The 113,346-nt window shown below is 59.6% G+C and carries 108 protein-coding genes, 1 other RNA gene, 1 pseudogene and 1 riboswitch; of the genes and pseudogenes, 40 read left to right on the forward strand and 70 right to left on the reverse strand.

Going from position 1 to position 113,346, the window contains the following annotated elements:
• The 4 genes from ACR0L1_RS17365 to rpsL all read right to left on the reverse strand — a co-directional run.
• The coding region (locus ACR0L1_RS17365) for a GTP-binding protein (RefSeq protein WP_480860237.1) at positions 1–166 on the reverse strand (166 nt) is incomplete at its 3' end.
• A 60-nt stretch (positions 167–226) separates the two neighbouring features.
• Positions 227–2,344 (reverse strand): elongation factor G, encoded by a 2,118-nt coding sequence (gene fusA / locus ACR0L1_RS17370; RefSeq protein WP_170774631.1) that lies wholly within the window; start codon positions 2,342–2,344, stop codon positions 227–229.
• Positions 2,345–2,362: 18 nt separating this feature from the next.
• Positions 2,363–2,833 (reverse strand): 30S ribosomal protein S7, encoded by a 471-nt coding sequence (gene rpsG / locus ACR0L1_RS17375; protein WP_039529242.1) that lies wholly within the window; start codon positions 2,831–2,833, stop codon positions 2,363–2,365.
• A 15-nt stretch (positions 2,834–2,848) separates the two neighbouring features.
• The gene (gene rpsL, locus ACR0L1_RS17380; protein WP_480860069.1) at positions 2,849–3,220 is read right to left on the reverse strand and encodes a 30S ribosomal protein S12; all 372 of its coding nucleotides are present in this window, start codon (positions 3,218–3,220) and stop codon (positions 2,849–2,851) included.
• 398 nt (positions 3,221–3,618) lie between these two features.
• On the opposite strand from rpsL, the gene ACR0L1_RS17385 reads away from it, so the two are divergent.
• Positions 3,619–4,425, forward strand: coding sequence for a putative rhamnosyl transferase (locus tag ACR0L1_RS17385; RefSeq protein WP_480860070.1), 807 nt, complete (start codon positions 3,619–3,621; stop codon positions 4,423–4,425).
• On the opposite strand, the gene ACR0L1_RS17390 is transcribed toward ACR0L1_RS17385, so the two are convergent.
• Positions 4,410–5,279 (reverse strand): DMT family transporter, encoded by an 870-nt coding sequence (locus tag ACR0L1_RS17390; RefSeq protein ID WP_480860071.1) that lies wholly within the window; start codon positions 5,277–5,279, stop codon positions 4,410–4,412. The genes ACR0L1_RS17385 and ACR0L1_RS17390 overlap by 16 nt on opposite strands.
• 158 nt (positions 5,280–5,437) lie before the next feature.
• Between ACR0L1_RS17390 and ACR0L1_RS17395 the strand changes: the two genes are divergently transcribed.
• On the forward strand, positions 5,438–6,361 hold the full coding sequence (locus ACR0L1_RS17395) for an adenylate/guanylate cyclase domain-containing protein (protein WP_480860072.1): 924 nt from the start codon (positions 5,438–5,440) through the stop codon (positions 6,359–6,361).
• A 106-nt stretch (positions 6,362–6,467) separates the two neighbouring features.
• Here the strand turns inward: ACR0L1_RS17395 and rpoC are convergent, their stop codons facing one another.
• From rpoC to rplJ, 4 genes are all read right to left on the reverse strand, one after another.
• The gene (gene rpoC / locus ACR0L1_RS17400; protein ID WP_170791100.1) at positions 6,468–10,709 is read right to left on the reverse strand and encodes a DNA-directed RNA polymerase subunit beta'; all 4,242 of its coding nucleotides are present in this window, start codon (positions 10,707–10,709) and stop codon (positions 6,468–6,470) included.
• Between the two features lie 50 nt (positions 10,710–10,759).
• Positions 10,760–14,896 (reverse strand): DNA-directed RNA polymerase subunit beta, encoded by a 4,137-nt coding sequence (gene rpoB, locus ACR0L1_RS17405; RefSeq protein WP_480860074.1) that lies wholly within the window; start codon positions 14,894–14,896, stop codon positions 10,760–10,762.
• A 250-nt stretch (positions 14,897–15,146) separates the two neighbouring features.
• Positions 15,147–15,521, reverse strand: coding sequence for a 50S ribosomal protein L7/L12 (rplL, locus tag ACR0L1_RS17410; RefSeq protein ID WP_010441182.1), 375 nt, complete (start codon positions 15,519–15,521; stop codon positions 15,147–15,149).
• Positions 15,522–15,600: 79 nt separating this feature from the next.
• Entirely contained in the window at positions 15,601–16,119 is a 519-nt protein-coding gene (rplJ, locus tag ACR0L1_RS17415) for a 50S ribosomal protein L10 (RefSeq protein WP_170774641.1), read from the reverse strand.
• 376 nt (positions 16,120–16,495) lie between these two features.
• On the opposite strand from rplJ, the gene ACR0L1_RS17420 reads away from it, so the two are divergent.
• Both ACR0L1_RS17420 and ACR0L1_RS17425 read left to right on the forward strand, forming a co-directional pair.
• A complete protein-coding gene (locus tag ACR0L1_RS17420; protein ID WP_480860076.1) occupies positions 16,496–17,461 on the forward strand; it encodes a phosphotransferase in 966 nt (321 codons plus the stop codon).
• A gap of 139 nt (positions 17,462–17,600) precedes the next feature.
• Complete coding sequence (locus ACR0L1_RS17425; RefSeq protein WP_480860078.1) at positions 17,601–18,626, forward strand: Hint domain-containing protein; 1,026 nt, start codon at positions 17,601–17,603, stop codon at positions 18,624–18,626.
• A gap of 62 nt (positions 18,627–18,688) precedes the next feature.
• On the opposite strand, the gene rplA is transcribed toward ACR0L1_RS17425, so the two are convergent.
• Together rplA and rplK are read right to left on the reverse strand one after the other, a co-directional pair.
• The gene (gene rplA, locus ACR0L1_RS17430) at positions 18,689–19,387 is read right to left on the reverse strand and encodes a 50S ribosomal protein L1 (RefSeq protein ID WP_170774647.1); all 699 of its coding nucleotides are present in this window, start codon (positions 19,385–19,387) and stop codon (positions 18,689–18,691) included.
• 1 nt (position 19,388) lies between these two features.
• Entirely contained in the window at positions 19,389–19,838 is a 450-nt protein-coding gene (gene rplK, locus ACR0L1_RS17435) for a 50S ribosomal protein L11 (protein ID WP_170774649.1), read from the reverse strand.
• A gap of 361 nt (positions 19,839–20,199) precedes the next feature.
• Between rplK and ACR0L1_RS17440 the strand changes: the two genes are divergently transcribed.
• On the forward strand, positions 20,200–21,009 hold the full coding sequence (locus tag ACR0L1_RS17440) for a hypothetical protein (RefSeq protein ID WP_480860081.1): 810 nt from the start codon (positions 20,200–20,202) through the stop codon (positions 21,007–21,009).
• Positions 21,006–21,770, forward strand: a complete 765-nt coding sequence (locus tag ACR0L1_RS17445; RefSeq protein ID WP_480860082.1) for a hypothetical protein — start codon at positions 21,006–21,008, stop codon at positions 21,768–21,770. Before ACR0L1_RS17440 ends, ACR0L1_RS17445 begins: the two co-directional genes overlap by 4 nt.
• An 86-nt stretch (positions 21,771–21,856) precedes the next feature.
• On the opposite strand, the pseudogene ACR0L1_RS17450 reads toward ACR0L1_RS17445, so the two are convergent.
• Positions 21,857–22,105: pseudogene (locus tag ACR0L1_RS17450) on the reverse strand (transcription termination/antitermination protein NusG); the annotation flags it as partial.
• A 132-nt stretch (positions 22,106–22,237) separates the two neighbouring features.
• Between ACR0L1_RS17450 and ACR0L1_RS17455 the strand changes: the two are divergent.
• Positions 22,238–23,473: a peptidoglycan-binding domain-containing protein gene (locus ACR0L1_RS17455; RefSeq protein WP_170774655.1), complete on the forward strand. Its 1,236-nt coding sequence runs from the start codon at positions 22,238–22,240 to the stop codon at positions 23,471–23,473.
• A 95-nt stretch (positions 23,474–23,568) separates the two neighbouring features.
• Here the strand turns inward: ACR0L1_RS17455 and nusG are convergent, their stop codons facing one another.
• The 7 genes from nusG to ACR0L1_RS17490 all read right to left on the reverse strand — a co-directional run bounded on the left by nusG (position 23,569) and on the right by ACR0L1_RS17490 (position 29,768).
• Entirely contained in the window at positions 23,569–24,102 is a 534-nt protein-coding gene (nusG, locus tag ACR0L1_RS17460) for a transcription termination/antitermination protein NusG (RefSeq protein ID WP_170774657.1), read from the reverse strand.
• Positions 24,103–24,294: 192 nt separating this feature from the next.
• Positions 24,295–24,492, reverse strand: coding sequence for a preprotein translocase subunit SecE (gene secE, locus ACR0L1_RS17465; RefSeq protein ID WP_058272489.1), 198 nt, complete (start codon positions 24,490–24,492; stop codon positions 24,295–24,297).
• Between the two features lie 68 nt (positions 24,493–24,560).
• On the reverse strand, positions 24,561–24,719 hold the full coding sequence (ccoS, locus tag ACR0L1_RS17470) for a cbb3-type cytochrome oxidase assembly protein CcoS (RefSeq protein ID WP_170355309.1): 159 nt from the start codon (positions 24,717–24,719) through the stop codon (positions 24,561–24,563).
• 4 nt (positions 24,720–24,723) lie between these two features.
• Entirely contained in the window at positions 24,724–26,901 is a 2,178-nt protein-coding gene (locus ACR0L1_RS17475) for a heavy metal translocating P-type ATPase (protein ID WP_480505947.1), read from the reverse strand.
• 3 nt (positions 26,902–26,904) lie between these two features.
• Positions 26,905–27,363, reverse strand: coding sequence for a FixH family protein (locus ACR0L1_RS17480; protein WP_170774659.1), 459 nt, complete (start codon positions 27,361–27,363; stop codon positions 26,905–26,907).
• A 2-nt stretch (positions 27,364–27,365) separates the two neighbouring features.
• Positions 27,366–28,793 carry a cytochrome c oxidase accessory protein CcoG gene (ccoG, locus tag ACR0L1_RS17485; RefSeq protein WP_170774660.1) on the reverse strand — a complete coding sequence of 476 codons (1,428 nt, stop codon included), beginning with the start codon at positions 28,791–28,793 and terminating at the stop codon, positions 27,366–27,368.
• A 99-nt stretch (positions 28,794–28,892) separates the two neighbouring features.
• A complete protein-coding gene (locus ACR0L1_RS17490; protein WP_170774662.1) occupies positions 28,893–29,768 on the reverse strand; it encodes a LysR family transcriptional regulator in 876 nt (291 codons plus the stop codon).
• Positions 29,769–29,867: 99 nt separating this feature from the next.
• Here ACR0L1_RS17490 and ACR0L1_RS17495 point away from each other — a divergent pair, with 99 nt between their 5' ends.
• Complete coding sequence (locus tag ACR0L1_RS17495) at positions 29,868–30,026, forward strand: hypothetical protein (protein WP_170791117.1); 159 nt, start codon at positions 29,868–29,870, stop codon at positions 30,024–30,026.
• 145 nt (positions 30,027–30,171) lie between these two features.
• Here the strand turns inward: ACR0L1_RS17495 and ccoP are convergent, their stop codons facing one another.
• Genes ccoP through ccoN form a run of 4 tightly spaced genes read right to left on the reverse strand, consistent with a single transcriptional unit; the run spans position 30,172 to position 33,578 of the window.
• Positions 30,172–31,035, reverse strand: a complete 864-nt coding sequence (ccoP, locus tag ACR0L1_RS17500) for a cytochrome-c oxidase, cbb3-type subunit III (RefSeq protein ID WP_170774665.1) — start codon at positions 31,033–31,035, stop codon at positions 30,172–30,174.
• Complete coding sequence (locus ACR0L1_RS17505) at positions 31,032–31,217, reverse strand: cbb3-type cytochrome c oxidase subunit 3 (RefSeq protein WP_170774667.1); 186 nt, start codon at positions 31,215–31,217, stop codon at positions 31,032–31,034. Before ACR0L1_RS17505 ends, ccoP begins: the two co-directional genes overlap by 4 nt.
• Before the next feature lie 10 nt (positions 31,218–31,227).
• Positions 31,228–31,956: a cytochrome-c oxidase, cbb3-type subunit II gene (gene ccoO / locus ACR0L1_RS17510; RefSeq protein WP_170774668.1), complete on the reverse strand. Its 729-nt coding sequence runs from the start codon at positions 31,954–31,956 to the stop codon at positions 31,228–31,230.
• A gap of 14 nt (positions 31,957–31,970) precedes the next feature.
• Positions 31,971–33,578 carry a cytochrome-c oxidase, cbb3-type subunit I gene (ccoN, locus tag ACR0L1_RS17515; RefSeq protein WP_170774670.1) on the reverse strand — a complete coding sequence of 536 codons (1,608 nt, stop codon included), beginning with the start codon at positions 33,576–33,578 and terminating at the stop codon, positions 31,971–31,973.
• A 196-nt stretch (positions 33,579–33,774) separates the two neighbouring features.
• Here ccoN and ACR0L1_RS17520 point away from each other — a divergent pair, with 196 nt between their 5' ends.
• Positions 33,775–34,614: a universal stress protein gene (locus ACR0L1_RS17520; protein WP_480860087.1), complete on the forward strand. Its 840-nt coding sequence runs from the start codon at positions 33,775–33,777 to the stop codon at positions 34,612–34,614.
• Positions 34,615–34,620: 6 nt separating this feature from the next.
• Here ACR0L1_RS17520 and fnrL read toward each other — a convergent pair whose 3' ends face one another.
• Complete coding sequence (fnrL, locus tag ACR0L1_RS17525) at positions 34,621–35,364, reverse strand: transcriptional regulator FnrL (protein ID WP_480860089.1); 744 nt, start codon at positions 35,362–35,364, stop codon at positions 34,621–34,623.
• 61 nt (positions 35,365–35,425) lie between these two features.
• On the opposite strand from fnrL, the gene hemN reads away from it, so the two are divergent.
• Together hemN and ACR0L1_RS17535 are read left to right on the forward strand one after the other, a co-directional pair.
• A complete protein-coding gene (gene hemN, locus ACR0L1_RS17530; RefSeq protein WP_480505928.1) occupies positions 35,426–36,781 on the forward strand; it encodes an oxygen-independent coproporphyrinogen III oxidase in 1,356 nt (451 codons plus the stop codon).
• Positions 36,782–36,986: 205 nt separating this feature from the next.
• The gene (locus ACR0L1_RS17535) at positions 36,987–38,915 is read left to right on the forward strand and encodes an elongation factor G (protein WP_480860091.1); all 1,929 of its coding nucleotides are present in this window, start codon (positions 36,987–36,989) and stop codon (positions 38,913–38,915) included.
• A 19-nt stretch (positions 38,916–38,934) separates the two neighbouring features.
• On the opposite strand, the gene ACR0L1_RS17540 is transcribed toward ACR0L1_RS17535, so the two are convergent.
• The 5 genes from ACR0L1_RS17540 to ACR0L1_RS17560 all read right to left on the reverse strand — a co-directional run bounded on the left by ACR0L1_RS17540 (position 38,935) and on the right by ACR0L1_RS17560 (position 45,293).
• A complete protein-coding gene (locus tag ACR0L1_RS17540; protein ID WP_480860093.1) occupies positions 38,935–40,512 on the reverse strand; it encodes an ABC transporter ATP-binding protein in 1,578 nt (525 codons plus the stop codon).
• Positions 40,509–41,615, reverse strand: coding sequence for an ABC transporter permease (locus tag ACR0L1_RS17545; RefSeq protein WP_170783025.1), 1,107 nt, complete (start codon positions 41,613–41,615; stop codon positions 40,509–40,511). The genes ACR0L1_RS17540 and ACR0L1_RS17545 overlap by 4 nt, the downstream gene beginning before the upstream one ends.
• Positions 41,616–42,701 (reverse strand): microcin C ABC transporter permease YejB, encoded by a 1,086-nt coding sequence (locus ACR0L1_RS17550; RefSeq protein WP_170774684.1) that lies wholly within the window; start codon positions 42,699–42,701, stop codon positions 41,616–41,618.
• Positions 42,702–42,710: 9 nt separating this feature from the next.
• Complete coding sequence (locus tag ACR0L1_RS17555) at positions 42,711–44,615, reverse strand: extracellular solute-binding protein (protein ID WP_480505933.1); 1,905 nt, start codon at positions 44,613–44,615, stop codon at positions 42,711–42,713.
• 168 nt (positions 44,616–44,783) lie between these two features.
• The gene (locus tag ACR0L1_RS17560; RefSeq protein ID WP_170775003.1) at positions 44,784–45,293 is read right to left on the reverse strand and encodes a c-type cytochrome; all 510 of its coding nucleotides are present in this window, start codon (positions 45,291–45,293) and stop codon (positions 44,784–44,786) included.
• A gap of 119 nt (positions 45,294–45,412) precedes the next feature.
• Between ACR0L1_RS17560 and ACR0L1_RS17565 the strand changes: the two genes are divergently transcribed.
• On the forward strand, positions 45,413–46,243 hold the full coding sequence (locus tag ACR0L1_RS17565) for a prephenate dehydratase (RefSeq protein WP_170774687.1): 831 nt from the start codon (positions 45,413–45,415) through the stop codon (positions 46,241–46,243).
• Here ACR0L1_RS17565 and ACR0L1_RS17570 read toward each other — a convergent pair.
• From ACR0L1_RS17570 to nudC, 3 genes are read right to left on the reverse strand one after another with little or no spacing between them, the layout of a single operon-like run.
• A complete protein-coding gene (locus ACR0L1_RS17570) occupies positions 46,233–46,697 on the reverse strand; it encodes an N-acetyltransferase family protein (RefSeq protein ID WP_480860096.1) in 465 nt (154 codons plus the stop codon). The genes ACR0L1_RS17565 and ACR0L1_RS17570 overlap by 11 nt on opposite strands.
• Positions 46,698–46,704: 7 nt before the next feature.
• The gene (locus ACR0L1_RS17575) at positions 46,705–47,172 is read right to left on the reverse strand and encodes an SRPBCC family protein (protein WP_170791135.1); all 468 of its coding nucleotides are present in this window, start codon (positions 47,170–47,172) and stop codon (positions 46,705–46,707) included.
• Positions 47,173–47,212: 40 nt separating this feature from the next.
• A complete protein-coding gene (gene nudC / locus ACR0L1_RS17580) occupies positions 47,213–48,193 on the reverse strand; it encodes an NAD(+) diphosphatase (RefSeq protein WP_480505937.1) in 981 nt (326 codons plus the stop codon).
• A gap of 180 nt (positions 48,194–48,373) precedes the next feature.
• Here nudC and ACR0L1_RS17585 point away from each other — a divergent pair, with 180 nt between their 5' ends.
• The gene (locus tag ACR0L1_RS17585; protein ID WP_480860098.1) at positions 48,374–50,215 is read left to right on the forward strand and encodes a bifunctional 2',3'-cyclic-nucleotide 2'-phosphodiesterase/3'-nucleotidase; all 1,842 of its coding nucleotides are present in this window, start codon (positions 48,374–48,376) and stop codon (positions 50,213–50,215) included.
• Between the two features lie 39 nt (positions 50,216–50,254).
• Positions 50,255–50,353, forward strand: an RNA gene (gene ffs / locus ACR0L1_RS17590) — signal recognition particle sRNA small type.
• Here ffs and ACR0L1_RS17595 read toward each other — a convergent pair.
• Positions 50,348–51,226, reverse strand: coding sequence for an alpha/beta hydrolase family protein (locus ACR0L1_RS17595; RefSeq protein ID WP_480505941.1), 879 nt, complete (start codon positions 51,224–51,226; stop codon positions 50,348–50,350). The genes ffs and ACR0L1_RS17595 overlap by 6 nt on opposite strands.
• 136 nt (positions 51,227–51,362) lie before the next feature.
• A riboswitch (cobalamin riboswitch) is annotated at positions 51,363–51,583 on the forward strand.
• A gap of 84 nt (positions 51,584–51,667) precedes the next feature.
• On the opposite strand from ACR0L1_RS17595, the gene ACR0L1_RS17600 reads away from it, so the two are divergent.
• Entirely contained in the window at positions 51,668–52,075 is a 408-nt protein-coding gene (locus ACR0L1_RS17600) for a hypothetical protein (RefSeq protein WP_170774699.1), read from the forward strand.
• Between the two features lie 2 nt (positions 52,076–52,077).
• On the opposite strand, the gene ACR0L1_RS17605 is transcribed toward ACR0L1_RS17600, so the two are convergent.
• Positions 52,078–52,575: a protein-tyrosine phosphatase family protein gene (locus tag ACR0L1_RS17605; RefSeq protein ID WP_170774701.1), complete on the reverse strand. Its 498-nt coding sequence runs from the start codon at positions 52,573–52,575 to the stop codon at positions 52,078–52,080.
• A 138-nt stretch (positions 52,576–52,713) separates the two neighbouring features.
• Here ACR0L1_RS17605 and ACR0L1_RS17610 point away from each other — a divergent pair, with 138 nt between their 5' ends.
• From ACR0L1_RS17610 to recR, 3 genes are all read left to right on the forward strand, one after another.
• Positions 52,714–54,465, forward strand: coding sequence for a DNA polymerase III subunit gamma/tau (locus tag ACR0L1_RS17610; RefSeq protein ID WP_480860101.1), 1,752 nt, complete (start codon positions 52,714–52,716; stop codon positions 54,463–54,465).
• 215 nt (positions 54,466–54,680) lie between these two features.
• Positions 54,681–55,025, forward strand: a complete 345-nt coding sequence (locus ACR0L1_RS17615) for a YbaB/EbfC family nucleoid-associated protein (protein ID WP_170355334.1) — start codon at positions 54,681–54,683, stop codon at positions 55,023–55,025.
• 64 nt (positions 55,026–55,089) lie between these two features.
• Positions 55,090–55,683, forward strand: coding sequence for a recombination mediator RecR (recR, locus tag ACR0L1_RS17620; RefSeq protein WP_480860103.1), 594 nt, complete (start codon positions 55,090–55,092; stop codon positions 55,681–55,683).
• A gap of 70 nt (positions 55,684–55,753) precedes the next feature.
• On the opposite strand, the gene ACR0L1_RS17625 is transcribed toward recR, so the two are convergent.
• Positions 55,754–56,251 (reverse strand): lactoylglutathione lyase family protein, encoded by a 498-nt coding sequence (locus ACR0L1_RS17625; protein ID WP_480860105.1) that lies wholly within the window; start codon positions 56,249–56,251, stop codon positions 55,754–55,756.
• Between the two features lie 197 nt (positions 56,252–56,448).
• On the opposite strand from ACR0L1_RS17625, the gene ACR0L1_RS17630 reads away from it, so the two are divergent.
• Positions 56,449–56,937, forward strand: coding sequence for a hypothetical protein (locus tag ACR0L1_RS17630; RefSeq protein ID WP_480860107.1), 489 nt, complete (start codon positions 56,449–56,451; stop codon positions 56,935–56,937).
• Here ACR0L1_RS17630 and ACR0L1_RS17635 read toward each other — a convergent pair.
• On the reverse strand, positions 56,934–57,575 hold the full coding sequence (locus ACR0L1_RS17635) for a ribonuclease T2 family protein (protein ID WP_170783038.1): 642 nt from the start codon (positions 57,573–57,575) through the stop codon (positions 56,934–56,936). The two genes, ACR0L1_RS17630 and ACR0L1_RS17635, sit on opposite strands and share 4 nt — an antisense overlap.
• Positions 57,576–57,706: 131 nt before the next feature.
• Between ACR0L1_RS17635 and ACR0L1_RS17640 the strand changes: the two genes are divergently transcribed.
• Both ACR0L1_RS17640 and ACR0L1_RS17645 read left to right on the forward strand, forming a co-directional pair.
• Positions 57,707–58,468, forward strand: a complete 762-nt coding sequence (locus tag ACR0L1_RS17640; RefSeq protein WP_170774713.1) for a DUF1013 domain-containing protein — start codon at positions 57,707–57,709, stop codon at positions 58,466–58,468.
• A gap of 53 nt (positions 58,469–58,521) precedes the next feature.
• A complete protein-coding gene (locus ACR0L1_RS17645; RefSeq protein ID WP_170783039.1) occupies positions 58,522–58,914 on the forward strand; it encodes a hypothetical protein in 393 nt (130 codons plus the stop codon).
• 38 nt (positions 58,915–58,952) lie between these two features.
• On the opposite strand, the gene ACR0L1_RS17650 is transcribed toward ACR0L1_RS17645, so the two are convergent.
• Positions 58,953–59,984 (reverse strand): permease, encoded by a 1,032-nt coding sequence (locus ACR0L1_RS17650; RefSeq protein WP_480860109.1) that lies wholly within the window; start codon positions 59,982–59,984, stop codon positions 58,953–58,955.
• On the reverse strand, positions 59,977–60,285 hold the full coding sequence (locus ACR0L1_RS17655; protein ID WP_480505327.1) for an ArsR/SmtB family transcription factor: 309 nt from the start codon (positions 60,283–60,285) through the stop codon (positions 59,977–59,979). The genes ACR0L1_RS17650 and ACR0L1_RS17655 overlap by 8 nt, the downstream gene beginning before the upstream one ends.
• A gap of 118 nt (positions 60,286–60,403) precedes the next feature.
• On the opposite strand from ACR0L1_RS17655, the gene pdxR reads away from it, so the two are divergent.
• The 6 genes from pdxR to ACR0L1_RS17685 all read left to right on the forward strand — a co-directional run bounded on the left by pdxR (position 60,404) and on the right by ACR0L1_RS17685 (position 69,410).
• Complete coding sequence (gene pdxR / locus ACR0L1_RS17660) at positions 60,404–61,864, forward strand: MocR-like pyridoxine biosynthesis transcription factor PdxR (RefSeq protein WP_480860111.1); 1,461 nt, start codon at positions 60,404–60,406, stop codon at positions 61,862–61,864.
• Between the two features lie 126 nt (positions 61,865–61,990).
• Positions 61,991–63,769, forward strand: coding sequence for a sulfoacetaldehyde acetyltransferase (gene xsc / locus ACR0L1_RS17665; protein WP_480860113.1), 1,779 nt, complete (start codon positions 61,991–61,993; stop codon positions 63,767–63,769).
• Positions 63,770–63,774: 5 nt separating this feature from the next.
• On the forward strand, positions 63,775–64,788 hold the full coding sequence (gene pta, locus ACR0L1_RS17670) for a phosphate acetyltransferase (protein WP_480860115.1): 1,014 nt from the start codon (positions 63,775–63,777) through the stop codon (positions 64,786–64,788).
• A 56-nt stretch (positions 64,789–64,844) separates the two neighbouring features.
• Positions 64,845–67,691, forward strand: a complete 2,847-nt coding sequence (locus ACR0L1_RS17675) for a molybdopterin oxidoreductase family protein (protein ID WP_480860116.1) — start codon at positions 64,845–64,847, stop codon at positions 67,689–67,691.
• Positions 67,692–67,788: 97 nt separating this feature from the next.
• Positions 67,789–68,538, forward strand: coding sequence for a 4Fe-4S dicluster domain-containing protein (locus tag ACR0L1_RS17680; protein ID WP_480860118.1), 750 nt, complete (start codon positions 67,789–67,791; stop codon positions 68,536–68,538).
• Complete coding sequence (locus ACR0L1_RS17685) at positions 68,538–69,410, forward strand: dimethyl sulfoxide reductase anchor subunit family protein (RefSeq protein WP_170791156.1); 873 nt, start codon at positions 68,538–68,540, stop codon at positions 69,408–69,410. The genes ACR0L1_RS17680 and ACR0L1_RS17685 overlap by 1 nt, the downstream gene beginning before the upstream one ends.
• A gap of 97 nt (positions 69,411–69,507) precedes the next feature.
• On the opposite strand, the gene dapA is transcribed toward ACR0L1_RS17685, so the two are convergent.
• A complete protein-coding gene (gene dapA / locus ACR0L1_RS17690; RefSeq protein WP_480860120.1) occupies positions 69,508–70,380 on the reverse strand; it encodes a 4-hydroxy-tetrahydrodipicolinate synthase in 873 nt (290 codons plus the stop codon).
• A 134-nt stretch (positions 70,381–70,514) separates the two neighbouring features.
• On the opposite strand from dapA, the gene ACR0L1_RS17695 reads away from it, so the two are divergent.
• Positions 70,515–72,479, forward strand: coding sequence for a lytic transglycosylase domain-containing protein (locus ACR0L1_RS17695; protein WP_480860122.1), 1,965 nt, complete (start codon positions 70,515–70,517; stop codon positions 72,477–72,479).
• Here the strand turns inward: ACR0L1_RS17695 and ACR0L1_RS17700 are convergent.
• Both ACR0L1_RS17700 and mnmC2 read right to left on the reverse strand, forming a co-directional pair.
• Complete coding sequence (locus ACR0L1_RS17700) at positions 72,453–73,322, reverse strand: DMT family transporter (protein ID WP_170774738.1); 870 nt, start codon at positions 73,320–73,322, stop codon at positions 72,453–72,455. The two genes, ACR0L1_RS17695 and ACR0L1_RS17700, sit on opposite strands and share 27 nt — an antisense overlap.
• Complete coding sequence (mnmC2, locus tag ACR0L1_RS17705) at positions 73,319–73,984, reverse strand: tRNA (5-methylaminomethyl-2-thiouridine)(34)-methyltransferase MnmC2 (RefSeq protein ID WP_170774740.1); 666 nt, start codon at positions 73,982–73,984, stop codon at positions 73,319–73,321. Before mnmC2 ends, ACR0L1_RS17700 begins: the two co-directional genes overlap by 4 nt.
• Before the next feature lie 55 nt (positions 73,985–74,039).
• Between mnmC2 and ACR0L1_RS17710 the strand changes: the two genes are divergently transcribed.
• Complete coding sequence (locus ACR0L1_RS17710) at positions 74,040–75,074, forward strand: NAD(P)/FAD-dependent oxidoreductase (protein WP_480860123.1); 1,035 nt, start codon at positions 74,040–74,042, stop codon at positions 75,072–75,074.
• Here the strand turns inward: ACR0L1_RS17710 and ACR0L1_RS17715 are convergent.
• The 5 genes from ACR0L1_RS17715 to ACR0L1_RS17735 form a co-directional block, all read right to left on the reverse strand.
• Positions 75,066–75,857 carry an HTD2 family dehydratase gene (locus ACR0L1_RS17715; RefSeq protein WP_480860125.1) on the reverse strand — a complete coding sequence of 264 codons (792 nt, stop codon included), beginning with the start codon at positions 75,855–75,857 and terminating at the stop codon, positions 75,066–75,068. The genes ACR0L1_RS17710 and ACR0L1_RS17715 overlap by 9 nt on opposite strands.
• Positions 75,858–75,896: 39 nt before the next feature.
• Positions 75,897–76,439 carry an NADPH-dependent FMN reductase gene (locus ACR0L1_RS17720; protein WP_480552307.1) on the reverse strand — a complete coding sequence of 181 codons (543 nt, stop codon included), beginning with the start codon at positions 76,437–76,439 and terminating at the stop codon, positions 75,897–75,899.
• 112 nt (positions 76,440–76,551) lie between these two features.
• The gene (locus ACR0L1_RS17725) at positions 76,552–77,214 is read right to left on the reverse strand and encodes a YiaD family glycine zipper/OmpA-like lipoprotein (RefSeq protein WP_170791170.1); all 663 of its coding nucleotides are present in this window, start codon (positions 77,212–77,214) and stop codon (positions 76,552–76,554) included.
• 118 nt (positions 77,215–77,332) lie between these two features.
• A complete protein-coding gene (locus ACR0L1_RS17730; protein WP_170791172.1) occupies positions 77,333–78,025 on the reverse strand; it encodes a helix-turn-helix transcriptional regulator in 693 nt (230 codons plus the stop codon).
• A gap of 284 nt (positions 78,026–78,309) precedes the next feature.
• Positions 78,310–78,957 carry an RluA family pseudouridine synthase gene (locus ACR0L1_RS17735; protein WP_480505304.1) on the reverse strand — a complete coding sequence of 216 codons (648 nt, stop codon included), beginning with the start codon at positions 78,955–78,957 and terminating at the stop codon, positions 78,310–78,312.
• Between the two features lie 95 nt (positions 78,958–79,052).
• Between ACR0L1_RS17735 and ACR0L1_RS17740 the strand changes: the two genes are divergently transcribed.
• Both ACR0L1_RS17740 and ACR0L1_RS17745 read left to right on the forward strand, forming a co-directional pair.
• Positions 79,053–79,463 carry a nuclear transport factor 2 family protein gene (locus tag ACR0L1_RS17740; RefSeq protein WP_480505302.1) on the forward strand — a complete coding sequence of 137 codons (411 nt, stop codon included), beginning with the start codon at positions 79,053–79,055 and terminating at the stop codon, positions 79,461–79,463.
• Between the two features lies 1 nt (position 79,464).
• The gene (locus tag ACR0L1_RS17745) at positions 79,465–80,169 is read left to right on the forward strand and encodes an SGNH/GDSL hydrolase family protein (RefSeq protein ID WP_480505300.1); all 705 of its coding nucleotides are present in this window, start codon (positions 79,465–79,467) and stop codon (positions 80,167–80,169) included.
• On the opposite strand, the gene rarD is transcribed toward ACR0L1_RS17745, so the two are convergent.
• The 9 genes from rarD to ACR0L1_RS17790 all read right to left on the reverse strand — a co-directional run bounded on the left by rarD (position 80,160) and on the right by ACR0L1_RS17790 (position 90,844).
• Complete coding sequence (gene rarD, locus ACR0L1_RS17750; RefSeq protein WP_170775004.1) at positions 80,160–81,044, reverse strand: EamA family transporter RarD; 885 nt, start codon at positions 81,042–81,044, stop codon at positions 80,160–80,162. The genes ACR0L1_RS17745 and rarD overlap by 10 nt on opposite strands.
• 273 nt (positions 81,045–81,317) lie before the next feature.
• Positions 81,318–83,771 (reverse strand): GcvT family protein, encoded by a 2,454-nt coding sequence (locus ACR0L1_RS17755; protein ID WP_480505298.1) that lies wholly within the window; start codon positions 83,769–83,771, stop codon positions 81,318–81,320.
• Positions 83,772–83,860: 89 nt separating this feature from the next.
• Complete coding sequence (locus ACR0L1_RS17760; protein ID WP_480505296.1) at positions 83,861–84,805, reverse strand: GlxA family transcriptional regulator; 945 nt, start codon at positions 84,803–84,805, stop codon at positions 83,861–83,863.
• Positions 84,806–84,809: 4 nt separating this feature from the next.
• Positions 84,810–85,703 (reverse strand): homocysteine S-methyltransferase family protein, encoded by an 894-nt coding sequence (locus ACR0L1_RS17765; RefSeq protein ID WP_170774764.1) that lies wholly within the window; start codon positions 85,701–85,703, stop codon positions 84,810–84,812.
• 14 nt (positions 85,704–85,717) lie between these two features.
• The gene (locus ACR0L1_RS17770; protein WP_480860129.1) at positions 85,718–86,770 is read right to left on the reverse strand and encodes a zinc-binding dehydrogenase; all 1,053 of its coding nucleotides are present in this window, start codon (positions 86,768–86,770) and stop codon (positions 85,718–85,720) included.
• Positions 86,771–86,772: 2 nt separating this feature from the next.
• Positions 86,773–89,220 (reverse strand): GcvT family protein, encoded by a 2,448-nt coding sequence (locus ACR0L1_RS17775; RefSeq protein WP_480860131.1) that lies wholly within the window; start codon positions 89,218–89,220, stop codon positions 86,773–86,775.
• A 15-nt stretch (positions 89,221–89,235) separates the two neighbouring features.
• Complete coding sequence (locus ACR0L1_RS17780) at positions 89,236–89,616, reverse strand: GFA family protein (protein WP_170791189.1); 381 nt, start codon at positions 89,614–89,616, stop codon at positions 89,236–89,238.
• Between the two features lie 4 nt (positions 89,617–89,620).
• Positions 89,621–90,244, reverse strand: a complete 624-nt coding sequence (locus ACR0L1_RS17785; RefSeq protein ID WP_170783066.1) for a LysE family translocator — start codon at positions 90,242–90,244, stop codon at positions 89,621–89,623.
• Positions 90,245–90,844: a helix-turn-helix domain-containing protein gene (locus ACR0L1_RS17790; protein ID WP_237218064.1), complete on the reverse strand. Its 600-nt coding sequence runs from the start codon at positions 90,842–90,844 to the stop codon at positions 90,245–90,247. It abuts the gene before it with no gap.
• A 102-nt stretch (positions 90,845–90,946) separates the two neighbouring features.
• On the opposite strand from ACR0L1_RS17790, the gene ACR0L1_RS17795 reads away from it, so the two are divergent.
• Positions 90,947–91,213: a DUF1294 domain-containing protein gene (locus tag ACR0L1_RS17795; RefSeq protein WP_237215654.1), complete on the forward strand. Its 267-nt coding sequence runs from the start codon at positions 90,947–90,949 to the stop codon at positions 91,211–91,213.
• A 6-nt stretch (positions 91,214–91,219) separates the two neighbouring features.
• Here the strand turns inward: ACR0L1_RS17795 and ACR0L1_RS17800 are convergent, their stop codons facing one another.
• Together ACR0L1_RS17800 and ACR0L1_RS17805 are read right to left on the reverse strand one after the other, a co-directional pair.
• Positions 91,220–91,672, reverse strand: a complete 453-nt coding sequence (locus tag ACR0L1_RS17800; RefSeq protein ID WP_480860134.1) for a GAF domain-containing protein — start codon at positions 91,670–91,672, stop codon at positions 91,220–91,222.
• A gap of 94 nt (positions 91,673–91,766) precedes the next feature.
• Positions 91,767–92,939, reverse strand: a complete 1,173-nt coding sequence (locus ACR0L1_RS17805) for a thiolase family protein (RefSeq protein ID WP_480860136.1) — start codon at positions 92,937–92,939, stop codon at positions 91,767–91,769.
• Between the two features lie 105 nt (positions 92,940–93,044).
• Between ACR0L1_RS17805 and ACR0L1_RS17810 the strand changes: the two genes are divergently transcribed.
• From ACR0L1_RS17810 to ggt, 3 genes are all read left to right on the forward strand, one after another.
• A complete protein-coding gene (locus tag ACR0L1_RS17810; RefSeq protein ID WP_480860138.1) occupies positions 93,045–93,383 on the forward strand; it encodes an STAS domain-containing protein in 339 nt (112 codons plus the stop codon).
• Between the two features lie 32 nt (positions 93,384–93,415).
• Positions 93,416–93,856, forward strand: coding sequence for an ATP-binding protein (locus tag ACR0L1_RS17815; protein WP_480860140.1), 441 nt, complete (start codon positions 93,416–93,418; stop codon positions 93,854–93,856).
• 209 nt (positions 93,857–94,065) lie between these two features.
• Positions 94,066–95,643, forward strand: a complete 1,578-nt coding sequence (gene ggt, locus ACR0L1_RS17820) for a gamma-glutamyltransferase (RefSeq protein WP_480860142.1) — start codon at positions 94,066–94,068, stop codon at positions 95,641–95,643.
• Between the two features lie 24 nt (positions 95,644–95,667).
• Here the strand turns inward: ggt and hspQ are convergent, their stop codons facing one another.
• Positions 95,668–95,994, reverse strand: a complete 327-nt coding sequence (gene hspQ, locus ACR0L1_RS17825; protein WP_170774786.1) for a heat shock protein HspQ — start codon at positions 95,992–95,994, stop codon at positions 95,668–95,670.
• An 80-nt stretch (positions 95,995–96,074) separates the two neighbouring features.
• Here hspQ and ACR0L1_RS17830 point away from each other — a divergent pair, with 80 nt between their 5' ends.
• The gene (locus tag ACR0L1_RS17830; RefSeq protein WP_170791202.1) at positions 96,075–96,956 is read left to right on the forward strand and encodes an AEC family transporter; all 882 of its coding nucleotides are present in this window, start codon (positions 96,075–96,077) and stop codon (positions 96,954–96,956) included.
• Between the two features lie 60 nt (positions 96,957–97,016).
• Positions 97,017–97,598: a transglycosylase SLT domain-containing protein gene (locus ACR0L1_RS17835; RefSeq protein ID WP_170774790.1), complete on the forward strand. Its 582-nt coding sequence runs from the start codon at positions 97,017–97,019 to the stop codon at positions 97,596–97,598.
• 12 nt (positions 97,599–97,610) lie between these two features.
• On the opposite strand, the gene ACR0L1_RS17840 is transcribed toward ACR0L1_RS17835, so the two are convergent.
• The 4 genes from ACR0L1_RS17840 to ACR0L1_RS17855 form a co-directional block, all read right to left on the reverse strand.
• A complete protein-coding gene (locus tag ACR0L1_RS17840) occupies positions 97,611–98,207 on the reverse strand; it encodes a LolA family protein (RefSeq protein WP_170791204.1) in 597 nt (198 codons plus the stop codon).
• 39 nt (positions 98,208–98,246) lie between these two features.
• On the reverse strand, positions 98,247–101,132 hold the full coding sequence (locus tag ACR0L1_RS17845; protein ID WP_480505285.1) for a DNA translocase FtsK: 2,886 nt from the start codon (positions 101,130–101,132) through the stop codon (positions 98,247–98,249).
• A gap of 14 nt (positions 101,133–101,146) precedes the next feature.
• Complete coding sequence (locus tag ACR0L1_RS17850; protein ID WP_480860145.1) at positions 101,147–102,328, reverse strand: aminotransferase class I/II-fold pyridoxal phosphate-dependent enzyme; 1,182 nt, start codon at positions 102,326–102,328, stop codon at positions 101,147–101,149.
• 107 nt (positions 102,329–102,435) lie between these two features.
• On the reverse strand, positions 102,436–103,764 hold the full coding sequence (locus ACR0L1_RS17855; protein WP_480505281.1) for an amidase: 1,329 nt from the start codon (positions 103,762–103,764) through the stop codon (positions 102,436–102,438).
• A 52-nt stretch (positions 103,765–103,816) separates the two neighbouring features.
• On the opposite strand from ACR0L1_RS17855, the gene ACR0L1_RS17860 reads away from it, so the two are divergent.
• Positions 103,817–105,079 (forward strand): FAD-dependent monooxygenase, encoded by a 1,263-nt coding sequence (locus ACR0L1_RS17860; RefSeq protein ID WP_480505279.1) that lies wholly within the window; start codon positions 103,817–103,819, stop codon positions 105,077–105,079.
• On the opposite strand, the gene ACR0L1_RS17865 is transcribed toward ACR0L1_RS17860, so the two are convergent.
• The 6 genes from ACR0L1_RS17865 to ACR0L1_RS17890 all read right to left on the reverse strand — a co-directional run bounded on the left by ACR0L1_RS17865 (position 105,076) and on the right by ACR0L1_RS17890 (position 109,707).
• The gene (locus ACR0L1_RS17865; protein WP_170355381.1) at positions 105,076–105,255 is read right to left on the reverse strand and encodes a Trm112 family protein; all 180 of its coding nucleotides are present in this window, start codon (positions 105,253–105,255) and stop codon (positions 105,076–105,078) included. The two genes, ACR0L1_RS17860 and ACR0L1_RS17865, sit on opposite strands and share 4 nt — an antisense overlap.
• Positions 105,252–105,893, reverse strand: coding sequence for an LON peptidase substrate-binding domain-containing protein (locus ACR0L1_RS17870; RefSeq protein ID WP_480505277.1), 642 nt, complete (start codon positions 105,891–105,893; stop codon positions 105,252–105,254). Before ACR0L1_RS17870 ends, ACR0L1_RS17865 begins: the two co-directional genes overlap by 4 nt.
• Positions 105,894–105,920: 27 nt before the next feature.
• Positions 105,921–106,838: a thioredoxin gene (gene trxA, locus ACR0L1_RS17875; protein WP_480505275.1), complete on the reverse strand. Its 918-nt coding sequence runs from the start codon at positions 106,836–106,838 to the stop codon at positions 105,921–105,923.
• Between the two features lie 76 nt (positions 106,839–106,914).
• Positions 106,915–107,703, reverse strand: a complete 789-nt coding sequence (locus tag ACR0L1_RS17880) for an exodeoxyribonuclease III (RefSeq protein ID WP_480505273.1) — start codon at positions 107,701–107,703, stop codon at positions 106,915–106,917.
• A 75-nt stretch (positions 107,704–107,778) separates the two neighbouring features.
• Positions 107,779–108,771 (reverse strand): NAD(P)H-dependent flavin oxidoreductase, encoded by a 993-nt coding sequence (locus tag ACR0L1_RS17885; protein ID WP_480860149.1) that lies wholly within the window; start codon positions 108,769–108,771, stop codon positions 107,779–107,781.
• Between the two features lie 249 nt (positions 108,772–109,020).
• A complete protein-coding gene (locus ACR0L1_RS17890; protein WP_170355386.1) occupies positions 109,021–109,707 on the reverse strand; it encodes a response regulator transcription factor in 687 nt (228 codons plus the stop codon).
• Between the two features lie 162 nt (positions 109,708–109,869).
• Here ACR0L1_RS17890 and ribA point away from each other — a divergent pair, with 162 nt between their 5' ends.
• A complete protein-coding gene (gene ribA / locus ACR0L1_RS17895; RefSeq protein WP_170774805.1) occupies positions 109,870–110,964 on the forward strand; it encodes a GTP cyclohydrolase II in 1,095 nt (364 codons plus the stop codon).
• Entirely contained in the window at positions 110,961–111,461 is a 501-nt protein-coding gene (locus ACR0L1_RS17900; protein WP_480860151.1) for a L,D-transpeptidase family protein, read from the forward strand. Before ribA ends, ACR0L1_RS17900 begins: the two co-directional genes overlap by 4 nt.
• Here the strand turns inward: ACR0L1_RS17900 and ACR0L1_RS17905 are convergent.
• Positions 111,445–112,104, reverse strand: a complete 660-nt coding sequence (locus ACR0L1_RS17905) for a YggS family pyridoxal phosphate-dependent enzyme (protein ID WP_480860153.1) — start codon at positions 112,102–112,104, stop codon at positions 111,445–111,447. The two genes, ACR0L1_RS17900 and ACR0L1_RS17905, sit on opposite strands and share 17 nt — an antisense overlap.
• A 102-nt stretch (positions 112,105–112,206) precedes the next feature.
• Positions 112,207–113,271: a porin gene (locus ACR0L1_RS17910; protein ID WP_480860155.1), complete on the reverse strand. Its 1,065-nt coding sequence runs from the start codon at positions 113,269–113,271 to the stop codon at positions 112,207–112,209.
• Positions 113,272–113,346 lie beyond the last annotated feature (75 nt).

The raw sequence follows: 113,346 nt of genomic DNA on the forward strand, positions 1-113,346 counted from the left end.
TCCCGCGCGCTTTCTCTTCCGGCGCACCGTCAATCTGGTCATACGCTTTGAAGTCACCGAAATACTTGGTGATCGCTGCGGTCAGCGTGGTCTTACCATGGTCAACGTGGCCAATCGTGCCGATGTTGACGTGCGGTTTTGTACGCTCAAACTTTTCCTTTGCCATGATGGCCTCCTTTTTCGGTAATGAAGGGAGCCCGTGAACCGGACTCCCTCAAATCTTTGGTTATGCGTATTTCGCCTGGATCTCGTCCGAGATGTTCTGCGGAACCGGATCGTAGTGATCGAACTGCATGGTGAACTGGGCACGGCCCGACGACATCGAACGCAGAGTGTTGATGTAGCCGAACATGTTCGCCAGCGGAACGAACGCATCGATCGCGATCGCGTTGCCGCGCGGTTCCTGACCAGACACCTGGCCACGACGCGAGGTCAGGTCGCCGATGATACCGCCGGTATATTCTTCCGGGGTGATCACCTCGACCTTCATGATCGGTTCCAACAGTTTCGCGCCAGCTTTGCGCATGCCTTCACGCATACACATACGGGCCGCGATTTCGAACGCCAGAACGCTCGAGTCAACGTCGTGGAACTTACCGTCCAGCAGGGCAACCTTGAAGTCGATCACGGGGAAGCCAGCGAGCGGGCCGCTATCCATGACCGAGTTGATGCCTTTTTCAACACCCGGGATGTATTCCTTCGGAACGGCACCACCAACGATGCGGCTTTCGAACGAATAACCTTCGCCTGGCTCGGTCGGCTGGATTTCCAGCTTAACTTCACCGAACTGACCCGAACCACCCGACTGTTTCTTGTGGGTGTAGGTGTGTTCAACCGGCATCGAGATGGTTTCACGATAGGCCACCTGCGGTGCACCAATGTTCGCTTCAACCTTGAACTCGCGCTTCAGACGGTCAACCAGGATGTCCAGGTGAAGTTCGCCCATGCCCTTCATGATGGTCTGACCGGATTCCAGGTCAGTTTCCACACGGAAGGACGGGTCTTCGGCGGCCAGACGGGCCAGACCCTGGGACATCTTCTCTTGGTCGCCCTTGGTTTTGGGCTCAACCGCGATCTCGATCACCGGATCGGGGAAGGTCATGGTTTCCAGAACCACCGGATCCTTCGCGTCACACAGGGTGTCACCGGTGGTGGTGTCTTTCAGACCCGCCAGCGCGATGATGTCGCCTGCAAACGCTTCTTCGATCTCTTCCCGGTTGTTCGAGTGCATCATCATCATACGACCGATGCGCTCTTTCTTACCTTTGGTCGAGTTCAGGATCGAGTCACCCTTGTTCATGGTGCCCGAGTAGATCCGGGTGAAGGTCAGCGAGCCAACGAAGGGGTCGTTCATGATTTTGAACGCCAGACCCGAGAAGGCCATGTCGTCATCAGCACGACGGGCGATGTCACGAACTTCTTCCTCGTCGCCGGGTTTGAAGCCCATGTAATCAACAACGTCCAGCGGGCTGGGCAGATAGTCGATCACAGCGTTGAGCAGAGGCTGAACGCCTTTGTTCTTGAACGCCGAACCACCCAGAACCGGAACAAACGCGATGTCCAGAGTACCTTTGCGCAGCAGGGCGCGCAGGGTCGGAACGTCGGGCTCATTGCCTTCCAGGTATTCCATCATCGCGTCGTCGTCCATTTCGACGGCCGCTTCGATCATCTTGCCGCGCCATTCGTCGGCCATGTCTTTCAGGCTGTCGCGGATCGGAGCTTTGATCCAGCTTGCGCCCAGATCTTCGCCCTGCCACAGCCATTCTTCCATGGTGACCAGGTCGATCAGACCTTCCAGCTCGGACTCGGCGCCGATCGGAATGCCAACCGGAACGGCGCGTGCGCCGGTGCGGTCTTCGATCATGCGAACGCAGTTGAAGAAGTCTGCGCCGATCTTGTCCATCTTGTTGACGAAAACCATACGCGGAACCTTGTAGCGGTCAGCCTGACGCCACACGGTTTCGGTCTGGGGTTCAACACCGGCGTTTGCGTCCAAAACGCAGACGGCACCGTCGAGAACCGCCAGCGAACGCTCAACTTCGATGGTGAAGTCAACGTGGCCGGGGGTGTCGATGATGTTCAGGCGGTGCTTAGGGGTATCGGCGGTTTTACCGTCCTCGGTGCGCTCCCAGAAAGTGGTGGTCGCAGCCGAAGTGATGGTGATGCCGCGTTCCTGCTCCTGCTCCATCCAGTCCATGGTGGCTGCACCATCGTGCACCTCACCGATGTTGTGAGATTTACCAGTGTAATACAGGATACGCTCCGAGCAGGTGGTCTTACCTGCGTCGATGTGCGCCATGATACCGAAGTTACGGTATAGTTCGAGCGGATATTCGCGTGCCATTTTGGATAAGCCTCTGGATTACCAACGGTAGTGGCTGAAGGCTTTGTTCGCCTCGGCCATCTTGTGGGTGTCTTCGCGCTTCTTCACGGCAGTACCGCGGGACTGTACAGCGTCCAGCAGCTCACCGGCGAGGCGTTCTTCCATGGTGTTTTCGTTGCGACCGCGCGCGGCGGTGATCAGCCAGCGGATGGCCAGTGCTTCGCGGCGTTCGGGGCGTACTTCGACCGGAACCTGATAGGTTGCACCACCAACCCGGCGCGAGCGAACCTCGACCGACGGTTTGATGTTGTCGAGCGCTTCGTGGAAAACTTCGACAGGTGCGCGCTTGATCTTGTTCTCAACACGGTCAAAGGCGTTGTAAACGATGCGCTCTGCGACCGACTTCTTGCCGTCGATCATCAGGTTGTTCATGAACTTGGTCAGAACCTTGTCGCCAAATTTGGCGTCAGGCAGGACTTCGCGTTTTTCGGCGGCGTGACGACGTGACATATCAGCCTCTCCTTCTTACTTGGGACGCTTCGCGCCGTATTTCGAACGACGTTGCTTACGATCTTTGACGCCCTGAGTATCCAGAACACCGCGCAGGATGTGGTAACACACACCGGGAAGGTCTTTTACACGGCCGCCACGGATCAGAACAACCGAGTGTTCCTGCAGGTTGTGGCTTTCACCGGGGATGTACGAGATGACCTCGAACCCGTTGGTCAGGCGCACTTTGGCAACCTTACGCATAGCCGAGTTCGGCTTTTTCGGTGTGGTGGTATACACACGGGTGCAGACGCCGCGTTTCTGCGGGCACTGCTCCAGGTGCATGGACTTCGAGCGTTTTACTTTGGGCTGCCGCGGTTTGCGGATCAGCTGTTGAATAGTTGGCATTCCGGTTTCTTCCCCGTTTTGCAACACACATGACATGCACGCGCATTGCGTGCGGTTAAACTTTGCTGCGCTCATGCGTCCACAAGCGCAAAACCCGCGAGCGTTCCCATTCCGAGGTGAACGTCGCGGTTGGTTATCAGAGGACGCGAACTGCAAAATTGTCCGGGTCTTGACCAGTCCATTACTGAGATCGGTTTTGGGGCGGCCCCCGGTACCGAGATGGGCGCGTAATAGGGGGAGTCGGCGCAAGTGTCAACAGTACACCGGACCCACCGCACGACAGGCCGCTTTGCGCTGATATATCCGGTCCGATTGTCGGCCGCCAGTACTGCTGACCGTTGCGAGTTCGCGACCGCAGGGGCATAGTCAGCCACAACGCCACGCACTACGGATGACCCATGCAAATCATCGGCCTGTGCCGCTTTTCCTACCCCGCTCATGGCGGCTTTCAGGTCGAACATGACACGATCGAGGAACGGCGCGCCTATCTCTACCACCCTACCCGGCTGGAAGAGAGGTTTCGCCTGTTCGAAACCACCACCCTGCCCTGTCTGCGCGAACAGACGGATGAGGATTTCCAATTGCTCATCGTGATCGGGGATTGCCTACCGAAACCCGCCTTTGATCGGCTGCACGACCTGACCACAGGCATGAAGCAGGTGCAGATCATCGCCCGTCGCCCCATGCGCCACCGCCGGGTGATGAAAGAGATCCTAAACGCCGCACGTCACGATCCCAACATGCCCTGCATCCAATTCCGGCATGATGATGACGACGCCGTGTCGGTGGATTTCGTCGAACGGCTACGTATCGCCGCTGACGAAGGCGGCGCGCTGATGCGCAACCACAAAACGGTTGCCATCGACTATAATCAAGGGTTTCTGGCACGGTTCGGGCCCGAGGGCATTCACGCCGCGCAGTTGTTTCAACCGCTGCTGGGGATCGGGTTTGCCATGTACGTGCGGGGTGGAAGTGATCTGACAATCATGAATTTTGGGCATCACCGGATCGGTAACTACATGCCGGTGATCAGCTATCCAGACGCGCCGATGTGGGTGCGCACGCTGAATTCGTTCAACGATTCACCCCATGCCCGCAAAAGCAACACTCAGCTTGCACCCCTGACCCCCGAACAAGAGGGCGAGTTCATCGCCCGCTTTGCCATCGATCAGGACGCCGTGCGTCGGGTTCACTCGGGTGGGTGAACTGCCCGCTCACGGAATAGGGTGAAAAGCCCGGCACCCACGACCAGCGCGGCACCTGCCATGGTTACAACGTCTGGCCAGTCTCCGAACACGACCCAACCCAAACCCAGGGCCCAAAGCAAGCTGGAGTAACGAAACGGCGCGATGAACCCCACATCGCCCTCGCGCATAACCATGACGCTGAACAGATAGCCCATCAGTACAAACACCGCCGCCGTCCCCACCATCACGCCCGCTCCGGGCGAAACTGGCACCCAACCTGTTGATACGGTCGCAATCGAGGCCGAAACGGTGATGGTGACGCTTGTGGCCAGCGTCACAACCAGCGACGGCACCTCACTGGACATGCGCCGCGTGATCAGATCCCGCGCCGTGACCGAGATCACGGCGATCAGCGCGTAAATTGCATAGATGCTGAACCCCTCAGGCCCCGGTCGGACGATCAGCAGCATCCCCACAAACCCCATCCCGATAGCCAGAATGCGCCGCCACCCGATCTGTTCGCGAAAAAACAGAACCGCACCCAAAGTCACGGTCAGCGGCAGTGCCTGCAAGACCGCCGTCACATTGGCAAGCGGCATATGCAGCAGAGCGGTCAGGAAAAAGAACGTGGCCGCCAGCTCGGCCAGGCTACGCGCACCGATCAGCCACTTGTCATGTCGCGGGAAGTGCAAATGCAGCGCCCCCAGGTTGCGCGCCATAAGATACACAAGAACCGTCGCCAATGCCCCGCGCATGGCCACCATCTGGAACAGAGGCACCTCGGCCCCTGCCAGCTTGATCAGCGTATCGTTGATGGTAAAGGCCGCCATACTGCCCATCATCAGTAGGGCGCCTTTTATGTTTGGGGTCATCCAAAGTTTCCAAAACTTCCAAATAGAAGACATTGGCAAGATCACGTCAGTTCTTGTCAAGACGTCTTTCCGCCAACCCATCGACGATATGCGAAAGAACAAAACACCTGAAACTGGAAAATCATGTATACTGCTTTTGTTCAAACCGGTGCCTCGTAATGCGGAACGCTCGTCTGTTTGAAATCGGAGTAATCTCTGTCGGCGTCATCATTCTAACGCTCTCGATTATCTCGGCCGTTCTCTACTCAGTTTTGCTCGGAGCATTGCTGTGCAACCTGCTGACGGCTGCATTCGTATGGTATATCTATAACCACGACGCTTGGATCGTCAGCAGACTTTCTTCGGACGATAATCCGCTTATCCTGAATCTGTGCATGACGGGATTTGTTGGTCGGGTCCGTGCAATTACACGGTTTTTGCCGTCTTCACCCCGTTGTCGATTTTGCCTTGTGCCGTTTGAAGGATTGGGGAAAGCCATGGGCATCAAACCTTCCTCCAAAAATCCCAACTTTTGCCAAAGCTGTTTCACAGCTTTGCCTGCCGTAACCATCAATCTTGAGGTCGGAATTCTATTCGCCGATCTTCGAGGTTTTACGGCCTGGTCTGAATCTCATTCCCCTGACGAGGTAACCCGCGTGTTAACCCAGTTCTACGAGATCGCGACGCAAGAAATCACCCGCGATGACGCGATTGTGGAATATATCGGCGATCAGATTATGACGATCTACCCCGTGCCATTGCCCTCACTAAGTGAGCACACGGCAGACAAGATGCTGGCAGCCGCAAAAAGGTTGGTGGCGGGCTTGGACAAAGGTAAGCTGCCACTTGATGTCGGGGTTGGCATGACACTGGGAACTGCAAACGTGGGTTCAATCCAGACCGGTGCAGCCAAAGACTTCACGGCGGTTGGTGACACTGTGAACATAGCCGCCCGCTTTCAAGCAGAAGCCGGACCGCGGGAACTGGTTTATTCTGAAGCCTTCTCTGAACATCTAACCAGTAAGCCTGAGATAGCCGAACAACGTACATTTAACCTCAAAGGCAAGGCTGATCCCGTTAAAGCGTATGTTTTGCGCGTTTGAATGAAGTCTGTCGCCTTCCAGCCCGACGCGTTTGCCCTTGACCCCAGAGGGCAAAAAGGCCCCTGCAATTTTGCAGAGGCCTTTTCTACTTCTCTATTTTCTTGATTTATTCGCGGCTTTCGGGGGCGTCGACCACGATGTCCAGCTCATCCCCGACCATGTCGTCATCGATCAGCGGCGCAGCCAGAGCAGCGGCGGCTTCGGCCTCTTCCCGGCGGGCTTCGATGACGACGTTATCGCGGGTCTGGGCGACCTGACGCACGGCCTGAGTGGCACCACCGGTACCGGCGGGAATCAGACGACCGACGATGACGTTCTCTTTCAGGCCAACCAGCTTGTCTTTCTTGCCCTGAACCGAAGCTTCGGTCAGGACACGAGTGGTTTCCTGGAACGACGCCGCCGAGATGAACGAACGCGTTTGCAGCGAGGCTTTGGTGATCCCCAGAAGGATCGGTTCGCCCTGTGCCGGACGACCACCGCGGGCGATGGTCTTCTCGTTGGCCGCGTCGAACTCTTGCTTGTCGACATGCTCGCCTTTCAGCAGGGTGGTGTCGCCTGAATCCAGGATCTCCCACTTCTGCAGCATCTGGCGCACGATAACCTCGATGTGCTTATCGTTGATCTTCACGCCCTGCAGACGATACACGTCCTGCACCTCGTCGATCATGTAATCCGCCAGCGCTTCGACACCCATGATGGACAGGATGTCGTGCGGAGCCGGGTTACCGTCCATCAGGTATTCACCCTTCTGGATGAAGTCCCCTTCGGCGACCGGGATGTGCTTGCCCTTGGGCACCATGTACTCGATGGTCTCCATGGACTCGTCCGCCGGTTCGATGCTGATGCGGCGCTTGTTCTTGTAGTCGCGGCCAAAGCGCACGTAACCATCGGCTTCTGCGATGATCGCGTGGTCTTTTGGACGGCGGGCTTCGAACAGTTCGGCCACACGCGGCAGACCACCGGTGATATCCTTGGTCTTGGCACCTTCACGCGGGATACGCGCGACAACGTCACCGGCTTCGACGGTCTGACCGTCTTCGACCGACAGGATCGCATCCACCGACATCGGATAGTGAACCGGGTTGCCCGCGTCGTTGCGGACTGGTTCGCCATCTTCACCGACCAGAATGATCTCGGGCTTGAGGTCGCTGCCTTTGGGGGCCGCGCGCCAGTCGATCACGATCTTCTGGGTCATACCGGTTGCTTCGTCGGTCTCGTCGCGGACAGCAAGGCCCGAAACAAGGTCAACGTATTTCGCAGTACCGGCTTTCTCGGCGATGATCGGCAGAGTGTACGGATCCCATTCGAACAGCTTGTCGCCACGGGAAACGGTTGCGCCATCCTTGACGAACAGCTTGGATCCGTAACCCAGCTTGAAGCTGGCACGCTCTTCGCCGTGTTCGTCGTTGATAACCAGCTTCATGTTCCGGCCCATGACCAGGCTTTCGCCTGCGGCATTGATCAGAATCTGCGGGTTCTCGAACGCAACAACACCTTCCTGGTTGGCTTCCTGGAACGACTGCTGACCGCCTTGCGCAACACCACCGATGTGGAAGGTCCGCATAGTCAGCTGAGTACCGGGTTCACCGATCGACTGCGCGGCGATGATGCCGACAGCTTCACCCGTGTTGACCATGGTGCCGCGTGCAAGGTCACGACCATAGCAGGTTGCACAGACGCCTTCCTCGGACTCACAGGTCAGAGGCGAACGGATGCGCATCGACGCAACACCGGCCTCGTCGATGGTGTCGGCCATACGTTCGTCGATCAGCTGACCTGCTGCGACGATCACCTCATCGGTGCCCGGACGCAGGACATCGTCAGCCGCCACACGGCCCAGCACACGTTCGGCCAGCGAGGCAACAACCTCACCGTCGTTCACGGCTGCTTCGGCTGTGATTGCACGTTCTGTGCCACAGTCGATCTCACGCACGATACAGTCCTGCGCCACGTCCACCAGACGACGGGTCAGGTACCCCGAGTTCGCCGTCTTCAGAGCGGTATCCGACAGACCCTTACGGGCACCGTGGGTCGAGTTGAAGTACTCGAGAACGGTCAGACCTTCTTTAAAGTTCGAGATGATCGGCGTTTCGATGATGTCACCGTTCGGCTTGGCCATCAGGCCGCGCATACCGCCCAGCTGTTTCATCTGAGTGACCGAGCCACGCGCACCCGAGTGGGCCATCATGTAGACCGAGTTCGGTTCCTGCTCGGAGCCGTCCTCAGCCCGATCCGACGACGAGATCGTCGACATCATCGCCTCGGTGACGCGGTCGTTACACTTCGACCAAGCATCGACAACTTTGTTGTACTTTTCGCCCTGAGTGATCAGGCCGTCCATGTACTGCTGTTCAAAGTCCTTCACCTGACCGCGGGTGTCATCAACGATACCCCACTTGTCGTCCGGAATGACCATGTCGTCTTTACCGAACGAGATGCCCGCCTTGAACGCTTCTTTGAAGCCCATCGACATGATCTGGTCACAGAAGATAACCGACTCTTTCTGACCGCAATACCGGTAGACGGTGTCGATCACCTGCTGCACTTCTTTCTTCCGCAGCAGACGGTTGACCAGATCGAACGGCGCTTTGTTGTTCATCGGCAGCAAAGCACCCAGGCGCAGACGGCCCGGAGTGGTTTCATAGCGCTTCTGAACTTCGTTGCCTTCGTCGTCGATCTGCGTGATCCGCGCGGTGATCTTGGTGTGCAGGTGCACTTCACCGGAATCCAGCGCGTGCTGAACTTCGTCGATCGAACCGAACACCTTGCCTTCGCCCGGCATGCCTTCGCGTTCCAGGGTCACATAGTAGAGACCCAGGATCATATCCTGCGACGGAACGATGATCGGCGCGCCGTTTGCAGGCGACAGAACGTTGTTCGTCGACATCATCAGAACACGGGCTTCCAGCTGCGCCTCAAGGCTCAGCGGGACGTGAACGGCCATTTGGTCACCGTCGAAGTCAGCGTTAAAGGCCGAACAGACCAGCGGGTGCAGCTGGATGGCTTTACCTTCGATCAGGACCGGCTCGAACGCCTGAATGCCAAGACGGTGCAGTGTCGGCGCACGGTTCAGCATGACAGGGTGTTCGCGGATCACCTCGTCGAGGATATCCCACACTTCGGGACGCTCTTTCTCGACCAGTTTCTTCGCCTGTTTCACAGTCGAAGACAGACCTTTGGCTTCAAGGCGCGAGTAGATGAACGGCTTGAACAGCTCCAGCGCCATCTTCTTGGGCAGGCCACACTGGTGCAGCTTAAGCTCCGGACCGGTCACAATGACCGAACGTCCCGAGAAGTCGACGCGTTTCCCCAGAAGGTTCTGACGGAAGCGACCCTGCTTACCTTTCAGCATGTCCGACAGCGATTTCAGCGGACGCTTGTTGGCGCCGGTGATCACGCGGCCACGACGGCCGTTGTCGAACAGAGCGTCAACAGATTCCTGCAGCATCCGCTTTTCGTTGCGGACGATGATGTCAGGCGCGCGCAGCTCGATCAGACGCTTCAGACGGTTGTTCCGGTTAATGACGCGGCGGTACAGATCGTTCAGATCCGAAGTCGCGAAACGGCCACCATCCAGCGGAACCAGCGGACGCAGTTCCGGCGGAATGACCGGGATTACGGTCATTACCATCCACTCAGGCCGGTTGCCCGACTCGAGGAAGCTTTCGACAACCTTCAGACGCTTGATGATCTTCTTGGGCTTCAGTTCACCGGTTGCTTCGGCCAGATCAGCGCGCAGCTGCTCGGCTTCGGCTTCCAGATCGATCTGGGCCAGCATCTCACGGATGGCTTCAGCACCGATATTGGCGGTGAACGCGTCCATGCCATAGGCATCCTGCGCGTCCATGTACTCTTCTTCGGTCAGCATCTGGCCATAGGTCAGGTCGGTCAGACCGGGCTCGATGACGACATAGTTTTCAAAGTACAGAACGCGTTCCAGATCGCGCAGTGTCATGTCGAGCATCAGACCGATGCGGGACGGCAGCGACTTCAGGAACCAGATGTGTGCAACGGGCGCAGCCAGTTCGATGTGGCCCATACGCTCGCGGCGGACTTTCTGCAGGGTGACTTCCACACCGCATTTCTCGCAGACAACGCCGCGATACTTCATCCGCTTATATTTACCGCACAGACACTCGTAATCTTTGATCGGGCCAAAGATACGCGCGCAGAACAGACCGTCACGCTCGGGCTTGAACGTCCGGTAATTGATGGTTTCGGGTTTCTTGATCTCGCCATAGGACCAAGACAGAATCCGCTCGGGCGACGCCAGCGAGACCTTGATCTCGTCGAAAACCTTCGGGGGCGTCAGCGGGTTGAACGGGTTGTTGGTGATTTCCTGGTTCATTTGTTACCTCAAATCTTGCGCAAGGGGGGACGGGAGAAAGGGCAGCGCCCTTACTCCTCAACCTCCGCATCCAGGAGTTCCATATTCAGGCCGAGGCCACGGACTTCTTTAACCAGAACGTTGAACGATTCCGGTACGCCCGCTTCAAAGTTATCCTCGCCCTTGACGATCGATTCATAGACCTTGGTCCGGCCGGCGACGTCATCCGATTTCACGGTCAACATCTCCTGCAGGGTGTAGGCGGCGCCGTAAGCTTCCAGAGCCCAGACCTCCATCTCACCAAAGCGCTGACCACCGAACTGCGCCTTACCGCCCAGCGGCTGCTGGGTGACCAGGCTGTACGGCCCGGTCGAACGCGCGTGGATTTTGTCGTCCACAAGGTGGTGCAGTTTCAGCAGGTACTTGATGCCCACGGTGACCGGACGCGCAAATTGCTCACCGGTGCGACCGTCGAACAGAACCGACTGACCGCTTTCCGAGAAGCCCGCACGCACCAGCGCGTCGTTGACGTCAGCCTCTTTGGCACCGTCAAAGACCGGGGTTGCGATCGGAACACCGCGGGTTACGTTGCCCGCAGCCTCAATCAGGCCATCCTCGTCCAGACCCGTGATGCCTTCTTCGTAGACATTCTCGCCATAGGCCAGCTTCATCGCTTCGCGCACCGGGGTCAGATCGCCGGACCGGCGGTATTCACCCAGAGCGTCGTCGATGTTCAGACCCAGACCGCGCGCGGCCCAACCCATGTGGGTTTCAAGGATCTGACCAACGTTCATACGCGAAGGCACACCCAGCGGGTTCAGACAGAAGTCAACCGGCGTACCATCGGCCAGGAACGGCATGTCTTCCATCGGAACAACCTTGGAGATCACACCTTTGTTCCCGTGACGACCGGCCATCTTGTCGCCCGGCTGCAGCTTGCGCTTCACGGCGATGAAGACTTTGACCATTTTCATCACACCCGGCGGCAGGTCGTCGCCACGGCGGACTTTCTCGACCTTGTCCTCGAAACGAGCGTCCAGAGCACGCTTTTGCACTTCGTACTGCTCGTTCAGAGCCTCGACGATCTGTGCGTCCTGCTCGCCTTCCAGCGCCAGCTGCCACCACTGACCACGGGTCAGGGTTTCCAGCAGCTCCTCGGTGATCACCGAGCCCAGCTTGACGCCTTTCGGGCCTTTGACAGCGGTTTTACCCAGGATCAGACCTTGCAGACGCGCATAGATGTTGCGGTCCAGGATCGCCAGCTCGTCGTCCCGGTCACGGGCCAGACGTTCGACTTCCTCACGCTCGATCTGCAGCGCACGCTCGTCTTTCTCGACGCCGTGACGGTTGAAGACGCGAACCTCAACGACCGTACCGTAATCGCCCGGTTTCACGCGCAGCGAGGTGTCGCGCACGTCAGATGCTTTTTCACCAAAGATGGCGCGCAGCAGCTTTTCTTCCGGGGTCATCGGGCTTTCGCCCTTCGGAGTGATCTTGCCGACCAGAATATCGCCCGGCTCAACATCCGCGCCGATGTAAACGATGCCCGCCTCATCGAGGTTGCGCAGCGCTTCTTCACCGACATTCGGGATGTCGCGGGTGATCTCTTCCGGACCCAGCTTGGTATCACGGGCGGCGACTTCGAATTCCTCGATATGGACCGAGGTAAAGACGTCGTCACGCGCGATACGTTCACTGATCAGGATCGAGTCTTCGTAGTTGTAGCCGTTCCAGGGCATGAACGCGACGACCACGTTCTTACCAAGGGCCAGTTCACCCATATCGGTCGAAGGACCATCAGCAATAACCTCGCCCTTCTGGACAGTGTCACCAACCTTGATCAGCGGACGCTGGTTGATGCAGGTGTTCTGGTTCGAACGCTGGAATTTGCGCAGACGATAGATGTCAACGCCAGCGTCGCCCAGTTCCAGATCCTCAGTCGCGCGGATAACGATACGCTGGGCATCGACCTGGTCGATGATACCTGCGCGTTTCGCCTGAATCGCAGCACCCGAGTCGATCGCAACCTTTTCCTCGATCCCGGTACCGACCAGCGGTGCCTCGGCCCGCAGCAGCGGAACCGCCTGACGTTGCATGTTCGAGCCCATCAGAGCGCGGTTGGCGTCGTCATTTTCAAGGAACGGGATTAGCGATGCAGCGACCGATACCAGCTGTTTCGGCGACACGTCGATCAGGTCAACATTCTCACGCGGGGCAAGCGTGTAGTCCCCGGCCTGACGGGTCGACACCAGATCGTTGATGAATTTGCCGTCGGCGTCCAGAGTAGCGTTCGCCTGCGCCACGGTGTGACGCATTTCCTCGGTCGCGGACATGTAGTGAACCTCATCAGTCACCTCGGCGTCTTTGACAACGCGGTACGGTGTTTCGATGAAGCCATACTTGTTCACGCGGGCGAAGGTGGCCAGCGAGTTGATCAGACCGATGTTCGGACCTTCAGGCGTTTCAATCGGGCACATCCGGCCGTAGTGGGTCGGGTGAACGTCGCGCACTTCAAAGCCTGCACGTTCACGTGTCAGACCACCCGGGCCAAGCGCCGAGAGGCGGCGTTTATGGGTGACTTCAGACAGCGGGTTGGTCTGGTCCATGAACTGCGACAGCTGCGACGAGCCGAAGAATTCACGAACTGCAGCCGCAGCCGGTTTCGCGTTGATCAGGTCCTGAGGCATGACGGTGTCGATCTCAACTGACGACATACGCTCTTTAATCGCGCGCTCCATGCGCAGCAGACCAACGCGGTACTGGTTCTCCATCAGTTCGCCCACCGAGCGCACACGACGGTTGCCGAGGTGGTCGATATCGTCCACGTCGCCTTTGCCGTCACGCAGCTCAACCAGCGCCTTGATGCAGGCCACGATGTCTTCGCGGCGCAGGGTACGCAGAGTGTCAGGCGCGTCCAGAGCCAGACGCATGTTCATTTTCACGCGGCCAACAGCGGACAGGTCATAGCGCTCGCTGTCGAAGAACAGCGTGTCGAACAGGGCCGAGGCCGCTTCGACGGTGGGCGGCTCACCCGGACGCATGACGCGGTAGATGTCCATCAGCGCGGTTTCGCGGCTCATGTTCTTGTCCTGAGCCATAGTGTTGCGCATGTAGGGGCCGACATTGACGTTGTCGATGTCCAGAACCGGGATGTCGGTGATGCCCGCATCCATCAGATCCTTGACGGTGCCACCGATCAGGTCGCCGTCCTTGTCGTATTCCAAGGTCAGCTCATCACCGGCTTCGACATAGATCGCGCCGTTTTCTTCGTTGATGATGTCCTTTGCGACATACTTACCAACGATGTTGTCGAACGGCACCAGCAGGTCGGTAACGCTGCCTTCGTCGATCAGCTTTTTCACCGCGCGCGGCGTGACTTTCTTGCCCGCTTCGGCAATCACTTCACCGGATTTCGCATCGATCAGATCGTATGTCGGACGGGTGCCGCGGACACGCTCGGGGAAGAACGGCGTGACCCAGCCTTTCTTCTTGTCCAGCTTGTAGGACACGGTGTTGTAATACGCGTCCATGATCGCTTCCTGATCCAGACCCAGTGCGTACAGCAGGGTGGTCACAGGCAATTTGCGGCGACGGTCGATACGGGCGAACACGATGTCCTTGGCGTCGAACTCAAAGTCCAGCCAGCTGCCGCGATACGGGATGATGCGGCAGGCAAACAGTAGTTTACCCGACGAGTGGGTCTTGCCCTTGTCGTGGTCAAAGAACACACCGGGCGAGCGGTGCATCTGGCTGACGATTACACGCTCGGTGCCGTTCACGATGAACGTTCCGTTCGGTGTCATCAGGGGCATGTCGCCCATGAACACGTCCTGTTCCTTGATATCTTTGACCGACTTGGCGCCGGTGTCCTCATCGACATCAAACACGATCAGACGCAGAGTAACCTTCAGCGGCGCGCTGTAGGTCATGTCGCGCTGCATGCACTCTTCGACGTCATATTTGGGTTTTTCCAGATCGTATTTCACGAACTCCAGCACGGAGGTTTCGTTGAAATCCTTGATCGGGAAAACCGACTGGAACACGCCTTTGATGCCTTCGCCGTCTGTGGGCTGTTCTGCATCGCCGGAGCGCAGGAAAAGATCATAAGAAGATTTCTGGACCTCAATGAGGTTCGGCATTTCCAAAACTTCGCGGATTTTGCCGTAATATTTACGAAGACGTTTCTGGCCAAGGAACGTTTGAGCCATGTCAGATGTCACCTTTCGATGTTCTCAGCGGGCAAAGACACCGTCGGGCCCCGGCATCTTGCACAATCGAGACGACACGTCCGGATCAATTCGTGGCCACCGTCCCGAAGGTGGCCTCCCGATCCGAAAACCGTGTCTTAGAAAACGCCCCAAGACATGAGGCCCTTTCTAAGACAGGTTCGGCTGGACCCGGATTTCTCTGGGCCCAGCCTGAATTTTCGGCGCATCAGCGATGCACCTGTCGGTTGGCTTAGGCCAGCTCGACTTCGGCGCCAGCTGCTTCCAGCTTGCCTTTGACTTCTTCGGCTTCGTCTTTCGACACGCCTTCTTTGATCTTGCCGCCAGCTTCGACCAGTTCCTTGGCTTCTTTCAGGCCCAGACCGGTGATGCCGCGAACTTCTTTGATCACGTTGATTTTCGAAGCGCCGGCGTTCTTCAGAACGACGTCGAATTCGGTTTTTTCTTCCTCAGCTGCGCCACCGGCGTCGCCACCAGCTGCGACCATTACGGCGCCGCCAGCTGCGGGCTCGATGCCGTATTCGTCTTTGAGGATGGTTTTCAGTTCTTGTGCTTCCAGCAGGGTCAGACCCACGATGCTTTCTGCGAGTGCTTTCAGATCAGCCATTTTATCAGCTCTTTCCGTTTACAGTGTGTGTTCCAACGTCAGGGAGTGTTCCCTACGCAGATCATTCAGTGCCAACCGCTTACGCAGCTTCCGCCTTCTCTTCGATGGTGGAAAGGATGCTTGCGATGTTGCTTGCAGGTGCGCCAATCGCGCCGGCGATGTTCGAAGCAGGTGCGCCAATGCAGCCCACGATCGAAGCAATAAGCTCCTCGCGAGACGGCATTTTCGAAACTGTTTCCACGCCTTTGCGGTCCAGAGCGTTCTCGCCCATTGCACCGCCAAGGATTTCGAACTTCTTGTTCTCCTTGGCGAAGTCTTCGGCCACCTTGGCTGCTGCCACGGGGTCCTCGGAATAGGTCAGAACGGTCATACCCGTCAGCAGGTCAGCGATGCTCTCACATGGCTTTCCGTCGAGGGCGATTTTGGCGAGCCTGTTCTTGGCAACACGCACGGCACCACCCGCGTCACGAGCACGTGCGCGAAGGTCCTGCATCTCGGCAACTGTCAGACCGGCGTAGTGAGCTACCACTACGACGCCAGAGCTTTCGAAGATTTGGCCGAGTTCCTCGACCACTTTCTCTTTCTGGGCTCTATCCACAGTTCTCTCCAAGTTTGGGATGTTGGACATCCCGGCTCATATTTGCTGCGGTCGAAACCACAGCGTTCAGGTCCGTTGTTACGGGATTGGCCAAAATGCGCCCGAGGATCGCGACCCTCAGAATTCTTTGGTCTTACCCGTCTCAGGCAGGAGATTAAGGGGCCATATGGCACCACCCACCGTCTTGGACGAAACGAAATAAAGCGCACGACGAATCGCACGCTTTACTCCGCAAGTCTCTTTAGGGCAGATGGCGTGGGTTTCCAAGAGGTAAATTGCGGATTGGGCGCGGTTTTGCCATGGCATTGACAAGGGCTGCAACTGCCCGTCCATTGGGCAGATTATCAGACACGCCTGGACACGGTTCCCTCCAAGAATGCACCCCCTCTCGGACGAAGAATTTCACCGCGCCTCTCGCTATGTGGACGAGTTCGCCCGGCAAATCGGGGCCAATCCGGTTGGTGCGTTCGATTGCATCTACCGATCTCATGACTTTCCTGACACGCGTATGGTGATTAAACTGCGTGCTGCTCATGAGGTGTACGCCCTCAAGATTGACATCGACTCCCCTGACACCGGACGACTGAAACAGGAATTCGGTCACCTTACCGCCTTGTCGGAGTATTTTTCACCTATGAAAGATTCCGACGTCGTGCACCCGGTCTATCTTTCGCCGTCTCAGGCGTTCTTTGTCACCCCCTTCATCGACCGACCAACCGCCGCAGACCTGATCCACAACAGCATAGATGACACCCAAGTCGCCCAGATCTATCGCCGCGCCGGCGCGTGGCTGAACGATCTACATTCTTTCCGTCCGTCCAAGGAGTACAGATTTCGCCCCAAATGGATGACTGACCTGATTGCAGAGTTAAACGCACAGGTTCCACCTTCGGTTCGAGCAGAAAGTGACGTCATGCTCAGGGTGCTGTTGGCCGAGATGGCTGGCCTGAGGGGCGCGCCCGAGACCCAGGTCCTGGCCCATGGTGATTTCCACAGCCAGAACCTGATTGTCGGGCAAGGGCAGATGGTCGGGCTGGATTTTACTGAAACCCGCGAAAAACTGGCGGTTTATGATATTGTAGACTTCTTGAAATCAGATGTATTCCGCAACGCGCCGACCGACGCCATTGACCGCAGTGGAATCGTGCAAGCCAACAAACAGATGTTCCTACGTCGATATCGCCATCCGTTCCGTATGGACGTCCTCGATTTCTGTCTGCGTGCCCGACTATTGATTGACTGGCTGTCCCTTTGGCAAGCTGATCACCTATATAGCGCCTATGATGAGGACAGGCGGAAAAGGCTCGGCGACCGGTTGCGTCTTGCGTTCCAAAAGCCCTGACTACACTGACGCTTTTTCGTAACGACATGGAAAGGTTTTGATATTTACCCTCTCGACCTGCACCAATATTTTGGTCCAGATTGCCTCGAAAAAATGATCCGTGATCCGGATCTTCAGCAGCTACAGGTGTTCGTATTCAATGGTACTTCGCAGCTTTTTCGCCCAGGATAGTGAAGCTCTGGTCGTCACGTCCAGCCCCGACAGCTCGATTGAAGGCGATCCGATCATCAACAACTCGGACACCCCCGACGGAACGATTTTTGAATACTCCGGAGGCTTTGGCACCACTGTCACGCTGGATGACACCAGCGGAAGCCCTAACGTCTTCAACGATGACCAAGAAGCCGGGCACGTCATCACGGATGGTGGCGGTATCGTCGCCGACGGTACCCAGGTCGAATCCGAATCCATCATCGTTGTCCGCGCCCTCGACGAAAACGGAGTACCTACCGGCCCCGAGATCGAGATTTATGTCTTTTCGCAAAATGGCATCACCTCGGACGTTTGGGGGTTTGCAACATCCGAACCGCTGACACCCGGCACGTCCTACATCAAGATTTCCGGTTCCAACGCCGGGTCGTCTTCCTATGATGACTATATCCCTTGCTTTGGCCCCGGCACGTTGATCGAAACCGTCGATGGCGAAGTCGACGTAGCCCTGCTGAAAAAAGGTCAAATGGTCTGGACCCGCGACGCCGGGTTCCAACCCATTCTGTGGATCGGCACAACCGAAGTGCAAGGCACCGGCGCCTTTGCCCCTGTCGTCATCGAAAAAGATGCGATTGGAAACAGCCGCAAGCTTATCTTGTCGCCACAGCACCGGGTACTGGTCTCGGCCCCCGTCACCGACATGCTGTTCGGCTCATCCGAAGTCTTCGTAGCCGCCAAACACCTGTGCGGCCTGCCTGGCGTTGAAATCTGCGAAATGGACAGTATCACCTACACGCATTTCATGTTCGACCGGCATCATATCGTCCGCTCAAACGGGGCACTGACTGAAAGCTATTTCTTTGGCGACACCGCCAAACACGCCCTGTCAGAGGCCCAACGGTCCGAGATTCTAACCCTATTCCCCATGTTGAAATTCGGAGTCTCTGCTTTCGGCGAAACCGCGGCCGCGACCATCAGCGCCCGCGAGGCAGAGGTTCTGCGCGCCTACCTGTAAAGACAAAAAAAACCGGGCTGCATTTCGGCAACCCGGTTTCAAATCTGCATTGACGGAAGGGCTTATTCGCCCGACGCAGCCGCCACATCCAGGGTTACACCGGGGCCCATGGTCGAGCTCAGTGCGATCTTTTTCATGTAGGTGCCTTTTGCACCCGACGGCTTTGCCTTGGCCACAGCCGAGACGAAAGCGCGGACGTTTTCGGCCAGCTTGGCTTCGTCGAACGAAGCTTTGCCAACGCCTGCGTGCACAACGCCGCCTTTTTCCGCCTTGAACTGAACTTCACCGCCTTTGGCTGCTTCCACGGCCGCTTTCACGTCCATGGTCACGGTGCCAACCTTAGGGTTCGGCATCAGGTTGCGGGGGCCCAGAACCTTACCCAGACGGCCAACGATGGGCATCATGTCCGGGGTGGCAATGCAGCGATCGAATTCGATGGTGCCGCCCTGAATGGTTTCCATCAGGTCTTCTGCGCCAACGATATCCGCACCTGCTTCTTTCGCTTCGTCCGCCTTGGGACCACGCGCGAACACAGCAACGCGCATCGCTTTACCGGTGCCGTTGGGCAGACCAACAACGCCGCGAACCATCTGGTCTGCGTGACGAGTGTCAACGCCCAGGTTCATCGCGATTTCGATGGTCTCGTCGAATTTCGAGGTTGCATTGGCTTTGACCAGGGCAACTGCATCTTCAACCGACAGGTTTTCCTTGCCGGCGACAGCTTCGCGCGCAGCGCGGGTGCGTTTACCAAGTTTTGCCATCTTACTTCACCTCGATGCCCATGGAGCGGGCCGAGCCCAGGATGATCTGCATTGCGCCTTCGATATCGTTGGCATTCAGATCTTTCATTTTGGCTTCGGCGATTTCGCGAACCTGCTTCGAGGTCACGGTTGCCACGGTCTCGCGACCGGGGTTTTCCGCGCCACGGGGGCGGTTACGCTTGCCAACCGGCTTCAGACCAGCGGCTTTTTTCAGGTAATAAGACGCGGGCGGCGTCTTGATATCCATGGTGAAGGACTTGTCCTGATAGTAGGTGATCACGGTCGGGCAAGGGGCGCCTTGCTCCATGTCTGCGGTCTTGGCGTTGAACGCCTTGCAGAATTCCATGATGTTGATGCCGCGCTGACCCAGCGCCGGACCAACTGGAGGCGACGGGTTCGCCTGACCTGCAGGAACCTGCAGTTTCATTGTACCAGCAAGCTTCTTGGCCATTTGGTTTTCCTTTCAACTCGGGTGAAACGCGTTTCACCCAGACTATGTTGCGTGGTCCGATCCGGGATCGCGATCCCAGCAACCTCCCACGAGAGAATCTCGCCCGAAGACGATAGAGGCGGCATTTATAGTGGAATTGTGGGGTTGGCAAGTGGATGTCGCGCTATTGCCAGTTTGACTTTTTGTATTGACCGGACCTCAGTGGCTTTTGGGAACAGTCAAACAGAATAATTCATCTGAATACATAAGTTGCGTCAGAAAACAAGGCGGGTATCTTGGAGCAAATTGGCTACAAAAGAAGTGATCAGGGATGGCGTCATCTCGGCTAAACAAGGGGCTACTGATATGCGTGCTCTTAGCTATGTTGCCCGGATGCGGCAGCAAAGCTCAGGATCAGGGTGGTGCGTCCAACGAAACTGCCCAAACCAGCGTGTCCAACACCGATGCTGCTTTCGATGCGACAGGAATTGATCCCAGCACCTATTCGGGTCAGTTTCAGGTCAAGCTGACCAAAGAAGTTCCGCTGCGCGATATTCCCGTCCCCTTCACAGTCTACGCCGGCCTGGAGGAATCCAGCCCAACTCGGCTGCGATTGCGGGCGTTCATGGATTTGCGCGGATTGCAGGAAAAGGCACCGCAAATACTGACCGGTCCGTTGGAAGAAACCTGTAAGCGCCAGATCTATCTCGACATCCGAGACGTCACCGCCATCGGCGAAACCGTAAAGGTCGAGGGTTCGGCTCGTGCTCAATTCACGCGGTGCAAACGGAATGAAGAACCGGGCCTTCAATATTTTGGGGCCACGGTAGATGCAATTGCTGTCGCCAAGGCGGAAGTTAAGGGCCAATGCCTTACATTCAGTATCGAAAGCGCGGACCTCAGCCCGCGTGGGTTCATCGGAACTGTTACCAATCTTTTCGGGCTGACCGACCGCATCAACCAAGCGGTCCTTGAAAAGGGTGGAGAGTTTCTGGCAGCCAACCCGGTTTGCCCACCACTGCCAGAAGAATTCACGGTTCTTGATCCAATTTACGAGTCTGGTGGAACACGTGAAGTTGCACCCGGCGGAATGGGCGCTGCTGTTGTCGGATCAGCCGACTTAAGCGCCGAGACAATAGTCAAAGTTCTTGCGGGTCTAAAGAACCTTGGTGTTTTGGAGTTTGCTGAATGAGACTTTGGTTAATTATCCCAGTCTTGATGGCAGCCGTTGTAGGTGCCCGAGCCCCATACGCCCAACAGGTGGATTTTATCATCGACGCGACATTGCCAGTTCGCGACACGGATTTGCCCTACAAGCTAAATCTGACCCTAACTGCCGTTGACACTACACGGATAGGCGTCGGAGCATTACTCGACTTACGGGGCGCACAGAAAATTGTGCCCGAAAGACTGGCTGACAACGCGATAGTCGATAATTGCGGTCTGCAAGTCAGGCTAGATGACATAAGCTTTGGGGCCAAGGACGATGCAATTGATTTAGACGGCGAAGTTACTGTTACACTCTTTGAGTGCAGCCGCACCAGTGAGCGCGATTTTCAGCGCGGCCAAGAAAAGAATTCCATTCTGGCGAACATGTCCACCGAAGCGACTGTCGAACTGCGCGACAATTGCGCCTACATCAAACTAATCGATCTCACACTCACGGCGCCGGAAGCGCGGCGCGAACAAATCTTGGAAGACGACACCCTCGAGTCCGTAAAAGAACTGATGCTGGCAGCTGTAGATCTTGTGCTCAACGAAACCCCATTGTGCCCGGAATTGCCGGCAGAACTCGCTTCACTTGATCCGGTCTACGAAAGCGGTGGCCCGCGCGAGATCGGAGACGGTGGACTTGGTATATTGCTTGACGGGTCTGTTGATGTCAGCCCGTCAACAATTCTGGATGTATTGACGGTGCTTCAGCAACAGGAACTCATTCCCGGTCGGCCCTAACCTCGGAGTGTTGCAACTGTTTCTTGCCAAAAAAGCGCCGCAGTGTTTTGGGCAGCGCGGGCGTTTCATTTCCAGGCACTGAGCGTTTAGCCCTGCTTCGTAACCTGCGTAAAGTCCAGCTCCACCGGTGTTTCCCGACCAAAGATCGAGACCGAAACTTTCAGCTTCTGGATCTGGTCATCCACGCCTTCGACCATGCCATCAAAATCCTCGAATGGGCCGTCGTTGACCTTGGCCTTCTCGCCAACTTCACAGCTGATCATCAGTTTCGGCGCTTCTTCGCCTTCCTGAACGCGGTTGATAGAGTTCACTAGGTTATAACCCTGTTTCTGCATCGCGCCTCGGGAAAAACCTCCGCCAGCAAAGCAAATCCCCGCGCACCGATCACGTCTTGGCTATTGTGACACTGCACGAGGGGCAGTTGTGCTATAGTGACTGCAACTATGCTTATTTGGCGGAGGTTTATTATGATTATTCGATTCATCACAACACTGGGCATCGCGCTCTCGCTTGCCATTACAGCTCCACAGGTGGCCCGAGCGGATGCGGGCGAAATTCTTGGCGGTGCCGTCGTGGGTGGCGTCATTGGCTACGCAATCGGTAAAGAGCAAGGAAAGAAGCAATCCAGCCGATCGACAACAACGCGGACTTACAGATCGGGTATTCCGTCCACCTCACAGGGGGCTCAAACACAGACTGCCCTGAACTATTTCGGCTACAATGCCGGACGAGTCGATGGCCAAGTCGGGGGCGGTACCCGCGCAGCGATCGAGCGATATCAGGCGTCGATGGGCTACCCGGTCAATGGCTATGACTTTCCCCCCTATCAAAGCGACTTTCTGAACCAGGCCTACTACTGGGCGACCAGCGGCGGGCAAGCGGCGACGCAACTGTCGGGTCAGCCACTTTTGTTTGCCTATCGTCAGCAGGTTCACAGCGGCGCCGCGCTGGCGGCTGCCCCGCAGCCCCAGGCACAGGCTCCGGCCCCGATCACTCCGGTTGTGACTGCCCAGCCCGAGACCACACCCACAGAAGCCCCAACCGAAACCGCATCGACGGGCAGCTTGCCCAGCCTCTTTGCCGGTGGCACAGCACGGCCCTCACTTGCCAACCGGTGCAGTGCGGTGATGCTGCAAACCTCGACCAATGGCGGGTACACAACACTGGCCAATATGTCGGACCCCGATTTCGCCCTGAGCGAGCAGTTCTGCCTGGCTCGCAGCTATGCCATGGCGCGTGGTGAAGAACTGATCCAGGACATTCAGGGCCTGACCCCCGATCAGATCAGCACGCAATGTGCCGCCTTTGGTGACACTCTGTCGCCGCAGGTGGTTGCGCTTTCGCTCAGCTCGAAAGCCGATGCGGAAAGCCAGATGCGCAAATTCGCTCTGGATACCGGGCTGAGCCCAGCCGATCTGTCCGCCACAAGCAAGGTCTGTCTGTCGCTCGGCTACCGTCAGGACAACATGGATACAGCAGTTGGCTCGGCACTGATGCTGGTCGCCTTGGGTGAGCCTGCCTACGGAGAACTGGTCGGCCACCACCTGCGCGAAGGCTTTGGCGTGCAGGAACGTCAGGACCTTGCAATGCAATGGTATGACGCAAGCCTGTCGGCGCTTGACGCTGGATCGCAAGCGGTGTTCCTGCCGTCGCAAACCGACCGCCCGCAGCTTTTGCGTGCGGCCATGGTGCAGGCGCAATAAGCGGAGCATTAAAAACCAACTTTTGTGGCACTGAAAAGAAAAACGCCGCGTTGCTCATGGCAGCGCGGCGTTAGAAATTGCTGTGAAGGCTTAAATCAGCCCTGCTTGGTCACCTGTGTAAAGTCCAGCTCGACCGGTGTTTCGCGGCCAAAGATCGAGACCGAAACCTTCAGCTTCTGATTCTCGTCGTCCACGCCTTCAACCATGCCGTCGAAATCCTCGAACGGGCCGTCGTTGACCTTGACCTTCTCGCCGACCTCGAAGGAGATCATCAGCTTGGGCGCTTCTTCGCCTTCCTGAACGCGGTTGAGAATCTGGTTCACCTCAGCATCTCGCATCGGCATCGGGCGACCTTGCGGGCCCAGGAAACCGGTGACGCGGTTGATCGAGTTCACTAGGTGATAGCCCTGATCCGACATTTCCATGTGCACCAGCACGTAGCCGGGCATGAAACGGCGTTCGGTCGTGACCTTCTTGCCCCGGCGCACTTCGATCACCTCTTCGGTGGGCACCAGAACTTCGTCGATATCGTCCTCAAGGCCGTGTTCGGCCACCGACGTGCGGATCTGTTCTGCGATCTTCTTTTCGAAATTCGAAAGAACGCTGACCGAGTACCACCGTTTCGCCATGAACCTGTCGTCCTTGTTTGCCTTTGGGCCGCGACTGCGCCCGTCGTTTGAATTCAGTTACGTCATCCGGAATAAAAAGCGGCGCGCGGTCCGAATCGCCGCACGCCCATTCCGAAGAGTCCCGCGTGACCTACAAGGACATCGCGTGCTGTGCAAGGGGGAAGCGGCGTTTCCACCCAACCCCGAACGGGTTTAGCCGAACGCACCAAGGATCAGTTGCAGACCCCCGCGAATGCCCAGATCGACCAATGCAAAAAACACAGCGGTAAGAGCCGCCATGATGAACACCATGACCGTGGTCAGCAGAACCTCGCGGCGCGTGGGCCACACGACCTTTGCAACTTCGGCGCGGACTTGCTGAATGAACTGGATCGGATTCATGGTAGCCATTTGGCGGTGTTCTCTCTGCTAGCGGATGGGCCGGACATAACCGGGCATTGCGGCAATTTCAAGGGCTGTCAGGGCTTGGGCTTGTCGTCCCATTCATCGCTGAGGATACGACGGGCGTCCCCCTCGGGATCGTCATACTGATTCGAGCGGACAGTATAGACAAACGCCACCAGCCCAACCCCGCCCAGAAAAAGGGAAATCGGTATCAGATAGGCCAAGACTTCCATCGCTTTACCTTACCCGCAACGCGTTCAAAGACACAGTGATTGATGAGGCCGACATCGCCAGCGCCGCGATCAGCGGCGTAGCCAGACCAACCACGGCCAAAGGCACCGCGATGATATTATAGACGGTGGCGATGCGGAAGTTCTCGCGAATCCGTTTTGTGGCTTTGGCAGCGGTATCGCAGGCATCGGCGATAGGTGACAGGTCGTTGCCCAGCAGCACGATATCTGACGCCACCCGCGCCGCATCCAGTGCGGACGCTGGTGAGATCGACACATGCGCCGCCGCCAGCGCCGCCGTGTCGTTCAGCCCGTCACCGACCATAAGCACATGATGGCCCTGATCGCGCAAAGCTTCGACATGCTGGGCCTTGTCCTGCGGCAGGGCCTGCGCAATCCAGTTTTCAATCCCCAGCTTGCCCGCCAGCGCCTGAACAGCGCCTTGCGTATCGCCCGAGATCAGGATGACCTCTTTGCCCGCTTCGCGCAGCGTTTGGACCGCATCCGCGGCACCAACGCGCAGCGCGTCCGAGAACAGGAATGCCGACGGCGCTTGCCCGGCGATGGCCAGCCATGCGGCGGTCTGGTCGCCCTCTTCCGCGCCGGTCCATGCCGCCCGGCCCAGACGTACGCGCTGACCACGATAGGTACCCTCAGTGCCGTAGCCCGGAACCTCGGTGACGTCTTTCAGCGTGGCGGGTTTTATCCCAGCCTCGCGAGCGGCCTTGGTCAAAGCAACCGACAACGGGTGCGAGGACGCCTCGGCCAGGGCCAGCGCGACCTCAAGATCCGCGCGGGAATGGTCGCCCAGATTGGTCAGTTCAGGGATACCAGAGGTCAGCGTGCCTGTTTTGTCGAAAACAACCGTATCAACCTCGGCCAGACGTTCCAGCGCGGTAGAGTGCTTGATCAGCATCCCCTTACGGAACAACCGCCCCGAGGCCGCCGTGGTCACCGCTGGCACAGCCAAGCCCAGCGCGCAGGGGCAGGTAATGATCAGAACGGCGGCGGCGATGTTCAGCGCCGTGCGCACGTCACCGGAATAGATATACCAACCCACAAAGCTGAGCGCCGACAGGATATGCACACCGGGCGCATAGAGCTTGGCCGCCTTGTCGGCCAGCGAGGTGTATCGCGAGCGCCCCGATTCCGCGATGGCCACAAGATCGGCCATGCGGTGCAGCGAGGTGTCCTCACCCACCGCCGTCGCGCGGATGGTCAGAGGGCCGGTCAGGTTGACTTCTCCAGCGCTGACAGTCGTGCCCGCCTCGGCGAACACCGGCAGGGTTTCTCCGGTCAGTAGGGACCGGTCGAGTTCAGACTGGCCCGAGACAATTTCGCCATCCACAGGCATCCGCCCGCCGGGGCGGATCAAGATCAGGTCGCCCACGCTCAGCGTGGCAACGGCGACCTCTTCCTCGATGCCATCCACGACCCGAATGGCGCGGGGGACTTCCAGCGCGGTCAGCTCCTCGGCCGCAGATCGGGCAGCCGCGCGGGTGCGGTAATCCAGATAACGCCCGGCCAGCAGGAAGAACGTCAGCGTCAGGGCGGCGTCGAAATAGGCATGTTCGCCGCTGAGCGTGGTTTCCCAAAGCGATGTGACCAGCGCCAACAGGATCGCCAGCACGATCGGCACGTCCATGTTCAGACGCCGCACGCGCAAGGCTGACCACGCATTCGCAAAGAAGGGCTGCGCGGAGAACGCGATCGCGGGCAGCGTAATCGCCGCCGATATCCAGTGGAACATGTCCCGTGTGGCGTCGGACGCCCCGGACCAGACCGAGACCGACAGCAGCATCACGTTCATCGAGGCAAACCCGGCCACAGCCAGCCGCATCAGCAGGTCGCGCCCCGCCTTGTCAGCCTGTGTGGCGGACAGGGCACCGGGGTCCAGCTCATGTGCCTCAAAACCCGCGTTTTCCAGCACTGGGATCAGATCGGTAGCACGCAGATCGGGCGCGGCTTTGATCATGGCGCGTTTCAGGGTCAGGTTGACGCGCGCATCTTCGACGCCGGGAGTGGCGTTCAGCGCGCGTTCCACCGTCGCGATACAGGCCGAGCAATGGATGCCCGGCAACGACAGAGCGATCTGTGTGTCCTGCGGAATGGGCCGTGCCGGTTCTGCTGGGGCCGCGATACAGCCCGGACAGGCCGCTGTGCCGGAACTGAGCTGCGCCACGATCCCCTACCCTTTCACATAAAGCGGCACGCGCTGCGCGAATTCCGCTCCGCTGTGGTCCTTGGCGACCAGACGGATGTTCCAGTTGCCCTTGCCCAGCGCCGCAGGGGTTGCATAGGCAGTACCGTCAAAGGTGAAATCAGGGGCGAAATCTTCTTTAACATGGGTGGCGCGGCCAACCACGGCCTGCAACTCGGCCACTTCGACCGGAGCGCCGGTTTGATCGGTGATGTGCAGAACCAGCAATCCGCCCGAAACCTCGGCCCGGATGAACCATCCAAGGGCTTGTTGTTCCTGCAAACGCTCGTTGAACTCTTGGCTCGCGACGTAAGAGTTTTTGACCTCTAGCCCCGGAAAGGTTTTCACCGCGCTGTATGCCAGCACCAGATTGACGGCGATGATCACACCAAAGGCCGCGACAAACACGGCCAGCGCGTGTTTTCCGGTGAATTGACGTTCAGCCATGCTCAGTTCCCCCGTCCGTTAAACGTGGTGTCCTTATAGGCGCGTTCGCCGCTTTCCAGATCCTCGACCCAGATGCGCACGGGCGTCACATCCGCAGCAGCAGGGCCGGTATCACCTGCGGTCACCACGTAGACACGGGTCAATTGTGCCGTATCTGCGGTGACATTGACAGTGTCTCCGTCGATGCCCTCGATCTGGATTTGCAAGGCCGGGTCGCCTGCCAGGGTCAGCTTGAACGGGCGTTCCTCACCATGTTTGTTGCGCAGACGCACGTCATAGGTGTTGCGGATTGTGCCATCTGAGAGGGTCACGAAGGTCGGGTTGCGCACAGGTGCGACGGTCAGGTCGATATCCGAGCGGATGAACAGCGCAAAAAGCAGCGCAAAACCAACAGCCGCCCACATGGCCGTATACATGATCGTGCGGGGCCGCAGAATGTGTTTCCAGACATTCTTGGGGGTCTCACCCGCCCGTTCGCGGGTCTCGTCACTCAGCGCCATGTAGTCGATCAGACCACGAGGCTTGCCGATCTTGGCCATCATGTCGTCACAAGCGTCGATACAGAGCGCACAGGTAATGCACTCCAACTGCTGCCCGTCGCGGATGTCGATGCCCACGGGGCAGACGTTCACGCAGGCCATGCAATCGATGCAATCGCCCAACTCGGAATCCGCCGTGCGTTTGCCCTTGCCGCGCGGCTCGCCCCGCCATTCGCGGTAGCCGACGACCAGAGTATCCTCGTCCATCATCGCCGCCTGAATGCGGGGCCACGGGCAAGCATAGATGCAAATCTGTTCCCGCGCGAAACCACCAAACAGGAAGGTGGTGCCGGTCAGGATCAGCATGGTTGTGTAGGCCACAGGGTGCGCATTGCCCGTCACCAGATCACGCAGCAATGTGGGCGCGTCGGCGAAATAGAACACCCAGGCGCCGCCGGTTGCCAAACCGATCAGGAACCAGGCGGTCCATTTCGTCAGGCGCAACCGTGCCTTTCGCATATCCAGCTTTTCTTGTCGGTGCAGACGTAGGCGGGCGTTGCGGTCGCCTTCGATCCAGCGTTCGACGAGAATATAGAGATCAGTCCACACTGTCTGCGGACAGGCATAGCCACACCACACACGCCCCAAGGCCGAGGTGAACAGGAACAGGCCCAGCCCAGCCATGATCAACAGGCCGGCAACGAAATAAAACTCGTGCGGCCAGATCTCGATCCAGAAGAAGTAAAAGCGACGGTTGGCCAGATCCAGCAACACCGCCTGATCCGGCAGGCTGGGGCCACGGTCCCATCTGATCCACGGAGTGATGTAGTAAATACCCAGCGTCACTGCCATGATGATCCATTTCAGATTGCGAAACGGACCGGACACGCGCCGGGGGAAAATCGGCTCTCGTGCGGCGTAAAGGCTAGGGGCGGGATCGGAATCGCTCACGGGCTGGCTCCAGACTCACTTCTATTCTGCGCCTTGTCCCAGATCACACCACCCGGCACTTTGACATGGGTCAAAAGCGCATCGTACAGACACCTTTTGTCACAGGTCGCGCGCCTGACGCCTAAGCCACGCGACAAAGGTCTTTACGGCAGGACGCAGGGGCGCATCGCCCAGAACGATATGATAACCAAAGTCGCCGGGTTCCTGAAACAGTTCGACGATACGACCGGATGATATGTCGCCTTCGACAAAATGCCGCGCGGTCACGGTCACGCCCTGCCCCGCGCGCACCCCATCCAGCAGCAGGTTGCCCGGCAGCGCGATGCGCCCGGCGCCCGGTCCGTGATCAACACCTTGCCGGGCCAGCCATGTGGTTGCCTCGGTCGTTCCGAATTCCTCAAGCCAAGGTAACTGGCTCAGCTCCTTCGCGGTCCAGTCGGTCTTGCCATCCAGCAGGGAAGGTGCGGCGACGATGACCATGGGGCTGGGTTGCAGCATCTCGGCGCTGACACCCGGCCAGTCGCCCGCGCCATAGCGTATGGCCACATCCACCCCACCGGGTGTAAGGCTGACCAGCTTGGGCGAAGGGTCTAGCGCAAGATGGATATCCGGGTATTTGGCCTGAAACGTAGGCAGGCGCGGCATTAGCCAGGATGCCGCGAAGGATGAGGTCAAAGACACATGCACGGGCCGCCCCTGCCGGGCCTTGGTCAGATCAGCAATGGCCGTGCCTATCGCGCCAAAGCCCAGATGCAGGGCGCGGGCCAGCTCCTCGCCTTCCGGTGTCAGGGTCATGGATTTACCGGTCCGGTCCAGCAGGGCCACGCCCAGATGTTTCTCAAGCGCGCGCAATTGCTGACTGATGGCAGCGTGACTGACATTAAGCGCCGCACCAGCTGCAACCACATTGCGCCGCTCGGCGAAGGCAGAAAAGGCCCTTAGGGCCGCCAAAGGGGGCAGAGATAGCCAATCCATATGTAATCCAAACTTACACGTTAGAGTTTCATTTGAGTCGCATTTCAAAGCCCAAAGGTCAATCTTTAACCCATGATCGCAGCGTATAGGAGGCTGACAATGTTCACCGTTTTTGCACGAACTTTTCTGACCGCAACCCGCGTCGATGCCCCCGTCATCCGGGATGCGCCCAAGCCAAACCAGTCCAGGAAGGAGTGGTTGCCGGACAGTCATTGGTGGAAAGAACCGCTCCGCGATGTCGATCTGAACGATCTGTGATCGCTTTACCCAAGTTCTGGACCCGTCATGGGCGGAACTCTACGGTAGGGAAATAGCACCGGCTGTTCTGGAAACGCGCGAACAGATGGAACAGCCGGTGCTGCAACCTTCGGGCGGCGAACCGTCCGAAGGTATTCTTTTGGCCTTACTGGCCGCCGCCCAACTGGTGGACGTAAGCCGTGACAGCGCGGATCTGCGCATCGGTCAGGCGGTTTTCCCAAGCGGGCATCACGCCAAACCGGCTGTAAGTCACCGTCTCGGTCAGCGCCTCTTGGCTGCCGCCATAGAGCCAGATCGCGTCGGTCAGGTTCGGCGCACCTTGAAAGACATCGCCAGTGCCGTCTTCGCCATGGCAAGCCGCGCAATTGTCTTCGAACACAACCTTGCCAGCCTGCGCCGCCGCATCATCGCTTTGGGCATTCGTCAGCGACATCACGTATTGAACCACCTGAGCAATCTCTTCTTTCTCAAGCAGCTCACCAAAGGCCGGCATCTCGGAATAGCGCGCATCGTCGCTTTCTTCGTTCCGGATGCCATGGGCGATTGTGAACTCGATATCCTCAAGTGAACCGCCCCACAGCCATGCGTCATCCAGCAGGTTCGGGAAACCCGGAGCACCCTGCGCTCCCGAGCCGTGGCATTGCGCACACCAGGTGCGGAACACGGCACCGCCTGAGTTCACAGCGTATTGCTGCAACTCGGCATCGGCCGAAATCTCTTCCAGCGGGGTTTCCACCAGACGTGCGTTCCAGGGCGCGTTGGCTTCTTCGAAGGATACAATATCCTGCTGCACTTCCCCGCGCGAGGACCAGCCAGTGACGCCTGCGGTTGCCGACTGAACCAGCGGCCATGCTGGATACATGATCGTGTAGATCACGCCCCAGAAGATACAGGCGTAGAAGGTCCACAGCCACCAGCGGGGCATCGGATTGTCGAATTCTTCGATACCGTCCCAGCTGTGACCCGTGGTATTCGGATCGCCTGGCTGTTTATCAGGTGTCTTGCTCATGGCCGCGCCTCCTTGGATTCGGCGGGTTTATCTTGATGCCGGAAGGGGATGTTGGCGGTGTCCTTGTATTCCTTGCTGGCACCGGGGCGGAAAACCCAGATGATGATGCCGACAAAGACCGAGAACAGCAGCAAAAGCATCCAGCTATCCGCGAACTGTCTGAGGAGTGTGTATTCTTCCATAACGCCCTCCTTAACGACTTGCGTCCGGGGTGAAGGTCGAGAAATCAACCAGCGTGCCCAGCATCTGAAGATAAGCCACCAACGCATCCGCTTCGGTCAGCTCTGGCTGACCGTCGAAATTGCGCACGCTGACCTTGTCGCCATAGCGTTCCAGCAGCCCGTCATAGTCGCTGTCCGGATCGGCCTGCGCACGGAAGTCGGCCTCGGCATTGGCCAGCATCTCTTCGGTGTAAGGCGTGCCGACAACGGCGTTCGCCTTCATGATGTCACCGATATACTTGCCGTCCAGCTTGCGATGCTCGAGGAAGCCGTATTTCGGCATAACCGATTCCGGCACAACCGACTGCGGATCACGCAGGTGGTCCACATGCCACTGGTCCGAATAGCGACCGCCCACGCGGGCCAGATCAGGACCGGTCCGCTTGGAGCCCCACTGGAACGGGTGGTCATACATCGACTCAGCCGCCAGCGAGTAGTGACCGTAACGTTCGACCTCATCTCGCATGGGGCGGATCATCTGGCTGTGGCAGACATAGCAGCCTTCGCGCAGATAAACCTCACGGCCCGCCATCTCGAGAGGGGTGTAAGGGCGCATGCCCTCCACCTTTTCGATGGTGTTCTCAAGGTAGAACAGCGGGGCGATTTGAACGATGCCACCAATGGTCACGACCAGAAAGCTGAACACCAGCAGGAGGGTCGCGTTGGTCTCGAGGATCTTATGTTTGTCGAGAATTGCCATTGCTCCGGCCCTCCTTATTCAGCCGGGACCGCGACGGTCAGGCTGGCCTCTTTGGCCGGTGCCTTCCGCACAGTCATCCACAGGTTGTAGCACATGATTACGGCACCAGCGACGAACATCACGCCACCCAGAGCACGCACCACATACATCGGGAACTTGGCTGCCACGGTGTCAGCGAACGAGTTCACTAGGAAGCCGTTGGCATCCACTTCGCGCCACATCAGGCCTTCCATAATACCGGTGACCCACATCGACGCGGCATAGAGAACGATGCCGATCGTGGCGAGCCAGAAGTGCCAGCTGACCATCTGCAGCGAATACAGACGCTCACGCTTCCACAGTACAGGCACCAGATAGTAGAGCGCACCAAAGGTGATCATACCGTTCCAGCCCAACGCGCCAGAGTGCACGTGGCCGATGGTCCAGTCGGTGTAGTGAGACAGCGAATTCACGGCACGGATCGACATCATCGGGCCTTCAAAGGTGGACATGCCGTAGAAACCGACCGAGATGACCATCATGCGGATCACAGGGTCCGTACGCAGCTTGTCCCATGCGCCCGAAAGGGTCATCAGACCGTTGATCATACCACCCCACGAAGGCATCCACAGCACGACCGAGAACACCATGCCCAGCGTCGAGGCCCAGTCAGGCAACGCGGTATAGTGCAGGTGGTGCGGACCAGCCCAGATATACAGGAAGATCAGCGCCCAGAAGTGGATGATCGACAGCTTGTATGAAAAGACCGGACGCTCGGCCTGTTTCGGGATGAAGTAATACATCATGCCCAGGAAACCTGCAGTCAGGAAAAAGCCCACAGCGTTGTGGCCGTACCACCACTGGATCATGGCATCTTGTACGCCCGACCAGACGATGACCGATTTCGAGCCCCAGATGCTGACAGGGATGGTCAGGTTATTGACCACATGCAGCATCGCAACGGTGACGATGAAGGCCAGGTAGAACCAGTTGGCGACGTAGATATGAGGCTCTTTCCGCTTAATGATCGTGCCCAGGTAAACGGCCAGATAGGCGACCCAAACGATGGTCAGCCACAGGTCAACATACCATTCGGGCTCGGCGTATTCCTTGGACTGTGTGCCACCCAGAACATAGCCGGTCGCGGCCAGAACGATGAACAGCTGATAGCCCCAGAACACGAACCACGCCAGGTTTCCGCCCCACAAGCGCGCGGCGCTGGTACGCTGCACCACATAGAACGAGGTCGCCAGCAGCGCGTTGCCGCCAAAAGCAAAAATCACCGCCGAGGTGTGCAGCGGACGCAAACGGCCAAAGTTCAGATAGCCCTGTGCCCATTCGAAGTTGAGCGCAGGAAAGGCCAGCTGGAACGCAATAAAGGTCCCCGCCAGGAACCCGATTACCCCCCAAAAGGCGGTTGCGATCACGCCATAGCGGATCACGCCATCCATGTATTCACCCGAGCGATCAACGAACGTTTCTGGCTCATCCGTGTTTCTAAGCGTCCAGATGAACAAACCACCGGCGATCAACATCACCAGAATTGCGTGCACCTGATACGCCAAATCGCGTGCGTAATTGGTTGCGATCGCGGCGAATACCGCAATCACACCAAGCACGATCAGCTTGATATAATTTGACATATTGCGTCCCTTTGCCATGCCCCGCGCGATTCTTTATGTGTCGCGAGACCTTTTTGACTGGCTGCTGTTTTCTACCACAGCGGTTCTAACTGCTTTGATCTGTGTCAAGACGAGTCGGCAGATATTGTGACTATGCTTCAGAAACGAATGGGCTGGAACGTCGCAGTTTGCCCCGCCCCGTAGGCAAGAGGTCAAGATGGCTTACAAATCACTTCTCACCGTGATGACAGAAACCAAACCCTCAGATGCGGCACTGGCGCAGATGGTAGCGCTGGCCGAAGCGCAGGACGCACATGTCGAGGCATTATGCCTTGGAGTGGATCGCAGCCAGACGGGTTACTACTACGCAGGAGCCAATGCGCTGATCCTGCAAGAAACGCTGAGCCGGGCCAATGCCGAGGCCGAGGAAGTGCTGGATTATGCAAAGGCCTTCCTATCCAAATCCGGCACGCGCTGGTCTGCCGAAAACGGTGTGGCCCAGATCGCCGATCTTGGGCGCCACGTGGCGCATCGCGCCCGGTTTTCCGATCTGGTGATTCTGCCACAGCCCTATGGCGAGGACCGCGGCGCCGAAGCAGAACCAATTGTCGAGGCTGCGATGTTCGAAGGTCACGCCCCGGTTCTGATCGTCCCCGACAAAGCGCAGCCTTTCAGCCGCCCTGGAACGATTCTGATCGGCTGGAACGAAAGCGTAGAGGCCATGCGCGCTATCCGTCGAGCCCTGCCATTTCTGAAACAGGCCGATCTGGTGAGGATCGTGGTGATCGACCCGCCCCGCCATGGGCCGGATCGTTCTGACCCCGGCGGGATGCTATCACAGATGCTGGCCCGTCACGGGGTGCGATGCGAGATTGACGTTCTCAGCAAAACCATGACGCGGGTTTCGGATATCCTGAACCGTCACGCTTCGGACACCGAAGCCAACATGATCGTAATGGGCGCCTATGGCCATTCGCGGTTCCGCGAAGCCATTCTGGGCGGTGCGACGCGGAACATGTTGGAACAATCTTCAGTACCGGTGTTTCTGGCGCATTAGCGCCGGTTACACTAGGAAGCCGCCATCCGAATCGTCCCCGGCCTCTTCCATCAGGCGTCCCATATCGGGAATCGTCACGTGGCGCTTGCCTTCCAGCAGGATAACCTCATCCTTCTTAAGCGCCGAAATCTGGCGGCTGACCGTTTCCAGAGTCAGGCCGAGATAGTCCGACATCGCCTCACGCGTGAGGGGCAGATCGAATACGATGGGGCCATCGCTACCTCTTTGACCGACCGAGGCATCCCTGCGGGCGATGATGGACAACAGGCTCGCAATCTTTTCGCGGGCGGTCTTACGACCGAGAACCAGCATCCATTCACGGGCGGCGTCCAACTCGTCCAGAGTCATCTGCAACAACCTGTGCGCGATATGCGGAGTCGTGTTCATCAACTCTTCGAAGGGCTTCCTTCGAAAGCAGCACATGACCAGATCTGTGGTCGCCTGAACGTCATACGGGGCCGAATCGCGCCCCGGACGGCCGACGAAGTCGCTAGGCAACAAAAGACCGACCATCTGGGTACGACCGTCTTCCATTGTTTGCGTCAGAGACGCAATTCCAGACACGACCGAGCCTACAAAGTTCATCTGATCACCCGACCATATGATCGTCTGCCCGGCTTCGAAACTGCGATAATATTTAATGCCTTCAAGCTCTTCCAGCTCATCCGCGTCACAATGCGCACACACGGCCCGGTGGCGGATCGGGCAGTCTGCACAGTTCGTATGGTCGATCTTGAATGTGGGTGTCATGCGCGCTTCCACTTGATCTCTATCAAAGCATCTGTTCGTGGCGTCCTCTAACGGTACCGTCATGATAGTTAAACCACAACTGGCACGGCTTGGACTATTTGACGCGAAAGTCCCGCGTTATACAAGCTATCCCACCGCCCCGCACTTCAGCAATGACGTAGGGTCAAGCCTTTATGGCGACTGGATTTCCGACATCAAACCCGGAAGTTCGATCTCGCTGTATATCCATGTTCCATTCTGCCGCAGGCTGTGCTGGTTCTGCGCCTGCCGGACGCAAGGCACCCAGACCGACAATCCGGTCATCGCCTACGTGGATGTCCTCAAGGCCGAGCTAGACCTGCTGGCCGCGCGCCTGCCCGAGGGCGTGACCCTGTCGCGCCTGCATTGGGGTGGCGGCACGCCCACCTTGCTGAACCCCGACCTGATGCGCGATCTGGCTGCCCACATTCTCGACGTGGTCCCACTTGGCCCTAATGCCGAGTTCTCGGTCGAGATCGACCCGAACGAGATTGACGAGGCCCGACTGGATGCCCTGGCAGAGGCGGGCATGAACCGTGCGTCGATTGGGGTTCAGGACTTCGATGATGAAATCCAAAAGACCATCGGTCGCATCCAAAGCTATGACACAACACGCAAAGCGGCCGAAATGATCCGCGAACGGGGCATCCATAGTCTGAACGCCGATATCCTCTATGGTCTGCCGCATCAGACCAAAACGCGGATGACGGAAAGCGTACAGAAGCTGCTGTCGCTCAACCCCGACCGGGTTGCGCTGTATGGCTACGCCCATGTGCCGTGGATGGCCAAGCGGCAGCAGATGATCCCGTCCGACGCGCTGCCTACACCTGAACAGCGTCTGGATCTGTTCGACACCGCCCGCCGCCTGTTCATGTGGGACAATTACGCCGAAATCGGCATCGATCACTTTGCCACTCAGGAAGACGGCCTGACCCGCGCCCTGAAGACCGGGAAGCTGAAGCGGAACTTCCAGGGCTATACCGATGATCAGGCCGAGGTTCTGATCGGTGTCGGCGCCAGCTCGATCTCGCGTTTTCCACAGGGCTATGCCCAGAACGCTCCGGCAACGTCGGCGCATACCAAGGCGATCCGCGAAGGGCGGTTCTCGACCTCGCGCGGGCACCTGTTCAAGGGGCAGGACATTCTGAGATCACGCCTGATCGAAGCGCTGATGTGCGATTTCAAGATCAATTCGGCGGAGATTCTGCGCGACCACGACATCTCGGTTAGTGAGCTGAACCAGATGTATCAGTCGGCCAATGCCGCCTTCGACAATTTGCTCAGTATTACCGAAGACGGGCTGTTCATCCCGCCCGAAGCGCGCCCTCTGACCCGAATGATTGCCCGCAGCTTTGATGCCTATGACCTCAGCAAGGCCGGGCACAGTTCGGCAATCTAACCCCTTTCCCGGTGGGTCCCCACGCGGGCCTACCCATGCATACCCGCACAGGGGCTTGACGCAGGCCTCTGGTTTTCTCCACACTTGGGCTGTGCGTATCGCACCCTGAGGCAGGTGAATTTGCAGACAGTTCTTGCCGACGCATCCGCGCCGGACAGCCCTTTTCGTGCAGGTATTTCTGCAACCTTAAAGAGGGACAGCACTCATGCGCGTTTTCACCGTCCTCGGCCCCAGCCAATCGGGCAAAACCACTCTGGTCGAGGCCATCAGCCGCCTCGACGGGCGGCCCACCACATTCGACGTATCCGGAACCGTGCATGTGCACGGTTTTTCTTACTTGGACGAGCCATGGTGCGCCATCGACGTCGACGGAGGCGGCGACAATCTGGGCTATGTCGGCCCCGCCATGGCCATTTCGGACGCAGCAGTGGTGGTCGTCCCACCCGACCCGGATGCAGCCGTCCTGTGTGCGCCCTATCTGCGCCTGGTGGAAGAGGCAGGCATTCCTTGTTTTCTGTTCATCAACCGCATGGACAGCCCCAATGGCCGCATCCGCGATATCATCTCGGCACTGCAGACCTATTGCACACACCACATCGCCTTGCGACAGGTACCCATCCGCGAAGGCGACACGATTGTCGGTGCGGTCGATCTGATCTCGGAGCGGGCGTGGAAGTATCAGGAAGGCCAACCCTCGGCCCTGATCGAGCTGCCGCAATCCGTTGAAGATCGTGAACAAGAGGCGCGGACCGAGCTGTTGGAAACGCTGTCGGACTTTGACGATCATTTGCTGGAGCAACTGATCGAGGACAAACAGCCCCCCAGTGGCGAGGTTTACGATCTGGCGGCACAGGTTTTGCAAAACCACCAACTGATCCCCGCCTGTTTGGGGGCCGCCAGCCACGGCAACGGCCTGACCCGGCTGATGAAGGCCCTGCGGCACGAAGCGCCCGAGTTCAACATCGCCGCCGACCGGGACGAGGCTGCCGAAAACGCGCGCGCCATTGCCGGATTTGCTGATGTGAAAAAGCATATCGGCAAGATCATCGTGCTGCGCGGGCTTGGTGACGGCGTCAAGGCTCACGAAGCGTTGGGCGGCGAAACCGTCGGCAACCTGACGACGCTGGATGCCAAAACCCAGATCGCCACGCTGGAGGCTGGACAAATCGGATTGGCGGTGAAATCCGACCATCTGAATCCCGGTAATATCTATGACAGCAAGGGCGCAACCGCCCTGCCGGAATGGGCCTGGTCCCATCCGGCCGCGCATCGTCAGGTCGTCTCACCATCGCATGAGCGGGACGATGTACGTCTGTCCAACGCATTGGCGCGGCTGGTCGAGATCGACCCCGGCCTGCATCTGGATCAGGACGAGCTGAGTGGTCATTCGGTACTGGGCTCGCAAGGTCCGCAGCACATGCGCCGCGTGACGGCGAAGCTGGCCGAGGATTTCGGTATCGAGATTGAGGCCGACCCAGTCGAGACCGCCTATCGCGAGACTATCCGTGCGCCCGTCGAACATCGCCACCGCCACCGTAAGCAATCCGGCGGGGCGGGGCAGTTTGCCGATGTAGTGATCTCGATCGCGCCAATGCCGCGTGGCACGGGATTCCAGTTTGAAGAGGTGGTCAAAGGCGGCGCGGTCCCTCGCAACTATATCCCTTCGGTCGAGCATGGTGCAAAAGACGCGCTAGTGCAGGGACCCGAGGGCTTCCCTGTGGTCGATGTCAAAGTCACGCTCAGCGACGGTAAACACCACAATGTGGATAGTTCCGACTATGCCTTCCGTACCGCAGGCAAGAACGCGGTGCGCGAGGCCTTGCCACAGGCCAAGCCCGTGGTGCTGCAACCGATCCTGAATGCGGAGATCCACCTGCCCTCGGATTTCGTGGGCGATCTGGTGCCCACGATCAGCTCGCTACAGGGGCAGGTTCTTGGGTTTGAGGGCAATCCCAACGCCTCGGGCTGGGAGATCTTCAACGCCCAGCTTCCCGCAGTGGCGCAGGACGAGTTGCACCGCAGCCTGGCCAGCGCCACGCGTGGCACAGGATGGGTCAAGCTGAGCTTTGATCACTATGAAGAGTTGCGCGGCCCGGTTCCCAAAGCAGCGGTCCGGGAAACAGCCAACGCCTGACACACGGCGCGGGCTGTTTTCAGCCCGCTGCCGCAATAAGTTCGCGGGTATATTCTGTCTGGGCATTCTCGAACAGGTCTTCAGCCGCGCCCATCTCGACCACGTCACCGTTGCGCATGACGATCACATTGTGCGACATGGCGCGCACAACCTTTAGATCGTGGCTGATGAACAGATAGGCCAACCCGTATTTGCGTTGTAGATCGCGCAGCAGATCGACGATCTGCACCTGCACGGTCATATCTAGCGCGCTAGTTGGTTCATCCAAAACCAGAAGCTTGGGCCGCAGGATCATCGCGCGGGCAATGGCAATGCGCTGACGTTGACCACCTGAAAACTCATGCGGATAACGGTCCATCGCGGCGGGGTCGAGGCCCACCTCGGTCATCACTTCGGCCACCAGGTCACGCGGGGCGCGGTGCGGGTCGACCTTGTGGATCGCCAACCCCTCGGCAATGATCTGCATGCAGGTCATCCGCGGGCTGAGGCTGCCGAACGGGTCCTGAAACACGATCTGCATATCTTTGCGCAGCCGTCGCAACTCGCGCGTGGACCAGCGGCGCACGTCCTGATCACGGAAGGTGATCCCACCCTCGGACGCGATCAGCCGCATGATCGCCAGTGCCAATGTCGTCTTGCCCGAGCCGCTTTCACCCACGATGCCCAGCGTCTCACCCGCCCGCACGCTGAGCGTAGCGTCGTTCACGGCCTTCACGTGACCCACGGTTCGTTTCAGCAAGCCGCGCTGAATCGGGAACCAAACCTTCAGGTGATCGGTGCGCGCGACCTCTTCGGCGTCAGTCGCCACAGGATCGGGATGACCCGAAGGTTCGGCGGCCAGCAATTTGCGCGTATAGGGATGCTGCGGGTTATCGAAGATCTCGGATGTCACGCCGGATTCCACGATCTCGCCATCCTTCATCACGCAAACCCGGTCAGCGATGCGGCGCACGATACCAAGGTCATGGGTGATGAACAGCATCCCCATATTCTCGGATTTCTGCAATTCGGCCAGCAGTTCCAGGATTTGCGCCTGAATGGTCACATCTAGCGCTGTTGTGGGCTCATCCGCGATCAGGATGTCGGGTTTGTTGGCCAGCGCCATGGCGATCATGACCCGCTGACGTTGTCCGCCGGACAGTTGGTGCGGGTAGCTGTCCAAACGCTCGCGCGGGTCGCGGATGCCAACCTTGGTCAGCAGCTCGACAATCCGTTCGCGCGCGGCGTCCCCTGTGACGCCCTGATGCAGCGCAAGCGATTCCGCCATCTGTTTCTGGATCGTGTGCAACGGGTTCAGCGAGGTCATCGGCTCCTGGAAGATAAAGCTGATATCGTTGCCGCGCACATCCATCAGCTTGGCTGGCGCGGCGCCGATCATCTCATCCCCGTCATAGGTGACCGAGCCTTCGACAATCGCGCTGTCGCCCAACAGCGACACGGTGCTGAGCGCGGTCACCGACTTCCCCGAGCCGGATTCGCCCACCAGTGCAACCGTTTCCCCGCGATCCACGGTGAACGACACGCCTTTGACCGCAGTAGAGACCTGCCCGTCCTGCTTGAACGAGACCTTGAGGTTTTTCACATCCAAAAGGCTCATGAGAAGGTCTTTCTGGGATCAAACGCATCCCGCACGCCTTCAAAGATGAAGACCAGCAGCGACAGCATGATGGCAAAGGTGAAAAACGCGGTGAAAGCCAGCCACGGCGCTTGCAGGTTCTGTTTCGCTTGCAAAGTCAGCTCACCCAGCGACGGAGCCGAGGACGGCAGGCCAAACCCCAGAAAGTCCAGCGAGGCCAACCCGGCAATCGTACCTGTGACGATGAAGGGCATGAAGGTCAGCGTGGCTACCATCGCGTTGGGCAGCATATGGCGGAACATGATGGTCATGTTGCCCACACCCAGCGCCCGCGCCGCCCGCACATATTCAAGGTTGCGCGCCCGCAGGAATTCAGCACGAACGACGCCAACAAGGCCGGTCCAACTGAACAGAATCATCAGCGCCACCAGTAGCCAGAAACTTCGGCCCAGAATGGCGAACATGATGATGATCACGTAAAGTGAGGGCGTGGCCGACCAGATCTCGATCACGCGTTGGAAAATCAGGTCGAGCCAGCCACCAAAGAAGCCCTGAATGGCCCCTGCAAAAATGCCTATGATGCTGGCCGCGCCGGTGACCATCAGTGTGAACAGGATCGACAGGCGGAACCCGTAAATCACCCGTGCCAGCACATCGCGCTTGGTGTCATCCGTGCCCAGCAGGTTCTGCCCGTTGGGCGGCAGCGGAGCCGCGCCGGGGCGATCCACGCTGGTGTTGAAGGAATAGGGGATCAGCGGCCAGATAGCCCAGCCACGCTCGAACCCTTCGGCCTCGTATGTTCCGGCCTGAATTTGTTCAATGATGCCTTCGGGATCGTCAAAGCAATCTTCGATCCCGCCGCTGTCGATCAGACACTGAACCTCGGGGTCGCGATAGATCGCCTCGGTCTGGAAGTCGCCGCCAAAGGCCGTTTCGGGATAGAAGTTGAAGATCGGCGTGAAATACTCACCCCGGTAGTTCACCAGAATGGGTTTGTCATTGGCAATGAATTCGGCAAACAACGACAGGCCGAACAGCACCGAGAAGATGATCAGCGACCAGAAGGCCCGTCCGTTTCGGCGGAAATTGCGCCAGCGGCGCTGGTTGAGTGGGGACAGTGCCATTTACCCCTCCCGCTTTTCGAAATCGATGCGCGGGTCGACCAGCACATACATCAGGTCGCTGATGATGCCGACAACCAGCCCCATCAGACCAAAGATGAACAGTGTCCCAAAGATCACCGGATAGTCGCGCGCCACTGCGGCCTCGAATCCCAGACGGCCCAGACCGTCCAGCGAGAAGATCGTCTCGATAATGATTGACCCACCAAAGAACACGCCAATGAACACTGCCGGGAAACCCGCGATCACGATCAGCATCGCGTTACGGAACACGTGACCATAGAGCACCCTGCGCTCGTTCAGGCCCTTGGCGCGGGCGGTCATCACATATTGCTTTTTGATCTCGTCCAGGAACGAGTTCTTGGTCAGCAAAGTCAGCGTCGCAAAGGCAGAGATTGTCAGAGCAATGATCGGCAAAGCGATATGCCAGAAATAATCCAGCACCTTGCCCACCGCGCTGAGGTCATCCCAATTGTCCGAGGTCAGCCCTCGCAGCGGGAAAATCTGCCAGTAGGAGCCACCGGCAAACAGCACCAGCAACAAGATCGCAAACAGGAAACCGGGGATGGCATAGGCCACGATGATTGCCCCGCTGGTCCAGGTATCAAAGGTCGAACCATCCTTCATCGCCTTGCGAATTCCCAACGGGATCGACACCAGATAAGCAATCAACGTTGACCACAGCCCCAACGAGATCGACACCGGCATTTTCTCCAGCACCAGATCAATCACGCTGATCGACCGGAAATAGCTCTCGCCGAAATCCAGCGTCAGATAGTTGCCCATCATGTCCAGAAACCGCTCGACCGGAGGTTTGTCGAATCCGAATTCTTTTTCCAACTCTTCAATGAACTCGGGCGGCAACCCACGCGCACCGATATAGCGGTCATTCGCGCCGCCGGTTTGCTGCTCGATATCGCTGCCGCCGCCGGCAATGCCTTCGAACACATCACCCCCACCTTCCATCTGGGCGATAATCTGTTCAATCGGGCCGCCCGGAACGAACTGAACCAGCGTAAAGTTGACGATCATAATCCCAAGCAAAGTGGGGATGACCAGCAACAGACGTCTTAGAATATATGCTCCCATGAGGGCGGATTACCTCAAGGCGCCCGAGGATTTCAACTCGGCTTCTTTCTCGGCGTTGATCCACCACAGGTCCTCGACGCCCAGCGCATAGGGCGGCAGGTTCGCAGGGTGCTCGTACATGTCCCAGTAGGCGACCCAGTATTTACCCAGAAACCAGGTGGGAACCATGATCCGCTTGGCCCGCAGCACACGATCCAGCGCCCGCACATTGGCGTGCAGTTCTTCGCTGTCAGTCGCGGCGACGATATTGTCGATCAGCGGTTCGATATCGGGGCCATGCGCGCCCGACGGGTTAAACACCGAATACGCGGCTGCCTCGGTCCCGAACTGCTGATAGAGCCCTGTGGATGGCTGCAACGAGGTCGGATAGCCGCCAAAGATCATGTCGAAATCCCGATCCCGACGGCGCAGTGTGAACTGAGCGTTGTCGACCCGGTTATAGGTCGCATCAATCCCCATGGCGCGCAGGTTGTCGACAAATGGTTGGATAATCCGATCCAAAGTGGGCTGGTCCGACAGAAACTCGATCTTCAGAACTTCGCCATTGTCATTGCTGCGGATGCCGTTGTCTCCGACTTTCCAGCCCGCCTCATCCAACAGTTGCATCGCAGCACGCAGGTTGCGGCGGTCATTCTGACGGGCCGGGCGCGAGTCATGGGCCGAGACCGGTTCTTCGGTCAGCACAGCAGGGTCCACCGCATCGCCTAGACTTTGCAGCACCTCAAGCTCACGCCCTTCGGGCAGGCCGGTTGCCTCAAGATGCGTGCCTTGCCAGAACGAATCGCGCTGCTGGAACAGGCCATATTGCAGGCTTTCATTGGTCCATTCGAAGTTATAGCCCAGTTGAACCGCCTCGCGCACGCGGGGGTCCTGAAACTGAGGCCGGTCAAGGTTCATGATAAAACCAGAGGCCGACGGGACGTTGCCGTCCTCAAGCTCGACCCGCAGGACATTGCCATTTGCAATCGCCGGGAAATCATAAGCCGTCGCCCAGCTTTTCGAGTTGTTTTCCTGCCGAAGAGTGAATGTTCCGGCCTTGAACCCCTCCATCGCGGCAATCGAGTCGCTGAAATACTCGATGCGGATGGTGTCATAGTTGTTCCGACCCACATTCACATTGATCTCATCGCCCCAATAGTCGGGATTGCGCTTGTAAACGATGCGTCGGTTGATGTCGTAGCTGTCCAGAAGATAGGGGGCCGACCCGATGCCTGGTTCAAGGCGAGATTTGTCCAGACGGCGGTTTTCCGGGTCTGCCTCGAACCACGCCTTGGAAAACACCGGCGTGCCACCAACCTGAGAGATCAGCGCCCGGCGCGGGATATCAGGGGCAAAGTAGAATTTTACGCGATGTTCATCCAATGCCTCGGCGCGGGGGATACGCTTGCGAACGGCCTCGGCGTAAGATTTCAAACCCTGATCTAAAAGCAGATTGTGAGAAAACACGACGTCCTCTGCCGTGACTGGCGTTCCATCAGAAAACCGTGCCTCGGGCCGCATATTGAAAATGACCCATTCCTGACTTTCCGGGTATTCGAGACTCTCCGCCAGCAAGCCGTAATAAGAGGCAGGCTCGTCATAAGATTCGATCAACAGGGATTCGTATTGGTCTGCGGATCGTGCGCCCGCTCGCCCCTGCCGGGTGAAGGGATTGAAACTGTCAAACGTGCCCTGCGCGGCATAGGAAAGCTCTCCTCCGCGCGGGGCGTTCGGGTTGACGTAGGCGAAATGCGCAAAGCCTTCGGGATATTTTAGATCACCAAATTCCGAGAAACCGTGACTTTTGATGATCGTTTCCTCGGCCCGCCCCGGCAGTGCCATCAACATCACCATGACCATACCGGCCATCAGAGCCCAAAGCCCGCCTCTGAAATCCAATACACGCGCCTGAACGATTTCCCGGTTGGACCTCATGTTGCTCATCCCCTGTTGCATCACGTGTTTTAATCTTGCGTTCGCCAGCTAAAATACCAGCACTTACAAATTCAAGTTTAGAATGCGTGAGCGCTTTGTGAAGTTCTGTTTAGACAAAAAAAGCCGCTGCACGGGGCAGCGGCCTTTTTTTTCGGGTTATTCGCAGGATCAGTTGCCGATGGTCTGCAAATAGGCAATCAGGTCGGCACGCTCTTGCGGCTTTTTCAGGCCCGCGAAGCTCATGGATGTGCCGGAAATATAGGCGCTCGGGCGCTCAAGGAAGGCGTCCAGCGCTTCGGGCGTCCAGTTGCCGCCATGGGCCTGCATCGAGGCCGAGTAGCCGGTGAAGCCATTGGCCGACGCGACCGGACGGTCAACGATGCCATACAGATAAGGGCCTGTGCCGTTCGCGCCGTCTTCCAGCTTGTGGCAAGCGGTGCATTTACGGAAAACGCGTGCGCCTTTTTCCGGGTCGGCTGCGGCCAGCAGGTCTTCGAACACCACTTCCTCACCGTCGGCGCTTTCGCCTGCGCTTTCGGTTTCAATGATGTAAGAGGCCGTCTCGCCATGACCATCGGCATGGTACAGGCCTTCGGCGGCCCATTTGGCCAGAAGCAGCACCAGGAAGGTGCCAAACAGGCCTGCGGCGGCCTTGGTAACTGTCATCGTGTCGAACATTGATCGCGAGTCCATTTCAGCTGTCTGCGGGGTGTCTAAGGCTTCCCCTGACAAGAGGCAAGGTATAGACACCGCGACTAAACGCCCAATTCTGGAACTTGTTGCACGGAATCGACCAAATGACCAAACGTATCGCATTTCAGGGGGAGCCCGGCGCCTATAGTCACGAGGCCTGCCGTAACGCACGCCCCGATATGGAGGCCCTGCCCTGCCGCACTTTCGAGGATGTGATCGAATCGGTGCGCTCGGGCGCGGCGGATCTGGCGATGCTGCCGGTTGAGAACACGACCTATGGGCGCGTGGCCGATATCCACCGCCTGCTGCCTCATAGCGGGCTGCACATCATTGATGAGGCCTTTGTCCGCGTCCATATCAACCTGCTGGCCGTTCCGGGTGCCACGCTGGACGACATTACCGAGGCCCATTCCCATCTGGTTCTGCTGCCCCAATGCGCGGGCTTTCTGAAACAGCACAACATCCACGGGCGCGTCAGCCCCGATAATGCCCGCGCCGCGCGCGAAGTGTCCGAACAGGGCGAACTTCACTCGGCCGCGCTGGCCAGCGAACTGGCCGGAGAGATTTATGGCCTCAACGTTCTGGCCCGACATATCGAGGACAATGACGACAACACCACCCGCTTCCTTGTAATGTCACGCGAGGAAGACCGCACGCGGCGCGGTGAACACGGAATGATCACCAGCTTCGTCTTTCAGGTCCGCAACATCCCTGCCGCGCTATATAAAGCGATGGGCGGGTTTGCCACGAATGGGATCAACATGACCAAGCTGGAAAGCTATATGGTCGACGGCTCATTCACCGCCACGCAGTTCTATGCCGATATCGTGGGGCACCCCGACGACCGCAATGTGCAACTGGCGATGGAAGAGCTGGAGCATTTCACCACAAATGTCGAAGTGCTAGGCGTTTACCCGGCGGCGGTCACAAGGTGAAGGATTTGCGGCGCGCGCCGTCAATTCGGCGGCAGTCCACGAACCCCCTTGCCTGATAATAGGCCAGCCCTTCCGCATTGTTGACGCCGATCGTCGCGTCGATCGCCACAAGGCCTGCCGCACGGGCAGCTTTCAGGGTTTCCTGAAACAACGCCCGACCGACCCCGCGCCGAGCCGCCGAAGGGCGAATATGCGTGCCGATCAATCCCCAGCCGACAGGCGCGCCATAGGGGTTGCCCTCTACCGCTTGCTTCAGCGATTGAAACCCCAGCACCTCGTCCCCGTCCAACGTCAGAAAGCACTGAATCTGACCGGGATGAGAGACATAGTGCGTTTCGGCGAACCCGGCATCTGCCGGTTTGCTGCGCTTGTCTGCCAAAACAAGGGCTTGCAACACTCCAGCAATACCCGGCGCGTCGTATGAGGTTGCCTGTCTCAGGATCAGATCGCTCATATCGGTTTTACGACCCGTGCAGGTGTCGTTCCTCCATCTCGCGGGCGAATTCGGTCAGTCGGGATTGGAACCGGGCCCGGAACCGCGATTTGCCCAGCCGCAGCGATTGCAGAAACAGCCGCGCGGGCAGGGATTTGGCCGTCAGCGTTACATCCACGCTTAACCGGGTACGGCGTTGGGACAGAGCCAGAAGATCAACCTCAGTGACACCGCCGACCCCTTTGCCGATTGCCTCGAACCGCATTTGCGCGGGCGGGTCGCTGTGTGCCATTGTTATCTCAACATGGCGTGGCTTGCCCCGCAGGGTGAAGTCGGCCTGCCATTTGGTGCCCGGCACCACCCCCATGTGGCCGGACAGCCGCCGCACCTCGATCCCGCGGCGCATGGCCATACGTTCGAACCGTTCGAAATCGGCGACCATTTCGAAAACGGCGTTGATCGGTGCCTGAATATCTTCCTGTACTGTGAACTGCATTCCGACCTTTAGTTCGTTGACCTATTGCGTTTCTATTTCGTCAGTCCAGCGTATCTGCAAGCCAGTTCTGCAACAGGAAATGTGCAATGGCCCCTTTGCGGGCAGGTTTCAGAACCGGGTGCTCACCGGCAAAGGCCTGCATCATCTCGGACTTGCTGACCCACATGGCATCTTCAATTTCAACGGGATCAATCGAGATGTCACGCGACAGCGCCTGGCCCGCGCAACCAAACATCAAAGAGGCCGGGAAGGGCCAGGGCTGGCTGGACAGATAGGTGACAGCGCCGACGGGCACGCCCGCCTCTTCGAACACTTCGCGGCGCACAGCAGCTTCGAGCGTTTCGCCGGGTTCGACAAAACCCGCCAGCAGCGAATACATCCCCTCGGGCCAACCCGGAGACCGCCCCATCAGTACCGAGTCCCCATGGGTGATCAGCATGATCACCACCGGGTCCGTGCGCGGAAAGTGCTGGCCGCTACACGTGGGGCAGCTTCGTTGCCATCCGGCCTGCGTCATCGCGCTGGCCGCGCCACAGCGGGCGCAGAATTTATGGGTTTCGTGCCAGCCGATCACCGCCTTGGCGGTCGCCGCAAGCTCGGCATCACGCGGGGACAGCCACGTCATGATCCGGCGCAGCTCGGCAAATACGAACCTGTCTGGCAGGTCAGGATGCTGCTGTTCCGAGCCATCCACGAAACCACCTACTTCAGACAAATCCTGCCCGTCAGGTTCCCAATTCGAGATATCGGCAGCAAAGACCGGGACACCATCCGACAGGCCCAGAAAAATCAGCCCATCCGCAACTCCGCCTGGTCCTTTTTCGACCAGCGCATGAGACACCGGGATCAGACCCAACCGATCCGAAGCCTCACCCTCTACAAGGGGTTTGCCGCGCCATATCAGCAGGCATTTGGCATTCGGGTCCGCCACCAGGCCAGCCAGCGCGTCGGCATCGCCCCGAATATGCGCCGCACGGTCCAGCCCTGATCCGCCGAACGTCACAAACTCTGCATTCTTCATTGCATGCCCCCCAGATTGTGCGCATAGGGCTGCCACGATGGTTCTGGGGTTGCAATGGGTATTCATGGAACTCCGAAAAAACACCCGCTGCCGCTGAAAGACCGCAGGTCCGCCTTGAAATTTACACGCAACACTCTTTTTGTTGAAAATGATTAACATAAAACTGCCTAAAGTAGAGTAGTGCCGACTTTTCCTTCTTCTCAAACCGTCCAACTGCGAATTCTGGCCACGTCCGATCTGCATATGAATCTGACGGCGTATGACTATTACACTGACAGGCACGAACCGACGATTGGCCTGACCCGGACCGCAGACCTGATCCGCAAGGCCCGAAGCGAGGTACAGGACGGGTTGGTTCTGCTGGTGGACAATGGCGACTCGGTCCAGGGCACGCCGCTGGGCGACTGGGCCGTGGCTCAACACCCCGAGCGCCATGTTCTGATGCAGGCCTTCGACCTTCTGGGCTATGATGCCATAGGGCTGGGCAATCACGATTTTGGCTTTGGTCTGAACGTGCTGGACCAGATCATGCAGCAAGCTCCCTGCCCTGTTCTGTGCAGCAATGCGCACAAATCTTCCAGCCCGCAGGTCTGGCAGGAGCACACGATTGTCAGGCGTGAGGTCGAAATCCAAGGGCACGCGCACGAGCTTGCAATCGGCATATTCTCGGTCCTGCCCCCCCAGACCGCAAAATGGGAGGCGCACAAGCTGGCAGGTGCGGTTCAGATCGACGACATCCTTGACTGTGCGCGCCGCAAAGTCGCTGAACTGCACGAACTGGGCTGCGATATCGTTGTGGCGCTGGCGCATACGGGGTTCGGTCCGGCGCAAGACACGCCCGGCATGGAAAACGCGTTGGTACCGTTGGCCGCCATCGACGGGATCGACGCCATTGCGGGCGGGCATTCCCATATGGTTTTTCCCAGCCCTGAACAAGAATACAGCGGCTATATCGACGTTGATCGCGGGCTGGTGCACAGCACCCCCGTCGTGATGCCCGGTGCGGCGGGGTCATATCTGGGCGTCATCGACCTGACCCTCGGCACATCACTGGACGACCGATGGCAGGTATTTCATGGACACGCGCAGGTGCGTTCAGTTTCGACAGAGGCGTCAGATGAAGACGCCGCACTGACGCAGCTACTTGCCACCGGCCACGCCGAGACGCGGCGGCGGGTGGCCGAACCTGTGGGACAGGTACAGCAGCACATGCACAGCTATTTCAGCTTTTGCGGCTATGACCGGGGCTTGGCTTTCGTGGCCGCCGCTCAAACCCTCGCGTTGCGACCTTTTCTAAAGGATACGGACTATCGGGACTGCCCAATCCTGTCTGCCGTGTCCCCGTCGAAATTCGGCGGGCGTGCCGGGCCTCGGTTCTTTACCGACGTCCCGGCCGGGGAAATCTGCCTGCGCCATGTGACGGACTTGAACGTCTTTCCCGATGAGATGATGGCCGTCGCGGTCACCGGTTCGCAAATCGAAGACTGGCTGGAAATGTCCGCAGGCGTCTTTAACAGGATGATCCCCGGCCAACGATGCGATCTGCTGGCCTCGGACCGCGCGGGGCATAATTTTGACGTCCTGCATGGGCTGACATACCGGATCGACCTTAGCCAGCCCGCTCGGTTTGGCGCAGATGGGGCACTTTTGCACCCATCGGCCCGCCGCGTCCGCGAGATTCGTTTCGAAGGCCAACCCTTGGATGCAGAGCAGACTTTTGTGGTGGCGTTGAATAATTACCGCGCAAATGGCGGTGGGCACTTCCCCTTTGCCGGGCGGGCGACGCGCGTTCCGCTGCCGATTCTGCCTCTACAAGATCTGGTCAAAAACTACGTGACTGCCGGGCCTCATTCCGGCACCGTGTTCGAGCGTCCGTTCCGTCTGTCCCCCGTGGCCGGGGCGGTGGCGGTTCTGCGTACTGGCCACAAGGCCCGGAACCATCTGGACGACATCTCAGAATTTGCACCAAACATCGCCGGAGAGGACGAGGCCGGTTTTCTGATGATCCATTTGACGCTCTGACGGGTTGTCATTTGCCGCGCACTTGCCTATATCGCGTGCTGAGAGGTTGGCGCGGGCGAGCGCCTCGCCAACCTGGTCAGGTCCGGAAGGAAGCAGCCACAACGAGCCCCGCTTGGGTCGATGTCCAACCTCTCACTTATCTACCACATGATCCTGGGCAATAAGCTGCGGCCAGACCGCTGCGTTGCGACGGGCGAACACGCCGATATGCCCGATCTCTTTCACCCCAAAATCTGACAGTGACAACAACCTACGCCGCGCATTCGGGCCATAAAGCTCGGCCAGGCGCCACACCGCTTTGGGCGGCACCACCTGATCGTCGTCGAATGCGATCAGATCGACCGGCACTCCCTGCCCGGCCCAGTGCGCCTCGGGCAGGGTCTTGCCCAAATCGGGCAGGTAGTTCGTCGGTGCCGTGCACCATTTACGCCACTGCCAGTAGACCCGCGCGGGCAGGTCAGCCCCAAAACCCAAAGCCCTGCCCGGCAAATACCCCGCCGCTTTGACAACCAGCGGCGCATGGCCATACCAGAACAACCCCGCCAGCGCCTTGTACGGCCACGGGTGATCAGACAGAGTGACAAGCCCGGAGCAAACACAGATCATGCGGTCAATCTGCGCGATATCCGGCTGAACCGGGCCCAGCATTCCACCAACGGAATGGCCGATGCTCCATTGTTCCGCGTCCGGGAAGCGTCTGCGCATTTCCGCGCGGGCGGCGGGCATGTCGACCAGCGCCCAGTCCGCCATAGTTACCTGCGAGTCCTGCAATCGGCCGGTCAGCGAATGGCCGAAATCCCGATAGTCATAGGTCAGACAAGCCATACCCTGCTCGGCCGCCAGCCAATGGGCAAAATGCTGATAATAGTCGCGGGGCACGCCGGTCGCTGCATGGATCATCACAACTGTCTTGGGAGGCAGAGCAGGCAGATAGAGCCGCCCCGACAGCATCGCCGGACCGGACGGAAACTGGACATCTTCGGTCAAAACAGAATGCGTATTGTCCAACATCGCCCGCGCCTCATGTTCTAAACTGTTTAGTTCACCCGCGCAGTCGGCCCTGTTCCGTCATCAGAGTCAAGCCGTGGGGAAATTGACCCAACGTCGCGCCGGGATTCAATGGCGCTTGACTCGAAGCCCGCTCAACCGCTAGCGATGGCGTGATGGTTCTCGTCCCCGGTCACGGGGCGGGATGAAAAGGGAACACGGTGCGATCCTGCCCGGCATTGCCGGAACGGATCAAGGCCGAGACTGCCCCCGCAACTGTAAGCGGTGAGCAATGCCGAGATACCACTGGCCGAAAGGCTGGGAAGGTCGGCAAAGCCACGACCCGCAAGTCAGGAGACCTGCCATCGAACGAAAACCGAAACTCGGGCGGGGTGTCCGGGACAGGTCGTCAGCACGCTGTCACACCTGATCCATGCCCCTCGTCCAGCGCGCGGAGGGCGCATCATGATCTGGAAGACCAAGACCCACGAATTCACCGCGACGGTATGCCAAAAAACCGGCGCCCCCTGCCCGGCACTGGCCCGAATGGCACGCGCCCTGACGGATGCAATGGCCACGGCCCGTCCGGCAACAACCGATGCGTTCGAGATCGAAGGCAGCAGCGACTTGACCCATTGCGCCGAAGGGTGCTCGGCCCGGTTTCGCGCCCAACCCGATCAGATCCGGGTGTTCTGCGGTGTGGCCGCCGACACTCCGGCCGAGCGGCTGGATCGCTATGCGGATATGTTGTTCGGAGCAGATTTCACCGCCCACGCAGCCAGCCTTTTGCCGACACCGCCCTGCGCGATGATGGAAGTGGTTACCACGGCGCCCCAGCCAGCCGCGCCGACCGAACACCAGCTTTCAGCCTGAATTCAGCTGCCCGTCCGGGCCGCCGAAGTGGCCCAGACCATCTGCGCCTCGGTCTCGACGGCGCAGGGACGTACTGTCCGTAGCATCTGCAAAGCGGTATCTGCGGGCAGTCCGCTATCCGTCATCAACCGCAAAGCAACCATACCCGATCGCCCGCAGCCGCCCCGACAATGGACCAAAACGCCTCCGCCGCCGGACAGCAGCGCACGGGCCCGCTGGCTGACATTGGACCAAATGGCCTGTATCCGCGCATCCGGCGCACCAAAATCCTGGACCGGCAGGTGAGCCCATTCGACCCCGTGCCGCTCCAGATCGCCACCGAACGCCGCCGCTCCCAGGTTTTTCATCTCAGAGCTTGTGGTCATTGAAATCACCAGATCCGGTCGCCAGTCCTGCACCGTCTTCAGATCGGCCGCATAGGCACCTCCCGCGCCGGGCAGCGGAGATATCCCCAGACGACCCGGCCCCAGTCGCAGGGAATAGATGGCGAAATTATTCATGGCACGTTCCGATCAATCTGCACCGATGATGTATCGCCTGCGTCCTTGCTTGCAAATCGAATTTCCTGCGCTGCTGCTGTGGACGTGGGCGGCAGGGGTCACTACGCTGCATCGGACTCCGAATCCGACAGAGCAGATATGACCGACACGCCCAGCCCCGCCTATCAGGTTCTTGCCCGCAAATACCGCCCGGAAACCTTCGCCGATCTAGTCGGTCAGGACGCCATGGTACGCACGCTGAAAAACGCGTTCGAGGCGGATCGAATTGCGCAAGCCTTTATCATGACCGGCATTCGCGGCACCGGCAAAACCACCACGGCCCGTATCATCGCCAAGGGTATGAACTGCATCGGCCCCGACGGCGAGGGCAAGCCGACCACCGAACCCTGCGGCCAGTGCGAACATTGTGTGGCCATTATGGAGGGCCGCCATGTGGACGTGATGGAGATGGACGCCGCCAGCCGCACCGGCGTCAATGATATTCGCGAGATCATCGACAGCGTCCGCTACCGCGCGGCCTCGGCCCGCTACAAGATCTACATCATCGACGAGGTCCACATGCTGTCGACCAGCGCCTTCAACGCGCTGCTCAAGACGCTTGAGGAACCACCCGAGCATGTGAAATTCATCTTTGCTACCACCGAGATTCGCAAAGTACCCGTGACGGTTCTGTCGCGTTGCCAGCGGTTCGACCTGCGCCGGATCGAACCCGAAGACATGATCGGCTTGCTGCGCCGCATTGCTGAGGCCGAAGGTGCGCAAATCGCCGAGGACGCGATGGCGTTGATCACCCGCGCGGCTGAAGGCTCGGCGCGGGATGCGACCTCTCTGCTGGATCAGGCGATTTCACACGGTGCCGGGGAAACCAGCGCCGATCAGGTGCGTGCGATGCTGGGTTTAGCCGACCGTGGCCGAGTGCTGGACCTGATGGACATGATCCTGCGCGGCGACGCCGCCGGGGCGCTGACTGAGCTTGGCGCGCAATATGCCGAAGGCGCCGACCCGCTGGCCGTGCTACGCGATCTGGCCGAGATCACCCATTGGGTCTCGGTCGTGAAAATCACGCCGGATGCCGCCGAAGACCCGACCGTGTCCCCCGACGAACGCGCGCGCGGTCAGCAAATGGCAGAGGCCCTGCCGATGCGCGTCCTGACCCGTATGTGGCAGATGTTATTGAAGGCTCTGGAAGAGGTCTCAGCCGCCCCCAACGCCATGATGGCCGCCGAGATGGCCGTGATCCGCCTGACCCATGTTGCCGACCTGCCCAGCCCGGAAGAGTTGATCAAACGTTTGCAAGACACCCCGCCTCCGTCACCCAATGACGGACCCGGCGGCAGAATGAGCGCCCCACCGCACGCCGTGCAGGCCCCCGTGGCCTCTGCCTATGCGCCACACGTACGCGGCGGAGCAGGTGCACCGACGGCGGCACTGGCGCAGGATGTGCAGACGGCTCTGGCCCGCTACCCGACCTTCGAACATGTGGTCGAACTGATCCGCACCAACCGGGATGTGAAACTGCTGGTCGAGGTCGAAAACGGTGTCCGGCTGGTTTCGTACCAACCCGGACGGATTGAATTCACACCGACGGACTCGGCCCCAGCCGACCTGGCCGCTCGCATGGGTACCGCACTGCAACGCTGGACCGGCAATCGGTGGGCGGTGACGATTGTCGCCAACGGTAAGGCAGCAACCATCGCCGAAATCCGCGACGCCGCCGATCTGGCGTTGAAAGCCGAGGCGGAACAGCACCCGCTGGTGCAGGCGGTGCTGGCTCAATTCCCCAAAGCCAAGATCAAACGCATCGAAACCCCCGAAGAACGCGCCGCCAAGGTCGAAACCGAAGCCCTGCCCGAGGTCGAAGACGAATGGGACCCGTTCGAGGAGGACTAACCCTCCGGCGCCCGCCACGGGCCATCGGCTGACGCCGATACCCCTGAGCGACCTTGGGCCCGGCAGAGCGCGGGCGTTGCCCGCGCTCTGCCGGGCCCAACGGGAGGAGAGGTCTTGCAAAAGACCGCGACGACGGGCGGGAGGGCACTGCCCCCTTGTGCCGCACGGGCGCTATCCGTATCTAGGCGACAAACCGATTAGCAGGAGAAAACGTAATGCTCAAAGGACTCGGCGGTCTGGGCGATATGGCCAAGATGATGAAATCCGCGCAGGATCTGCAGACCAAGATGACCGACATGCAGGAAGAACTCAACAATCTGATGGTTGTCGGCGAATCCGGTGCAGGTCTGGTCAAAGCCACTGCCACCGCCAAGGGCGAACTCAAAGGTCTGGACATCGACCCCTCGATCTTCAACGGCGACGATAAGGAAGTCGTAGAAGACCTGATCCTCGCCGCCATCAAGGACGCACAGACCAAAGCCGCCGAACGCGCGCAGGCAGAGATGGCCAAGCTGACCGAAAGCATGGGTCTGCCCGCAGACATCAAGCTGCCGTTCTGATACACACTCCTGACGACCCAAAGGCCGGGCCCGCAAACTCGGCCCTTTTGCAGGAGCACACGCGTTGAGTTCGAACAGCGACATCGACAATCTGATCGACCTGATGGCCAAACTGCCGGGGCTTGGGCCCCGCTCGGCCCGTCGCGCGGTGCTGCACCTGATCCGCAAACGTGCGCTGCTGCTGACACCCCTGTCGGACGCCATGCAGCAGGTCGCCATCACCGCCCGCGAATGCTTGAACTGCGGCAACGTGGGCACCATGGACATCTGTGACATCTGCGACGCCGAGGCCCGCGCCACCGGAGAGCTGTGCGTAGTCGAAGACGTAGCCGACCTCTGGGCGATGGAACGCGCAGGCGTGTTCAAAGGCCGCTATCACGTGCTGGGCGGGACACTCTCGGCACTGGACGGCGTCGGCCCGGACGAACTGCGCATCCCGCACCTCAAGGACCGGGTCACGGCCGAAGGAATCACCGAAGTCATCCTCGCCCTGAACGTCACCGTAGACGGCCAGACCACAGCCCACTACATAGCCGATCAGTTGGAGGGGCAGGTCCGCCTGACCTCACTGGCCCAAGGCGTGCCGATTGGGGGCGAGCTGGACTATCTGGATGACGGGACGATTACGGCAGCACTGAGGGCACGAAAAGAGCTCTGAACTAAGCAAAACGGCAGCATCCGGAACGCTTTGGCCCCTTCCGGCCACACACAAGCTTCGGTCTCATATGTCAGGTGTAAGCCCCCGAAGAGTAGGTCAATTCGTAGGAATGGCTATAAATCTCGAAGACAATGCCAAAGGGGTCTTCGACATAGACCATACGGTAGGGCTTCTCACCGGGATAATAGTATCGAATTGGCATCCGCTGCTTGCCTCCCGCTGCAACGATTTTTTCCACCAAACCTTCGACATCCGGGTCTTGGACGCAAAAATGGAACGTACCATTCTGGCGAAAGTCGATATTGTTTTCCGGTACATAATTCCCGTCAAACTCGAAAAGCTCGAACCCAATGCGATCAGCAGTCGCGAGATGTGCAATACGTAGTTTTTTCCATTCCGGGCCAAACACATCGGTACACATGACACCGATATCCGTATCGTCCTCTACTACATCGGTCGGCGGCATGATCACGTAGAAACCAAGGACTTCGAAGTAGAACTGTACAGCCTCGTCAACGTTTGGGACAGACAATCCGATGTGAGAGAATGTTCTTGGATGTTGCGGCATTGTTCGCTCCTTGTTTTAAGGTGCAAAAACTATTGTGCCACAGCCAAGTTTCAAGCGCCTCCGCGGCGAGGCAAAGCCGGGTTCCGCCATGCACATAGGTGTTCTTTCGCGGCGACATCAGTCAAGAATGGCCTTTGCCTGCCGCACGCGGCGTGTACTATGGCTTTGACCTTGTCCATTTGATTTTGGGAACTGTAATGAAACGCCTTTTTGCTGTCGCACTTGCCGCCTTTACAGCCACTACTGCGTTTTCGCAGCAGCTAATCGACAAAGGCTTTGTCGACGGCTGGAACATCATGATGGACCCCGCGCTCGGCAACGGGTGCTTGATCCAGACGGTGTATCAGGACCTCTCGGTCGTGCGTATCGGCTATGATGCGTTGGACAATCGCGGGTATTTTGCCGTCTACAACAAGGCTTGGGGTGATATCAAACAGGGCGAAAGCTATCCGATCCGTTTTGAACTGGACGGCCAGAGCTTTGATGCCACTGCCATCGGGTTCAACCAGCGCGATGTGCCCGGCGCCACCGTCTTTTTCACCGACCGCAGCTTTGTGGACGCTATCGCCAGAAACAAGACGATGACCGTCTACAACCCTGTAGGCGAAGTGGTTATGGCGATTGACCTTAAAGGCACGGCCAAAGCGCTGGACTATGCGCGGGATTGCCAGAACCGTAAGCTTTAGCGAATCGGATCGAACAACGCATCCTTGGCCGCGCAGTCGCGGATCACGTCCAGTCCACAGGGCACAGGCGACAGATCGCGGGACAGGCACAGGCGGACCTCTTCGATATAGCCCTGTTTGCAGGTGACGGTGATCATGTCGCGCTCTAGCGCGGGGTTGGCCTTGAGAAACGCCTCTTCCACCACCGAGGCGGGCAGCTTGACCGAAGCGTCCAATTGACGGAACACCTGTGGACGGGCGACGCCCTCATAAGCCCGCCGCGACAAGGCGTAGTAGTCCAATGCAGACAGGCCCGAACAGGTTCCGTGCTTTTTCCACTGGTGCCACGCCAGCCCAGAGGTGCCTTGAATATCCGCCATCTCTCGCGTCATCGCACGCGACGGTGGCGCCTTGGCCGTCGGGCAATAAGACGGCCAGCCATTGTGGTATTGCGGCCAAAGCCCGTGTAGGATCCAGCCATGATCATGCCGCGCATCGCATTGGTCGGACCCGCGCGCATCGCCGACGCGGGCGCACCAGTTGGGCGACCAACTGAGCGACAGAACGTAGTAGTCGAACACACCCGCCTTCTCGCCGTCGGCCTGTGCGGCCAGCCCGCTGAACGCCCACAATGCCAGCGCTAAAATCCCGTGGCGCATTCGCCTCTTCCCTTCTTGCCTTTGCGCGACTATATAGGCCCGAAGTTCCCCGACAACGGAAACCTGCCCCAAGACCACGGGGCCGCCGAATTCCGGCGACGGGACAGATGTATGCATTAGGAGGCAGGCTGATGGCAAAACCGCTTATGGCCAAAGCAACCGCCGTTTGGCTGGTGGACAACACCACGATCAGTTTCAAGCAGATCGCGGATTTCGTAGGAATGCACGAGCTTGAAGTGCAGGGCATCGCAGACGGCGACGTGGCTGCTGGCGTCAAGGGTTTCGACCCCATCGCCAACAACCAGCTGACCCAGGACGAGATTGACTCGGCCCAGAACAACCCGCTGCACAAGCTGAAGCTCAAGTTCAACGCTGCTGCGGCAGGTGAGGAAAAGCGCCGTGGCCCGCGCTATACCCCGCTGTCCAAACGCCAGGACCGTCCGAACTCGATCCTGTGGCTGGTTAAGTTCCACCCCGAGCTGAGCGATGGACAGATCGCCAAGCTGGTCGGCACCACCAAGCCCACCATCCAGTCGATCCGCGAGCGCACGCATTGGAACATCGCTAACATGCAGCCGATCGACCCGGTTGCGTTGGGCCTGTGCAAACAGTCCGAGCTGGACGCGATTGTCCAGAAAGCGGCCGCGAAGAAAGCCGCCGAAGGTGGCGTCATGAGCGATGATGAGCGCCGCAAGCTGGTTTCGACCGAACAGTCGCTGGAAATGGACGCCGCACCGAAAATCCCGACCGCCATCGAGGGGCTGGAAACCTTCTCGCTGTCCGATGACCCGGTCGAGGAAAAAGACGATGAGCCGATCATCGACGCCGACAGCTTCTTCAACCTGCCCAAAGGCGGCGGCAACGAGGAAGAAGACGAAGATCCGCGCTTCTGATACTTAATCAGCCCCGGTCCGAAACGGCCGGGGCTTTTTTGCACGAGATACCTATGCTGAATGCTTTGTCCTCTGTCTTCGGCCCGCACCGTGCGGTGTCGATCTATGCATTTCTGAAAACATGGGGCCTGCTGATGGTGGCGATCGTCGGCACAGTCTCGGTCGCAGCAGCGCTGCTGATACTCAACGATGACGGCGCGCACGAACACGACTCGTACCTGACGGTTGCGGTTCTGACGGCGACCCCGATGAATGGAGACTTGAAACACGGCGTCATCGCGTCGGTTCAACTGCCCGACGGGTCCACCATCTCGATCGACGAATCCAAGGAACACGTAGCTCGCACCGTCGGCGATACCGCCTGCGTCGAAAAACGCGTCTACGTCAAAAGCCAAGAGCCCCGGTACCGGTTCAAAATGCCGAGCCTCTGCGAGGCCAACCAATAAGCAAAACCGCCCGGAGGCATCTCCGGGCGGTTTTTCCTTTAGATCATCTGAAAGATAACCCCTGCGATGATCGCCCCGGTGATCCCCAGCCCAAGGTAGGTCGCAAAGACCCGTGGCTTGACCAGCGACCACACTGCCGCCATCGCCGGGATCGAGCTGACCGCGCCTGCGATCATGAACGACATGGCAGCGCCTGCGCTCATGCCCTGCTCGGTCAGCCCCGCCAGCAACGGCGGTGCGACGTAAGAGTTCAGATAGGCAGGCATTCCGACCAGCGCCGCGATGACAATCGGCACAATGCCTTCGCCCCCAACCACACGCGCGATCAGGTCGGCGGGCACATAGCTAACTAGAAGCGCCTCGAGTACATAGGCCAAAGCCAGCCACTTCAGCAGGAACATCCCGTTCTGGACAAATTCAGCTCGGAACCGCGTGCGGCGTTCCGGTTCCTGCCAGAATTTCCAGACCGGCTTGTCGTCCTGTTTCGGACCACAGCCGCAGCACCCGGCGGGTTTGTAAACGCGCAGAGGCTCCGCGAACGCTCCGCCACGCATCAGCGCGCGCACCACGAAGCCTCCGAACAGGCCCAAAGCAACGGCGGCGACGGCCTTGCCTATGGCAAACGGCCAACCCAGCGCGCCCGCCGTGATCAGCAGGGTCGGCGGGTCGATCAGCGGTGAGCTCAACCAAAACGCCATCACCGCCGACAAAGGCGCGCCCAGCGCCAGCAGACCGGCGATGAAGGGGATCACCTCGCAGGAACAGAACGGGGCAAGGCCACCGAACAAAGCGGCGAGGAAAATCATCCGCGTCTCGCGCCCCTCAAAGGCACGCGCGACCATGACCTCGGCCCCGGTGGCTTTGAGGTAAGACAGTAACAACACGGCAAAGAGGATATACTGCCCGGTATGCGCCAGAGCCTTGCCTGCAAACGTCACCACTTCGGTCCAATTGGCCGGGTCCAGAACGGCGACCCCAATCAGAATGACCACGATCACCGCCCAAGGAGTTTTGATCAGGTCCAGCGTAACTTTCGCCGGAATCTTCGGGTTTTGTGTTAGCTCAGCCATCGTTTGCGGCCTTTCCCACTTCGTCGGCGCAGCACTCGGACAGGATAAACTGCGCCAGTTTCCTCAACTCGTCATAGTTCGCGCGGTTGATCGTGGTTCGGCCGATCTTCTCCTGCTGCACCACCCCTCCGGCGGCCAGAAACCGCAGGTGATGTGCCAGCGTTGACGGTGCAATCCCGGTTCGGTCCTGGATCTCTCCAACCGTCAGACCGGCCTCACCGGCGCGGACCAGCGTTTTTAGAACCTTCAGCCGGGCCTCGGAGCCCATGGCAGAAAATCCCGCAGCGGCGGCTTCCCACATTTCGCTACTCCATTAAACTAGATTTCTAGTTATTTAGGTTATTCGTATCGCCCCGTCAACAGTCAAAAATGCGTAAGTCCAGATTGCTCCCTCCATAAGTCCACCCTATAAGGTACGCATGGGGATATCGGTCGACACTTTCTTTCTGGAACTCAACGGTCAGGGCACTCTGCAAGCGCAGATCCAGCAGATGATTGCCGAAGGTATCCTGTCGGGCCGTTTTCATGTGGGTGAGAAACTGCCCTCATCCCGCAAACTGGCTGCCCACCTGGGCGTCAGCCGGATCACGGTGACGTTGGCCTATACGGAACTTCTGGCCAATGACTATCTAACAGCCAAGGGGCGGTCGGGGTATTATGTGTCGGAAAACGCGCCGGTTCCCCCGAAATACACGCCCACCCCGCGCGGCGACGAGACTGTGGATTGGAGCACCGCCCTGGCGCGCAAGTTTTCGGACGGGGACACTCTGACAAAGCCCAGCGACTGGCGCGATTACCGCTATCCGTTCATCTACGGTCAGGCCGACCGGTCGCTGTTCGATCATGCCAATTGGCGCCTGTGTGCGGTGCGGGCGCTGGGGCACAAGGATTTCGATTCCCTGACCGGGGATTATGTGGATCAGGACGACCCTCTTCTGGTCGAATTCATCGCCCGCCATACCCTACCCCGCCGCGGGATCGCCGCAAGACCCGAAGAGATTCTGATCACGCTGGGCGCGCAGAACGCATTGTGGTTGGCCTCGCGCATCTTATTGAACCGCAACCGAACGGCGGTGATCGAGGACCCTTGCTATTATGCTCTGCGCGATCTGCTGAACCATTCCGACTGCAAAGTGGCGCCGGTCGCCGTGGACCGTGACGGGCTGCCACCGGATGCGCTGCCCGAGCAGACCGATGTGATCTTTACCACCCCCAGCCACCAAAGCCCCACCACCGCGACCATGCCGATCGAACGCCGCACTGCGTTGCTGGAGCGCGCCCGCGCTTTGGATGCGATGGTGGTCGAAGATGACTATGAATTCGAGATGGCCTTTTTGGGTGCACCCTCTCCGGCGCTGAAATCCATGGATCAGGACGGGCGGGTGATCTATGTAGGCAGCTTCTCGAAGTCGCTGTTTCCCGGACTGCGCCTTGGCTACATGGTCGGGTCCGCGCCGTTCATCCGCGAAGCCCGCGCCCTTCGGTCGCTGGTTCTGCGCCACCCGCCGGGGCATGTCCAGCGCACGGCGGCTTATTTCCTGTCGCTTGGCCATTACGATGCACAGATCAGGCGCATGTCCAAAGCGCTGGCGTATCGACGCGCAGCGATGGACAAGGCGGTTGAACTCCATGGTCTGACCGTCGCCGGTCGGGGGATCATGGGTGGCTCATCTCTGTGGATGTCAACCCCCGAGCATATAGACACGACCGATCTGGCCCGAGCCTTACAAGACCAGAGCGTGCATATCGAGCCCGGCGCGCCCTTCTTTTCTGGCGCAAACCGGCCGCGGAATTTCTATCGTCTGGGTTATTCTTCGATCCCACAGGACCGAATTGATCCAGGCGTGAAACGGATCGCCGAGACGATCCGCAAAGCTTGACTTCGATCTGGACCTAACCCGCCCTGACTTCTGGCCCTAACGCGACCCTGTCCCTTGCGCCAAAACCATATCTAAAGGCGGGGCTGCCAGCCCGGCCAAACTCATATATGCGCGGAGATCAACCAGATGAAAATGACCACCGAAGAGGCCTTTGTTAAGGTTCTGCAAATGCACGGGATCGAACATGCGTTCGGGATCATCGGCTCGGCCATGATGCCGATCTCAGACCTGTTCCCCAAAGCGGGGATCATGTTCTGGGACTGCGCACACGAAGGCAGCGCCGGTATGATGGCCGACGGCTATACCCGCGCCACCGGCAAGATGTCGATGATGATCGCGCAGAACGGCCCCGGTATCACCAACTTTGTCACCGCCGTCAAAACCGCCTATTGGAACCACACCCCGCTGCTGCTGGTCACGCCGCAGGCCGCGAACAAGACCATCGGTCAGGGTGGTTTCCAGGAAGTCGAGCAGATGAAACTGTTCGAAGACATGGTCGCCTATCAGGAAGAGGTCCGCGATCCGACCCGCGTGTGCGAGGTTCTGAACCGCGTGATCATGCAGGCCAAACGCGCCAGCGCCCCTGCGCAGTTGAACATCCCGCGCGATATGTGGACTCAAGTTATCGACGTCGACCTACCCGCGATTGTGGAATTCGAGCGTCCCTCGGGCGGCGAAAGCGCCGTGGCGCAGGCGGCCGACCTGCTGTCGAACGCCAAGAATCCAGTGATCCTGAACGGTGCGGGCGTGGTTCTGTCCGAAGGCGGCATCGAAGCGTCGAAAGACCTGGCCGAGCGTCTGGATGCGCCGGTATGTGTCGGTTACCAGCACAATGACGCCTTCCCCGGCTCGCACCCGCTATTCGCTGGCCCGCTGGGCTATAACGGTTCAAAGGCGGGTATGGAGCTGATTAGCGAGGCCGATGTGGTTCTGTGCCTCGGCACCCGTCTGAACCCGTTCTCGACACTGCCGGGCTACGGCATGGAATACTGGCCGGCGGATGCCAAGATCATTCAGGTCGACATCAACCCGGATAGGATCGGCCTGACCAAAAAGGTCTCGGTTGGCATCATCGGCGATGCGGCCAAGGTGGCCAATGGCATTCTGGCAAATCTCAGCGACACAGCTGGCGACGCCGGTCGCGATGAGCGCAAGGCGAAAATCGCTCAGAAAAAGTCCGCTTGGGCGCAGCAACTGTCCAGCATGGACCACGAGGATGACGATCCAGGCACCACATGGAACCAGCGCGCTCGCGCAGCCAAGCCCGACTGGATGAGCCCCCGCATGGCGTGGCGCGCGATCCAGTCCGCCCTGCCGAAAGAGGCGATCATCTCGTCCGATATCGGCAATAACTGCGCCATCGGCAACGCTTATCCGTCCTTCGAAGATGGCCGCAAATATCTGGCCCCGGGCCTGTTCGGGCCCTGCGGCTACGGCCTGCCCTCGATCATGGGGGCTAAGATCGGCTGCCCCGACGTGCCGGTTGTGGGCTTTGCGGGTGACGGTGCCTTTGGCATCGCGGTCAACGAACTGACCGCCATTGGGCGCGAAGAATGGCCCGCGATTACGCAGATCGTCTTCCGCAACTATCAGTGGGGGGCGGAGAAACGGAACTCGACCCTGTGGTTCGACGACAACTTTGTGGGCACCGAGCTGGACACCAAGGTCTCTTACGCCGGTATCGCGCAGGCGTGCGGTCTGAAAGGCGTGGTGGCACGCACCATGGACGAGCTGACAGCGGCCCTGAATCAGGCCATCGAGGACCAGAAGAACGGCATCACTACCCTGATCGAAGCCATGATCAACCAAGAACTGGGTGAACCCTTCCGCCGCGACGCGATGAAGAAACCAGTGGCCGTTGCAGGCGTCACCGCCGATGACATGACCCCGCAGGCCGGGGCGTAATCCGCGTGAAGCCTCTGCGCGCCATTCTCGGGACAGCAAGCGCGTCGGACAAGATCATCGCCCTGTCCGAGGGCGACGATCCCCGCGTTGTCGAAGGGGCCGTCAAGGCCGTGAAAGAGAATGTTGCGCGGATCATACTGATCGGAGACAGGGCCGAGGTTTCGGCCCTTCTCAGCGCACACGAGGGATATGACCCGGATTGGATCGACATTCATGACCCGGCCACCTCTGACCTGACGCCCGGCCTTGCACAGGCCCTGCATGAGCGGCGCAAGCACAAGGGCCTGACGCTGGATGAGGCGCGCCAGCAGATCGCCAACCGCCTGACCTATGCTGCCATGCTGGTGCAACAGGATATAGCCGACGGCACGGTCGGCGGAGCGGTCGAAACCACCTCGGACACCGTGCGCGCCGCGTTGCAGATCATCGGCACCGCGCCCGAGGCCGCGATGGTGTCCAGCTTCTTCCTGATGCTGTTCTGTCAGGACCATCACGACGTCAAAGGCGCCCGCATCTTCGCCGATTGCGGTCTGGTCGTGGACCCTGACGCGCGAGAGATGGCGGAAATCGCCCGTGCCTCGGCTGACTCCTACACCACCCTGACTGGCGACACAGCGCGGGTTGCGATGCTGTCCTTTTCTACCTCGGGCAGCGCGGACCACCCCAAAGTTTCCAAAGTGGTCGAGGCCACACAGATTGCACGCGCCAAGGACCCAACCCTGCTGATCGACGGAGAGCTGCAATTCGACGCTGCCTTCGTTCCCGAAGTCGCCGCCACCAAGGCCACGGACTCACCGCTCAAGGGTGAGGCAAATGTCTTTGTCTTCCCCAGCCTGAATGCTGGGAACCTCGGCTATAAAATCGCCCAGCGCATCGGTGGGGTCGAGGCCATCGGCCCAGTACTGCAAGGGCTGGCGAAACCCGCGAACGACCTGTCGCGCGGTTGTTCGTCCGAAGACATCCTGCACATGATCGCCGTCACCGCAGTTCAGGCGCAACACAATGATGTCGGGACGTAATCCGTCCTAAGGCATGAAAACGAAAAAATTATTCCGATTTTTCGCAAAACGTGGGAATGATCGGGTCGCAAGCTGAAAAGGGGGCGCATTTGAACCAGCCAGTGATCGACACCTCGCCCAAGGTTTCCGACGAGGTCCGCAAGACCACCTGCTACATGTGCGCCTGTCGCTGCGGCATCAATGTCCACATGAAGGACGGCAAGGTTGCCTATATTGAAGGCAACCGCGACCACCCTGTGAACAAGGGCGTTCTGTGCGCAAAAGGCAGCGCCGGGATCATGCAGGTCAACGCGCCCTCACGCCTGCGCAAACCGCTGCGCCGAGTTGGCCCACGCGGCTCGGGCGAGTTCCGCGAGATCGAGTGGGACGAGGCGATCAGCACCGCTGTCGGCTGGCTGAACGAGCTGCATGAGACCGCCCCGCAGAAACTGGCCTTTTTCACCGGCCGCGACCAGAGCCAAAGCTTCACCAGCTTCTGGGCGCAGAATTTCGGCACTCCCAACTATGCAGCCCATGGCGGGTTCTGCTCGGTCAACATGGCGGCGGGCGGAATCTACACAATGGGCGGCGCGTTCTGGGAGTTCGGCCAGCCCGATTGGGACCACACCAAGTTGTTCATGCTGTTTGGTGTGGCCGAAGACCATGACAGCAACCCGATCAAGATGGGCATCGGCAAGATCAAAGCACGCGGCGCGCGGGTGATCGGGGTGAACCCGATCCGCTCGGGCTATAACGCGGTGGCCGACGATTGGGTCGGGATTACGCCCGGCACCGACGGTCTGTTCATCCTGTCGCTGATTCATGTGCTGATGAAAGCGGGCAGGATCGACCTCGACTATCTAAGCCGCTACACCAACGCGCCTGTTCTGGTGAACGCCGCCGAAGGCCCCGAGAAGGGGCTGTTCCTGCGCGACGACGACGGCAAGCCACTTGTCATCGACCGCGTGACTGGCGAACCAACTGCCTTTGACAAACCCGGTGTCCGTCCGGACCTGTCAGCCACCTATGACAAAGACGGCGTTACGCACCGCCCGGTCTTTCACCTGATGGCCGAGAAATACCTGTCCGACGACCACGCCCCCGAAAAAGTCGCCGACCGCTGCGGCATCCCGGCCAAACGCATCCGCGCGATTGCGGCCGAAATCGCGCGCGTCGCCTTTGACGAGGCGATCGAGCTGGACCACGAATGGACCGACTTCCGGGGCGAAAAACATTCGAAAATGACAGGCCGCCCGGTCAGCTTCCACGCCATGCGCGGCATCTCAGCCCATGCCAACGGTTTTCAGACCTGCCGCGCCCTGCACGTGCTGCAAATCCTGCTGGGCACGGTCGAGGTCCCCGGCGGTTTCCGCTTCAAACCACCCTACCCCAAACCGGTCGAGGCGCACCCCACCCCGCACGGAGACCGCCGCCCCGGTCGCCCTCTGGAAGGCCCGCACCTTGGCTTCCCACGCGGCCCCGAAGACCTGCTGCTGGACGAACACGGCAACGCGCAGCGCATCGACAAGGCGTTCACCTGGGAAAACCCGATGTCGGCCCATGGGCTGATGCATATGGTGATCTCGAACGCCGCCGCTGGTGATCCCTACAAGATCGACACGCTGTTCATGTATATGGCGAACATGTCGTGGAACTCCTCCATGAACACCAAGGGCGTGATGGAGATGCTTTCGGCCAAAACCGAAGACGGCAAATATGTCATCCCCAAGATCATCTACTCGGATGCCTATTCCTCGGAAATGGTGGCCTATGCCGACCTGATCTTGCCCGACACCACCTATCTCGAACGGCACGACTGTATCTCGCTGCTGGACCGCCCGATCTGCGAGGCCGATGCCGCCGCCGACGCGATCCGCTGGCCAGTGGTCGAGCCCGACCGCGACGTGCGCGGGTTCCAGTCGGTTCTGATCGAACTGGCCAACCGCATGAGCCTGCCGGGCTTCACAAACGAAGACGGCACGCCCAAATGGAAGGACTACGCCGACTATATCGTCAACCACGAACGCAAACCGGGCATCGGACCGCTTGCGGGTTTCCGGGGCGAGGATGGCGACAAAGAAGGGCGCGGCGCGGTCAATCCAGACCAGCTGAACCGCTATATAGACAATGGCGGTTTCTACGTCGCCCATATCCCCGAAGGTGCGGATTACTACAAACCGTGGAACACGGCCTATCAGGACTGGGCGGTCAGCATGGGCCTCTATGACAGCCCGCAACCCTATCTGTTTCAGCTCTACTCCGAGCCGATGCGCAAGTTCCAACTGGCCGCCGAAGGGCACGGAGACAAACAACCCCCCGAGCAACTGCGTCAGCGCCTCAAAGACACGATGGACCCGCTGCCCATCTGGTACGAGACCGACCAGCAGGGCAACGAAGGCTTCACCATCAACGCCCTGACCCAACGCCCGATGGCGATGTACCATTCCTGGGGCACCCAGAACGCGTGGCTACGGCAACTCCATGGACGCAACCCGCTCTACGTGCCGACCAAACTGATGCGTGAACACGGGCTACAAGACGGCGACTGGGCCAAAGTCACCTCGCCCCACGGCGAAATCACCGTTCCGGTGATGGAGATGGCCGCGCTCAACGACAACACCGTCTGGACGTGGAACGCAATCGGCAAACGGAAAGGCGCATGGGCCCTGCAAGTGGACGCGCCCGAAGCCACCAAGGGCTTCTTGCTGAACCACCTGATCCATGAACTCCTCCCCCCAAAAGGCGACGGAATGCGCTGGGCCAACTCGGACCCGATCACCGGGCAGGCCGCGTGGTTCGACCTCAAGGTAAAGATCAAAAAGGCCGATCCGCCATCCGACGCCGAAAGCCAGCCGGAATTCGCCCCGATTCAGTCCCCAGTCGGCACCGGCCCCAAGGACTTGGCATGGAAGGTTGGCAAATGAGCAGGATCCAATCTTCATCTGGCCAAAAATATCCCGGGGAGCGCGAGGGGCTGGCCCCTCGCACCGACCCTCACCACCTACGCGGAGGTCAAAGCACATGACCCAGCTCCCCTCATCGACCGACCGCAAATTGGGCCTCGTCATCGACCTTGACACCTGCGTCGGTTGCCACGCCTGTGTGATCTCTTGCAAAGGCTGGAACACCGAAAACTACGGCGCGCCACTGTCGGATCAGGACGCCTATGGGGCCGACCCTTCGGGCACATTCCTCAACCGCGTGCATTCCTACGAGGTGCGACCCGCTGAAGGTCCCGCACAACTCATCCACTTCCCCAAGTCTTGCCTGCATTGTGAGGATGCCCCCTGCGTCACCGTCTGCCCCACCGGGGCCAGCTATAAACGGGTCGAGGACGGGATCGTTCTGGTCAATGAAAGCGACTGCATTGGGTGCGGGCTTTGTGCGTGGTCCTGCCCCTATGGCGCGCGCGAATTGGATCGGGCGGAGGGAGTGATGAAGAAATGCACCCTCTGCGTGGATCGCATCTATAATGAGAACCTGCCCGAGGTGGATCGCGTGCCGTCCTGCGTGCGCACCTGCCCCGCCGGCGCTCGTCATTTCGGAGACCTCGGCGACCCGGAAAGCGATGTCAGCAAGCTGGTCGCCGAACGCGAGGGCATGGATCTGATGCCCGAAATGGGCACCAAACCCGTCAACAAATACCTGCCGCCGCGGCCCAAGGACCAGATTGAGGACCAGATCGACATCCTCGCCCCGCTTCTGGCCCCAGTTGCTGAAGAACCCAAAGGCTTCCTTGGTTGGCTCGATAAAACACTGGAGAAGCTCTGATGCATCCAGCCCCTTCCGTCATCATCTTCACCACACTTTCAGGCCTGGGATTTGGGTTGCTGTTCTTTCTGGGCCTCGGGATGCCTGACGTTTCGGGCTGGGTGGCCTTTGTGTTTTTTGTCATCGCCTACGGCCTGTCGGTCGGAGGGCTGATGGCCTCGACCTTCCACCTTGGCCACCCGGAACGGGCTTTGAAGGCATTCACCCAATGGCGTTCCAGCTGGCTCAGCCGTGAGGGTTGGTGTGCTGTGATCGCTTTGCTCGTGATGGGGCTTTATGCCATTGGTCTTGTTTTCTTTGGCCAGCGTTGGGGGCTTTTCGGCCTTATCGGCGCCGGATTCGCCTTGGCGACCGTTTTCACAACCTCGATGATCTATACCCAACTCAAAACGATCCCGCGCTGGAACATGAAACTGACACCAGCCATGTTTCTCAGCTTCAGCCTTGCTGGTGGGGCGCTCTTGGCGGGTCAGACGAGCCTCGCAGTTCCACTTTTGCTGGCGGCGGCGTTTGTTCAGGCATTTTATTGGTGGCTAGGGGACAAAGCCTTTGCCACCTCTGGCACAGACCTTGGCACTGCCACCGGTTTGGGTGCACGCGGCGCGGTACGGGCCTTTGAACCGCCGCATACGGGAACCAACTACCTTCTGCGCGAATTCGTCTTTGTGGTGGGTCGCAAACACGCCGAGAAACTGCGCATCATCGCGTTTGTTCTGGCCTTCATGGTCCCGGTGTTACTGCTGGTTCTGCCGTTCAGCCATTTCTTTGCCGCCTTGGCGGTGTTGTCTCATTTGGCAGGAGTTGCGGTGTCACGCTGGTTGTTCTTTGCGCAGGCCGAACATGTTGTTGGGCTGTATTACGGCAAACGATAGGGCATGAGGGGGCCAGCCCCCTCTTGAGCCTGCGGCTCAATTCACCCCCGGGATATTTATGGCCAGATGAAGTTCGGACCCGAGTTGAGGCCCGGCGTTACAGCAGGCCCGCGTGTTTCATCGCAGCCTCGATCGCGGCTTTGGTGCTGTCTTCCAATTCCGTGAGCGGCGAGCGGACCTCGGTGCTGCACAAGCCCAGTTTGGACAGTGCGTATTTGGCACCGACAAGGCCGGGTTCGATGAAGATCGCCTCGTGCAGAGGCATCAGACGGTCCTGATAGTCCAGCGCCTTGGCATAGTCGCCCGCGAGCGTGGCCTGCTGGAACTCGGCGCAGAGTTTGGGGGCTACGTTTGCAGTAACCGAGATGCAGCCGACGCCGCCATGGGCGTTGAAGCCCAGCGCTGTGGCGTCCTCGCCCGACAACTGGCAGAAATCCGGACCGCAGGTGGCGCGTTGCAGGCTGACCCGTGCCAGATCGCCTGTCGCATCTTTGACGCCGATAATACGCGGCAACTTTGCCAGCTCGCCCATGGTATCGGGTGACATGTCGATGACCGAACGACCCGGAATATTGTAGATGATGATCGGGATATCTGCGCATTCATGCAACGCGCGGAAATGTGCGATCAGCCCTTTTTGCGTAGGCTTGTTGTAGTATGGGGTCACGACAAGAGCCGCATCTGCCCCAACCGTTTGAGCAAATTGCACAAAGCGGATGGCTTCGACCGTGTTGTTTGAACCCGCGCCCGCGATAACCGGCACGCGTCCGGCGGCGGCCTTGACCACCTCGGCCACGACGGTTTCATGTTCATCGTGGCTGAGCGTGGGGCTTTCACCCGTCGTGCCTACAGGGACCAATCCGGTCGAGCCTTCCTGAATGTGCCACTCGACCAAGTGTTTGAGCGTATCCAAGTCCAACGCGCCGTTTGTGAACGGGGTGACGAGGGCTGGCATTGAGCCTTTGAACATGACACGCTCCTTGGTGTGCGGTTAGCAATTTTTTGCCTCGCGCGGCATCACAATCTTGGCGATGTGTGTTGATCCCGGCGGTGCAAGGTTTATCCTGAATGGCTCTATCCTTGGTTGGTTGGGAAATGCAAGGCATGACACGCGTTCTGGCGCTTTTGACAGCTGTGATTCTGAATTCATTCGGGCAAGCAAAGGCCGATGCGGTAGACGATCTGCGCGCCGGGATGAATGAGATGCGCAAGGGTGACTGGAACGCAGCGTTGCGCGAATCCGGTGCACGAGGATCGGTGTCGCGCGATATCATCGTCTGGCATTGGCTGCGTGAAGGGTTCGGGACCTCGGGCGATGTACTGGTATTTCTGGATCGACGTCCTGATTGGCCAGGCCTGGCGTGGCTGCGGCGCAAGAGCGAGCCAGCCTTTACCGGGGCTGATCCCGACCGGGTGGTGAAGTTCTATGACGACCTCCCGCCGCAAACCGCTGAGGGGGCGTTGAACTACGCCGTGGCACTGAAGGCCAAGGGACGCACCGGGGATGCCGAGGCCGATATCGTGACCGCATGGCGGACCATGCCCATGGGGGCGGGTCTGCAAAAAAACTATCTTGAGAATTTTGAGGCGATGCTGCAGCCTCATCACACGGCACGGCTGGATCGGATGCTGTGGGATGGCCATCTGGTCAGTGCGGGGCAGATGCTGCCTTTGGTTAGTGCCGATCAGCGCAAGCTGGCCGTGGCGCGGATCGCCTTGCAAAAACGCCAGCCCGGCGTGGATGGCAAGGTTGCCGCAGTGCCTAAATCACTGGTGGATGCGCCTGGGCTGGCCTTTGACCGCTTTGTCTGGCGCGACAAGAAAGAGCTGGACGACAGCGCGATTGACCTGATGCTCGCGCGCTCGACCGGGCCCGATGCACTGGGTGAGCCCGACAAATGGGCCGAGGGCCGCCGCCGGCTGGCGCGGCTTGAGATGCGCAATGGCAGCGCGGCCAAAGCCTATGAAATCGCGGCCAATCACCATATGACGCCCGAAAATGGGTATGGCTATGCCGATCTGGAGTGGCTGGCCGGGTTTCTGGCGCTGCGGAAACTGAATGACCCGGCCACGGCGGTTCGGCATTTCCAGAATTTCTCGGATGCAGTAGCATCTCCGATCTCGAAAGGACGCGGCGGGTATTGGCTGGGGCGAGCCTACGCGGCGTTGGGCGATGCGGACAAGGCTTATGCGGCCTATGCGATGGGGGCGGACTATCAGACTTCATTCTATGGTTTGCTGGCGGCCGAACAGATTGGGCGTCCGTTTGACAGCGAATTGGCCAACCCGCGCCGTGCACCGCATTGGAAGCAGGCGGATTTCGCCGATTCCAGCGTGTTGGAGGCCGGTTTGTTGCTGTTACAGGCTGGTGAGGACAACCTGTCGGAACGGTTCCTGACTCATCTGGTCGAAAGTCTGGACTCTACGCAAGCCAACCAACTGGGCGATTTGGCCATTGAACTGAAAGAACCCCATCTGGCCGTAATGATTGCCAAGCGCGCGGCCACAGTGGGCATTGTTTTGCCTGCGGCCTATTACCCGGTGCATCCGGTGGCCGATCTGGGCCTGCCGATGGCCAAAGAGATGACGCTGGCCATTGCCCGCCGCGAAAGCGAATTTGACCCGGTCGTGATCAGCGGCGCAGGTGCGCGGGGACTGATGCAGGTGATGCCCGCAACCGCCCAAAACGTGGCGCGAAATCTGGGCATCCTTAGCGGGCACAAGACCTCGAGCCTCACGTCGGACTGGCAGTATAACGCCAAGCTGGGGGCGAATTACCTGTCCGGTCTGGCCGAGGACTTCAACGGCAATGTGGTGATGATGGCGGCTGGCTATAACGCCGGGCCGGGCCGTCCGATCTCGTGGATGGAGCGCTATGGCGACCCGCGGGCAGGCGAGATTGACGTGGTCGACTGGATTGAGACCATCCCCTTCAGCGAAACCCGTAACTACGTGATGCGCGTGGCGGAAAGCTTGCCGGTTTACCGCGCACGGCTGGGGCAGCCTGCCCTGCCGGTGCCGTTCTCGCAAGAGCTGACGGGTTCAACCCTGGCGGCGTTCGCGCCATAGGGTAAAGAGGCCCGCCGCAACGACCAAAGCTGCGCCCAGAATGACCTCGGCGCGCAGGGCTTCGCCAAAGATCGAGATACCGATGATAGCGGTCCAGACCAGATGAAAATAGGCAAAAGGTTGCACCGCGCTGGCCTCGGCCAGCTCATAGCATTTGATCAATAGCCAGTGACCCGAGACACCTCCGACGCAAAGCAGTAACATCCACGCCCAATCGGCACGGGCCATCGGCTCCCAGAACCACATGCCGACCAGGGTCATCGCCACTGCCCCGGCTATGCCGGTCCAAAAGAAACTGGTGGCCGCACTGTCCTTGCGGGCAGCATAGCGGGTCAGCAGGCCATACAACGCAAACAGAAAGGCCGAGATCAGCGGCACGATGGCCCACGGGTTGAACACGCCCATCCCCGGTTGCAGGATGATCAGAACGCCGACGCACCCCACCCCGATCGCCAGCCAACGTCGCCAGCCAACCTTTTCGCCCAGAACCGGCCCGCTGAGCGCTGCCACCAACAGCGGATAGCAGATGAACACCGCCATGCTGTCGATCAGGCCCAGCACTGTAAAGGCGAACACGGCCACGCAAACCTCGACCGCGAGCAAGACGCCCCGGAAGACCTGCAAGCCCAACTGGCTGGTCTGTGCCGCTGCCTTTAGCCCTCCGGGCGCGCGTGCGGCCAATGCGATCACAAAAGCCGCAAAGAACCAATAGCGGATCATGACGACCATGTAGGTGTTGTAGGTCGCCGCCAGATGGCGCGAGATCCCGTCCTGCAACGCAAACACAACCGTCGCCGCGATCATCAGCGCGATACCGGCGCGGATATTGTTCTGCTGGCTCATTCCTTCACCGCGCGGGTCATGTGACGTTTGCGGCCATATCCGGGGGCTCGGGCCACGGTGAAGCCCGCATCGGCCAGTCCGCGCCGAACAAATCCGGCCGCCGTATAGGTCGCCGCAGTGCCGCCTTTGGCCGTGTGATCCGCCACCTGTTGCATCAGGTCTGAGCCCCATAGTTCAGGGTTTTTGGCAGGCGAGAACCCGTCTAGAAACCACGCATCCGCTTGCCCGGACCACGCAGGCAGAGTCTTCCGCGCATCGCCCTCGATCACCTCCAGCCGCAGGGTGCTCAGATCACAAGCCCCACCCTGCCATGCGCTTAGAAACCGCTCGGCCCAAGGGGTCAGATCGGGAAAGGCGTCCAGCGCGCGGGCCATGTCATCGCGACCCATAGGGTAGGCCTCGAAACTGGTGAAACTCAGCGGGGTTGTCTGGCCCGAGATCTCCCACGCAGACCAGACCGTCAGCATGTTCAGCCCGGTGCCGAATCCCAGCTCGGCTATGCGGAACCCCGGCGCGAACCGTGCAGGCAGATCATTGCCCGCCAGAAAGACATGCCGCGTTTCCTCCAGACCGTTCTGGAGCGAGAAATAGGGATCGTCGAAACGGTCCGAGACGGGGATTTGCCCGTCCCGCCATGTCAGTTCGGCACGCTGGTCTGCCATCGGGGAATCCTGTAGCTAAGCGGCGCGACACTGAACAAGGAAATGAGGTTTGGCAATGGTCGATGTGACGGTGCGGGGCGCGGGTATCTTTGGCCTGTCCATCGCGTGGACCTGCGCCCGACGTGGCGCCAAGGTGCAGGTGGTGGACCCGTTTGGCCCCGGCGCAGGTTCCAGCGGCGGGTTAGTGGGTGCGCTGGCCCCGCATGTGCCCGAGAACTGGAACGCCAAGAAAGCCTTTCAATTCGACAGCCTGATCATGGCCGAACCGTTCTGGACGCAGGTTGAGGCCACAGGCGGCGTCTCGCCCGGTTATGGGCGATTGGGGCGGCTGCAACCCATCGCGGATCAACGCACGTTGGATCTGGCCCACGCTCGCGCGGTGACAGCGGCCGAACTATGGCAGGGTCGGGCCGAGTGGCGTGTGGTCAGGACCACAGAGGTCGGCGCATGGTGCCCGCCCAGTCCGACCGGATTTGTGATCCTCGACACACTCAGCGCCCGGATGCACCCGCGCCGGGCCTGTGCCGCATTGGTCGCAGCGTTGCAGGTGATGGGTGTACATGTGCAGTCCGATGCGCCGGACGCAGGTCAGGTTGTCCACGCCACCGGTTTGGCCGGTTTAAAGGAACTAAATACCGCCTTGGGCAAGACGGTCGGCAATGGCGTAAAAGGACAAGCCGCCCTTTTGCGATTTGATGCCGGAGAGGTGCCGCAGCTTTTTGCCGATGCCATTCACCTCGTCCCCCATGCGGATGGCACGCTGGCGATTGGGTCGACCTCGGAACGTGATTATGACGATCCAACCAGCACCGATGATGCGCTGGACGACGTGCTGGACCGCGCTATCCGGGCTGTGCCGCTGCTGCACGGGGCTGAAGTGATCGAACGCTGGGCCGGGGTTCGCCCACGCAGCAAAAGCCGCGCCCCGATGTTGGGGGCACATCCGCTGCATCATGGACAGTTCATCGCCAACGGAGGGTTCAAGATTGGCTTCGGCATGGCCCCGAAAGTGGCCGAGGTCATGGCTGATCTGATGCTTGAGGGGCGTGATACCATCCCCGAGGACTTCCGCCCCGAAGCGTCACTCTGACCGAGGATGTGCCTCAGCCTGCATGCATAGACGCCCGTCGGGACCACGCACCCACAGGTCGGATCCGGTCCGACACAAGGTTGCGGTTTCGAAATGCACCAGCGGCGACGACGCCCGGAAGGAAAACCGCGCCAAAGGTCCCATCTGCGCCTCGGCAAACAGCATCAGCAACTGCGCCAATAGCGGGCCGTGCACGACCAGCCCCGCATATCCTTCGACATCGCACGCGTAATCCAGATCATAATGGATACGGTGGCCATTGAAGGTCAGGGCCGAGTACCGAAACAGCAACGTGGTGTCGAAGGCGACTTGCTGCGTCTCGGTCTCATCTGTCCGCGCCTTTGGGGGTGTGGGGGCCGGGCCAGTTGGGTCTTCGCGGTAGACCAGATCCTGCCATTCGGTCACGCACAGCCCGCCCTGCTGCCAGATCTCATGGCGCAGTGTCACAAATCCCAAAGGCCCGCTGCGTCCGGTTTTCCGCGCGGTGCTTTCGCAGACAGAGCGACGCTCGGCCCGCTCACCGGCGACCAGAGGGGTGTGGAAGCTCAGCCGCCCACCCGCCCACATGCGGCGTGGCAAGCCCATATCGGGGATTAGGCCGCCCCGTTTCGGATGGCCGTCGCGACCCAGTCCTTGTGGCGGCTCGGGCGCCCAGAAGTAAAGCTGATGAAAAAAAGGCGGCAGCACCGTGTCTGCCGAGATGGAGGGCTTCTGACCCAGCGCGGCCTGCATCGCACAGGCGCGCGCCGGGTCGATCATATCGGTCTGGATGTCCTGTTGCATGGGGCCAGACTAGGCATCCGGCCCGTCCCGAACAACTGGTCAGAGGCCTGCTTCGGCCCGCAATTTTTGCATCAGGCTTCGCAGCATGTTCTCGTACCGGTCGCTGCGTAGCCGGCCAGCCTCGTCAAACTCATTCGAGCTGTCTGCCAGATGGAATTCGGGCCCTTGTAGAATGCGCGGCTGAAACGGCACCATAAAGCCGCGCAGCACCATCTGGGCGCGCTCACCCCCGGCGCGACCTGCGGCAGCCGACATCACGGCAACCGGCTTGTCAGCCCATGGTTTTGTCTTGGTACGGCTTACCCAATCCAGCGCGTTTTTCAGAACACCCGACGGCCCTTTGTTGTATTCCGGGGTCGAGATAATCACCGCATGGGCCTGCGCGATCTGGTCGGACAGTGTTTGAACCGCTGGGGGAATACCCTCGTGCGCCTCCAGATCACCATCATAAAGGGGAAGGTTCAGGTCAGCGTCAATGAAAGTGCCCGCCTCGAACAGGCGTGCCGCCTCGTGCAGCAGCTTGCGGTTGGTGGCGTCTTTGCGCAATGAGCCAGAGAGGCCCAGCAGGATCGGTTCGGACATGAGGAAACTCCGGGTTGTTCGTTTCCTTTTAGTTAGTCCAAGAATGCTGCGCGCCAAAGCATGGTTGACGCGCAGTCAATGTGCATAAATCGCTCTTATCAGATCGGCCCCGTCAGTTGGGCGTGATCTCGATATCCACGCGGCGGTTTTGCGCTTTGCCCGCGGCGGTCAGGTTCGAGGCGACAGGACGGTTTTCACCCAGACCGATCGTGGTGATCCGCGATCCGTTCACGCCATTGGCTTGCAGGATATCCGCGACCGAGCGTGCACGGCGTTCGGACAGACCCTGATTATAGGATGCCTCGCCATCACTGTCGGTATGGCCGATGACCTGAATATTCGAGTTGGGATATTTGTTCAGGTTCTGCCCGACCTTCACCAAGTCGGCCCGCAGCGCCGGGCGCACTGTGGCGCTGTCGGTGTTGAACGTGATGTCATTTGGCACGGTCACGATCAGGCGGTCGCCGGCATTGACGATGATGATACCGTCATTGGCCAGTTGCTGGCGTAGCTCGGCGGCCTGCTGGTCCAACTGGTTACCGATGATACCGCCACCGGCAGCCCCGATGGCCCCACCGGCCAGTGCACCCAACAAGGGGTCAGAATCATTGGCAATCGCGCCGACACCAGCGCCGATCAGACCACCCAGAATCGCGCCTTGCTTGGCGTTTTGATTGGGATCAGCGGGCAGGTTCAGCGTACCGGGGTCCGTGCAGGCCCCCAGAACCAAAGCCGAGCTGAGCCCGGCGGCAACAAAAAACTTGGAAATCGTCATAAGTTCACCTTCTGCTCTGGCACCCGTTTGCCGGGGCCACGTTCTTTCCCCCATTGTATCGCGCCACTTGGGCGCAGGCTCAAGCAACAATCGGGTGAGCGTGGCGGGATGACGCCGTTCAATGCGGTGGCGTGGGATCAGTCCAATAGTCCTGTTCCTGCCAGATCGCGCGCAAAGGCGCGCCTTGCCCGCAAAAGTGATCCTCGGTCGGGGCGCAGGCCCAGATGCGGTCGGTGCGGAAATGGCGAAACCCGTTGCGCAGCTCGCACCACGCCGCCAGCATGGTGCATTCGATGTGGTAGATCAACGCGACAGGCCGCACGATACGTTCGGTCCGCTGGCCTTCGGCGTTCACATAGGTGATGCGCAGTTTGCGTTCCGAACGGATCGCCTCACGGTAATTGACAATCGGGACACATCCCTTGGCAGGGTCATCCATTGGCGCGCCCCAGGGGGCTACTTGCAGCCAATCCGCAGGCGCACGCAGGGCTTCGATCTTGCGACACACCCGGTCGGCGGCCTGTTGCAAGGTGCTGTCACCCGTTCGGGCCAGCATGGACAACCCCACCCACAGGGCTTCAACCTCTTCGGCGTCGAAATTCAGCGGCGGCAGGTCATACCCCCGCCGCATCATGTAGCCGACTCCGGCTTCGCCCTCGATCGGAGTGCGTTGCGCCTGAAGCGCGGCGATGTCGCGGTACACCGTACGCACCGACACTTCGAGCTTTTCGGCCAGCGCCTCGGCTGTGACCGGCGCGTCTGTGGCGCGCAGGATCTGGATGATTTCAAACAAGCGGGTCGAGCGGCGCATCGGCGTCTCCGGGGTTGATCTGCTGACACCTTAACACAGCCCCCTGACAAGGTGGTGTCAGCAGTGACCCGCCAGATTGGACATGAAATGAAGGAGGTCCCCATGCCAAGCCGCGACGATCACGTTATGATGACACTGCAATTGGGCCCATGGTCCCAAGGCCACAGGCTGCGCGCCTTCGAGATCGAGCGCGAGATCATGGCCGCCCGCCAACCTTGCGTCTCTCGTCGGCGCAAAAGACGATTATCCCTTGGGAACTTGAAACTGCTATGGGTTGGGCTGTTCTAAAAGTCTGCCTTGGCGCGAAATTTCATCGATGCGCCTCCATCGGGGCTTTTTAGCCTTAACTCCTCGGAATGCAGCATCAGGCGCGGGAAGTCCCGCGCCGGACCCTCGGCATAGAACGGGTCACCTAGAATGGGATGGCCCAACGCCTGCATATGCACCCGCAACTGGTGCGAGCGGCCGGTTTTCGGAAACAGCCGGATGCGGGTCGTCTGACCCTCATGTTTTACTACGCGCCAGTCGGTCACGGCGAGCTTGCCGGTTTCATGACACACCATCTGGCGCGGACGATTGGGCCAATCGACGATCAGCGGTAGGTCAACGGTGCCGGTCTTGTCAGCAACCTGCCCCCAGACGCGGGCGACATAGGTCTTGCGGGTCTGACGCTTTTCGAACTGCATACTCAGATGACGCTGCGAATGGGGCGTCTGCGCAAATACCATCACACCCGACGTATCCCGATCCAGCCGATGCACCAACAGCGCCTGCGGGAACGCGGCCTGAACCCGCGTCAGCAGGCAATCGGCCAGATGGTCACCCCGCCCTGGCACGGATAGCAGCCCCGAAGGTTTGTTGACCACGATCAGGTGGGCATCTTCGTGCAGCACATCCAAGGGTGTCAGGGGGGGATCATAGGCGTCGCTCATGCGCGCCTGCCTATCCTACAGCGCAACCTCCCGCAACGTCGGGCTTGCCTGAACTCAACAGTTCAGCAAATCTGGCCCAAAGCGGAGGAGAACACATGCACCCCACAATCGCCCGCATGCAAGAGGTCGTCGCCAAAGGAGACGAAACCCTGATCCATGAATTGCTGGCCGAGGACGTGCGCTTCTCGCCCCCAACCTACTACAGCACATGGACGGGCCGCGAACCCGTGGCCGCCGTGCTGGGGCATGTGGGGCAGGTGTTTTCTGATTTCCACTATCGCCGGATCATGGGAGAGGGCAAGGACTGGGCGCTGGAATTCCAATGCAAGGTCGGAGAACTGGATGCGGTGGGTGTTGACCTGATCACACTGAGCGACGATGGTCTGATTCAGGAATTCGAGGTCGTCATGCGCCCCTACAAGAGCGTTGGCGCCCTGCGCGAAGCGATGATGTCGCGCGTTATGACCGACGCGCGGTTCCTCAAGTTCAAAGACGCGCTCAGTTAAGATGCCCTTCGCCGCCGATCAATTGCTGCGGGTCCCGCTGCTGCCGGTCTTGGCGGCACAAGGGCTGGCCGTGCGGCGCAACGCGCGGCTGCTGCCCGAACCGACGGGCCCCCGTGCCGGGCGTTTCGGCCGCGGTCCGCGCCTGCGCTTGCTGATTGCCGGTGACAGTTCGGCTGCTGGGGTGGGCGCTGGCACACAAACACAAGCTCTGTCAGGATGCGTGGTGCGCAATCTATCCCGTCACTACTGCGTCGAATGGCAACTGGAGGCCACCACTGGCCACACCACCGAAGACACGATCGCCCGACTGGAGGGCCTAGACGGTCCCTTCGACATGGCAATCACGGCCCTGGGCGTCAACGACGTGACCCGTCTTGTATCTGCGAAGGTCTTCGCAGACCGACAGGCCCGGTTGATGGAACTGTTGACCGGCCCACTAAGGGTGCGTCGCGTTGTTGTGATGGCGGTTCCACAGATGCACCGCTTTCCCGCGCTGCCCCACCCTCTGGCCTGGGTGCTGGGTCAACAGGCAGCCAGGCTGGACCGGGCTCTTCAAAAGGTTGTCGCACAATATGCGCAAGCCCGGCACCTGGCCCTCGACTTACCGGACGACCCTGCACTGGCCGCACCGGATGGCTACCATCCCAGTCCCAAAACCTATGCGATCTGGGCAGAGACCGCCGCCCATCTGCTGCATCAAGGCTGAGCGCGCATCTGCCGGATCATCGGGATCGAATAGATAACAAGTGCGGCCCAGATCATCGGAAAAGCGATCATGCGGCCTTGGTCGATCTGCTCGCCGAACATAGTGATAGCGGTGATGAAGATCATGGTCGGCGCGATGTATTGGAGAATCCCCATCGTAGACAGGCGCACCAGCTTTGCCCCATTGGCATAAACCAACAACGGAATCGCGGTTACGATACCACAGCCAAGCAGCAGCATCGTATCCGAAGCCGACACCCCAAAGCGCCCCGTCCCCTGCGCGCCCAGCCACGTCACATAGGCTAAGGCCGGGATCAGCAGGATCAGCACTTCAAGCAAAAACCCCTGATTTGGCCCAATGGGAAGCGAACGTTTGAAGAAGGCGTAGAACCCCCAGCTCACCATCAATCCCAAGGCTGCCCATGGCAGGCTGCCCGCCTGCCAGATCAGTACCAAAACGCCCGTCGCTGCCAATCCTACAGCGACAAGCTGCGCACGGTTCAACGGCTCCCGCAGCAACACAGCGCCGAGCGCAATGCTGAACAACGGGTTGATGTAGTAACCCAGCGCCGCATCCAACGCATTCCCGCTCGCAATGGCCCAAACATAAATCGCCCAGTTCACTGAGATCAGCGCCGCCGTCAAACACGCCATGCCCAACATCTTCGGATTGCCCAGCGCCGCCTTCAAATCTTGTGTTCGTCCCAACACGACCAGCAGCGCCCCGGCGACCGGTACTGACCAGATGATCCGATGCGCCACAATCTCAACCGGCCCGACATGCGCCATCGCTTTCATGTAAAGAGGCAGAAAGCCCCACAAAACATAGGCCGTTACTGCTAAGGCCAACCCCTTTGGCGTATCTTCACGGTTCATTGGTGTGGGGGTATCTGCCACGTTTGGTCTCCGGTTGGTGCCCATTTCCTCTATGGCAAATCAAATGGTTTTGGGAACCAAGAAAACTGTGAAGAACCCTATCAAGAAATCTGATACGTCGCACCCAAGTCTGAGCATCAAGATGCGAGGCTCTGCCTCGCGCTCCGGGATATTTATTGCCAGATGAATGAAGGATTCCTGCTTCATTTGGCTTCAAATATCCCGGGGGAGTCGCCCGGAAAGGGCGGCGAGGGCAGCGTCCCTAGTTACGGCTCAATCTTTTGTACGCTCGGACTTGGGATCATACATCGGCTTCAGGGATGCTTCGGCTTTGACCTTCACGCCGCAGACGTCGATCTCATAGCTAGAAGCCAGTACATCGGCTGCCTTTTCACCCGCGCACGGCACATACCCCAGGCCGATTGCCGCGCCCAGCGTGTGACCGTAGTTGCCCGAACTCAGATATCCCACATATTCGCCATCCCGCAGAATGGGTTCATTGTGGAACAACAGCGGCTCAGAGTCGGTCAGTTTGAACTGAACCAACCGGCTTTGCGGTCCACTTTCTTTACGGGCAATAACCGCCTCACGACCGATGAAATCACTGCCCTTGTCGGTTTTAACGGCAAAACCCAACCCCGCATCGACCACGTGATCCTCGCAAGTAATGTCATGGCCGAAATGGCGAAAGCCCTTCTCGATCCGGCAAGAGTCCATCATATGCATCCCGCAGAGTTTCAGACCCATATCTTGCCCGGCCTCGTAGAGGATTTCGAACACGTGGCCCGCCATGTCGGAGGAGACGTAGATCTCCCACCCCAGTTCACCCACATAGGTGACGCGATGCGCGCGGGCGAGGCCCATGCCGATCTCGATCTCTTGCGCTGTGCCAAACGGGTTGGCCGCGTTCGAGAAATCGGCAGGCGAGACTTTTTGCAGCAACGTGCGTGCGTTGGGACCCATGACGGCCAGAACGCCCTCGCCTGCCGTGACATCAGTGATGACCACGTTGAACCCACCCGCGTGGCGTTGCATCCAGGTTTGATCGGCCAAACGCGTGGCTGCGGGGGTGACGACCAGATAGGCGGTCTCGGTCAGGCGGGTGACGGTCACGTCTGCCTCGATCCCACCGGTGCGGTTCAGGAACTGGGTGTAGACGATCTTGCCATTGGGCACTGAGTAATCGCCACCTCCAATGTAGTTCATGAACGCCTCGGCATCCGGCCCTTCGACGCGGATTTTGCCGAAAGAGGACATGTCATACATGCCGACATTCTCACGCACCGCGCGGTGTTCGGCGGCAGAGTTTTCGAACCAGTTCTGACGTTTCCAGCTATAGTGGTATTCGCGTTCCTGACCTGCATTGGCGAACCAGTTGGCGCGCTCCCACCCGGCCAGTTCACCCATGACGGCACCCTGTTCCAGCAGGTGATGGTGGAAGGGCGTGCGCCGCACGCCACGCGCGGTGGCCTTTTGGCGATAGGGGTAATGGTCGGCGTAAAGCAGTCCCAGCGTTTCCTTGGACCGTTCAAACAAGTATTTTTTGTTGCCCTGAAACGGCTGCATCCGGCTGATATCCACATCGCCCAGATCAAACGGCTTCTCACCGCTATCCATCCACTCGGCCAGCGCCATGCCTGCGCCGCCTGCGGATTGGATACCGATCGAGTTGAACCCGGCTGCGACCCAGACATTGTCCATCTCGGGCGCGAGACCCAAATGATAAGCATCATCGGGGGTGAACGATTCTGGCCCGTTGAAGAAGGTGTGAATCCCCGCCTCGGCCAGCATCGGCATCCGGTTCACCGCTGCCTCAAGGATCGGCTCGAAGTGGTCGAAATCCTCGGGTAGTTGGTCGAACTCGAAACTGTCGGGGATGCCCTCCATGGCCCATGGCTTCGCGTTGGGTTCAAATGCGCCCAGCAGGATTTTGCCCGCGTCTTCCTTGTAATAGGCGCACTCATCCGGCACGCGCAGAACCGGCAGCTGGGTCAGGCCGTCAATACTTTCGGTCACGATATAGAAATGCTCACACGCGTGCAGCGGGACGTTCACGCCTGCCATGCGCCCGACCTCATGCCCCCACATGCCCGCGCAATTCACCACCATATCGCATTCGATATGGCCCGAGGCGCTGCCGTCATCGGCAATCCAGTCAACGCCCGTGACTGTACGCCCCTGCTTGACGATCTCGGTGACTTTCACCCGTTCCTTGACGATCCCGCCGCGTTGCCGCGCGCCCTTGGCCAGCGCCAGTGCGATATTGGCCGGGTCGCCCTGCCCGTCCAGCGGCAGATAGACCGCGCCCTTGACGTCTTCGACATTCAGATGTGGGTACATCTCCTTGACGCGCTCGTTCGAGATTTCTTCGACCTCGACCCCAAAGGCGCGGGCCATGGCGGCCTGACGGTAGATCTCTTCCTTGCGTTCCTCGGTCAGCGCCACGGTGATAGAGCCGCAGCGTTTGAACCCCGTGGCAACACCGGTTTCTTCTTCGAGCGAGCCGTAAAGTTCCTGACTATATTTCGCCAGTTTGGTCATGTTCGCCGTCGCCCGCAACTGTGCGATCAGGCCGGCAGCGTGCCATGTGGTGCCGCTGGTCAGCTGCTTGCGCTCCAGCAGAACGACATCACTCCAGCCCTTCTTAGTCAGGTGATATGCGACCGAGCATCCGATGACGCCGCCGCCGATGATGACCACACGGGCCTTTGGGGGAAGATCAACCATCCTGAAATCTCCGCACTGTCAGGTTTGGGCCAAAATGCCACGAAGGATCGACAATAAATGCACCAAAAGCGTCACAAAACGAGTAATTTTCACCGATGTGTCGCGCGCTTTTCGCGACGCAGAACAAAGGGCGTGACGCCGAAAAAGCTTTTGTAGACCGAGGAAAACCCGTTTGGGAATCCACAGGCAAGGCCGATCTCGCGCACGCTCATGGTGGTATTGAGCAGCAGGTTATTGGCCTTGGCCAGCCGCATCTCGCGGTAGAAACCGTTGGGGGTGGTGCCGAAGAAGATCTTGAACTTCCGCTCAAGCGAGCGGTTGGACAGATGCAGTTCCTCGACGATCTGATGGATCGGCAGGGGATCTTCGATATTGGCCTGCATCAGCTTGATGCACTGGTCCAGTTTGGCATCCCCGGTGGCGGTCAAACGCGTGCCGGAAAACGGCTGCATCGAAGAAAAATCGCGGATGTTCTCGTGCAACATGATATCGGCCACGGTCATCTTGGCGGGCCCCGAGATGTGACGGCCAATCACCGACAGCGCCACATCCGTCGTCGCCTCCATCCCCGCGCAGGTGACGACGGCGCCTTGCTGGGTGGCGATGGAGAGCTTGGCCTCGAACCGGGCGCCGCGTTCGCGCAGGAATGAGGCGTTTTCCCAATGGGTTGCCATATCCTCGGTCCCGTGTTCGTCGATGTAACGACTGGCGGCTTCGGCCAGCAGAAACACCTGTGCGCCGCGATATGTGTAATCCGAAACCACGCGGCCCAGCGAAAGGTCGGGATGGTCAGGGTCGGTATTGCCGATAACAAACAGGTAATCCGCCTTGGGCTGGGTGCAGACAGCCTCGGTCTGGATCATCGCATCGCTGCTGGAATGGATCGCTCCACCCTTCAGGGATTTATACGCATAGGTAAAGGGCGGGTGCGGACAGACGCGATTGGCCAGACGCAGCACCTCGACCAGCGACGCCAGTTCCAGCAGCACATAGCCAGGGGCGACGAGGATATCGAAATGCTGCTGTGCCGCCATCGCCCTAGACGATCCGGTGTCGGGCGGCGTGCAGCGCGTGGGCCAGCGCCTCGATATGATCGGGGCCGACCTCGCAGCAGCCGCCGACAATGGTGGCCCCGTGTTCGACCCACTTCATCGCGAAATCGGCATAGGCTTCGGGGGTCAGGTCACGACGTTCTTCCAGCGCATCAACAGTGGGGGCGTCTTCCAAAAACCCTTGCGTGATGCCAGTGAAGCCATTGGCATAGGCCCCGTAAGGGCGGCCCATCGTTTCAAGGATCATCAGCGCGGGCATCACCGATTCCGGGCGAGTACAGTTGATCAGAACCGCATCGGGCGCGAAGCGATCGACCAGCGGCGCAACCTGCGCCAGATGCTCACCCGAACGCAGGCGGGTGCCGTCATTGTCCATCACTGACAGCGCCAGCCAGACGGGTTTGGTTGCGCTTTCCGTCCCGCGCAACGCGCCTTCGGCCTCTTGCAGGGACGAGACGGTTTCCAGCAGGAATAGGTCCACCCGGTCGTTCATCATCTGCACCAGTTCGGAAAATTTCACCGCTGCATCGTCTACATCGGGCTTCAGGTCTGGTCTGTACGACGCCAGCAGAGGCCCCAGCGCCCCCGCAATCCGTTTGTGGCGTGATCCGCGCGCACGTTCGGCCTGGGTCAACGCTTGGTCAATCAGATGAGGCAGTTGATCCTCGATCCCTTCCCGCACCAAGCGCGAGCGGTGGACGGCATAGGTATTGGTGGTGGCAACCGTCGCGCCCCGTTGGAAGTAATCCGCGTGGACCTGACCCACCAGGTCGGGTTGGTCGATCATCACGCGCGTCGACCACAGAGGTGTGGGTTTTTCGCCGCCGCGTTTGACCAATTCCTGCCCGATCGAGCCGTCCAACAGGGTTATATCCGCCATAGCCTTACCTTTCCTCAGGGAATGAGAACCAGTTTTCCCGCAAATGTTTTGGACTGAAAGTCCGCTTGCGCTTTGGTGATATCTCTTAGCGGATAGGTTTTTGAGATCAAAGGTTTGATCCGGCCTGCATTCATCAGTTCGACTAATCGTCCGAAGACCTCGAACGCCTGATGGGTGCAGCCGTGGATGGTGATGTCGCGCAAATAAATGTCGCGCAGATCTGCCTGAACGATGGGTCCGGCGATGGCACCAGATACCGCATACTGCCCGCCGGGTTTCAGCGACAGGATCAGGTTGGGCCACGCGGGACCGCCGACGACGTCGATCACCACATCGAACATGTCTTTCGGCAAGGGCGCGTTACGGTCAAACGTATCCGTTGCCCCTTGATCTTTGACCACATCGGCTTTGGCTGGGCTGGTGACACCCCACACGGTCGCTCCGCGCAGTCGGGCTAGTTGCACCGCGGCCAGACCGACCCCGCCCGAGGCCCCGGTGATCAGTACCTTGTGGCCTGTAGTCACGCCTGCACGGGTCAGAAGGTTCTCGGCCGTTCCAAAAGCGCAGGGAATGGCCGCGATCTCGGCATCAGATAGCGGAGACGCTGAGACGTCGTACAGGTCCGACGCTTCAACCAGGCAATATTGCGCGAAGGCCCCGTCGATCTCAGACCCCAGCGCGATGAAGCCGGTCGGATTGCCGGGGCGTGGGCGCGGCAGGTTGATCGGGCAGGTGACGCGCTGACCGGGTTGGAACCCAGTCTCGGGTCCGGCAAGTTCAACGATGCCGCACAGATCGCCGCCCTGAATGCGCGGGAACTCAAGCGCACCGCCCCAACCGCCCGCGTCGACCTCCTGATCCACAGCATCTGTCGCGCCGGTCACATCCGAGGAATACCAGCCGACGCGCGTGTTGATGTCGGTGTTGTTCACCCCGGCTGCCGCGACCCGGACCAGAACCTGACCGGGTCCGGGTTGCGGAACGGGAATATCCGCGCGAAATTCCAGCGCCTCGGGCCCGCCGTGGCGGGTTAGGTGAACGCCCTGCATAACGCGCGGAACAGCCATGGTCAGGCCCGCAGCCGGTCGTTGGCCGGATCCCAGAGGGGTTGATCCTCTTGCACCACAGCGGGGTATTTCTGACCGTAGATTTCGACCTCCAACGCGGTGCCCGGATTTGCCAGTTCCGACTTGATCATGCCCAGCGCGATGGATTTGCCCACGCGATAGCCCCATGCGCCGGACGTCGTCTCACCCACGATCTGATCGCCTTGCCAGATGCAGGACATATAGGGCGCGTCGCAGTCACCTGCCTCGACCGTCAGAGTCACGAACGACTTCTTCACCCCCTGCTGCTTTTCATTCAGGATCGCGGCCTTGCCGGGGAAATCCTGCGGCTTGTCTAGTTTGACAAAACGCCCAAGCCCGCCTTCCAACAGCGAATAATCGGTGGACAGATCGCCCTTCCACGCGCGGTAGCCTTTTTCGATCCGCAGCGAGTTCAGCGCATACATGCCAAACGGCGTGGCACCAGCCTCAAGGATCGCGTCATAGATCGCAGGCATGTCGTCGTTCAGAGCGTGAACTTCCCAACCCAGTTCGCCAGCAAAGGATACGCGGATCAGATAGGCAGGTTTCCCTGCCACAGTGGCGGCCTGATGGGTCAGCCAGCCCAGCGACAGATCGGCATCGGTCAGACCCGAAAGAATGTCCCGCGCTTCCGGGCCAGTGACGATCAGCGTGTCGCGTGTGGTGGTCACATCCTCGACACTGACACCTGAGGGCATCGCATTCACCAGAATGTCCCGGTCATGCCATTGCGCGGTGGCGGCGGTGATCATGACGAACTCATCCTCACCCAGACGCAGGCAGGACATTTCGGTCAGGATGCGGCCCCGGTCGTCGGCGATATAGACCAGATTGATCCGGCCCACCTTGGGCAGACCGCCAGTAACCAGCCCGCGCAGCGCCTCGGCAGCACCTTCCCCCTTGACCATGAAGCGCGAGAAGCCCGGCAGGTCCAGCACGCCGCAATGGTCGCGCACGGCCTCGCATTCTTCTTTGATCCGCTGCTCCCACGGGCCGGACCGGCCCCATGTATGCGTTGCTTCCAGCGAGGTATCGTCGCCCGGCCTGGCGAACCAATTGGCGCGTTCCCAGCCGTTATAGGCGCCCATCACACCGCCTAGTTCCTTGATCTTGTCATGAACCGGAGACAGCTTCTTATCGCGCGCTGCAGGCCATTCATGATGCGGGAAGTGCATGGCGTATTCATTGCCGTAGACCTCCATACCCTTCTGATTGCAGTAGTCCTGATCGGTGTAATCGGTGTAACGACGCGGGTCGACGGCCCACATATCCCATTCGGTCGCGCCATCGACGATCCATTCGGCCAGCACCTTGCCTGCGCCGCCGCCCTGCGCGATGCCGAAGGTAAAGGTGTGCGCCTCGAACGCGTTGCTTACGCCGGGCATCGGCCCGATCAGAGGCAACCCATCCGGCGCGTAAGGGATCGGCCCGTTGATCACCCGACCCACGCCCGAGGTTGCCATCAGCGGCACCCGTTCCATCGCGTCAGTGACGATGTATTCGATCCGGTCCAGATCATCGTTCCAAAGCTGGAAGCTGAAATCCTCGGGCATCGGATCGTCTTCGGTCATCCAATGGCCCTTGCAGTTGGGTTCATAGGGACCAAGGTTAAAGCCGTTCTTCTCCTGCCGCAGGTAATACGAGATATCCACGTCGCGCAGCAGCGGCAGCTTGCCGCCGTTTTCCTTCGACCATGCCTCAACCTCGGGGATTTCGTCGGTCAGCAGGTACTGGTGGCTCATGACCATCGCAGGCACCGTGCGCCCGCCAAAGGGTTTGAACCATTCCCCCACGCGCTGCGCATAGTACCCGGCGGCGTTGACCACATAGTCACAGTCGATATCGCCCTTATCGGTGTGAACGGTCCATGTGCCATCGTCGTGCTGTGTCACCCCGGTTGCCGGGCAGAAACGGATGATCTTTTGCCCCATGTCCCGCGCGCCTTTGGCCAGAGCCTGCGTCAGCTGCGCCGGGTCGATGTCGCCGTCGGTCGGATCGTACAGAACGCCCTCAAGATCATGGGTTTCAAGGAAGGGATAGCGCTCTTTGGCCTCTTCCGCTGTCCACATCTCCATCGGGATGCCTTGATAACGACCCATGGACAGGGCGCGTTCGAACTCCTGCATCCGTTCCTTGCTATGCGCCAGTCGGATCGAGCCCGAGACGTGGTAGTTCATCGGGTAATCGACCTCATCCGCCAGCCGCGAATACAGCTCGGTCGAGTAGCGCTGCATGTTCATGATCGCCCATGAGGTCGAAAAGGTCGGCACATTGCCCGCCGCGTGCCACGTCGAGCCCGCTGTCAGTTCGTTCTTTTCCAGCAGAACGCAGTCGGTCCAGCCCTTCTTGGCCAGATGGTAAAGCGATGAACAGCCGACGACGCCGCCGCCGATGATGACCACACGGGCCTTGGTTGGAAAATCACTCATGGTTTTGCTTCCCTGTTAGTGTGCCCGCTGGGGCAGATCGTCTTTGATGTCGTAGTAGTCGCCCTTGTCGGCGACGAAGATATGTTGGGCGAGTTTCAAGCCGGTGGGCTCGTCCAGAGACCCTATTGAAACCGCAATCGTGTCCTCATCATTATGCTGCCAAAACAGGAACGAGCCGCAGGCGCTGCAAAAGCCGCGCTTGGCGATGTCCGAGGCGCGATACCAACCCAGCGTCTCGCTGGAGGTAAAGCTGAGGTTGTCCTGATGGGTTTCGCAGGAGGCCCAGAGATGACCCGATTGCCTGCGGCATTGGCCGCAATGGCAGGCGTTGGGTGCGGCGAGGTCTCCGTCAATGGTGAAGGCGACCTTGCCGCAGAGGCAGGAACCGGTGTGCATGTCTTTACCCCCTTGCTGTAGGCGTTGCGCTGGTACCCAGCAACACACCGTAGATGATGAAACAGGTCGCCATCACGCGGCGGACCCAGATATTGAACACAGCGCCCAGCGCGGCCTTGCCCATCAGCGCGCCCAACAAGGTAAATCCGGTGTAGCTGAGCGTTGTGATGACCAGAGCGGTGGGCATGATCACTCCCATCTGCTGCCAGACCGGAACCTCGGGTTGAACGAATTGCGAAAACGCCGCCAGATACCCGGCCACGCTTTTGGGATTGATGGTCGCCACTGCCAGTGCGTGCAGATAAACGTGGCGCGCGGGTCGCTCGGACGCGGGCGCGGGTTTGCTGGCATTGATCCAGCCGCGGATGCCCATCCAGATCAAGAACCCCGCGCCGATCAGTTTGGCGATGAAAAACCCGGTGGGTGACGCCGCGATCAGCGCCGTGACGCCCAGCGCGGACAGGATCAAAAAGGCGCTGGCCTGTGTCAGGATCGCCAGCACGCCCAACATAGCCCTGGCAAAGGGCAGGCTCATTCCGTTTGAGATGCAATTGACCGCATTCGGCCCCGGTGTGGTGACGAACACCACCCAGAACAGAGCGAATATGGTCCAGGCCTCGAAGCTCATTCAATACACCGGCGGGGCGATGACCCAGATGGCCACGGCGGGCTCATCATAGGGGTTCGCCCAGTGATAGGGTTCGTGTTTGATACGGAAACTGTCGCCCGGCCCGACCGAGAACTGCCGTCCTCCAATCGTTAGGTCCAACCGCCCCGAGATCATATAGCCCACCTCTTGCGTCGGACGATTGGCAGGGGTCTGCATCTGCGAGCGGGGCTCGAAGGTGGAATGCACCATCTCAAAATCATCGGTCAGATCGGGTGAGAGCAATTCCTCGATCAGTCCTTCCTCACCCGATCCCATTGGACGGCGCGAGCCTGCGCGGACGACATATCCCTGTTCGGCCGCCGGGGCGGCAGAATGGGCAAACAGCATCGACATGGGCACGCCCAGACAATCGGCCATCTGTCGCAGGTCCGAGATGGACGGGTCAGACATATCCCGCTCGACCTGGCTCAGCCAGCCGACCGAGCGGCCCAACCGCGCCGCGATCTCGCTCAGCGTCAGCCCGCGCGCTTTGCGCAGGGCGCGGATATCGGCGCCAAGGGTCGCGCTTTGGGGGGCCTGCGAGTTCAATTGCCGCTCCGCGTTGTCGTGAAATTTCATCCCTGTTTTTCACGATGGCGCGAATCGATGAAAAAACCAAGCGTTTTTTCACTTGGGTCACGCGGCCGGGTTCGGTATCGGTCACGCATGTGGATAGCAGTGATGTATCTGTGGGCGATCAATACCCTGACTCTGCTGGCCTTTGGCTGGGACAAACTTCGCGCGCGGCGGCGCAAGCGCCGGGTGCCGGAACGCCGCCTTTTGTGGCTGGCGGCGCTGGGTGGCGGCCCCGGAGCCGTGGTTGGGCGCTGGATTTTTCGCCACAAAACCCGCAAAGGCCGGTTTTCAGCATGGCTGTTTGCAATTCTGATAGTTCAGGCCGCTGCTTGCTATGCGGCCTTCACCTATCTGCCCCCGTTGCTGGGCTAACCGACCTTAACGCGCAAACACATCGCGCAAGATGGCAGCGAGCTCATCAGCATCCGCTTGGGTAAACGCATCTGGTAGATCGCTGTCGATATCAAACACCGCGATCACCTCACCCTGCGAGTCAAAGACAGGCAGTACCAGTTCAGACCGGGTCGAGGACTCACAGGCGATATGACCAGGAAAAGCCTCCACATCGGGTACAATTTGCACTTCTCCGGTGCGGGCTGCTGCTCCACAGACGCCGCGTGCAAACGGGATCACCAGACAGCCATGTCCGCCCTGATACGGCCCGATCTTCAACACCTCGGGCTCGGTCACGCGATAAAACCCGGTCCAGTTGAAGCGGTCATCGCTGTGATGCACCTCGCAGGTGACAGTGGCCATCAGGGCGACCTGATCCGTTTCGCCTTCGGTCAGGGCGGCGATGGTTTTTGCGAGGGTGGAATAGTCAACGGTCATGGCAGCACTTTGAGGCAAGGGTATCAGGGGGCGCTGCCCCCTCATGAGCCAGTGGCTCAATTCACCTCCGCCGTATTTGAAACAAGAAGAATGGTCAAACGCGTTCTATGGCAATGGCGGTGCCTTCGCCACCCCCGATGCAGATGGCCGCAACGCCGCGTTTGAGGTTTCGTTTCTCGAGCGCATTCAGCAATGTGACCATGATCCGCGCGCCGGATGCGCCGATGGGATGGCCCAGAGCGCACGCGCCGCCATTCACGTTCACCTTGTCGCGCGGCAAACCCATTTCGTGCATGAAGGCCATGGGCACGACGGCGAAGGCCTCGTTCACCTCCCACAGGTCCACATCATCAGTGGTCCAACCGATCTGCGTCAGCAGTTTTTGCGCGGCAGGCACCGGGGCAGTCGTAAACAGGCCGGGGGCCTGTGCGTGGCTGGCATGGCCCAGAATACGGGCGCGGATGGTCAGGGCTTGCGTCTGGGCGGCTTCCTCCGACGCCAGCACTAAGGCCGCAGCCCCGTCCGAGATCGACGAGGCATTGGCCGCTGTCACCGTTCCATCCTTGCGGAAGGCCGGTTTCAGGGTCGGGATTTTCTCGGGCCGGGCCGAAAGAGGTTGCTCGTCGGTGGATTGTGTGACGTCCCCTTTGCGCGTTTTCAGGGTAACAGGCGTGATCTCATCCGCAAAGGCGCCGGTTTCTTGTGCCTCCAGCGCGTTCGACAGAGACTGCAGCGCGTAGTCATCCTGTGCCTCGCGGGTGAACTGATAGGCCTCGGCACAATCCTCGGCGAAGGCACCCATCAAACGCCCCTTGTCATAGGCGTCCTCGAGCCCGTCCAAAAACATGTGGTCAACCACCTGCCCATGGCCGATCCGGGCGCCGCCGCGCATTTTGGGCAACAGATAGGGGGCGTTGGTCATGCTCTCCATCCCGCCAGCAACCATCGTGTCTGCGTGCCCCAAGGCGATCTGGTCATAGGCCATCATCGCAGCCTTCATTCCCGACCCGCACATCTTGTTGAGGGTGGTCGCGGGAACCTCTTCACCCAGACCGGCGGCGAAACCTGCCTGCCGCGCAGGGGCTTGGCCCTGACCCGCGGGCAGGACGCAGCCCATCAGCACCTCGTCCGCAGTATCGGCCCCGGCGCCCTGCAAGGCGGCGCGGATTGCCGTTCCGCCCAGATCAGCGGCGCTGACGCCATCGAACATCCCTTGAAACCCACCCATCGGGGTCCGTGCTGCACCTGCGATTACAACTTGCTTCATCGGGAGGCTCCTTTTCTGCTTTTCCGTATGGATGGATACCGAATGGTAAGAATTGGCGTCTAGCGTATTTCTACGCATGATTTGCAATTCAGAGGACCGGCGCGCATGAGCCTGACCAGCAAAACAACCGACTCGGCCCAGATTATCACGGTGCATTCCGACCGGATCGACGCCGCCATGGCCATCCAGTTCAAGGAAGAGATGCGGCAAGAGGCCGAAGGCGGTGCTGCGCGGGTGGTGCTAGATCTGACGAGGGTGGAATTCATCGACTCCAGCGGTCTCGGGGCGATCGTCGCCACCATGAAACAGCTTGGCAGTGATCGCAGGCTGGATCTGGCGGGGTTGCACCCCTTTGTCGAAAAGGTTTTTCGCCTGACCCGTATGGACACGGTTTTCAAGCTATACCCGACGCTGGGCGACGCGCTTGCGTCCACCGCCGACTGAGCCCGCAGATCGAATGAATAAGCGCCCTGCCCATGTGTACCGGTAACTGCCTGGATCTTCAGTTCTCAGCCACAGCGTCCGATGCCAGCGCGGGCATCGCTCAGCTCAGCGCCTGCCTGAAAGCGCAAGGCCTGCCCGCGCACAAGGCCGGGGACGTAAAAATCGCGCTAGCCGAGGCAATCAACAACGTGGTCGAGCATGCCTATGCCGGGGTCACACCCGCTCAGGTCAAGGTGCGGTGTCGGCTGAACCAAGACTGGCTTGAAATACTGATTTCGGACACCGGCAACCCTCTGCCCGGATTTCGGGTGCCCGAAGGCATGCCGGCGGCGCTGGGGTCATCGCGCGACGAACTGCCCGAGGGAGGATTTGGCTGGTTCCTGATCCATGAATTGACCAGCGATATCCGGTATGAGCGCAGCAACGGCTGCAACAGGCTGTCCCTGCGCTTTGATTTCCCGGACGCCGTGTGACAGGCAAAAGGTCACAATAACGCCCAAATCGAACCATTGTCGCGCCGCAAATCAGGGTCATACATTTACCTGTAGCTCAGATAGCTTCCCTCGGCGCCAAGTGTCACAGCCCCCACCCAGTGAACGGTGCCGAGGAATTTCCCCTTGATTTGACTGGACAATAGATCGACGCGCGATACCTTCGGCGCGAGTTATTGGGGAATACTTTTATGCGCGATTTTCACGTTCCGGGTCGGTCCGAAGTCCTGTCAACGGAAGGCATGTGCGCAACATCGCACCCGCTGGCTGCGCAAGTTGCGATAAGCATTCTGGAACAGGGCGGTAATGCGATGGATGCCGCGATTGCGGGCGCAGTTCTGCTGGGACTGTGCGAGCCACAGATGACCGGATTGGGCGGAGATTGCTTTGTCCTGTTCAACCGTGCTGGCGAAACCAAAATCCGCGCCCTTAACGGATCAGGCCGCGCTCCCGCGATGGCCAATGCGGACGCCTTGCGCTCACAGGGTCTGAATGCGGTTCCCCTGACCTCGCCCGAGGCGGTGACAATACCAGGCGCGGTCGATGCCTTTTGCCACCTGGCCGAAACCGAGGGCCGGATCGGGTTGGATTCGGTCCTTAGCCCTGCCATCCACTATGCGGATACCGGCGTGCCTGTGGCCCCGCGCGTGGCTTTGGACTGGAATATTGGAGCAGCCACGCTGCAAGGATCCGCGCGAGATCACTACCTGATCGACGGCAAGGTCCCCAAAACGGGGCAAATCTTCCGCTCTCCGGGTCAGGCAGAAGTTCTACGCCAAATCGCACAACACGGGCGCGATGCGTTTTATACCGGCGACATTGCCGAGGACATGGTTGCCGCACTGTCGCAATTGGGCGGTGTTCACACGATCGAAGATTTTCGGACCACCCAATGTACCGTCACCCTACCAGTCAACAGCAGCTACAACGGTGTCGAGATGTACGAACACCCCCCCAACGGTCAGGGGGCGACGGCGCTTTTGTTGTTAAATATCCTGAAAAATTTCGACCTTTCCGGGATGGACCCGTTCAGCGCGGAACGTATTCATATCGAGGCCGAGGCCTCAAAACTGGCCTATGACGCGCGTAATCGCTTTATCGCCGATCCTGATCACGCCACGCAGGCTGAAAAGTTCACCGATCAGGCGCTGGCAGATCAGCTCGCCGCCCTGATCGATCCTAAGCGGGCGATGCCAGCCGCCGCTCCGCTGACCGAGGCGATCCACAAGGATACGGTTTATATTACCGTCGTCGATCGGGATCGGATGGCCGTGTCTCTGATCTATTCGATCTTTCACAGTTTTGGGTCGGGCATCGCCTCACCGAAATACGGGATACTGCTTCAAAACCGGGGCGCTGGCTTTACCTTGCAGGCCGGACATCCGAATGAGATGGGGCCGGGCAAGCGCCCGATGCACACGATCATTCCCGGTATGCTGAAACAGAACGACCGCATCACCATGCCATTCGGCGTAATGGGCGGATCGTTTCAACCCACCGGACACGCACGCCTGTTGTCCAACCTGACGGATCACGGGTTGGGATTGCAGGACAGCATCGACGCCCCGCGCGCCTTCGCCGATGGAAACGTTATGAAACTGGAACGCGGAATTCCGCCCAGCGTCGTGCAACAATTGTCAGATCTGGGCCACAACGTTCAAATCCCGGAAACGCCACTGGGTGGAGCGCAGGCTATCCGAATCCGCGATGACGGTGTTCTGGAAGGTGCCAGCGACCCCCGAAAAGACGGTTGCGCTCTTGGCTACTGATCCTGAACGCGCACGATGCGCCGATCAGTTTAGGTGGAAATGCAGCGGGTATGCGCCGTTTTCAAACGGGCCGAACATGTCTGGAATATCAGGATGTTCCACCGGCTCGCCGGACTGATCGGCAACCAGATTTTGTTCAGAAACATAAGCAACATAGAAGGATTGGTCGTTTTCGGCCAACAAATGATAGAACGGCTGATCCTTGATCGGGCGGCTATCTTCGGGGATGGCCTGATACCATTCTTCTGTGTTCGAGAATTCCGGGTCTACGTCAAAAATCACCCCTCGGAAGGGATGTTTCTTGTGACGGACCACCTGGCCCAATTTGTACTTGGCATGTGTCTTCAGCATATCTTCAGCCCCCAAAGAACTTACTACTCTTTTCCCGGCGGAAATGCCAATCAATGATCGGATTTTAAGGGAAACAGTCTGTGAACCTTCTACTAACAGTGTTCGAAATTGCGGCTCCGGTCTTTCTTTTGGCCGGGATCGGATTTGCGTGGGTCAAGCTGGGGTTCGAATACCGGCTGCAATTTGTGACCCGTCTGGGCGTTACGCTGGCGGTGCCCTGTCTGATCTTTGTCGCCCTGATGCAGACCGAGATCACAGCCACCGAGCTGACGCGGTTCACGTTGGCGGCCATCACCGGGCATGTGGTGCTTGCGGTGGCCTTTGGCCTGTTCGTGCGGCTCAGCGGCTTGGATCGCCGCACATTTCTTGCCCCGCTGATCTTTGGCAACACAGGCAATCTGGGGGTGCCGCTGTGCATCTTTGCCTTTGGGCAGGCGGGGCTGGGATTTGCGGTGGTTTTTCTGGCTGTAACGGCGCTCTTTTCCTTTACCTATGGGATCTATCTTGTGGCGGGCAAAGGTGCGTTCGGCAAAGCCGCGCGCGAACCGATGGTCTGGGCCACCCTGCTGGGTGCCCTGTTCCTGTGGCGCGGTTGGGAAACGCCCGTTTTCCTGACCAATACGCTGGACCTGCTTGGGCAAATGGCCATCCCCCTGATGCTGATCACGCTGGGCGTGGCGATCGCGCGGCTGACCTCGCGCAGTTTGGGACAGGCGCTTTGGCTGTCTGCGCTGAAACTGGCGGTGTGCTTTGGGCTGGGCTGGGGCATCGCGCTGGCATTTGACCTGGATAGCGTCGCGTTTGGCGTTCTGGTCCTGCAAATGTGCACCCCGGTGGCTGTGACCTCGTACCTGCTGGCCGAACGGTTCGAAGCGGACGCAGACGCCGTCGCAGGCCTGGTTATGGTGTCAACTGTCCTGTCTGTGGGCGCGTTGCCTTTAATTCTAGCTATTGTGTTGTAGCGATTGTGATTTCCTAAAGGCTCAATCTGCGCTAGAATGAAGAAAAAAGGCACGAGGCACATGAGCAGAATTCTTATCGTACTCTTCGGGGTGCTGCTTTTGGCATCCTGTAGTGGTGGCTCCAAACAGCCGCCCAGCAAGCTAAATGACGCGTGCAGCATTGCGCGTGAACGTCCTGATTTTATCAAAGCCTTCAAAAGCACCGAGCGGAAATGGGGTGTCCCCGTCCACGTTCAGATGGCGACGATCTATCAGGAAAGCCGCTATCGCCACGATGCGCGCACCCCGCATAAATACGTGTTGGGTGTCATCCCGATGGGCCGTCAAAGCAGCGCCTATGGGTTCAGTCAAGCTTTGGACGGCACGTGGGAGGAATACCAGCGCGAAACCGGCAAGCGCCGCGCCAAGCGCGACCGTATCCGCGACGCGTCGGATTTCATCGGTTGGTACATGAACAAAACCAACCAGCGCAACGGCATCCAGCTGCATGACACCCGCAACCAGTATCTGGCCTATCACGAAGGCCATACCGGCTACGCTCGTGGGAGCCATTACAGCAAAACATGGTTGTTGAACGTGGCCAATGATGTGGACGCGCGCGCCAAACTCTATCAGGCACAGCTGGCGGGCTGCCGAATTTAACAGCCCAGCGGGTCAGCGATCGCCTGACCCGCTCCGCGTCCTTTTCGTGAACAGGTCGCTGTTCAGCTTGCCATCAGTTTCCAGCTGCCCCAGCAGAACGGTCGTTTGGCTGCCTGCGTTATCGTGGATCACCCATTTGCGCAGTTCGACCGGATCACCGGTAAACATCAGCTCGATCCGACCCGAATCCGGGTTCTTGGGATCCTGCGCCGTCACGACCGTGGCGGTACCGTCAAAATCGTGACCGACCACCATATTGGCCTGTCCCAGATTCACATTCCGCGCCAGCACCAGCGACAGGGGCGTACGTTTTAGTGGATATTGCTCAGCCGGCTGGTTGGACTTGGGATCAAATATCTGAACGGTTCCAGCCCGCGCCAGTACCACTGCGCTGTTGGGCGGATCATATTCGAACCGCATCTTGCCAGGGCGTTCGATCCACAATTTCCCGGTGCTGAGCGAGCCATCGTCGTTGACCTGCGTGAACGTGGTCTCAACGGTTTTCAGCTCGTTCAGGTAGTTTGATATCTGCGATAGCGGCAGCTTGTCCGCCGCCCACGCGGCGGGTGCGGACAATGTCAAAGCAAGGGCAAAAGCAATCTGTTTCATGAGGCACAGATAGGCCTTCTGCCCTTGTTATTAAATATCCTATTGCTCGGGGACGAGGATTTCGCGCTTTCCGACGTGATTGGCAGCGGAAACAACGCCTTCGTCCTCCATCTGCTCAACCAGACGCGCGGCTTTGTTGTAACCGATGGCAAGTTTCCGCTGGATATAAGAGGTCGAGCACTTGCGATCCTTGATCACAATCGCCACAGCCTGATCATAGAGAGCGTCCTCGCCATTGGTGTTGCCACCGGTATTCAGGCCAAGAACTGCATCGATATTGTCGGCCTTTTCCTCGGCCGGACCATCGACGACACCGCTCATGTAATCGGGCGGGCCGAACTGTTTCAGGTGGTTGACGATTTCTTCGACCTCTTCGTCCGACACGAACGGGCCGTGGCAGCGAGTGATCTTGGCCCCGCCAGCCATATAGAGCATGTCGCCCTGCCCCAGCAGTTGCTCGGCACCCATCTCGCCCAAAATGGTGCGGCTGTCGACTTTCGAGGTCACCTGGAACGAGATCCGGGTGGGGAAGTTTGCCTTGATCGTACCGGTGATCACATCGACCGAAGGCCGCTGCGTCGCCATGATCAGGTGAATACCCGAGGCCCGTGCCATCTGCGCCAGACGTTGGATGCAAGCTTCAATCTCTTTGCCCGCGACCATCATCAGGTCGGCCATCTCGTCGACGATGACGACAATGTAGGGCATCGCCTCGGGCGCGAATTCTTCGGTCTCGAAGGTGGGTTCGCCGGTTTCATCGTCAAAGCCCGTTTGGACCGTGCGGCTGAACATCTCGCCCTTGGCCAACGCATCCTTCACACGGCCATTATAGCCCGCGATATTGCGCACGCCCATCTTGGACATCTTGCGATAACGATCCTCCATCTCGCCAACGACCCATTTCAGGGCGACAACCGCCTTTTTCGGGTCGGTCACAACGGGCGACAGCAGATGCGGGATACCGTCATAAACAGACAGTTCCAGCATCTTGGGGTCGATCATGATCAGGCGGCATTCATCAGGCGTCAACTTATAGAGCAGCGACAGGATCATCGTGTTGATCGCCACCGACTTACCGGACCCCGTGGTCCCTGCGATCAGCAGGTGAGGCATCTTGGCAAGGTTCGCCACGACTGACTCACCGCCGATATCCTTACCCAAGGCCAACGGCAGCGCATGGTTGCCGTCGCCGAAATCACGGCTGGCAAGGATTTCACGCAGCACCACCATCTCGCGATTTTCGTTGGGCAGTTCGATGCCGATGACCGAGCGCCCTGGCAAGGTCGAAACACGCGCCGACAGCGCCGACATCGAGCGTGCGATATCGTCGGCCAAACCGATCACACGGCTGGCTTTCAGACCGGGCGCGGGCTCTAGTTCGTACATAGTAACAACCGGACCCGGGCGAACACTGACGATCTCCCCCTTGACGCCATAGTCATCCAGAACGTTTTCCAGCATCCGGGCGTTTTCCTCCAACGCTTCATCGCTGAGGTGATGGCGTTGAATGTTCGCCGGGTTGGCCAGCAGGCCCAAAGGCGGCAATTCGAAATCGGAATGCTTGTCCTCGAACGACAGCGCAGGCTGCGCTTCGGCCTGCGCGCGGCGCGAAGGCTGAGGCGCGCGGCGCACAGGTTGCGCGACAACCGGTTTGCGTGGCTCCGCCACGGGGATTTTCATCGCGGGCCGAGACTGCAGCGCAGGCTCGGGCGTGTCCTCGAATACGGCGTCGTCATAGTCCGGCTCGGGCGCGAAGTCCTGATGTAAGGGCTCCTGCCATTCGGTCGGTTCTGCCGTCAGCATCGACTTGGGCGGCAAACCAGTCGAAGTCATCGGCGGTTCCGGCGGCAATTCGCCCGCACCTGAGTTCAGGATCAACGGATCAGGCCCACGCCCCCGCCCCTTGGTCAGCGGCAGGTTCGGGTCATATTCGGGCGCCATCTCACCCGCGGCGACCTTGCGGTTGCGTACAGCGGCGGAAATCTTCGACCGGATGCGGTCCTCGCCTGGCATCTCGTCAACATCGACCAGAGATTCCCGGTCAATGAGTTCGGGCTCGGGCATCGGATCGGGGCGGCGGATCAGATCGGGGATGCGTGACAGCAGGCCCGGTTTCGCGGGCTCGGGCGCGGTCAGCGGCGGTTCGTCAAAGACCGGGTCGGCGTAGGCCAGTTCATCTTCGAATACAGCCTCCGCGGCCTCGGCGCGCGCGACCTTGCGCTCATCCCATTGCGCTCGGCGATCACGGGCGGCCTGCGCGGTCGCGGCGGCCCCACGACCCAGCAGGTTCATCAACCCGTCATAGGACATAACCAAACCCAGCAGAAACGCCCGGAATCCTTTGCGCACATCGTCGCGCGTGAAGCCCAGAACAAAAACGCCTAGCGCCAGCAACCCGAGCGCCATGGCCAGTGACATCAGCTTGACCATGAAATGCGATGCGACCGGCAACAGTGTCAGCAACGCGCCCATGACGGTGTCGCCAAACAGCCCGCCCAGACCAAAACTATGGGTCGAACGCCAAGCCTCATCGGGCACCAAAGTCGCTGCATAGACCGAGACGACGGCAATCCAAATCGGCGCAAAGATCAGCCGTGCAATCGCGCGATCCTCGCCAAAATGCCCGGCAAAGCGCACGCCCCAGCCGATCAGGACCAAGGCGATGCTCCAACTGCCCCAGCCCACGATCATGAACAAGGGTGCCGCGATCGAGGCCCCAATCCGCCCCATCCAGTTCTGCACCGGCGCATCGGTCGAGACCATCCAGTTCGGATCATCCGGCGTGTAGGACCAGATCATCGCCGCCGAGGCCAACCCCAGCAGGATCAAGGCAATCCCGATCAGCTCTTTGCTGCGCCGTTCGATGGCGGCTTGCGTTGTACTGTCCAGCAATGGATCGCGGTTGCGCGCGTTCAATGATGCCATTTTGCCCTCGTACCTCACGAATAGATGCAGTCGCGGAGCGTAATCAGCCCCTGCTGCAACTCTGTTTTTGGAGCCACAAGCGCGGCCCGAATAAAATGCTCGCCCGGGTTTTGCCCCGGATCGCCTTGGGAAAGATATGCGCCCGGCAGAACCCGAACCCCGGTTTCACGCCACAGCTTCAGTGCGGTCTCTTCGCCGTTGTCGACCGGTAGCCACAGGAAGAACCCGGCCTCGGGTGACATGTAACCTTGCACGCCCGCAAACACCTCATCCGCGATAGCGTATTTTTCCTGATAAAGCGCGCGGTTTTGGATGACATGCTCTTCGTCGGCCCAAACACGTGCAGCGGCGGCCTGCAACGGCAGGGGCAGTGGCGATCCGGCATAGTTGCGCAGCTGCTTGACCCGTTTGATCGTATCCGGCCCGCCCGCAATCAGACCCGAGCGTAACCCTGCCAGGTTCGACCGCTTCGAGAGTGAGTTGAACAGCACCACACGTTCGGGGTCTGCGCCCATCTCTTGCGCGACGGTCAGGGCGCCCACTGGTGCCTCTTCACGGTAGATCTCGGAATAGCATTCATCCGCGAAGATGCGGAAATCGTACTTTTCGGCCAACCCGATGAGTTCGGCCCAATAGTCGCGCGAGGCCACAGCGCCCTGCGGGTTGGCGGGCGAACAGATATAAGCCGCGACAGTGCGGTTCAGCACATCCTCGGGCAGGCCTGCATAGTCGGGCAGATGGCCAGTGGCGGCAGTGGCCGATACAAAAACAGGTTCCGCCGCGACCGAGATCGAGGCTACCATATAGACCTGATAGAACGGGTTCGGGCACAGGATGACCGGCTTCTGGCCATTCTTTTCCTCGGGGCACAGCGCCATGGCGGCGTTATACAACCCCTCGCGCGTGCCGTTCAGTGCCATCACGTTGGTGTCGGGGTCCATCGTCACGCCATAGCGGCGCGCGATCCAGTCGGTGATCGCGCCACGCAGCTCGGGTGAGCCTTCGTTGGGCGGATAACCTTGAAACCCTGCGGCATTCTCAGAGATGACATCCGTCACCCAGGCCGGGAAATCATGCATCGGCGCGCCGATAGTCATGTGAATCACATCGCCGCCCGGCTGATGGTGGTCCAACAGGGTGCGCAGACGCGGGAAAGCGTATTCCGGTAGGTTCGAAAACCGCTCGGGGAAATTCATATCTACTGCCTCAAGTTCGGGATCATACCGCCCCGTTTTAAGGCAGGTTACAGGCCGCACCCCACTTCGTCCAGACAAAGTGGCGGCGAATCAGGGGATTGTGGCATTCAGGCCAATGCCGCCTCGGCCGCTGATCCGATCCGTAGCAGAGCCTCCTCGGACCCCGGATAGCCCATCATCATCAACCCGCAGCCCGGTGTTCCTGTCGGCAAGGTCAGCGCGGCCAGACCCATCAGGTTGCCGATCCGCGTGTTGCGCAGGGCCAGCAGGTTTTCGGTGACGTAGTAGTCGTGATCGGTCAGCAAACGCTCCAGATTGGGCGGCAGAATCGGCGCTGTTGCAGCCAGAACAGCATCAAACCCGGATGTGGCCACATCCCAGGCAGCGCGAGAGGCCTTCAGCTTGGACCACGCCGCGATGTAATCCGCACCCGAGACATTCTTGCCCGTGCGGAACCGTTCGAGGATTTCTGGATACATCGCATCCGGGTTGGCTTCGATCACATCGCGCCACAGGCCATAGGCCTCGGTCGTGTAAAGCACACCAGACAGCGCCATCGCATCCGCCAGTTCGGGCACTTCCAGCGGCACGATCTCGGCCCCTGCATCGCGCAGACGCTCCAGCGCGCTGTCATAGGCGGCACGAGGAGCGTCGCGCAGGTCATCCTTGGCGATGTTTTGCAGATCGGCAAAGCGGCGGCCTTTCAAGCCAGCGCCACGCAGGTCGGCGGGTGTGCGGCCTTCCAACAGGGCTAGCATATGCGCCGCGTCCTCAACCGACCGGGCCAGCGGGCCCACAGTGTCGAAGCGCAGGCACAGTGGTACCGTGCCTTCAAGGCTGACCCGCCCTGCGGTTGTTTTCAGACCCACCAGATTGTTCCATGCGGATGGAATACGAACCGAGCCTCCGGTGTCGGACCCAATCCCACAGGCCGCCAAGCCCCAAGCGACCGATGCCGCCGCGCCTGAGGATGACCCGCCCGGCACGGCATCCACATCATCAATGCAGGGCGGTGTGTCGGTGATGGGGTTCAGACCAAGGCCCGAGAAGGCCAACTCGCTCATATGGGTTTTGCCCAGACACACCGTGCCCATGGCCGTGGCGTTGCGCACGACAACCGCGTCCGCCTGCGGCACACGGCCTTTCAGCAGGGCTGATCCGGCCTCGGTCCCGGTACCAGCGGTATCGAACAGGTCTTTCCAGCTGATCGGCACCCCGTCCAGCAGCGACCGGCGCAGACCCAGCGCGGCGCGATCCTGCGCGGCTTTCGCCTCGGCCCGGGCGCGATCATGGGTGACGCGCGCATAGATGCGGTCGCGGTAGGGATGGGCGTCGATGGCGGTCAAATAGGTCTCGGTCAGCTCGACCGGATCAATCTGGCCCATGCCGATCCCCCGCCCCAGATCACACGCCGTCATGGTCAACCAGTCCTGCATCCCTGCCCCCTTGGAAAATTCTGCTGACGGGACGGTAGCGACAGGACCGCACATGGACAATCCCGAAAGGGCGCGCATATTGCGAGGCATGGAACACAAGACCGATATCCTGATCGTAGGCGGCGGGCTGAACGGCCCGGCTTTGGCTTTGGCGCTGGCCCAAACAGGGCATTCTGTCACCGTGATCGACAGCTTGGCCCAGAAAGTCCGCAAGAACGCTGCGTTTGACGGGCGTGCCTATGCACTGGCGCTGGCCTCGCAACGGCTGCTGGATGCTGTGGGCGTGTGGGATAAGGTCTCTGGTCACGCCCAGCCGATGCTTGAAATCAAGGTCACGGATGGACATGCGGGCGTGGGCCCCTCGCCGTTCTTCATGCATTTCGACCATGCCGAGATCGAAGAGGGCCCGATGGGCTACATGGTCGAAGATCGCCACCTGCGTCGTGCCTTTCTGGACGCCATGGCCGACGAGACCCGGATCACGCAGATCAACGGACGCACGGTTGTCGCGCAAGAGGCTGACGCGACCGGCGTGACCGTGAAACTGGATGATGGCGCGACCGTGACGGGCGGGCTGTTGGTGGGCTGCGATGGCCGCCGCAGCGGCACCGCTGCGCGCGCGGGCATCAAGCGGACGGGGTGGGATTACGGCCAAACCGCGCTGGTGTGTGCGATTGAACATGACCTGCCCCATCACGGTATCGCGCATCAGTTCTTCATGCCGCCCGGCCCGCTGGCCATCCTACCGCTGACTGGCAATCGCAGTTCGATCGTCTGGAGCGAACGGTCCGAAGCTGCCGAGCGCATCAATGCTCTGTCCGAGGCCGACTATATGCAAGTCCTGCGCCCCCGCTTCGGCGATTTTCTGGGCGACATCCGGCTGCAAGGTGACCGGTTCACCTATCCGCTGAACTTGACCATCGCCAATTCCTTTATCGGCGACCGCATGGCGCTGGTGGGCGACGCCGCCCACGGTATGCACCCAATCGCAGGGCAAGGCCTGAATGCCGGTCTGCGCGATGTGGGCGCATTGGCCGAGGTTCTGACCCTAGCTGGGCGACGGGGTGAGGATATCGGATCGGTGCTGGTGTTAGAGCGTTATCAGGAGTGGCGGCGCTTCGACACGGCCTCGCTGGCGATGGCGACAGACGTGTTCAACAAGCTGTTTTCCAACGACAATCCGCTTCTGCGTGCAGGCCGCGATATCGGGATGGGAATCGTCGGATCGCTGCCAGGCCTACGACGCGGCTTTGTGCGCGAGGCCGCCGGGTTGACCGGGGACCTGCCCAAATTGCTGCAGGGTCGCGCGATTTAGTCCAGCTCGCGCGCCTCATCCACCAGCATCACCGGAATGCCATTGCGGATCGGAAAGGCCAGACCGGCGGCTTTCGACACCAGTTCTTGTTTGTCCGCATCATAGTGCAGGGTCGTGTGGGTCTGCGGGCAAATCAGCGCCTCGAGCATGTGACGGTCAAACGCGTGTTCAGTCATTGCAAATGTTCCTCGCTCGATCCGCCGCGCATGGCGAATTCGATCAATGTTACCAACGTCTCGCGCCGGGTCCGTAAGCACGGGGCCTCAAGCAGGGCTTGTTTCTCTTCAGGGTCGAAATCCAGCAGCATGGACAGCGAATTTACCAGCAACTCATCATCCGCGTCTTTCAGCGTGTCCCAATCGGTCGAAAGATTCTGCGACGAAAAGAATTTTTCCAACAGATTCAGGAACCGCGGTCGATTGAACCCGTCATCCTGTTCGGTTTTGCCCAAGTCCCGGTCGAACCCGTCCCATGACACCGCGCACCGCCGATAAGGGGTAAAAGCGTCGAGTTCAGATTTCACCCGAAACCGGGAAATGCCGGTCAGCGTGATCAGATAGCGCCCATCCTCGGTTTCAGAGAACTGAGTGACGCGTCCGGCGCAACCGATCTGATGCAGTTTGGAGTCGTTGTTCTGACAGGGGTTCGGCTGCACCATTCCGATCAACCGCTCAGGCGTTTTCAGGGCATCGTCCAGCATCTGCAAATAGCGCGGCTCGAAAATGTGCAGCGGCAGGCGCGAACGGGGCAACAGCAACGCCCCGGGCAAAGGAAAAACGGATACCGTTTCCGGCAGGTCGGCGGGATGCATCATAGACCGGAGTGTAGCTCTGTTCAGAAATTAGGCAAATATCATCGAGCTTAGTTTACGCCGCCCGTTCAAAACAATCGGGTCATTTGGCTTGAGCGCATCAAAGATCGTGAAGAGCTGCGCCTTGGCGGCGCCGTCATTCCACTCGCGGTCGCGGCGAAACAGGTCCAGCAATTGCGCGACGGCCTCTTCCACGTCCCCGTTCGCGTGCAGCGCCTGCGCCAGATCAAAGCGTGCCTGATGGTTGTCGGGGTCCGCCTCAACCGCCGCCTTCAGCTCGGCCACGGGGCCGGCATCGGCGGCCTGTTTGGCCAGTTCCAACTGCGCATGGGCGGCTTCCAATTCGGGCGCGTTGGAAATTTCAGCCGGAGCACCATTCAGGATCGCCTCGGCCTGTTCCAGATCATCTGCGGCGATATGCGCGCGCACCAGACCGCCGTAAGCGCCGGCATGGTTGGGATCTTCGCCCAAAATCGCGGCAAAAGTCTGGGCCGCATCGCTTGCCGCGCCCTCGGCCAGCATTTCCTCGGCAGCGGCAACGGCTTCGTCCAACTGACCACCGGGGCTTTCGCCGCCTGCCGCTTCGATCACCCGGTCAACGAACGCTTTGATCTCGGACCCCGGCAGCGCTCCCTGAAACCCGTCGACAGGCTGACCCTTGAAAAAGGCATAGACTGTCGGGATCGACTGAATGCGCATTTGCGAGGCGATCATCTGCGCTTCGTCCACGTTGATCTTGACCATCTTGACCGCGCCCTTGGCGGCGGTGACGGCCTCTTCCAGCATCGGGCCCAGCGTTTTGCACGGGCCACACCACGGGGCCCAAAAATCGACGATGACCGGCACCTCTTGCGAGGTTTCCACAACGTCGGCCATGAAAGTGGCCTCGGACCCTTCCTTGATCAGGTCGGCAGCGGCAGAGTCGGGGGCGGTATTCAGAAGATCCATGGCAGTCACTCTTTCGTTCGTACTTGCGCCCTATATGCAACCGCAACAGGCAGAAACCAAGGGCTGACTTGCGCGATTACAGGTCGAATGTGGCAAAGACCGGGGCGTGGTCGCTGGGTTTTTCCCACCCGCGCGCGTCGCGAAGAACGCGGCTGGAATGTCCCGCGTTCGAGATATCGGGCGTGGCCCAGACGTGATCCAGTCGCCGCCCCTTGTCCGCTGCCTCCCAGTCACGCGCGCGGTAGGACCACCAGCTATAGAGCTGCCCCTCGGGGATGTCCTGACGGGTAACATCAACCCAACCGCCTGCATCTTGCGTCTCAGCCAGCGCCTGGACCTCGATCGGGGTGTGCGAGACAACCTTGAGCAGTTGTTTGTGCGACCACACGTCATCTTCGCGTGGGGCGATGTTCAGATCGCCGACCAGAATGGATTTTTCGGGCTTTTCAGCGCGAAACCAATCGCGCATGTCGGCGAGGTAATCCAGCTTTTGCCCAAACTTTTCATTCACCTCGCGGTCGGGCACATCGCCACCTGCGGGGACATAGAAGTTCTGGATGGTCACGCCGTTTTCCAGCCGTGCCGCAATGTGGCGGGCGTGGCCGAGACTGGCGAAATCCTTGTCGCCCACCTCCTCCATAGGGATGCGGGACAGGATGGCGACACCGTTGTAGCCCTTTTGCCCCCGCGCAACCATGTGGGTATACCCCAGCTCGGCGAAGCCTTCGGTCGGGATCTTCTCGACCGGTGACTTGCACTCTTGCAGACACAACACATCTGGGGCCTCTTCCTGCAACAATTTCAGCACGATAGGCTCGCGCAGGCGGACCGAGTTGATGTTCCAGGTGGCAAGAGTAAAGGGCATGGGGGACTCCTCTGTCGCGGTTGGGCGCGACGTTAGCGCGGTGCGGGGCGGGGTGCCATCGGAAAAACCGGTATGTCAGAGCCGGCACGGCGCCGCATTCAGCAGGGCTTGCGCCTCGTTGAATATCTCATCGACGATCTGTGCGGCGGGCATCACCTCGCGCACCATCGAAACGCCTTGCCCGGACCAAAGCGACATTGCCTCGACATCGCCCTGTGTTTCGGGCAGCGGGGTATAGCTTTGGTACCGCACCACGGCCTCACCATCAGGACGGTGGCCGATAATTTCCTGTTCGTTGGGACGCTGGCCCGGCGCGGCGGACCCTGCGTCTTTCCACTTTTGCGCGGTGGAATTGGCCAGCGCCCGATGCGGGGCTTGCGGCCATTTCACATCATAGAGGTCGTAGTACCATTCGGTCTGCGCCTCGGTCGCGTTCAGGACGCGGCGGCGGTATTCGCCATGAATCGTGGCCTCAACGCCGGCTAGAAACCGGGTGCCGACCCAAACGGCCGAAGCCCCCAGCATCAACGCAGCCGCCATGCCGCGCCCATCCGCTACGCCCCCCGCCGCAACAACCGGAACCGAAACCGCGTCCACAACGGCGGGAATCAACGCCATGGTGGCGACCTGGCCCCAGACGTGGCCTCCGGCCTCCCACCCTTGGGCGACAATGATATCTGCGCCAGCCTCTTCCGCCGCCTTGGCCTCGGCTGCGTTGCCGACGCTGGCCATCACCAGCAAGCCGCCCGTTTTGGCTTTGGAAATCGCCTCAGGCTCCATCCCCCAGAACAGCGAAACCGCGTGAACCTGTTTGTCGATACAGGTCTGAAGCTGTTCCTCATACGGAAATTCAAGGTTGATATTGACCGCAAAGTTACGGTCCGTCAGGGCACGCACCGCCTCAATGCCGCTTGCAACCTGCGCCGCGGGTTTGCCCCACAACGGGATGACGCCATAACCGCCCGCATTGCAGACAGCCGCCACCAGATCCGGTCCCGCCGCGCCCCCCATCGGCGCTGACAAAATTGGCTTTTCAATCTTCAACAATTCACGAATGTCACTGGACAAATCCCATCCCCCCAAAACGATGGGCCGAGTTGGCACCGGTACCGGGGGACAAGTCAAGCGCGTCCGGAATTTGGGTGGTCACGGACGGTGGCCGGGCGTCATACAGACTCGTTACACAAAAAAAGGCCGGGCCATCAGGCCCGGCAGTCCAACAGGGAGGTGCATGTCATAACCCGGACATGCGCGGGTTGGGAGTAACCTAATGATGACTTCAGGGTATCACTTTGATCCACATCAATCCACCGGCAGTTAAGAGACCAGACGATATCCGCCCGATTCTGTGACCAAAAGGCGAGCATTGGACGGATCAGGCTCGATCTTCTGACGCAGGCGATAGATGTGGGTTTCCAGCGTATGGGTGGTGACACCAGCGTTGTAACCCCACACTTCGTGCAGCAGCACGTCGCGCGCGACCACGCCATCCGCCGAGCGGTAGAGGAACTTAAGGATGTTCGTCTCTTTCTCGGTCAGGCGGATTTTGCGATCCTCCTCTGTGATCAGCATCTTCATCGCAGGCTTAAACGTATACGGCCCAAGAACAAAGACGGCGTCTTCGGACTGTTCGTGCTGGCGCAGCTGGGCACGGATGCGGGCCAAAAGAACCGGGAACTTGAACGGCTTAGGAACATAGTCATTGGCACCGGCATCCAGGCCCAGAATGGTGTCGGCGTCGCTGTCGTGACCGGTCAGCATCAGGATAGGGCTTTTGACGCCCTGCTTGCGCATCAGGCGGCACAGCTCGCGCCCGTCCGTATCAGGCAGACCGACGTCCAGAATAACAAGGTCATAAATCGCCTCGCGGGCTCGCTCCATGGCCGAGGCACCATCTGACGCTTCGAACACGTCAAAGTCTTCTGTCATCACGAGCTGCTCACTCAGCGCCTCGCGCAGGTCTTCATCATCATCCACCAGCAGGATTTTCTTAAGCTGTGCCATTCCCGGTCCTCCTAAGCCTTTTCGGACACTTGCGTGTCGAATATGCAATCAACAAGGTTTGCTGCAATCGTCTCACGCCCTCGTGTCCGGCGAGTAGGAATTATTTCACATTTCCTGCGGATCAGGATACAGAAAGAGGCTGATCGTTACAGGGTAACATAAATGAGTCTTATCCCCGACATATCGGAACTGCTGGCACGCGCCCGCGCGGACCTGCGTATGGGTGTCCCGGTCGTGCTAACGGATGACAGTGGATTCAGCGTGCTGGCCATTGCCTCAGAAACCCTGAGCGCCCAACGGCTTGCGGATTTGCGCAGCCTTGGCGGCGAGCCAGTGGTTGCAATCACCGTAAGACGAGCTGAGACTCTGAAAGCGCGGGCCTATGACGGTGATCTCGCGCGGGTGGTCATTCCGGCAGATACCGATATCGGTTGGGTTCAGGCTGTGGCCGACCCTTCGGACGATCTGAACGCACCTATGAAGGGCCCCCTGATGACGGAACGTCAGGGTAATGCCAATCTGCACCGCATCGCCATTGCGCTGACCAAATCAGCGCGTCTGCTGCCCGCAGCCGTTGTGGTCCCGGTCGAGGACGGGCGCGCATTTGCCGCTGCGCACGGTCTGACCTGCATCGACCACACTCGCGCCGCACCGCATCTGGCCGATCGCAGCATCCTGAATGCCGTTGTCGCCGCGCGCCTTCCGATGGAGGTGTCCGAGGCAGGCCGGTTGCACGTATTCCGCCCCGAAGATGGCGGCGAAGAACATTACGCCATCGAAATCGGCCGACCGGACCGAAGCAAACCAGTATTGGCGCGGCTGCATTCGGCCTGTTTCACCGGCGACCTGATGGGCAGCTTGAAATGCGATTGCGGCCCGCAACTGCGGGGGGCACTGGCGCAGATGGGTTCGGAGGGCGCCGGGGTGCTGCTCTACCTCAACCAAGAGGGGCGGGGCATTGGGTTGGCCAACAAGATGCGCGCCTATTTCCTGCAAGATCAGGGGTTCGACACGGTCGAAGCCAACCACCGGCTGGGTTTCGAGGATGACGAGCGTGATTTCCGATTGGGTTCGGATATTCTGAAATCGCTGGGATTCAACTCGGTCCGATTGCTGACGAACAATCCTGCCAAGATTGCGATGATGGAGAAAACCGGCATCGCCGTGACCGAGCGTGTACCGCTGAAGGTGGGCGAAACCGCGCATAACCGCGGATATCTGGCAACCAAGGCGGCCAAGTCCGGCCACTTGCTGTGACCCCGCAAGATCTGGTTCTGACCCCGCGCGGCGTTCGGTTTGCCGGGCGTTTGTTTCCTTGCTCAATCGGCAAAGGCGGGCTGAGCAACGACAAACGCGAGGGCGATGGGGCGACCCCGACCGGCATTCATCACATCGTCGGGCTTCTGTACCGACCGGATCGTGTTGTGGCGCCGACCTCTTGGGCGATCCCGACTGGACCGCAGGATCTGTGGTCCGATGACGGAAGCGATTCTCGATATAATCAACTGGTACGCGCGCCCTACCCGTTCAGCCACGAGAGACTGCGCCGCGCTGATCCGCTCTACGATGTTGTGCTGCTGACGGATTGGAACTGGCCCAATGCAGTTCCGGGTCGTGGGTCGGCCATTTTTCTGCATCAATGGCGGCGACCCGGATTTCCGACCGAAGGTTGCATTGCCTTTCGGCGCGATCATCTGCACTGGATCGCGCAAAGGGTGCTGCCCGGGACGCGGGTAATTATTCCTCGGGCCTGACGCGTTCGCCAAAGATCGCCGAGCCGACCCGCACATGGGTCGCACCCAAGGCGATAGCCTTTTCGAAATCGTCGCTCATACCCATCGACAGCCCCTCAAGCCCATTGCGGGCGGCGATCTTCGCCAGCAATGCAAAATGCAGCGCGGCTTCTTCATCGACCGGAGGGATGCACATCAGCCCGACGACCGGCAGATCCAGCGCCATGCATTCGGCAATAAACGTGTCAGCTTCGGATGGTTTAATGCCAGCCTTTTGCGCCTCTTCCCCCGTGTTGACTTGAATGAACAGGTCAGGGCACGCGCCCACTTCTTGCGCCAACCGTGCGAGTGTCTTGGCCAGCTTGGGGCGATCAACTGAGTGTATTGTGCTGAACAGCTCGGTCGCCTGACGGGCTTTGTTGGTTTGCAAAGGGCCGATCAGGTGCAAATCGACATCGGGATATATTTCCATGAAACCGGGCCACTTTCCGGCCGCTTCCTGCACCCGGTTTTCCCCAAAGCACCTGTGGCCCTGCGCCAGAACGTCCAGTACGCGGTCGTTCGGCTGGACCTTGGACACCGCGATCAGTTTGACACTGCCAGCAACGCGTCCTGCGGCAGCCTCGGCCTTGGTGATACGGGTTGAGATATCGTGCAGCGGCATGGGTTCCCTCGAATTGACCTGCGCGCAGGAAAACACCAAGTCGGCGCAAAAGAAAAGGGCAGGTCCGAAGACCTGCCCTTAAACCATGCGGTTCAGCTCAACTTAGAATGCAAAGAATGCACCGAAGTCTGCGCGCAGTTGCGAGTCTTCACATGCGTCGCAGTCGCTGTTGCCGATACCACCGCGCAGCGATGCACCACCACCCAGGTCGTATACCGCGCCGATACCATACTGCTGGGTGTCGCCGTCTGCGTTACCGTCGCCGTAAGCGAAGCTCAGAGTTGTCGCGGCGCCCAGGTTGTAGGCTGCCGACACACCCCATGCAGTGCCGTCTGTTTCAACTTCACGAGTTCCGATAATGGTAGTCGGTGTGTCTTCGTCTGCAACAAACCCAGTCAAATTCCAGTCACCGAAATCTGCACCCAAGGTGAAGACCAGCAAGTCTGAATCTTCGCCGCTGTCACCGCCGTCGGTTTCACCATAGGCCAGCGCCGCAGTAACATTGTTGAAGGTGTAAGTTACGCTAACGTCCCAGCGGTCGCGATCTTCGGTACCGCCCAGGCCATCGTTCAAGAACAGAGTATTCTGGTCATAAGACGCGCCAAACGCGAAATCGCCAACTGCATACTGGAAGAACACAGCATTCGAACCTGCGCCGGTCGACGAGAAGGCCAGGAAGTTATAGTCAACACCCGAGTACTGACCGATGAAGCTTTCCAGACCGGGCTCGTTACCGTAGTAGTTGGCCAAGTTGTCGAAGGCACCCGAAACGTTACCCGCGTCAACACGCAGACCTTCGTACTGAACGGTGAAGCGTGCACCGCTCAGCTGAGCCGAGCCAGCTTCGCCTGTGCTGGCGTTTTCGTCAGCCTGCAGGCGAACACGAGCCGAGAACTCAACGCCGCTATCGGTATCGACAACGCCGTCGATGTTCAGGCGGAAACGCGAGACCAGGATGGTTTCGTCAGCTTCTGCAGTCGTAGCAACGGTTGTTGTCGCCGTGCCGCCGTCGATTGTGGTGATGGTGATATTGGTAGTACCAGTCGCGTTTGAGCGATCTTCCAGGTACCCGATACCAAAGCGACCGTAGCCGCTGAATTTGATTTCGGCCGACGCCATGCTTGCGGTTGCCAGCAGAGCGGTCGATGCGAAGAGAACTTTTTTCATCTTGTTTCCCTCGGTTTCAAAGTTTTTCTACTCGACACATGTCTTTGCACGTGTCTCAGCACGGGAACCGTTTCG

The organism is Ruegeria sp. J8 (assembly GCF_056531925.1).

Bases quoted from the DNA above. Each gene is read 5' to 3' on its own strand.
- fusA (WP_170774631.1), bottom strand. From the start codon at position 2,344: ATGGCACGCGAATATCCGCTCGAACTATACCGTAACTTCGGTATCATG.
- rpsG (WP_039529242.1), bottom strand. From the start codon at position 2,833: ATGTCACGTCGTCACGCCGCCGAAAAACGCGAAGTCCTGCCTGACGCC.
- rpsL (WP_480860069.1), bottom strand. From the start codon at position 3,220: ATGCCAACTATTCAACAGCTGATCCGCAAACCGCGGCAGCCCAAAGTA.
- ACR0L1_RS17385 (WP_480860070.1), top strand. From the start codon at position 3,619: ATGCAAATCATCGGCCTGTGCCGCTTTTCCTACCCCGCTCATGGCGGC.
- ACR0L1_RS17390 (WP_480860071.1), bottom strand. From the start codon at position 5,279: ATGACCCCAAACATAAAAGGCGCCCTACTGATGATGGGCAGTATGGCG.
- ACR0L1_RS17395 (WP_480860072.1), top strand. From the start codon at position 5,438: ATGCGGAACGCTCGTCTGTTTGAAATCGGAGTAATCTCTGTCGGCGTC.
- rpoC (WP_170791100.1), bottom strand. From the start codon at position 10,709: ATGAACCAGGAAATCACCAACAACCCGTTCAACCCGCTGACGCCCCCG.
- rpoB (WP_480860074.1), bottom strand. From the start codon at position 14,896: ATGGCTCAAACGTTCCTTGGCCAGAAACGTCTTCGTAAATATTACGGC.
- rplL (WP_010441182.1), bottom strand. From the start codon at position 15,521: ATGGCTGATCTGAAAGCACTCGCAGAAAGCATCGTGGGTCTGACCCTG.
- ACR0L1_RS17420 (WP_480860076.1), top strand. From the start codon at position 16,496: ATGCACCCCCTCTCGGACGAAGAATTTCACCGCGCCTCTCGCTATGTG.
- ACR0L1_RS17425 (WP_480860078.1), top strand. From the start codon at position 17,601: ATGGTACTTCGCAGCTTTTTCGCCCAGGATAGTGAAGCTCTGGTCGTC.
- rplA (WP_170774647.1), bottom strand. From the start codon at position 19,387: ATGGCAAAACTTGGTAAACGCACCCGCGCTGCGCGCGAAGCTGTCGCC.
- rplK (WP_170774649.1), bottom strand. From the start codon at position 19,838: ATGGCCAAGAAGCTTGCTGGTACAATGAAACTGCAGGTTCCTGCAGGT.
- ACR0L1_RS17440 (WP_480860081.1), top strand. From the start codon at position 20,200: ATGTTGCCCGGATGCGGCAGCAAAGCTCAGGATCAGGGTGGTGCGTCC.
- ACR0L1_RS17445 (WP_480860082.1), top strand. From the start codon at position 21,006: ATGAGACTTTGGTTAATTATCCCAGTCTTGATGGCAGCCGTTGTAGGT.
- ACR0L1_RS17455 (WP_170774655.1), top strand. From the start codon at position 22,238: ATGATTATTCGATTCATCACAACACTGGGCATCGCGCTCTCGCTTGCC.
- nusG (WP_170774657.1), bottom strand. From the start codon at position 24,102: ATGGCGAAACGGTGGTACTCGGTCAGCGTTCTTTCGAATTTCGAAAAG.
- secE (WP_058272489.1), bottom strand. From the start codon at position 24,492: ATGGCTACCATGAATCCGATCCAGTTCATTCAGCAAGTCCGCGCCGAA.
- ccoS (WP_170355309.1), bottom strand. From the start codon at position 24,719: ATGGAAGTCTTGGCCTATCTGATACCGATTTCCCTTTTTCTGGGCGGG.
- ACR0L1_RS17480 (WP_170774659.1), bottom strand. From the start codon at position 27,363: ATGGCTGAACGTCAATTCACCGGAAAACACGCGCTGGCCGTGTTTGTC.
- ACR0L1_RS17490 (WP_170774662.1), bottom strand. From the start codon at position 29,768: ATGGATTGGCTATCTCTGCCCCCTTTGGCGGCCCTAAGGGCCTTTTCT.
- ACR0L1_RS17495 (WP_170791117.1), top strand. From the start codon at position 29,868: ATGTTCACCGTTTTTGCACGAACTTTTCTGACCGCAACCCGCGTCGAT.
- ccoP (WP_170774665.1), bottom strand. From the start codon at position 31,035: ATGAGCAAGACACCTGATAAACAGCCAGGCGATCCGAATACCACGGGT.
- ACR0L1_RS17505 (WP_170774667.1), bottom strand. From the start codon at position 31,217: ATGGAAGAATACACACTCCTCAGACAGTTCGCGGATAGCTGGATGCTT.
- ccoO (WP_170774668.1), bottom strand. From the start codon at position 31,956: ATGGCAATTCTCGACAAACATAAGATCCTCGAGACCAACGCGACCCTC.
- ccoN (WP_170774670.1), bottom strand. From the start codon at position 33,578: ATGTCAAATTATATCAAGCTGATCGTGCTTGGTGTGATTGCGGTATTC.
- ACR0L1_RS17520 (WP_480860087.1), top strand. From the start codon at position 33,775: ATGGCTTACAAATCACTTCTCACCGTGATGACAGAAACCAAACCCTCA.
- fnrL (WP_480860089.1), bottom strand. From the start codon at position 35,364: ATGACACCCACATTCAAGATCGACCATACGAACTGTGCAGACTGCCCG.
- hemN (WP_480505928.1), top strand. From the start codon at position 35,426: ATGATAGTTAAACCACAACTGGCACGGCTTGGACTATTTGACGCGAAA.
- ACR0L1_RS17535 (WP_480860091.1), top strand. From the start codon at position 36,987: ATGCGCGTTTTCACCGTCCTCGGCCCCAGCCAATCGGGCAAAACCACT.
- ACR0L1_RS17540 (WP_480860093.1), bottom strand. From the start codon at position 40,512: ATGAGCCTTTTGGATGTGAAAAACCTCAAGGTCTCGTTCAAGCAGGAC.
- ACR0L1_RS17545 (WP_170783025.1), bottom strand. From the start codon at position 41,615: ATGGCACTGTCCCCACTCAACCAGCGCCGCTGGCGCAATTTCCGCCGA.
- ACR0L1_RS17550 (WP_170774684.1), bottom strand. From the start codon at position 42,701: ATGGGAGCATATATTCTAAGACGTCTGTTGCTGGTCATCCCCACTTTG.
- ACR0L1_RS17555 (WP_480505933.1), bottom strand. From the start codon at position 44,615: ATGAGGTCCAACCGGGAAATCGTTCAGGCGCGTGTATTGGATTTCAGA.
- ACR0L1_RS17560 (WP_170775003.1), bottom strand. From the start codon at position 45,293: ATGTTCGACACGATGACAGTTACCAAGGCCGCCGCAGGCCTGTTTGGC.
- ACR0L1_RS17565 (WP_170774687.1), top strand. From the start codon at position 45,413: ATGACCAAACGTATCGCATTTCAGGGGGAGCCCGGCGCCTATAGTCAC.
- ACR0L1_RS17570 (WP_480860096.1), bottom strand. From the start codon at position 46,697: ATGAGCGATCTGATCCTGAGACAGGCAACCTCATACGACGCGCCGGGT.
- ACR0L1_RS17575 (WP_170791135.1), bottom strand. From the start codon at position 47,172: ATGCAGTTCACAGTACAGGAAGATATTCAGGCACCGATCAACGCCGTT.
- nudC (WP_480505937.1), bottom strand. From the start codon at position 48,193: ATGAAGAATGCAGAGTTTGTGACGTTCGGCGGATCAGGGCTGGACCGT.
- ACR0L1_RS17595 (WP_480505941.1), bottom strand. From the start codon at position 51,226: ATGTTGGACAATACGCATTCTGTTTTGACCGAAGATGTCCAGTTTCCG.
- ACR0L1_RS17600 (WP_170774699.1), top strand. From the start codon at position 51,668: ATGATCTGGAAGACCAAGACCCACGAATTCACCGCGACGGTATGCCAA.
- ACR0L1_RS17605 (WP_170774701.1), bottom strand. From the start codon at position 52,575: ATGAATAATTTCGCCATCTATTCCCTGCGACTGGGGCCGGGTCGTCTG.
- ACR0L1_RS17610 (WP_480860101.1), top strand. From the start codon at position 52,714: ATGACCGACACGCCCAGCCCCGCCTATCAGGTTCTTGCCCGCAAATAC.
- ACR0L1_RS17615 (WP_170355334.1), top strand. From the start codon at position 54,681: ATGCTCAAAGGACTCGGCGGTCTGGGCGATATGGCCAAGATGATGAAA.
- ACR0L1_RS17625 (WP_480860105.1), bottom strand. From the start codon at position 56,251: ATGCCGCAACATCCAAGAACATTCTCTCACATCGGATTGTCTGTCCCA.
- ACR0L1_RS17630 (WP_480860107.1), top strand. From the start codon at position 56,449: ATGAAACGCCTTTTTGCTGTCGCACTTGCCGCCTTTACAGCCACTACT.
- ACR0L1_RS17635 (WP_170783038.1), bottom strand. From the start codon at position 57,575: ATGCGCCACGGGATTTTAGCGCTGGCATTGTGGGCGTTCAGCGGGCTG.
- ACR0L1_RS17640 (WP_170774713.1), top strand. From the start codon at position 57,707: ATGGCAAAACCGCTTATGGCCAAAGCAACCGCCGTTTGGCTGGTGGAC.
- ACR0L1_RS17645 (WP_170783039.1), top strand. From the start codon at position 58,522: ATGCTGAATGCTTTGTCCTCTGTCTTCGGCCCGCACCGTGCGGTGTCG.
- ACR0L1_RS17650 (WP_480860109.1), bottom strand. From the start codon at position 59,984: ATGGCTGAGCTAACACAAAACCCGAAGATTCCGGCGAAAGTTACGCTG.
- ACR0L1_RS17655 (WP_480505327.1), bottom strand. From the start codon at position 60,285: ATGTGGGAAGCCGCCGCTGCGGGATTTTCTGCCATGGGCTCCGAGGCC.
- pdxR (WP_480860111.1), top strand. From the start codon at position 60,404: ATGGGGATATCGGTCGACACTTTCTTTCTGGAACTCAACGGTCAGGGC.
- xsc (WP_480860113.1), top strand. From the start codon at position 61,991: ATGAAAATGACCACCGAAGAGGCCTTTGTTAAGGTTCTGCAAATGCAC.
- ACR0L1_RS17675 (WP_480860116.1), top strand. From the start codon at position 64,845: ATGATCGGGTCGCAAGCTGAAAAGGGGGCGCATTTGAACCAGCCAGTG.
- ACR0L1_RS17680 (WP_480860118.1), top strand. From the start codon at position 67,789: ATGACCCAGCTCCCCTCATCGACCGACCGCAAATTGGGCCTCGTCATC.
- ACR0L1_RS17685 (WP_170791156.1), top strand. From the start codon at position 68,538: ATGCATCCAGCCCCTTCCGTCATCATCTTCACCACACTTTCAGGCCTG.
- dapA (WP_480860120.1), bottom strand. From the start codon at position 70,380: ATGTTCAAAGGCTCAATGCCAGCCCTCGTCACCCCGTTCACAAACGGC.
- ACR0L1_RS17695 (WP_480860122.1), top strand. From the start codon at position 70,515: ATGACACGCGTTCTGGCGCTTTTGACAGCTGTGATTCTGAATTCATTC.
- ACR0L1_RS17700 (WP_170774738.1), bottom strand. From the start codon at position 73,322: ATGAGCCAGCAGAACAATATCCGCGCCGGTATCGCGCTGATGATCGCG.
- mnmC2 (WP_170774740.1), bottom strand. From the start codon at position 73,984: ATGGCAGACCAGCGTGCCGAACTGACATGGCGGGACGGGCAAATCCCC.
- ACR0L1_RS17710 (WP_480860123.1), top strand. From the start codon at position 74,040: ATGGTCGATGTGACGGTGCGGGGCGCGGGTATCTTTGGCCTGTCCATC.
- ACR0L1_RS17715 (WP_480860125.1), bottom strand. From the start codon at position 75,857: ATGCAACAGGACATCCAGACCGATATGATCGACCCGGCGCGCGCCTGT.
- ACR0L1_RS17720 (WP_480552307.1), bottom strand. From the start codon at position 76,439: ATGTCCGAACCGATCCTGCTGGGCCTCTCTGGCTCATTGCGCAAAGAC.
- ACR0L1_RS17725 (WP_170791170.1), bottom strand. From the start codon at position 77,214: ATGACGATTTCCAAGTTTTTTGTTGCCGCCGGGCTCAGCTCGGCTTTG.
- ACR0L1_RS17730 (WP_170791172.1), bottom strand. From the start codon at position 78,025: ATGCGCCGCTCGACCCGCTTGTTTGAAATCATCCAGATCCTGCGCGCC.
- ACR0L1_RS17735 (WP_480505304.1), bottom strand. From the start codon at position 78,957: ATGAGCGACGCCTATGATCCCCCCCTGACACCCTTGGATGTGCTGCAC.
- ACR0L1_RS17740 (WP_480505302.1), top strand. From the start codon at position 79,053: ATGCACCCCACAATCGCCCGCATGCAAGAGGTCGTCGCCAAAGGAGAC.
- ACR0L1_RS17745 (WP_480505300.1), top strand. From the start codon at position 79,465: ATGCCCTTCGCCGCCGATCAATTGCTGCGGGTCCCGCTGCTGCCGGTC.
- rarD (WP_170775004.1), bottom strand. From the start codon at position 81,044: ATGAACCGTGAAGATACGCCAAAGGGGTTGGCCTTAGCAGTAACGGCC.
- ACR0L1_RS17755 (WP_480505298.1), bottom strand. From the start codon at position 83,771: ATGGTTGATCTTCCCCCAAAGGCCCGTGTGGTCATCATCGGCGGCGGC.
- ACR0L1_RS17760 (WP_480505296.1), bottom strand. From the start codon at position 84,805: ATGGCGGCACAGCAGCATTTCGATATCCTCGTCGCCCCTGGCTATGTG.
- ACR0L1_RS17765 (WP_170774764.1), bottom strand. From the start codon at position 85,703: ATGGCGGATATAACCCTGTTGGACGGCTCGATCGGGCAGGAATTGGTC.
- ACR0L1_RS17770 (WP_480860129.1), bottom strand. From the start codon at position 86,770: ATGGCTGTTCCGCGCGTTATGCAGGGCGTTCACCTAACCCGCCACGGC.
- ACR0L1_RS17775 (WP_480860131.1), bottom strand. From the start codon at position 89,220: ATGAGTGATTTTCCAACCAAGGCCCGTGTGGTCATCATCGGCGGCGGC.
- ACR0L1_RS17780 (WP_170791189.1), bottom strand. From the start codon at position 89,616: ATGCACACCGGTTCCTGCCTCTGCGGCAAGGTCGCCTTCACCATTGAC.
- ACR0L1_RS17785 (WP_170783066.1), bottom strand. From the start codon at position 90,244: ATGAGCTTCGAGGCCTGGACCATATTCGCTCTGTTCTGGGTGGTGTTC.
- ACR0L1_RS17790 (WP_237218064.1), bottom strand. From the start codon at position 90,844: ATGAAATTTCACGACAACGCGGAGCGGCAATTGAACTCGCAGGCCCCC.
- ACR0L1_RS17795 (WP_237215654.1), top strand. From the start codon at position 90,947: ATGTATCTGTGGGCGATCAATACCCTGACTCTGCTGGCCTTTGGCTGG.
- ACR0L1_RS17800 (WP_480860134.1), bottom strand. From the start codon at position 91,672: ATGACCGTTGACTATTCCACCCTCGCAAAAACCATCGCCGCCCTGACC.
- ACR0L1_RS17805 (WP_480860136.1), bottom strand. From the start codon at position 92,939: ATGAAGCAAGTTGTAATCGCAGGTGCAGCACGGACCCCGATGGGTGGG.
- ACR0L1_RS17810 (WP_480860138.1), top strand. From the start codon at position 93,045: ATGAGCCTGACCAGCAAAACAACCGACTCGGCCCAGATTATCACGGTG.
- ACR0L1_RS17815 (WP_480860140.1), top strand. From the start codon at position 93,416: ATGTGTACCGGTAACTGCCTGGATCTTCAGTTCTCAGCCACAGCGTCC.
- ggt (WP_480860142.1), top strand. From the start codon at position 94,066: ATGCGCGATTTTCACGTTCCGGGTCGGTCCGAAGTCCTGTCAACGGAA.
- hspQ (WP_170774786.1), bottom strand. From the start codon at position 95,994: ATGCTGAAGACACATGCCAAGTACAAATTGGGCCAGGTGGTCCGTCAC.
- ACR0L1_RS17835 (WP_170774790.1), top strand. From the start codon at position 97,017: ATGAGCAGAATTCTTATCGTACTCTTCGGGGTGCTGCTTTTGGCATCC.
- ACR0L1_RS17840 (WP_170791204.1), bottom strand. From the start codon at position 98,207: ATGAAACAGATTGCTTTTGCCCTTGCTTTGACATTGTCCGCACCCGCC.
- ACR0L1_RS17845 (WP_480505285.1), bottom strand. From the start codon at position 101,132: ATGGCATCATTGAACGCGCGCAACCGCGATCCATTGCTGGACAGTACA.
- ACR0L1_RS17850 (WP_480860145.1), bottom strand. From the start codon at position 102,328: ATGAATTTCCCCGAGCGGTTTTCGAACCTACCGGAATACGCTTTCCCG.
- ACR0L1_RS17855 (WP_480505281.1), bottom strand. From the start codon at position 103,764: ATGCAGGACTGGTTGACCATGACGGCGTGTGATCTGGGGCGGGGGATC.
- ACR0L1_RS17860 (WP_480505279.1), top strand. From the start codon at position 103,817: ATGGACAATCCCGAAAGGGCGCGCATATTGCGAGGCATGGAACACAAG.
- ACR0L1_RS17865 (WP_170355381.1), bottom strand. From the start codon at position 105,255: ATGACTGAACACGCGTTTGACCGTCACATGCTCGAGGCGCTGATTTGC.
- ACR0L1_RS17870 (WP_480505277.1), bottom strand. From the start codon at position 105,893: ATGATGCATCCCGCCGACCTGCCGGAAACGGTATCCGTTTTTCCTTTG.
- trxA (WP_480505275.1), bottom strand. From the start codon at position 106,838: ATGGATCTTCTGAATACCGCCCCCGACTCTGCCGCTGCCGACCTGATC.
- ACR0L1_RS17880 (WP_480505273.1), bottom strand. From the start codon at position 107,703: ATGCCCTTTACTCTTGCCACCTGGAACATCAACTCGGTCCGCCTGCGC.
- ACR0L1_RS17890 (WP_170355386.1), bottom strand. From the start codon at position 109,707: ATGGCACAGCTTAAGAAAATCCTGCTGGTGGATGATGATGAAGACCTG.
- ribA (WP_170774805.1), top strand. From the start codon at position 109,870: ATGAGTCTTATCCCCGACATATCGGAACTGCTGGCACGCGCCCGCGCG.
- ACR0L1_RS17905 (WP_480860153.1), bottom strand. From the start codon at position 112,104: ATGCCGCTGCACGATATCTCAACCCGTATCACCAAGGCCGAGGCTGCC.
- ACR0L1_RS17910 (WP_480860155.1), bottom strand. From the start codon at position 113,271: ATGAAAAAAGTTCTCTTCGCATCGACCGCTCTGCTGGCAACCGCAAGC.